The following is a 115,343-nucleotide window of genomic DNA, read 5'->3' as shown; positions in this document are numbered from 1 at the left end:
ACCTCGCTGTCGATCAACCAGATATCGTCCATTTGATGAATTATTGGGCATGGTGCCGGGAACTGAAGGCAGCCAGCTCATCTCATCGGCTCGTGCTTGAGATGCAGTGTGAGTGGCTGTCACAGCGTGACCGCGATCAGGTGGCCCGTCAGCTCAAGGTGGTGGATGCGGTGGTCGCCGTCAGCGACCACATCGCAAGGACCTTTCGTTCTGCATTCCCGGACTATCCTGGCGTCGTTGCCACTGTCGGTAATGGCGTGGACGTTTCTTACTTTCGGCCGAGCGAGCAGCGGGCTTCCGCATCCACCAGAACCCGACGTGTCATCCTGTTCGTTGGGCGGGTGTCGCCAGAGAAGGGGCTTCACACACTGATCGAGGCCTTCAGTGAGGTTGCGGCCAGGTTCGCGGACGTGGAACTTCGGATCGCAGGGCCGCATTCTCCGCTTCCGGTGGACTTCCTGACCAGCCTCTCGTCGGATCCGCGGGTAACCGCGTTGAGCCGTTTCTACGATCGCTGGGGCAATTGCAAATATCGGGAACATTTAGAGGAACTCATCGAGCGCCACGAGTTACGTGATCGAGTTCACTTCGTGGGCAACGTGCCCCACAAGGACCTCGTAGCGACGTACCATCAGGCCGACATTGTTGTGAATCCGTCCCTCAGCGAGAGCTTCGGAATATCGGTCGTGGAGGGCATGGCCTGCGGGATACCGGTGGTGGGAACGCGCGTGGGCGGGATGTGTGAATCCATTCTAGCTGGCAGCACCGGGATGCTGGTCGAAGTCGATGCTCCTGGCGATCTCGCCCAGGCATTGATCACGATGCTGGAGGATACGGTCCGGGCAAGCGAAATGGGAAGCGAAGGGCGCAAGCGTGCCGTCGAGCTGTATTCGTGGGAGGCGCGCGCAGAACGGCTCAAGTCCGTCTATCAGAAACTGCGCCCAGGCACGCGGGTCCATGTTTCCACAAAGATCGTGAGCCATTGAGCTTTAGCGGTGGGCGGCGATCGCCAAGTGCCTCGCAGCTTGTAGGCCGATGTGATGCGCATGCGGCGACCCTCAGTGTAGCGCTCAACCCGGTGAGCGTATCGGTCTACGGCCAACCCATGTCGGATTGGAATGGGCCCGTCAGGCCCGCCGTTCTCTTCCCGAACGGCCGTCAGGTGCACCCAGCCCAAAGGGCGGAGTGAAGGAGGCCGAGTGAACCTGGCTGTAACGCTCCGCAATCTGTTCTCCAAATCGCAACGCATTGCTGGTGGCGAGGCGGGTGGCCTCAGGATCGTAACGCGAGCGGCGACCCAGATTTTGCGCGGGGCGCCTACGAGCCGCCGGTCCAGCAGCCACTTGCATCGAACCTGAACGCAGGTGACGTATGTCTACGACATCGATTGCGCCGCGCCGCGTGGGGGCGGCAGGACGCGTCTACGCATTTGAACCGGTGCCGCAAAGCGCTGCCGCGATTGAGCAGAGCGCTCGGCCTAACAGTTCGACACCATCTGTGTGTTCGCCGAAGCGGTCGGTCCTAAGTGCGCACCGCCCACAGGTGATCTATGAACTCGACGACGCCAGGCGCGAGGGCTTCAGCGCAAGGCCCGGGCGATCGCGTCGTTTATGGCATCAATGGACTGTGGTAACCATTCTGCCCGCCTCCTACGCCAATGGGAACTGGCACGTCGAGCATGTGCTGGCGGTCCGGCGAGCGAAACCGCGTCTATCCGACGGGCGGAGCCGTCGGCTTCGACCGAGGTCGTCTTCAAACATGGGCACCGGCCGCCCAACGACAGCCGAACTATGCAGTGCGGAGGATCGCCAGCCGCATATGGATCGCGCGTTTCTCAACAAGATGCCAGCTGAGAAAGCCCGCGCAGACTGCTATAGGCAAGGTCAAGATCGTCAGCTGCGTAGGCGTGATTGCCGGAACATACATGATCAGTAGCTTCTGAATCGGCCATGCGTAGAGATACACGCCGTACGATATATCATTCCTTCGGTTAATCGAATTTAAGACGCTGTTCTCGTTTAGAAACGCCAAATACAGGACCAGATAACCTCCAAACACGCCCACTGCGAGGGGCGCTAGCCGTTCCGAGCACATCCCGCCTATGAGAAGGATACAGCACAAAAGCGCTACCCGATTGCTCCTCCTCACATTCTCCTTGAGCAGCTGAAACAACGCCCCAATGGAAAATATCATGGTAAAACGTACGGCATCGTCCACGTTACCGATGGGCTCAAAGTTTCCAAGGTCGTAGCGAAAGTAGACACCTTGCGAAATGGAACTAACGAGGATTATGGCCAGTGACACTGACATGATCGAAAAGACAAGCGTGGCGCGACCGAGACAGAATACCACAATTGCCACAAGCACATAACAGCGAAACTCGTATGCAATAGTCCATAGTGATCCATTAACATCTGGTGCATGGGACCCGGCAAACGCCGATCCTACCTGCGCCGGGTTCAGCAAGAGCGCCATTTTGGAAAGCTTAGCCGCCCACTGGCTCGGAGATAGTTCATCAAAGTCACCACCTCCCAGCCAAAATACCAGACTAATGCTGATAAAGTATGCCACAACAAAACCCGGAACTATACGAAGTACACGTCTGGACATAAAGGCGTAGATGCTGCTTCGCATCGCGCTGTCGAGCACGAGGAAGCCACTAATGAAGAAGAAGCCGTAAACAGCTACCTGGCCGGAGGTCAACGTACCGAAGATGTTCTTCAGCACCTCACGATTCGAGTTCCCATCTATAAGTTCCGGCGAGTGGGATATAATAACAAGCGACGCAAAGAATAGCCGGAAGAAGCTTAGAGCGTTGGGCCTTCGTAAGTCGAAATCACTCATTTGATAGCCTTCGAGAAGTGACCTCTTGCGTCGGGCATTGCGATCTCAGCAAGGAGACCCGTTAGGGCAGAGCGCGTCAAAGTGAGCTTAGAGGCCGCCGATGGGCATTGTAAGTTCGTCCTTTGAGAGCCGAATTCATCCTTTCGAAGGTACGTGCCTCACGACCGAGTGGATTGATTCCAACGTTTGGAACCCGCGGTTTCGGGCGGCGATGATGTCATCGGGATTGGCTTCCAGATGAATGGTCGCGGGTTCTCGGCATTGTATTCGCGGATGAAGCGGTTGATGGCGGCCTGAAGATCGACAACGGAATGGAAGACGCCGTGCTTGAGCCTGCGCCGGGTGAGTTTGGCGAAGAAGCCCTCGACGGCGTTGAGCCAGGAGCAGGATGTTGGGGTGAAATGGAAGGTCCAGCGTGGGTGGCGGTCGAGCCAGGCGCGGACCTTGTCTTTTTTGTGCGCGGCGTAATTGTCGAGGATCACATGGATTGCCTTGTCCGCCGGCACCTCGCGCTCGATGCGGTTGAGGAAGCGGATGAACTCCTGATGGCGGTGGCGCTGCATGTTCTGCGCGATGACCGTGCCGTCCAGCCCTGCGCTTGAGCGGAAAAGCGGGAATGTCACTTTGCAGGAAAACGGTTGAAGCTGATTAGAGCTTGACCAACTCCGAAATATCATACTGTTTGGATCCATGGATCCAAAATCGATTTTTAGCGAGCTGCAAGACGAGATTGAGTCAGGTGAATTGGCACCAGGTTCGGTTCTCAAGCAGGAATCGATCGCCGAGCGTTTCGGAGTGAGCCGCCAGCCAGTCAGACAGGCCCTGGACCGTTTGCTCGGAAGTGGCTTGGTCGTGCGGCGACCCGATCGAAGCCTGGCAGTCGCGATCCTCTCAGAACGGGAGGCGACCGAACTTTGCGAACTTCGGGCCATTTTGGAGGTCGCTGCCTTGGAGCAGTCGTTGCCGGAGCTTCAGCCTTCCGCCTTGCGTAAGGCTGAGAGGCTCAACGACGAGCTGTTCGCGGAGTACGATCCGTCGCGGATTCTGGAGCTCGACCAACAATTTCACCTCGCCCTGTACAGCGGTTGCACGAATACTCGATTACTTGAGACCGTCGGAGACCTTCGACGAGAATCCCGGCGGTCAACCCTTCACCAAGGGCGTGGCGCCCAGGAGCGAATTGATTTCTTCGAGGAACACGCGGCGATCGTTGCCGCTTGTGCGAGGCGCGATTTCGACGCTGCGGCGCAGCATCTTCGCTGCCATCTGACCCAGACGGCTGCAAGACTTCTTTCCGTTCCGACAAAGGATCAATCATGAAAATGACCGTCGAAGTGCACTGGGAGCGAGAAGGAGCGGTATTCACCGACAAGCGCTACAGCCGCGCGCACATCTGGCGCTTCGACGGAGGCCAAGTGGTGCCGGCATCCGCTTCGCCACATATCGTTCCGCTTCCTTATTCAGTGGAAGCCAACGTCGACCCGGAGGAGGCTTACATCGCGGCAATTTCCAGCTGCCACATGTTGACCTTTCTCTCGATCGCGGCGCCCCAGGGGATCGTCGTGGAGAGCTATACCGACAAGGCGGTCGGGATGATGGAGAAGGTGGACGGACGATTGGTAGTCAGCCGCGTTGACCTCAATCCGACCATTGTCTACGCCGGGGAAACGCCAACCGCCGCAACAGAAGCGGAACTTCACCTCTCGGCGCATGAACAGTGCTTCATTGCCAATTCCGTGAAGACGGAAATCCAGGTCGTCACTTGACAGGCATTCGGCGGCATGGCGACCTGCTCAAAAGCCACTAGTTGGGCGTTCGCTGCTTAAGCACATTTGCTATCCTTAGTTTCGCTTCCCCGGTGTCTGCGAGTTGTGTCCGCATTGGGTCAGCATTGCTGCCGTTCACAATGCGGACAATGAAGGTCACCGATGGGTCATGGGCGTGAGTTCGACTGAGCGGAAGCGAACTTCCGCTTTGGGTCGGCGGACTATCGTCGTGAGTTGACCCGAAGCGGCCCTTCCTGACCGAATTTCCTTCCCGGAAGCCGACGTTCACCAGAACCACCAGTCTTGACCCCAAACCGGCCCTTGCTGGGCCGATTTGGCGGCTCGTAAGCGGACGTTGCCCGGAACAGCGACTTTGCACCGTTCCTGCCGTTCCAATTGAAATCAGCTACGGCGCTAGGTGACCCGGCTCCAGTCATTCCCAAAGCCGTCGGCTTCTTCAAGCCGCCGATCAGCGGCATGGAAGTGGCATGTTACTCAGCCCGCTTGGGCGCGGTGAACGTCCATAGGGGGCGATGCTGACGTCGCGACTTTGCCAAGCTGGAAGACCTCCGTCGCCTCGCCGCGGCCGCGCAGCCGGTGCTTGCCCGCCGGGATCCTTTCGAACCTTTCGTCGAGCCGCGACGCGGTCTCGCCGGAAATGGCGATTGCGGCGGTGGCGCCCGGTTCGAGCTGCTTGCCGAGGTCCTGCAGCCGCTGGCTGACGTTCACGGTGTCGCCGACGATCGTATAGTTGACACGATCGGATGCGCCGATATTGCCGACGATGACGGAGCCCGTGTGGATGCCGATACGGACATGAAGCGGAGGCCGGCCTTCGCCAGCCGCTTCCAGATTGTCCTTGTCCAGCTCCTCGCGGATCGCCGCGGCTGCGCGGACGGCCGCGGCGGCATGGCCCTTCAGACGATCCGGCGCGCCGAAGAACGCCAGCATGCCGTCGCCCAGGAACTTGTCGACCGTGCCGCCATGTGCATCGACCGCGCCGCACAGGATCGCGAAGTGGTGGTTCAGCAGCCTGGCCGCGGCGGCGGCGTCCATCTGCTCCGACAGCGTGGTGAAGCCGGCGATGTCGGTGAACATGACGGTGACGACCGCTTCGCGCGGTTCGGCGATGCCGCTCTCTCCGGTGCGCACCAGCTTGGCCACCAGCGAGCGCGGAACATAGGTCGAGAATGCACGCAGACCGATCAGCATGGCATTGAACGCCGAAGCCTGGTTGTCCAACTCCAGCACACTGCTGCGCGGCAGGGGGGTCACGCCGTCGAGATCGAAATCGGCGACGCGCGTGGCCTGGCCGGCAATCGCCTGGATCGGGCGCGACAGGCGCTTGCCGAGAAGAATCGCGACAATGACCGCCACCGCCATCGCGCCAAGTCCAAGCATGGCCGATCCCATGACGCGCTCGATTTCGTCACCGATCTGACTGGTCTTGAAATACGCGCCGAGCGTCCAGGGCCGGTCGCCATAGCCGGTGATCTCACGGGTAATAGCGACGTAAGTGTTCTCTCCGTCCCATGACGTCGAACCGTCCTTGTCGTCAACCTGGATTTCGTCAACCTGGATTTCGTCAACCCGGATTTCGGCAACCTCGATATCGCGGGTACGCTGCGTGCTGAACTCCGGTTCCGGTTTGCGCGCCTCATATCCGGCGAGAACCGGATCGCCGAAATTGGCGAGCGGCGTCAGCGGCAGGATGCCGTCCTTCAGCGCATCCGGGGAAGCCAGCCGCTGGTCCGCCAGGATGGATCCGTCGCCATCCAGAATGAAGGCATGCGTGCCGAAGCGCGACGACAGTTCCTGCGTGATTTTGGACAAGTTCTGCAGTTCCACCGCGGCGATCACCCAGGCCTTCGTGGCGCCATCGCGTGACAGCGGCGCCGAGACGTTGGCGAACAAGCCATATTCGTTGGCCACGAAGGCGCCCCACCGGCGTCCGTCGACCTGCTGGCGCTCTTCAAGAACAGCGCGCACTTGCGGCGATTTCTCGGTCTCGGCGGGGAGTTTCCGGATCGTTCCGGCAGGATATTTGGCGTCGTTGTCCCCGGTCACCGCCGCCCCCCTGCAAATCAGGTCGGGTGTGCAGATCAACATTGCGTTCACCCCCGGCGCTGCCGCCAGCGCACTGGCAAGTGCCGCCGACATCGCCTCGTCGTCGATCTGGAACTCGCCCTGCTTGTAGAGCTGCGCGACGCCGTCCACGGCGCTCTCGGCGCGCCCCATCTCGGCGCGCAGCGAATCCTCCATCGCATCGATCAGGAGCGTCGACTGGGCGCCGAGCAGGTCGAAAGTGTTGCGAAGGTTGGCGCCGACCGACAATGCGAGCACGCCGCCGACCGACAGGAACACGAGGCTGCCGAAACTCATCGCCATGATGACTGCAATGGGGATGCGACGCCGCTTCTTTTCGGGGCGGACCAGACGCACTGGTTGTGCGGACGTGCTCATGCAGCCAATGTCATAATGCGCCACCGCATTGCAAGCCCGGTGACGGCTTTAAGGAGAGGACGCGCCGAAGCATTCGCACCAATGTGGTTCCAGCGCCGATGATTCCGATCCTCATAGGGGTGTTCCTTTCGTAAATATGGAAGAGCGCCCGCCTCAGTCGCGGACGCGGGCGCCTCGAAGATGCGCCCCTTTCTCGCGCAGTGTCGAGAGTGTCAACGCTTACGGATCGGTCGGCTGCAACCGCTTTGTACTCCACCCAGTGACCGTAGGCCTCGATGTCAGTCTTGAATTCCGGGGCATCAAACGCGTGATGAGCGCCCTTGTAGACCTGAAGCTGCACGGAGCTTCCCCTGCCGCTGCGCTGCTTCATCATCTCTCGGCATTTTTTGGCGGGGCTCCAATCGTCAAAGCTCGCCGATCAGGATCAAGGTCGGGACTGTCGCCACTCGCTACCGAACATATCGGATAGTAGGCAATCGCTGCCTTGAATTTGCGCCCCATAAGCCGCTCGACTGCACCAAGCCGCTCCACACCCAGCTAACCCCATCAAGTGCCCATGAGCACGTAGAGAACGCAGGCACCCGAAAGCGTCGATAACGCTCACAACCGAGCCGCCGCCCTTGACCCATTAGAGAACTCTATCGGTCGACAGCGGCCGAAGGGCAAAGGTCGGGTTTGGAGAAGACCCGGGAATGGCTACTTCTGGCGCATCCATGACCTCCAGCGTGGTCGCGGGCTATGTCTGCTTTCAGGAAGCGGCAAAGGTGATCTCTCCGGCAGAGATAGAGGCATTGCCGCCCGCCAGTCTTGGTTCACGAGTGCGGACCGTCCGCAATCAGCGCGGAACTGTCAGAAAGCGGAAGTAGCGACAGCAGCAGATCGCTCACCTGTCCCAACAAACGACGCGCGGTAAGACGGGCAGCACGCCAAACGTGCTGTCAGGGCTGGGCGGAACGCCGCAGAGCGGCGTCCCGTGGCTTCGTTCACAAGTCTAGTTCTTGACCACGTCTTCCAGAAAGAACCGGCCCAGCGGATTCTGGTAGAAGTTCTCGATGTTATTACGCGAGACGTTGATGAACGGGCTGTAGTACAGATCGATCCAGTTGACGTCCTCTTTGGCCATCTTCTGCAGATCGGTGTACATTTGCTCGCGCTTGGCTGGATCCATCTCGATGCGCGCCGCCGCGACCAGCTCCTTGACCTTCTCGTTGTTGTAGCGGGTCATGTAATTCATGTTCGCGTCGTGGCCGAGAACGAAGGTGGTCTTCTGGTCTGGGTCGAGGATGTCGTTGGTCCAGTAATTGACACAGATGTCATAGTCGCCGGCCACCAGCATGTCCCATTCCTGGCTCGGGTCGACCTTCTGGATGTTGACGGTGACTCCGGCTTTGGCGAGCTGCTGCTGCAGCAGCACAGCCGTCTGCTCGACGATCTCGTCGCCGGCCCGCACGACGTAGTTGAGCGTCAGGTCCGAGGCCCCGGCGTCGGCCAGCATCTGCTTGGCCTTTTCCGGATCGTAGGGCCGCTTCAGATTGTCGGCGTAGTAATAGAGTGCGCCCTTCGGGACGTAGGAGTTTGCGACCTCGCCGTAGCCGAACGTCACCGTGTCGACCACAGCCTGCTCGTCGATAGCCATGTCGAGGGCCTGCCGCACCTCCTTCTTCGCCAGCGCGCCATGCTCGTGGTTAATCAGCAGGTGATCCTCGCGGGTCGACGGGTCGAGATGGACGGTGAGGTTGGAATCCTTCTGCAGTTCGGCGACGCGTGAGAACGGCACAAAGATCGCGGTGTCGAGCTGACCGGCCTGCACGTTCAGCATGCGGGTGTTATCGTCCGGCACGGAGATCCACTCGACTCCGTCGAGGCTGATACGACCGGCCTCCCAGAAATGCGGGTTTTTCGCCAGGATGACACGGTCGCCGCGCCTCCATTCCGTGATGGTGAAGGCGCCAGAGCCGATGGGTGTTTCGGCATATTTCTCCGGACCGAGCGTCTCGAAGCCCTTCTTGGAAAGAACCGAGGCGATCGGGAAGGCCAGCGTCGCCAGGAACGGCGCGGTCGCCTGCTTGAGTTTGATCGTGACGGTCTTTGGATCGGTTGCCTCGACCGTATCCATCACCTTGAAAGGATCCGCCCACAGCGAGCCCTCGTCATCCCTGATGCGGGTGAGGCTGAACACCACGTCGTCGGCCGTCAGGTCGGAGCCGTCCGAGAACTTCGCGTCGCGCAGCTTGAGCGTATAGGTGAGGCCGTCCGGGCTGACCTCCCAACTCTCGGCGAGACCGGGCTCCAGCTTGGTGCCCGTCTTGTCGACGCGGATCAGCACGTCATAGACGTTGGCGAACACCCACAGGTCGATGTTCTGGGCGGTCTTGATCGGATCGAAGGTGGTCGAGTCTTCGCGCCGGCCAATCGTGAGTACGCCGGCGGCTTCTGCGAGCGTCGCCCCCAGGGACAGGCTGGTCATAACGGTGACCAAGCCGATGCGCATCCATTTGCTTCTTAACATCGGTATTCCCCTTTTGGTTTGCCTTTGGTTTCAGTTTGCGACCCCGTCGGCCTGCGGGGTCGCCGTCTTCGAGGGAGCAAGCAGCGGCTTGTCCGGATCGATATGCGGAACGGCGGCAATCAGCGCGGCGGTGTAGGCATGCTTCGGCCGGGAGAACACTTCCTCCGACCGACCTTCCTCGACGATCACGCCGCGGTGCATCACCACAACACGCTGGCAGAGATTGCGAACGATTGCGAGATCGTGAGCGATAAATATCAGCGTGAGCGACATACGTTCCACCAGTTCGCGGAACAACTCCACGATCTGCGCCTGGATGGTGACGTCGAGGGCGGCCACGCACTCGTCCGCAATGATAAGTTTCGGGTCGACGGCGAGCGCGCGAGCTATCCCGGCTCGCTGGCATTGGCCGCCGCTCATCGAGCGCGGCTTGCGGTCGAGGAACGCGCGCCCCAAGCCGACCAGGTCGAGCAGTTCGCCGCAGCGTGCCGGAATTTGCGCGGTCTCGATCTTGCCCTGTACCCGCAGGACCTCGGCCAGCATCTTGCCAACGGTAAGATGAGGATTGAGGGCGTTGTAAGGGTCCTGGAAAACCATGGCGGTTTGACGTCGCAGCATGCCGAGGACTGCGCGACCTGACGCGATGTCCGTACCATCGAACCGTATCGTGCCTGACGAGACCGGCGTAAGTCCAAGGACGGCGCGCGCCAGAGTGCTCTTGCCGCTTCCGGATTCGCCGACAATGCCGACCGTTTCGCCCGACATGACACGGAGTGTGACCCCATTGACGGCATCAACCGCGCCTCGCCGGAACAGGCCGCCCGTGGCGAAGCGCACGTGCAGCTTCTCGATGTCGACCACCGGCACCGCTCCGGGTGCCCGGAGCTTCTCAGCCTTTGCCGGCATGTCCTCCTCCGGCAGCGAGGGATGACTGGCGATCAGCGAACGGGTGTAGGCATGCGCCGGCGCCGCAAGCAGACCGCGCTTCTCTCCAATCTCCACCAGTCGACCTTGCCACATCACCGCGATGCGGTCGCAGACTTGGGCGACGATGCCGAGATCGTGGGTGACCAGGATCACCGAGAGTCCGCGCCTGGCGCGGATGTCCATCAGAAGCCGCAGGATCTGCGCCTGTATCGTCACGTCGAGTGCCGTCGTCGGCTCGTCGGCGATCAGGATCCTGGGATTGCTCGATAGCGCCGCGCCGATCATGGCGCGCTGGCGCATGCCGCCGGAGAATTCGTGCGGGTAGCTATCGTATTGCCGATCCGGATCCGGAAACCCGACCTGGGCGAGGATATCCACCGCCGCGGCGCGCGCCGCCTTGGCGTCCAGCCGCTGGTGAAAGCGGATGCCCTCGGTGATCTGGTCGCCGATCCTCATGACCGGGTCGAGATGGCTGCTCGGATTCTGAAAGATCATGCCGATTTCACCGCCGCGCACCGCGAGCATCTCGGCTTCCGGCGCGGTCGTCAGCTCACGCCCGGAAAGTGTGATCGAGCCACCGCTGATCCTGAGCCGGCTCGATGGCAGCAGCCTAACAAGTGAGCGGCAGAGCAGGCTCTTGCCCGACCCGCTCTCGCCGACCAGCCCGAGCACTTCTCCCGGGGCGAGATCGAGCGACACGGCATCAAGCAGGGTACGCTCCCCGCCGTCACCGTCATGGACGACCGTCAGGTCCGTGACCTTGAGCAGCGCCGCGATCACTCGTGAACCCCGAACAAATCGGCCAGCCCGTCGCCGATCATGCTGAAGGCGAAGGCGAGCGTCACGATCGCAAGCCCCGGGAACAGTGTAATCCACCAGGCGGTGGTGACGAAGGCTTGGCCTTCCGCCACCATCACGCCCCACTCAGCGACTGGCGGCTGCACGCCCAGCCCGAGATAGCTAATGGCCGCGCCACTCAGCAGGACGAGGACCGCGTCGGACATCGCGAAGACGACCGAGCCGGCAGCGGCATTGGGCAGGAGGTGACGGAACATGATGCGCATGCGGCTGAAGCCGAGGCTGACCGCCGCAACCGCGTAGTCGTGGTTCTTGAGCACGAGCATCTGGGCGCGGATGAGCCGCGCGTAGGAAACCCAGCCGACGAGGGCCATGGCGATGTAAAAACTGGCCAGGCCAGGCCCGAGGATCGCAATGATCGACAGCATCAATACCAGGAACGGGAAGGCCAAGATGACGTCGACCAGCCGCATGAAGATGGCGTCGACTATCCCGCCGAAGAACCCGGCTACCGTGCCCACCGTGGTGCCGATGAGAAAGGGGAAGATAACGCCGATGACGGCGATCTTGAGGTCGATGCGCGTGCCCCAAATGACGCGCGAGAGGATGTCGCGGCCGAAATTATCGGTCCCGAACGGGTGCGGCCAGGACGGCCCCTGGAGCCGTGCTGTCGCATCCTGGGCGATCGGATCGTAGGGCGCGATCAGCGGCGCGCCGAGCGCGAGGACGACGAACGCCCCAAGCAGGAAGACGCCGGCCGCCAGCGTACCGCGGCGGCGAAAGCGGCCCTGCCTGCCGAGCGCGGGCGCGGCCAAGGGGTCGCTCACAGCTTCACCCTCGGATCGAGAGCCACCGTGACGATGTCAGCCAGGAAGTTGATCAGCACGGTGGCGCAGGCGAAGACCATCGCCACGCCCTGCACGACCATGTAGTCGCGCGAGAAGATGGCGCGCACCAGCAGCTGGCCCATGCCGGGCAGCGCGAAGACGGTCTCCACCACGACGGTGCCGCCTAGCAGCCAACCTATGTTTACGGCGAGAAGGTTGACGGTCGGCACCAACGAATTTGGCAGCACGTGGCGCCAGAACACGATGCTCTCCGGCATGCCGCGCGCGCGCGCGGCAGTCGCCACGTCGGACTTCAAGCCTTCGACCATCGCCGCACGCAAGCTGCGCGCCAGAACGGTCGACAGCGACAGCGAGACAGTGAGGCTCGGCAGCACGAGATGTGCAAGCTTTTCAGAAAGCGTGTTGCCGTAACCGGACACCGGGAGAATGGCGAGTTCGACGCTGAACAGGATGATCAGCATCAGGCCGAGCCAGAAGGGCGGGAAGCCGATGCCGAAGGTGGAAACGATGCGGATAACTTGGTCGGCCAGCCTGCCCTGATTGCGCGCCGCGATCGCCGCCACCGGCACGGCGATCAATACCGACAGCACAACGCTGCAAAGCACCAGCGTCAGAGTGGGCTCGATGCGCGTGGCGATTAGCTTCAGCACATCGATCTTGTAGAGGATCGAGCGCCCCATCTCGCCGTCCGCGAGGTTGCGCAGGAAGTAGAAATACTGGACGAGCATGGGCTCATCGAGGCCGTACTGCGCGCGGATGCGGGCGATCGCTTCGGGGGTGGCGCGGGCGCCGAGCAGAACGCGAGCGGGGTCGCCGGGGATCAGCCGGACAAGGATGAACGTGATCACGCTGATGCCGAACAGCACCGGCAGGAACTGAAGCGGACGGTATAGAACGAACTTATAGCGGTGCATGGCCCTGAGGTGTTTCCCCGTCCGCTCCCTTTCCCCTGCATTCGGCCTGCATCAGCCTGCCTTGTTGCGCGAGAGGAACCCTAAAAGGATCGGATAGTATGCAGCTGGGTTCTCGTAGAAGGGCATGTGACTCGCATTCGGGATGATGTGCAACTCCGACTGCGGCAGGCCAAGCTTCATGCGCAGACCACAGGCTGGTGTCAGTTCGTCGTGCTCGCCATGCGTGATCAGCACCGGCACCTTGATCCTGGGCAGGTCGGGCACCCGGTTCCAGTCCTTGAGATTGCCGATGTAGAGAAACTCGTTCGGACCTTGCATGGTCGCGTAGGGTCCCATGTTCCAGTCGTCGAGCGAGCGGCGCACCGGCGCCGGCCATTCGGCCAGGCGGCAGACATGGCGGTAGTTGAGGATCGTCACCGCCGCCATGTATTCCGGATGATCGTAGGTTCCCTGCGCCTCGTGCTTCTGCATCATCGATACGGTCTCGGGTCCCAGCGAGGCGCGCAGGCGTTCCAGTTCCAGAACAAGATGCGGCATGTCGGCGACGGTATCCTCGAGGATCAACGTCTGCAGGTTCTCCTGGTAGGCAAGCGCATAGTCGATCGCCAGCCAGCCGCCCCAGGAATGACCCAGCATGTGTACATTGCCGAGTCCCAGCGTCTTGCGAACCGTCTCGGTCTCCTCGACGTAGCGCGCGATAGTCCACAACGAGGTGTCCGTCGGCCGGTCGGAGGCGCCGGTGCCAAGCTGGTCGAACGCCACCACCCTGTATCCCTGGTCTACCAGGCAGGAGTGCGATTCACGAAGGTAGTCGCAGGCCAGGCCAGGCCCGCCGTTGAGGCAGAACACCGTCTCGGTGCTGGAGCCGAAGCTGTAGGCGACGACCTTGAAGCCGTCGACATTTACCTCGATGCGATCGTCGGCCGCCATCTCACGCCACATGATACGCTCCGAATGCACAGCTTTTAGGCATGCTCATATTTTAAGCGAAACGTTGGGAGTGCGTCAGCTATAAGAAGTGATAGGGTGGGTCCGGGAGGATGTCGGCGGAAGAGCTCATGCTGGACGAAATCACAACGATCAGGCGGCGTTTCACTCGCCATGGCACCTTGGACGAATGCATCGACGAGGCGTTCGCCGCCCTGTCCGGCCTAGGCTACGACGCGCTGGTCTACGACTACACGCCCATCCCGTACGATCTCGACGGCGCTATCATGATCCCGTCGATGCTCAAGCTGCGTAACATCGATGACGACATGCGCGACTATTGGTGCGATCGAGGTTACTTCCGCATCGATCCGGTGCAGATCGTGGCGGCGCGCAGTTCCGCCCCCTTCGCCTGGAGCTACAACAAGGCGATCGACACCGAGATAGGCGCGCTCCTCGACGAGACTACGGAACCCGTTGCGCGCTATCTGCGCGAGCGCGACCTCACTAGCGGCGTCACGATCCCTATCCACATGCCGCGCGGCGGCTATGCCACGGTTACCGGCATCCGCCTCGGCGCGGACGAGATGGTAGATCGGGATGCGGAAACCATCGCGCGCTTTAGCTTGCTGGCGCATGTCTTCCACGACACGGCCTACGCCCTCTACGACCGATCGGCTCTCAGTCCGCTCCTGCCGTCCTTGACTGAGCGCGAGCGCGAGTGTCTCCGCCATTCGGCACATGGCCTCTCTGCCAAGGAGATCTCGCGCGTCATCGGGCGCTCGATTCCTACGGTCGTCATGCACCTCACCGCCGCCGCCAGGAAGCTGGGCGCCAGGAACCGCACGCAGGCCGTCGTTCGCGCCGCGCATTTCCGCCTGCTCGACAACTGACGAAAAGGCCCTATCACCCCAGCAGGCCCGGTGGTTATTCCTAATAATGCGGGTATCGCTTTCTGCGGACGGACCGCTCGGCAAGTTTGCAGCCGGTTCTTCCACCTATGAGGGAGAAGCCAACTAAAGCCCCGCAGATAGCCCAAAAGGTATCTTTGGAAGAAGTGCGGGAGTTTTGAGCGGCGAGGAAACCGCTTTGTTCTTGTTGAGAAGCGGCTGTATCGTGAAAGCAGCACCCATGACAATCCGCAACTGGTCAGCGGCGTGGGGAGGCTAAGACACGGAGCCGTGCCATGTCATCGGATAACCATCTCCGGCCGAGCCCGAAGCGGAGGCCTAAGGTGGCTTCCTCGGTTCCAGCTAAGCCGGCAGCGCCGGCCGCGCGGGAGCCCGGGCCGGACGCCCGCAAGACGGTCACCATCCTCTTCGCCGACATCGTCGATTCCTCGCGGCTTAGCCTTTCCCTCGATCCCGAAGCGCTCCGGAACCTGCTCTCCCGGTACTTCGGCGAGTTGAGCGCCGTCGTTCAACGGCACGGCGGAATCGTGAACAACTATATCGGGGACGCGATCATGGCTGTGTTCGGCATGCCGTTCGTCCACGAAGACGACGCGCTGCGCGCGGTGCGGGCAGCGGTGGAGATGCGCGAAACACTTGCCATCCTTAACCACGAGCTCGAAGCCGGTTGGGGCGTCCGCCTTATGAACCGAATCGGCATCAACACCGGCGAGGTGATCGCCGGCGACCAAACGCAGGGATACTTGTCAGTCGCCGGAGAGGCCGTCATTGTCGCGAAGCGCCTTGAGGAGGCAGCGACGGCGAATGAGATCCTGATAGGGGAGCCGACGCACAAGCTCGTGCGCGATGCGGTCGTCGTCGAGCCGAGCGGGCCGCGCGCACTCAAGCGCGGCGCGACCATCCGCGCCCTCGCCGTGTTAGAAGTCCTCGCCCACGCCCCCGGCGTTGCGCGCCGCTTCGACTCGCCTTTCGTCGGGCGCGAACGCCAACGAGCCTTGCTTGAGACCGTCTTCCGCAACGCGGTCGGCGATAGGACCTGCCACCTGGTCACCATTCTCGCCGACGCGGGTGTGGGAAAGTCGCGGCTCGTACGGGAGTTCACGAGCGGCCTTGCCGAGGATGTCACAGTCTTGCACGGCCGCTGTCTGCCCTATGGCGAGGGCATCACCTATTGGCCGCTGGCCGAGATCGTCCGGGAGCTTACCCGCGCGGAGGGACCGGACTCCGGCAAGCAACTCGCAGCGGTGGTCGAGGCGCGGCTCGCAGGCGACGAGAAGGCCCGGCTGATTGCCGAGCGTGTGACCGGGGCGCTCGGGCTTGGCGGCGCGGGACAAGGGACGACCGAGGAGACCGCCTGGGCCGTCCGGAGGCTGTTTGAGGCGCTCGCGCGAGCGGGGCCGCTCGTCGTTGTGGTGGACGACGTCCATTGGGCCGAGTCGACATTCCTCGACTTAGTCGAGCACGTCGCCGACTTCTCACGCGATTTCCCGATCCTGCTCATCTGCATCGCGCGGCCGGAGCTCTTCGACTCGCGTCCTGGCTGGGGGGCCGGCAAACGCAACGCGACGTCGATCGTCCTCGAGCGGCTCAGCGACGCGGAATGCCGCGAGCTGATCTCCAACCTGCTTGGCCCCGCGCCGCTGCCGCCCGCTGCCGAGTCGAGGATCGCGAGCGCGGCCGAGGGCAATGCGCTCTTCGCTGAGGAACTCGTGGCGATGCTCGTCGACGACGCGTTGCTCAGGCAGGCGCCCGACAGCTGGGTCGCCGCGTCGGACCTCGTTGAGCTGCCCGTCCCCTCGACTATCAACGCGCTTCTCGCTGCCCGTCTCGAGGGCCTCCCGTCCGTCGAGCGCGCCATCCTGACGGCCGCAGCGGTCGAGGGCTCAGTATTCCATCGGAGCGCCGTCAGCGAGCTCGCCTGCCCGGTGCTCGACACATTCGAGGACGGTTTGCTCGCGCTCGTCCGCCGGGACCTGATCCGCCCGGAGGCGCCGTTGTTCGCCGGCGAGAAGGCCTATCGCTTCCGTCACGTCCTGATCCGCGACGCCGCGTATCGCTCCCTGCCGAAGAATGCGCGCGCCGACCTGCACGAGCGCTTCGCCGCCTGGCTCGAGCTAGCGGCCGCGGACCGGCTACGCGAGTTTGAGGAGATTGTCGGCTATCACCTCGAACAGGCCTTTCAGTACCGTGTCGCGCTCGGTCCGCGCGACGTGCGCGCGGCCTCGCTTGCCGCCCGGGCATGCGAACGGCTCGAGGCAGCCGGGCGGCGGGCGCTTGTCCGCAGCGACCTGCCGGCGGCGATCAGCCTGCTTCAGAGGGTTTCCCGGCTGCTTCCCGCCGATGACACACGGCGGATCGTGCTGCTCGCCGACTTGAGCGGCGCGCTGATCGAAAGCGGCCGGCTGGACGACGCCGGGCGCGCGCTGGACGAGGCGGAGCGCTTGGCCGCTGCCGCTGACGACCAGCGCTTGGCAGCGCATGTGCTCGTTCAGCGGCAGTTCCTCCGGATCTTCCACGGCGAAGAGGGCGGGCTGGAGGAGTCGGCACGCGCGGTAGCTGCGGTGATCCCGGTCTTCGAGCGCCTCGGGGACGACCTCGGCCTCTGCCGCGCACGGCGGCTCGAGGCCTGGCTATCCTTCACCGCGGCTCGCGGCGAGGCCGCCATTGCAGCTTGGGAGCAAGCTGCTGCTCACGCGCGACGTGCGGGGGATTGGCATGAGTACTACGAAATCCTAACGTGGATCGCTTCCTCCTTGTGGTTCGGGCCCACCCCGGCAGCCGAGGGCATCCGCCGTTGCGAGGCGATGCGCGTGCAAGTGGGCGAAAGCCCCGAGTCCGAGGCAGCGATCCTCCGCCAGCTCGCGTGCCTCAACGCGATTGTCGGCCGCTTCGCGATTGCCCGCGAGTTGATCGCGACGAGCAACGCCACCTACGCCGACCTCGGCCTTACGCTCTACGTGGCGTCCTCAGAGCACGAGGCCGTCGTCGAGCTGCTCGCCGGGAACCCCGCTGCGGCCGAGACGAGCGCGCGCGCAGCGTATCGCGCGCTTGAGGAGATGGGCGAGCGCGCGTTCCGTTCGACGATGGCCGCGTCCCTCGCCGTGGTGATCCTCGAACAGGGACGCGACGAAGAGGCCGAGGACTTTGCTAAACTCAGCGCCCAGCTGGCTGCGAGCGGAGACCTGGTGACGCAGGTCCGTTGGCGCCGCGTGCGCGCACGCGTGCATGCGCGGCGGGCAGAGCTCCGGGCGGCGGAGGCGCTCGCGCGCGAAGCAGTGACGATCGCCGAAGCGACCGACTTCGTCAACGACCGGGCGGATGCACTGGTCGACCTGTCGCACGTGCTCGAGGCCGCCCGCCGAGGCGAGGAGGCGGTCGCCGCTGTGTCCGGAGCGCTGCATCTCTACGAGCTGAAGGGAAACGTGGTCGCCGCGGCCGCGACCCAGCTCCGCCTAGGCAAACTCGTCAAAATGTGACACCGTCGGGAGGCGGCAAGGGGCACCGCCCGCACCTCGTTGTGAACCGCTCTGGATCGGAGGTGCTGTGATGCCACCGAACTTCGATACGATCGACAGCATAAATTTGCCTCACCGCTGGCCCCCCTGGAGCCAGACCGGGCGAGACAGTGCTGAGGCTCGATATTTGGGTCTTCCAGCCGGGTGGCGCGCCTGCATGGGCCTTTCTGCTTAATCCCAACTTGTTGAAGGCCCCCTTTCCCATTGGGTGAGGGTGCTACTTCCTGAAATCATGTTCGAAGAGGTCAAGCATGGTCACTAAAAAGAAAGCCTCAGCGAAACAGACGGCGGCAGGATCGTGGCGGAGACGTTTGTCAGGATTTTGAAGCGAGATGCGTCATCCTATCTGAACGCCGGTGGGTCCACACCTATCCTTCCTTCGTCTACGCCTGGAAACTTCACGGTGGCCGATCTGGTGGCGTTCGCCGGGGTAACGCAACCATAGAAATCGCGTTGCGAACGCCGATGACGGACCTTCAGCTGCGCTGACTTCAACTTCGATTCGGTCCGGAACCAGTTCACCTGTCCCGTTGGCAAGCCGCTCATGCAAGTATCGTCGCAATTTCACGTTCCCACTTTCCGACAATGCCAACGGCGGAAACCGGAAACAATCGGTCCAGCAAACGAGACTGCCAACTTGTGAAGTCAAGCCCCGCTGCTGTCCAAAAAGGCGGTGCGCGATGTTCTACGCAACGTCCATGAAGACGCACGTGACCATGCGCGGAACACCCAACTGCGACGGCCCGACTGAGCTGAAAGGCTGCCTTTGGGTCGCTTCCATCGAGCGATTCTAGCCACCACCGCCCTGAGGCGCCGGTCTTATTGCTTTGGCGGGACACGACCAAAGACGACCTCCCTAGGCTCCCCATTTCGGATTCTCTCGAGCCGCTTCTCGGCTGTGTCGATCCCGTCGCTGGCCGCCTTCTGCAAGTCTTTAAGGAGTTTGATCTCCTTCTCGAAACGCTCAATAAAATCGTTGTCAACTGCCATTTCATCCTCCATCTAATCACCAAGCAAAGCAAAACGGCCACGTCACTTTTCTATACGAGTATGTCCGGCCCTTGCGAGACGCCACATTCTGACAGGCGTGCGGGGAGGGATCATTCGGCGTTATAGAACTGCTTTACAGCATAAGCCGTGCCGCGCTCGCCCAGTTACCCCGAGCTGCTAATACAGATCGACTATCTCAAGCCACCAGTAGAATTTATCAGTACCACTGGAGTCGTAAGCTAGGAGCGCTATCCCCAATGCCGGCCCGGCGTGGAACTGTCCGTATATCCACCCCGGCGGGATCCCGTCTGCAGTCCAGGTCGTGTTATTCGGCGCCCAACCTGTCCACTGGGCAGTCCTTTGACTGGCGCCCGTGCTGCTCTGCATAACCCACGCCTCCACCCATTTGGGTATCTCACCTGAATTGAGTCCCAACGGACCCGTCGGCCACTCGACCCGATGCGTGACGTGGTTAACATTCTGACTAGGATCCCAATTGGCTGCCATGACATATCTCCAATCGCTGGCGGGCGACTCGCCCGGATTCATGAACAAGAGATCATATGCTCCTCAACTATGTCCCATTTCTTCGAAATCGGCTAGGTTATACATTAGGTGTAGATAATGTGTCATAGGCACGCGCGCGGGCCGACTGCTACCGTTCATCGGGGATCCCTCGAACTACCGCAGATGGCGCAACCGCGGCCGCCAGAATGGTCGCCAACAATGTCTGCTTTCAGGCAGTGGCAACGGTCACCTCAATGGCCGATATCAGGCGCAAAGCGGTCATTCGCACGCGGAAATCGTATTAACATGTAGTTTGGAATCCATTGGCCGCCGCAGTGTCAGCGCCGAAGGTCGGCTTTGAGCTCATTCACTTTTTTGCAGCGGACAGGTCTGACGGACTTTTCTGAATGGCAAGCGGCCTTTCAGGCCGGACGCATTGTATGACCAACCGGATTATGTTGTCCTTGCGCCGCAGCTGACAAGTTGGAGAGGACCGTGGGTGCGTCCCTCTACGACCCCATCAACGTTTACAAATGTCAGGGACCTGATATTGGCGTCGTTGACGGCCCGTTTGAATATCTGACGATAGCCGGAGTAAAGCTTCCGCTGCCATTTACTACTCGGATGACGGTGGTGCGCCTGTCGAACGATGATCTGTTCGTTCATTCGCCTATCAAGTTCGCTGCGACGCTGGCCGAAGAGTTGCGGAACTTGGGCAGGATCCGCCACCTCGTTTCACCCAACCAGTTTCACTACGCTCATATCGGTGAGTGGTCGAAGGTCTTTCCAGAGGCAATCACCTGGGCATCACCCAGAGTTCGCCAAAGAGCGCTGGCACGGCACGCCGATGTGACGTTCACGCGAGATTTGGAGATCAAGCCGCCTGAGGCGTGGCGGCAGGACATTGACCAGATGCTGTTTCCCGGTGGCTACTTCAAAGAGTTCATATTTTTCCACTACGCTTCAAAGACGCTGATCCTCACAGACACGATCATCAATCTCGAACTGGACATGATCGATGAACCCTGGCGCACGGCGATCAAGCTGACTCGGATGGACCATCCCCACGGGCGGACCTTCTTCGGCATGCGGCTGCCAATTCTCCTGCAGCGGCGCAAGGCACAGGCAGTAATAGGCAAGCTCCGATCGTGGCAACCGCGGCGGGTCATTCTCAGCCACGGCCGCTGCTTTGATGCCAACGAGGACGAGATTGTCCGCAGGATATTCGCAAAGTCGGCTCGGTGAGGCAGTGATTAGAAGGCCAATGCCCGCAATGGGTCAAAGTCGACGTTCGCGAATGCCCGCTTCTGACCTTTTCAGACCTTCAAACGAGCACGGCCCAAGGGAAACGTTTGAGCCAAAGGGGTTCACAGTCCGGTTGCGCGGCAACTGCCGCGAACAAGCGGAGGGATAGGTGGGACTCGCGCGTCAGTGGCGCTGCTGCTGGAGAGCTGGGGCGTCGCGCGAGCCATAGTCTCAAGAGGCGTGATCTGTGGTATCATAGGCCGGTAAGGCCGGAGGCGCCGGTCCTGCCTGCCTCTGACCTGCGGCTTGCGAGTCGTGAATCTTTCTGAGGCTCAACATGGAGCGGAAGCTCGCTGCAATCCTTGCCATCGATGTTGTCGGGTACTCGGCGCTCATGGAGGCGGATGAAGCGGGCACCTTCGACCGGCTGAAACGTGGCCGCAAAGAGCTGTTCGAGCCGGAAATCGCGACGCGACACGGGCGAATCTTCAAGCTGATGGGAGACGGTCTGCTGGCGGAGTTCGGCAGCGTGGTGGATGCGGTCGAATGCGCGGTCACGCTTCAGCGCGGCATGGCGGAGCGTAACGCGAGCGTCGCCGAAGACCAGCGCTTCGAAGTCCGGATCGGAATCAACCTTGGAGAAGTGATCGTCGAAGGGGACGATCGCTATGGCGAGGGCGTGAACGTGGCGTCGCGTCTCCAACAACTCGCCGAGCCCGGTGGCATCTGCGTTTCGGAGAAGGTGTCCAAGGAGGTCAGGCAGAAGCTGGCGTTTGCGTTCGAGCCCATGGGCGAGCAGCGTGTGAAGAATATAGCCGAGCCGATATACTGCTATCGCGTGAACCTGCACGTTCCGAGAGCCGCTCCGGTCGGCCGACTGGCATCGCTCGAATTGCCCGACAAGCCCTCGATCGCGGTCTTGCCTTTCACCAACATGAGCAACGATCCGGAGCAGGAAACCTTTGTCGACGGCTTGACCGAAGACTTGATCACCGACCTGTCTCGCTCAGCCGGCCTCTTCGTCATCGCGCGCAACTCAACCTTTGCTTACAAGGGGCGGTCGGTCGATGTGCGTTTGACCGCGCGTGATCTTGGGGTGCGCTATGTGGTTGAAGGCAGCGCCCGGCGCGCCGCGGCGCGCGTGCGCATCAATGCGCAACTGATCGACGCGATCGGCGGCGATCATATCTGGGCCGAGCGCTACGACAGCAGCCTCGAGGACATCTTTGCAGTGCAGGACGAGGTCACGGCCAAGATCGTCGAAGCCCTTGTCGGCCGATTGGCCGGACAGCCGGCGCGCAAACGGCCGACGAGTCTCGAAGCCTATGACCTTTGCGTGCGAGCCCGCGGCGTCAGTTTTCAGACCGGGTTAGGCGCGCGGGAAGCGCGCATGCTCCTGGAAAAGGCGATCGGACTCGATCCCGACTATGCCGAGGCACATAGCTTGCTGGCCCTCAATCTTTGGCTCGGCTGGCTGTTCTGGAACGAGCCGAAGCAAACCAACCAGCCTCGCGCGCTGGCGGAAGCGCAGCGGGCTGTGGCGCTCGACCCTAACGATGCGGGGAACCGCTGGGGGCTGGGCATCATACTTGGTCACGAGCGGCGTTACGCGGAATCGGATGCCGAGTTCGAGGCAACCTTCAAGCTCGATCCTAATCATGCCGATGCCTGGGCGATACGCTCGGATCTCATCACCCTGAGGGGCGACGCGGTCAAGGGCGTCGAATTCGTGAAGCGGGCGTTGCGGCTCAATCCGCGCCCACCGGGATGGTACTATTGGATGGCAGGCCAAGCCTATTATGCGCTCGGCGACTATCAATCCGCGGTAGAGGCTTTGCGCAAGCCGGAAACCTACCGCACCACGTCGCGGCGCTTGCTTGCGGCAGCCCTCGCGCAGCTCGGGCGCCTGGATGAAGCCCGTCAGGAGGCGGAATTCTTCATGATGAACGATCCCCATTTCAGCATCCGGCACTGGGCAACATCGCAGCCATTCGACAACGAGGAAGTGCTCCAGCGCTTCGTCGAAGGCTACCGCAAGGCTGGCCTTCCCGACTAAAGAGCGCATCCGCACGGCAACGACCTCATCGATCCTGCTGCGGATCTTCCCGAGAAAGTCGAGGAGCGGGTCGAACTCTTGATGCCGTTCGTTCAGCCAGAGGCTCGCGGGTTGGTCCGATCGCAAATCCTTGGCCTCATTCACGAATACAGGAACGAGGATCCCGCGCCCTCGAGTTAGGCGAGGATCGCGTCCACTGCGAGAACTTGCAGGTCCTGCCCGGAATGGAGTTCAACTGCCGTCATCATCCATCCTGGTCTATTGCGCGGCGCAGGCTGAGTCCCGTCGCTCGTCTGGCCGGTCTGGTCGATCCAAAGCCAACCGATGAAGACCACCGACAATACAATCACGATCAAGGCGATCAGACGAGGCATGGCATTTTCCTTTCCGTGCCGAAGCCGCCGATCAAGACGTCGGCTGCCCGTTATCTCGATGGTTTGGTGCCGCCCGTATTGGGTTCGGAGCCCGCACCAACGGTCGGGTCAGGCATGACCGGGCCACGTTCTGCTTCGGAATCCTCTGCCTCGATCTCTTGCACGGCCTGATCCCAGTGCTCGCGCTCCCGCCCTTCCGGACGGCCTTCACGCTCCCAGATTTCATGGGCTCGCCGCCTGATACGCTCTTCCCTGTCCATGATAGACCTCCTGGTGCTTTCCTAATCCCGCGATCGATGGTTTGTTCCGCGCTGCCCGACGGTTCTCGCGCGAGCGGGCACGTCGAACATTCGCAAGTCAGAGCGTAGAATGAACAATATCCCTCCGGCACCGGAGATCTGGGTCCGATGAGAATTCTCGTTGCTGGCGCCACCGGCCTGATCGGCGCATCGGTCTGTTCCCGCCTCGTTTCCGAAGGACATGAGGTGGTCGGCATCGTCCGTAGCCCTCAGGCAAATGCAGCCCGCGACTACCACTTGCTGGTGCTGGACATGGCGACCGCGCTACGCCCTGAAGATTGGCTGCCGCATCTGGCCGGCATCGATGTCGTCGTGAACTGTGCCGGGGTTCTGCAGGACAGCCCTCGCGAAAAGACCGGACAAGTTCATCGCGATGCGGCGTCGGCTCTTTTTCGCGCCTGCGCCCGCGCCGGCGTTGCCAAGGTGATCCACTTCTCGGCAATGGGTGTCGATCGGGCACAGCCTTCGTCGTTCTCGGCGACGAAGTATGCTGGCGATCAGGCCCTGATGGCGCTTGATCTGGGCTGGATAATCCTTCGCCCTTCCGTAGTGCTCGGCCGGCCTGTGTTTGGGGCCAGTGCATTGTTTCGCGGTCTGGCCTCGCTGCCGGTCCTGCCGTCAATGCCAAATACCGGCCGGCTCCAGGTCGTGCAGCTCGAGGATGTGGTCTCGACGGTGCTCTTCTTTCTCAATCCCGGCAGTCCGTCTCGTCTGGCGCTGGAACTTGCAGGCCCCGAACAGCTGACCATGGACGAGATTGTCGGCACTTTCCGCCGCTGGCTCGGCTGGGCTCCAGTGCCCAGGCTTGCCTTGCCGGGATGGGTTGCCCGGCTTCTCTACCGCCTCGGCGATCTTGCCGCGATGCTCGGCTGGCGGCCTCCGATGCGCACCAACGCCGCCAGGGAGATCAAACGAGGGGCGCTCGGAGATCCATCGGACTGGATTTCCTTGACCGGCATACAGCCACAAAGCCTGGCGCAGTTCCTCGCGCTCAATCCGGCAACGGTGCAGGAAAAATGGTTCGCCGGGCTTTATTTCGCCAAGGCTGCAATCTTCGTCGTCCTGCCGTTGTTCTGGATCATGACGGGGATTGTTTCGCTGACCACTGGCTACGGTAACGGCATCGGCCTTATGCAAAGCACGGGGGCTGGCATGTTGTCGGCGACTGCCGTGGTCGCCGGCGCCCTTGCCGACGTCGTCGTCGGCGCTCTCATAGCCTGGCGGCCAACGGCGCGAAAAGGCCTCTACGCTGGCATCGCGCTCTCGCTGTTCTATCTGGTCGTGGGCACTTTCCTGCGCCCGGACCTGTGGCACGAACCGCTTGGGCCATTCCTGAAGGTCTTGCCGATCATCGTCCTTCACTTCGTCGCCTTGGCAATACTGGAGGAGCGCTGATGCTCTATTTCGTGCTGAAGTACCTGCATGTCATCGGTGCTAGCGTGCTGCTTGGCACCGGCGCCGGCATTGCCTTCTTCATGCTTCTCGCCCACAGGACCGGCGACACAGCAACAATCGCGGCAGTGGCGCGCATCGTGGTGATCGCCGATTTTCTCTTCACGGCAACTGCCGTCGTGGCGCAGCCTATCACCGGCGTCGCGCTCGCCTGGCAGGCGGGTTACGCGCTCTCCGAAGGCTGGATCGCGCTTTCCATCGCGCTTTACATCGTCACCGGCGCATTCTGGCTGCCGGTGGTATGGATGCAGATGGAGATGCGCAATCTGGCGTCCGAAGCCGCCAAAGCAGGGACCCCGCTGCCGGCCCGGTATGTCAGGCTTTTCTGGCTGTGGTTCGCCTTTGGCTTTCCCGCCTTTGCTGCCGTCCTCGGGATTTTCTGGCTGATGATCGCGCGACCGGCGATCGAGTGGTGACGGCTTGCCGCGACGGATGTCGCGGCTTTCGATTTCAGCGCGGGAACATCTTTCCCACGAGTGCGTTCGGCGCGGATGGATCAACCCGTGCGCAAACGCCGACATTCAGCCTCATCCGCGACTGAAGCGGATGTTCTCATTGTTGGCGGCGGACCTGCGGGGCTGGCGGCCGCTCTCTATCTCGGCAGGTTCCGTCATCGGGTCGTCGTGGTCGACGCGGGTGAATCGCGCGCGATGCTGATTGCGCAAAGCCGTAACTGCCCGGGATTTCCCGAAGGGATCAGCGGCCCCGATCTTCTGCAGCGCCTTCGTGCGCAGGCCGCCGAATACGGAGCGACACTGGTGCAGGATCAGGCGTCATCGATCGAGCCGACCGTAGGCGGGTTTGGCGCCGAGACCAACGCGGGGCGGATCGTCGCCCGCAAGGTATTCCTGGCAACAGGTATCGTCGACGTCGTGCCGGCAATCCCGCGTCTGCGCGAGGCCATCGCCAGAGGCAGCGTACGCCTTTGCCCGGTTTGTGACGGCTACGAGGTCATAGATCGTCAGGTCGCGGTCATCGGCCATGAGGCGAAGGCACTGCGAGAGGCCTTGTTCCTCAAGCAGTATACGCAGCACGTCACAATGCTCGCACGCTATCTGCCCGATTTTTCCACCAGCACCCGGCGCGTGGCCATGGAAGAGAACATTGCTATTTGCGACGCGTTCAAAAAGTTTGTTCCCACCGACAGCGGCTACCAGGCCGTCCTCAAGGACGGCGAGATGCGCCATTTCGACGTCATCTATCCGGCGATGGGATGCGGGGTGCGTTCCGAACTCGCGCTGGCAATGGGCATCGAATGCTGCGACGAGGACTATGTCGTCGTCGACAAGCATCAGCGGACTTCGGTCGATGGGGTGTATGCCATAGGCGACCTGGTCAGGACCCTGAACCAGATCGCAGTCGCTTTCGGCCAGGCTGCGATCGCCGCGACCGATGCGCACAATGATTTTGCCTTCGGGTACGAATAAGGCCCCTGAACAATAAAGGGGGCACAGATATACGGTAGGCGGATTATAGGGCGAACGGGATGGCGCCAGCTAGTGTCATGTTGCTGGGTTCCCCAGCCCTTCCACCAGCGTGCTCAAGGCCGCATCCAAGGGGGCCGATCCCACCTTCTCGGGCACCAAGAGCCCATCGATCGCAAGCATGGTCATGCCGTGGACGAGTCCCCAGGCGGCTGCCGCCTGACCTTCTATCGGCCGCTTGCGAATGCTCCCCGCGGCCTGGCCGCGCCGGAGGATTTCGAGGAGAACATCGAATACCGCCAGCGCCCGCTCATTGAGATGCATTCCCACCGCTTTTCCCTCCTCTGCGCTAAACATCAGGCGGTAGAGAGCCGGGTTGTCCGTTCCGAACGCGACGTAAGCACGAGCTATCGGAGTAATTTCGTCGCGCAGAGTTTTCGGCGCTTCAGACTTCGCTGCCGATAGGGACTCGCGCAGCCGGTCGAACCCAATCATAGCGATCTCCGCAAGCAGCGCGGCCTTATCGGGGAAGTGCTTGTAGGGTGCCGCGTGGCTTACGCCAGCCCGGCGGGCGACTTCCCGCAGCGTGAACTGCCAGCCCTTCTCCTCCCGAAGCATATCCAACGCCGTCTCGATAACCGCACGACGGAGATCACCGTGGTGATAGGGGCGGTTGGCTGCGTCCTGCATGGTACCTCAAAGTTTCTTGTGAATACATTGTTGACAGTGGCTACTTAAGGGCGTATGTCAAGGGCGTAAGTTTCTCCTGTCTACATCGGAGTGGACCATGAATGCAATCGCAAAAATCACCGACGCAGATCGGCTGGGCAGTCTCCTCGCGGGCCAGCGTGCTGCCTTCCTGCGTGACGGAGCGCCTTCGCTGGCGCAGCGACGCGCTGATCTGGCCAAGTTCAGGGCCACGATTATCGGGCACCGCAAAGCGATTGAAGATGCCATCAATGCCGATTTCGGGCATCGCTCGAGATATGAGACGGCGATCATGGAGGTCGGAGGGGTCGCCGAGGGCACGAAGTATCTGATCCGAAACCTTCGCAAATTCATGGCGCCGACCCGCCGCCACGTCGCCCTGCATATGCGAATGGGCAACGCTCGCATCGAATATCAGCCGCTTGGCGTCGTCGGCGTGATGTCGCCGTGGAACTATCCGGTGAACCTCGCGCTGATGCCGGTCGTCACGGCCATCGCCGCTGGAAACCGGGTGATGCTGAAACCCTCGGAGTTCACGCCCGTCACCAATGCGCTGCTTGCAAAAGTGTTCGGCGAGATTTTCGCCGAAGATCAGTTCGCGATCGTCACTGGCGATGCGGCCGTGGGGGCGGCCTTCACGGCCTTGCCGTTCGACCACTTGGTCTTCACCGGAAGCACCGCAGTAGGGCGATCGGTGATGAAGGCCGCAAGCGACAACCTCGTTCCGGTTACCCTCGAACTCGGGGGCAAGTCGCCCAGCATCGTCGCCAAGGGCAACGCCCTCGACCAGGCGGCCGCGTCAATTGCCTACGGAAAGCTGCTCAGCGCCGGACAAACCTGCATCGCCCCGGACTATGCACTCGTCCACGAAAGAGAGGTTGACGCATTCGTCAAGGCATATGACCGGAAGGTGACTTCCTTCTATCCTGACGGTCCGACGAGTGAGCATTACACCTCAATTATCAACGAGCGGCACTATGCCCGCCTCCAGAGCCTTATCGACGATGCTCGCTCCAAAGGAGCGCAGATCATCGAAGTCGGCAATCGGCCCGGTGAGGCGTCCCTGCGCTCCAACACGCTGGCGCCAACCGTCGTCCTCGGCGCCACCGACGACATGCGCATCGCTCATGAGGAAATATTCGGCCCGGTCCTACCGATTTTTCCCTACCGCGACATCGAAGAAGCGATCGCCTACGTGAACGCCCGGCCCCGGCCGCTCGCGCTCTACTACTTCGGCGCCGATGACGAAGACCGGCGCAAGGTGCTGAGCCGAACGACCTCCGGCAACGTCATCATCAACGGCACGATCATGCACATCGCCCAGGATGACTTGCCTTTCGGCGGTGTCGGTCCCAGTGGCATGGGGGCGTACCATGGCATCGAAGGCTTCCGTACCCTCAGCCATGCCAAGGGGATCTATGAGCAGGGCCGTTTGAACCTCTCCAACCTTCTGCGTGCCCCCTTCAGACAACCGATCGATACCATCCTCAACATGATGCTCCGGCGACCAGCATGCCGTCATCAAAACAAGCTCAGGAGCATCCGCAGATGACCACCGACACCTTGTCGCCGCTACGCGGCTCATGCGAATGCGGCGCCTGCTCGTTCGAGGTACAGACCTCCCCGAAAGCCAGGTTCCGGTGCCACTGCCTGATCTGCCAGGCGTTCAACGGCAAACCGTTCGCGGATGTGGTCGCCGTTCGCGCCAAGGATGTCGTGCTGAAAAACGCCGGCAACATCTCATTCAGGAAATACCGCCCGCCGCCGAACTTCAATCGCGGGGTCTGCAGGACCTGCGGCAAGCCGGTTGTGGAGGTTGCGGGCGTCGGGCCGTTCAAGGTGATGTTCATTCCGGCGGCCAACTTCGAGCCCGAGGCCCGGCTGCCGCCGGTTCGGATCGACATATTCTATCACCGTCGTGTGCTGGACATGCCCGATAGCGTGCCCAAATACAGCGGCTATTTGCCGAGCGAATTGGCGGTCGGGAAACTGATCATGAGTGGTTTGTGAAATGGCGAGTCGATTTATTTGGGTGCCATCCACGTGATGGTCTCGGCGCTGTTCGGCATCTACCCTGCGGCATCATCGGCTGGTTCTTCGGCAAGATCGGCCCGGTTCATCACGGCGCTCACCGAACTGAGCTATGCTTTCGGGCGTGACATGGCGGCCGGCGATCCGGCCAGATCCTTACGAAAGTTCACGGGGGATGGCTCACTAATATCTGTGCCGTTTCACGCTCAGGGGCCAATAAGCTCTGGAAACCTACTCGCTAGCCCAGCATGGCTGCTATCACGAAGACCGCGCCCGCTATGAGAACGACTGCGGCAATCACCAGCACCGGCCAGTTTTTGCCAGGCTGAAGACGAGGCTTGCTTTCCACCGGCCGCATCGCATTGCCGAAGCTTGCTTCATTCGTGAACTCTGGCTGTCGCCGTGGACGAGCCCCGGCGGCGGGATTTGGCACATCCGCCGCTTCGGCGTCGGTCTCTTCGGGTGCAGCGGCAGGGTCGAACCCCGGGGTCTTATCCTGCGTCGCCCCGGCCTGAATATCGCCTCTCGCTTTGGCAGGCGTCTGATCTCGTTGTCCGGCCATCATAGTCTCCCTGACAACCAAACTTCGATCTGCCTCAGCGGTTCCAGTCTGCGCCGCATTTGCTCAACACACCCCGTTTGCCGAACACACCCGATTTTCTGAACAGACTTGGCGGTGATCCGGGCTTCTCCGGAACAGAGGACGCCTTTTGCAGTTGTGTTGGATCATTGCCTGGTGAGTTGGCTATGCCGTCTGCACTCGAGCAACTGGCTCAATCCGTGAAAGAGCGACGAGCGATCCTGTTCGTCGGGGCGGGGGTGTCGATGAGCGTCGGCCTGCCATCCTGGGAGAAGCTCATCGAGCATATGGTGGATGAACTCGGCCTCGACCGCGACATGGTCGACATGCCTGAACCCAGCTACCAGGCTCTTGCCGAATATTACCGGCTGAAGCATGGCAGTCTCGGCCCCTTGCGCAGTTGGATGGATCGCGAATGGAGCATCTCGCGGGAAAAAGTGAAGGGATCGGCGATCCACAAACTGATCGTGTCACTCGATTTCCCGATCATCTACACCACCAACTATGATCGGAACCTTGAGGTTGCGTTCGAAGTCCACGACCGCGCGTTCGTGAAAGTCGCCAATGCCAAGGATATCGCCAAGGTGAACGGCGACGTTACCCAGATCATCAAATACCACGGCGACTTCGACGACGACGCATCTCTGGTGCTGGCGGAATCCGACTATTTCGAGCGGCTGTCATTCGAGTCGCCATTGGACGTGAAGTTTCGCGCCGACGCACTGGGGCGCACCGTCCTGTTCATCGGCTACAGCATGTCAGACATGAACATCCGTCTGTTGCTGTACCGGCTTTGGGAAACCTGGCGCCGGTCAGGTTATGAAAAGAATCGTCCGAAATCATTCGTCTTCATGCCGCAACCGAGCGTCGTCCAGGAAGCGGTTCTCGGACGCTGGGGCATCGACATGCTGACCGACGAGGCCGATCGGCCGGAGGATGCTCTGGTGGCATTCCTGGGCAAGCTCAGGGACGCGATAGACCCCGCCTAAATTAGCAGCATGCACTGCGCTGAAGCCGAATCGTTGGCGGCAAAGTTCGGAAAGCTCGCCTCCGTTTGACCAGGCGGGGAACATTGTTGACCGCTACGACGTTCATAGCCGCGAAGGGATGTTGTTTGCGGAGGCCTATGATGGGCCAGTTCCAAATGATCGATCTCGTTTCCGTCATCGACGCCTGCACCACCGACCGCGCCGCAGGGCGATTGGTGTCGATGGCCAAAGCCGTCGAAGAGTTGCGGGTGCTGACCGGGGATTTCATCTCGCCGGACGAAATCGTGGCCAACGCACTGTCGCCGGTAGCGTGGGAGCGCGGCTGCGCGGTTCTGTTCGACGAGCAGCCGGGCGCCGACATCCTGCACGCGCCATGGCAGGATGCCTGACCGGCGCAGGACGCCTAAGCGTCGCCGAACATCGGCAGCCGTGTGACCGCGGGGTGCTGCCGCTGCATATGGCGGCCCATCAGGAGTGCCGGCAGTCGGAACCCTGACGTCACAGGACCGTTTAACCGCCATGCAGGGAGTGAGGCAATCGGAGAAACGCCGTGACTGAAAACGAAACCCGTTACGAACATGGCGCGACCAAGTACCCTCCCAAGAAAGTTGCGGACGCGTCGGATCAATTTTCCCAGGAGGCGGCCGGTAACAAGAAGCCTGCTGGCGGCATGGGCCTGACCCGGTCAAGGGCCGAGGTGGAGGACAAAACCCGTCAATCCGAAGGGCAGGACCCGCCCAGGCAATCCAGCCCAGATTCCGCGAGCGAAAAGACATCCAGCGCCACCAAGCAGTGACCGGTCAGGAACACTGCAGGTCAACGGCGCTTGGTCGCCAAACAGGCAAGCGCCGTCAGCCCATCATCGTCTTCAGCGGCTCCCGAGCGAGGTTTGCTTCGAGCTCCTTGCGGCGTTTCCCGCAGCGCCGTGCGCATGTTCTTGCGATATTCGTTCGGCATGCGCGGCGGCAGCATAGGTTCATATGCGTCGACGACCGCCTCTATGATCACCGGGCCTTCCGCGGCAAACGCGGCATCAAGAACCCCATCGACGTCCTCAGGCCGGGTGACGCTGGTAGCCGATGCCCCCCATGACCTCCGCGGCCAGGGCGAAATCGATTGGCTGGAGTTCGCAGGCAAATTGCAGGTTGCCAAGGAACATCATTTGCTCCCAGGCGATCTGGTTGAGCATGTTGTTCTTGATCACCAGAAGCTTGAGCGGAATCCTGTAACGCACGGCCGTCGAAATGTGTCGACAAGGATTCGGCGGTGTTGGGCATGGTTGCCTCCAGTGTGTTGTCCCGGGCCAATGACCGCCCCAGGCCAAGGACAACCGGGAGAAGCAGGGCGAGGGCGCTTGTAAGAAGCGGCGCCGAGATTGACGCCTCCGGCGTGGACGAGGTGCGGGGCCGCTCCGCCTGTGGAAGAGCTGGGTGAGATAAAGCGTGCGTGCCCCGCGCAGGGGGCAAGCACCCACAGGTTGGTTAAGACGTTGTCGACGACACCCCAGCGCCGTAGAAACCGGTCTCCCGCATGATGCCGTAGTGCAGGGCCACGGCGTTGAAGTTTGCGCTGCCACGTGTGTAGGTTGCGGCAAACATCCCGGCCGCTGGCGCGGCGTATGGGCCGAGCAATTCGCCTTACCGGCAGAAGCAGAAAACGCTAGAATGAACTCCTGCGACGGTTCCAACTGCGCCAAAGACGAGCGCGATGAGCGCGGCGCTCTCCCGAGCGGATTCTGGTGCAACTCCTACCACGTTGCGCTCATGCACCCGGAGACTTGACTGCGAGGGAACGTGGGGATTCCGCTCACCCGTCTGCTGACATTTTGACTTCGCTTGGTGCGCGTCAGGCCTGACTTCCGGCTGATCTTCAGATAGCGGCGATGTCCAGCTTCGAGCCGTCGACCAGACGCGACAGGCGGAACGGTGTAGGATCGACGCAAGGCGTGTCGTTTACGACAAGCTCTGCGGCCAGATAGCCAAGCCCCGGGCCCAAACCGAAGCCGTGGCCCGAGCAGCCCGCCGCGAGGACGAGGCCTTTCACCCCGTCCACCTGCGACACCACAGGCACTGCGTCCGGCGTGCAATCGACGAAGCCGCCCCAGGCACTATCGATCTCTATATCGCCGAGTTGGGGGAAGGTCTTCCGGACACTCTCCACCACTTGGCTTACCAGCCATTTTAAGGGTGGAGGATCCAGCACCCGATTCTGTTCGAAGATCCGATCGTCGCTGGTCAGCAGCGCCGGCATTGAATCCGGCCCCGAAAGGAACGATTGGCCGATGCCGAGCCTGACGTTCTTCAGGCGACGCAAGAATTGCGGCATGAATTCCCGGCTATACCGGATAGCCTGGGGCGTGATTTCGAGGTTCGCCTTGCCGCTGATCGCAAGCGTATAGCTGCCGTCCAGTCGGCGCGTGATCGTGCAGTAGGGTGTGGAGACCGCCTCGCCTATGTTGATTGTCGGGGTGGAACGCAGCGCGGTCTGCCGGATGCTCGCTTGGGGGAAACTGATCCCGAGCGGCCTAAGGAAGCGCGAGGACCAGGCGCCAGCGGCGCACAGCACCGCGCTGGTTCTGATGTAGCCCTTCTCCGTGTGCACGCCCGCAATCTTGCCATTGGCCAAGTCGAGCGCCCGCGCGGCGCATTCCTGGTGGATGGTGGCGCCCAGAGCTCTGGCCCCATCGGCGATAGCCGGCGCGGCGAGCGCAGGTTCGGCCTTACCATCCCGGTCCGAATAGGTCCCGCCGACCCATTTGTCGCGCGCTTCGGGGACGCGCTCGGCCACCTCCGCCCGGCTCAGCATGCGGGTGTCGACCTCGTACTCCCTGGCGACCTCGCGCCACCTTTCCCAGCCGGCGAGCACAGCCTCGTCGTGAGTGGCATAGACGAGACCGCAGCGTCGAAATCCAAGGTCCCGATTGATATCGCGCGTCAGCTCGTCCCACAGTCGCATGGAGATCACCGAGAGCGGCAGTTCGCGCCGATCGCGGTTCTGCTGGCGGCACCAACCCCAGTTTCGGCTCGATTGTTCACAGGCGACGTGGCCCTTCTCGAGCAGAGCCACAGAGAGGCCACGCTTCGCCAGGAAATAGGCGGCCGTAGAGCCGAGGATGCCGCCGCCGACGATGACGACGTCGACCTCGGCCGGGAGACGCTCATCGCTGTGAATGCGTTCGACTCGGGGCGACATGTTCCAACCAACCTCGGCTGCCAAGAATGCGGAAGCAAAGTTCCGATCAGCCCTTCATCGCATCGTACGCTCGAAAGAATGTGCCGAAATCATCTAGGACTTCGCCAGATGTGCGGGTTTTTGATCCCTTGATCGATACGAGCTGCTCAAGCCCGACCGAGTTCCAGTTCGGCGCAGGGCGGCGTAACCTGCTCGCGAGTCCGTTGGATCGCGCTTGAGGGTCTTGAGCCTGCGAGCGAAGTTGTAGGCGGCAACGAAGTCGGCGAGGTCTTACCTGAGCTGATCGTGGCTCTCGTAGTAGAAGCGTTTGACCGTGGCGTCCTTGATCGTGCGGTCCATCCTCTTGCAGCTTTACGCGCTCGCTGCGGCGGGGCGTCAGACGTGGACATAGGCGATCAGTCGCCGAACGACGGAGATGCTCTGATGTTCCATCGGAACACCGCGAGGCGAAAGACTGACGGATCATGGCAGATGCGGATGAGCAGCCCGGAGCAGATGAGCGAATAGACGGTTTATTCGGCCGCCATCTCGGAACGATCCCGCCGCCCTGCCATTATCGCCATAAGGACAGGCTCAGATCGTGGTGGCGCACGATTGGTCCGCTTCGGCAAGGACCGTGGCCAACTGCAATCACCGGAAGTCGACGGTTCCGCCAGTGATCTGGGCCTCAAAAAATCGAACGCAAGACACTTTGGAGGAAACAATGACTGGACGCAGGACCCATGAGCAGCAAATGCGCATCATTGAAAAGCGGGAGAACACCAAGAACGCCGGCAAGGATTTCGACGCAGAGGCGGACCTGAAGAGATCGGCTGCGGAACGTGAAGCGCTGCGCAAAGGATCGGAAATCAGGTCCAAGACTCCCGACCTTGTCGACCCTGACGACCGCAACATCCTTCGCGGAGAAAATCAGGAGAGCGTTCATCACAAGAAACGTCCCGACGATTAAGAATTGGAGCAACCCTATGGCAAAAGGTAGCAAGAAGCACATCGGAGCGGGTTCACGGGGGAAGGGTTCCGGTACAGGCGCCATGAGCACGACCCCAAAGGACAAGCTCGAAGAAAACCAAGTCCTGTCCAACCGCGACAAGGCCCAGCATACGAAGGAACGCGGTCTGGATTCCAAGCAGGTCGCAACTGAGCAGCGCCAGGATCACGCTGCCAATCGTTTGCGGGACTGACGGCTCACCCGCCGCTGAGGGCGCGATCGTGCGGCCCTCTTTTCAGGTTGGCTGCAAGCTCAAGGGGAGGGCCGTACGGTTCAGGCCCATTCGCCACTGAAAAGCGGTTCTATCGGATGGCGCGACTTGGCCATTTTGAGTTCGCGCAGCATCTCTGAATGGCGCTCATCCTCCTTCTCGACATCGAGGTCGACATTATAGGCCTTTTCCGGATCGGTTCGCGCGCCGACAAGGACGAATTCAGCGCCCTGCACATCAAGCAGCTTTATGTCCTCGCGAGCGAATCTGCGGCCGCGGAATTCCTGCTGAAGCCTGTCTGGATAATCCGGCTCCTGGGCTTGTCCCAATCCAAGGCCGGGAGGGCTGGGCTTTTCGGGATTCTTCACCGAAAGCGCGAAGCTTGCCTGCGGTGCGATGTTGAAGGCGCGTTGTACCTCGGATGGCCGCTCTGGAAGCTCGAGCGCGTAGCTGAGATGCAATTGTCCATTGAGCAGCGCGACAAGATAACGGCCTTCGCCCGCCGGGCGTGCTGCAGGCAGACGCTGCCGGCCGCGCGTCTTGGTATCATAGATTTCTTCGCGAAGGTCCTTCTCCAGCGCGGCGGCAGAACTCGCGATCGCGCCGACGAAACCCCAGTGACGCTCGTGCTCATGCGCGTCGGGCAGCCGCTTGCGCCCGACGACGAGAAGCCGCACCTTCGTCGCGTGCTCCGGCCGCAGCACGACGAAGAAGCGCTGCACGTCGGAAAGACTTTCTGGATCGGTTTCGCCCACCCTGGGCCGGTAGAGAAAGAAAATATCGCCGCGCTCGACGATCTCAATCTGTTTTCGGTCCTTGCTAGCCATGGCGTGCTCCTTCGGCTGTCGGCGATGAGCTAACCGGCAGATCGCATCGATGATTTGCTCTCAAACTGCTCTGCCTGCTGCAGCAACTGGACCACCTCCGCGTCCGTGGTCTGCGCGAAATTCTTATAATACCGGCCCACCGCAACAAACGGCTCGGGCGTGGCGAGACAGACCACTTCGTCCACATCGGCTCTGATCAGGTCCAGCGTGTCCTGGGGGGCTACCGGAACGGCCAAGACAACATGCGCGGCCCGATCCTTTCTTAGCGCCTTGAGCGCCACTCTGACCGTGCCTCCGGTCGCTATGCCGTCATCGACAACGATGACGGTCCGGCCCAGGACCGAAGCCGCAGGCCTGCTGCCGAAATAGAGGTTTCTGCGGCGCTCGATTTCGAGCAGTTGCCGCCGTTTTTCTGCTTCGACGTACTCGTCTGACGGCTGGACCAAAGCCATCGCCTCCTCGTTGAGGACGAGCTGCGGATTTTCCCCGTCGACGACAGCGCCGATGCCATATTCGGAATGGCCCGGCGCGCCGATCTTGCGCACAAGCAGAACGTCGAGCCGGGCACGGAGTGCCTTTGCCACTTCGAAGCCAACCGGCACTCCGCCACGCGGCAACGCCAGCACCAGTGGATCGCTTGCCGCGAACCCGGTCAAAGCGGCGGCAAGCTGGCGCCCCGCATCCGTTCGATCCCTGAATCTCGGCGCGTCAAAAAACATTGTCTTCACCTTTGGAAGGGCGGGACCTGGCATCGGTGCGTAGCTCGTGCCTAGATGTTCGCGGTCTGCAGCGTCTTGTCGAAAACCTCCAGGCCGGCTGCACCCATCATCGCCTCCTCGCCAATTCGTCTTGCTGACGAAACGGCGATCGGAGGCAATTGTTTCATCTCACCCTGGTAAAAATTGCCGCGGCCCTCGTGAGGCCACAGCTATCCGACCCTTTGCATCTGCGGGATTTCCGCAACCTGTCGAAATCGGCCATTTTCCACCACATGGAGCGCCGTGACGGCGGCCAGATTGTCGCCTTTTTCGTCCCACTGCACGGGATCGCGATAGGCAATACCTTTGAAGCGGAGCTTCCGCATCGCAGTCAGAACCTCGCGCCGGCTCGGAATTCCTTTGGATTCAGTGATCGCGTTCTTGATTGCAGCGATCAGCACGCGAGCTGAATCGTAGGAATTCACGGCATAGTTGCCGATCGGCCCGAACAGCGCCGCATAGCGCGCGGCGAAATCGCTTGAACCAGCGACTTTACCCACTTCGGGCGTGGCGGACAGCACAAGAACGCCTTCGCCCAATGTTGCGGTTTCTCCTGCAGGCTCAAGGAAATTCACCGCGTCCCAACAGCCGTCGCCGCCGGCGAAAAGCTGATCGAGACCGGCACGGCGCATCGCTCGCAGGATGAAAGCACCCTCGAAGCTGCCGCCGTAGAACAACAGATCGAAATCGGCCCGCAGAGATGCGATCAGCGGGTCAAAATCGCGGCTCCCTTCGCGAACCGTCCGCCGCTCCGCGATACGTCCCCCAAGCGACAGAAATGCCCGCGAGAACGCGATGCCCATGCTGTGGCCGTACATGGTTTCAGTTTCGACCGGGACGGCGCGGCGCTTGCCCATGAAATCATAGAGATGACGGGCAATGGCTGCTCCGGTCTGGTCGTCGCGGTTGGTGAAGCGAAACACATTCGGCAGCGAGCGCTCGGTGAGCGCCGTGTCGGAAGCGATCGGCGTGATCATCGGGACGTCGTGGGCGGCATAGATCTCCGCCGCGGCGATGGTGACATTGCTGTTGTAGTGGCCAACGACGCCAAGCAGATCCGGCCGGCTGCAAAAATCGTCGGCGACCTGACGTCCCGTCTCGACCTTTCCCTGATCGTCCGCAGTCTCAACCATGACGGGAAAGCCTGCAATGCCACCGTCGGCGTTCTGCTCCTCGACCGCGAGCTCGATCGCCTGCTTCATCTCGGCGCCAAGCGCTGCCGCATTTCCCGACAATGGAGCGCCGACTGCGATCCGGATCGCTTCCAACATTGAAATGGTCCTTGCTGCCGCCGGGCTGTTTGTTTGTCCCGAACTGCGCTTGCGCCCATCGGTTCCGTCTCGAACCGGAAAAATGATGGATTCTTACTGGCGAGCCTTAGGCGCGCGAAAAAAATGCTGCTGGAACAATCGATCACCCTGGTGCGTTCGACTGTTTTACTCCTGTCGGGGGTCCTCGATGGCGCCACGTCCTTTCTGGAAAGGCTATCTGAAGCTTTCGCTGGTGACCTGTCCGGTCGCAATGACACCCGCTACCACCGAGAGCGAAAAGGTCCGGTTCCACACGCTCAATCGCAAGAGCGGGCATCGGGTCGTCAGCCAGTATGTCGATGCCGTCAGCGGCAAGCCCGTTGCTGAAGACGACGAGGTGAAGGGGTATCAGTGCGGCGAGGACGAATACGTCTTGCTCGAGGACGACGAGATCGACGCAGTCGCGCTGGAGAGCACGCGTACCATCGACATCGACATGTTTGTCGATGCCGACAGCATCGGCTGGATCTGGTACGACAAGCCCCATTACCTCACCCCTGACGATCCGGTCGGGGAGGAGGCATTCTCGGTCATTCGCGACGCCATGCAGTCGACGGGGACAGTCGGAATGTCGCGCCTGGTCATGTATCGCCGCGAGCGCGCCGTCATGCTTGAACCACGAGGCAAGGGCATCGTGCTGTGGACACTGCGCTATGGCGACGAGGTTCGCGATCCCGAGGATTATTTCGGCAAGATCGAAGACGCCAAACCCGACCCGAAACTGATGGACATGGTCTCGACCCTGATCGATGAGCGAACCAGGCAGTGGGATCCCGCCATGACCGGAGATCCCGTCCAGGCGCGGCTGCTGGAGATCATTGCCTCGAAGAAGAAGGGCAAGAAGGGTCCGGCCAAGGCAAAGGCCAAGGCCGAGCAACCGCCCAGCAATGTGATCAACATCATGGACGCGCTGCGCAAGAGCATCGGCTCGGAGGCCGGAAAGCGGAAATAGGTGGGGGACAAAGGCAGTACAATGAAGGTCATTCCCCGCGATCCTGCTTTCGACAGCACCCGCCGATGACCCGCGATTTCCCCCTGCCACTCGATACGCCGCCGATGGAAGCCAAGGCGGCTGATGCGATTCCCGAAGGAGATGGATGGCAATACGAGCGCAAATGGGATGGTTTTCGCTGCCTGGCATTCCGGCAGGATGACGCGGTGGAGTTGCGCGCAAAGTCAGGCAAGCCGCTCGGACGGTATTTTCCCGAACTCGTCGCGACATTGAAGGAACTGCCGTCGCGCCGTTTTGTCGTCGACGGTGAAATCGTCATCTCGGTCAATGGCAAGCCGTCGTTCGACGCGCTTCAGATGCGGCTTCATCCCGCCGAGAGCAGGATCCGCAAGCTGTCCGCGGAAACCCCGGCGCACATCGTCCTGTTCGACATGCTCTGCGACGAGCACGGAACCGTCCTGTTGGCCCGGACACTGGAAGAAAGGCGAGCGATCCTTGAGACTTTCGTTGCTTCGGCAGAGCGCAAGAACATTGTTCTCTCGCACTGCACGCGCGATGTGAAGGAAGCCCGCTCCTGGTTAGGGGATGCCGGACATGGCGAGACGGACGGCGTGGTCGCCAAGCGGCTGGACGATCCATACCAGCCGGGCGTGCGCGCGATGGTGAAGGTAAAGCGGCTGCGGTCGGCCGATTGCGTGGTCGGCGGCTTTCGCTATCTCAGCAACAGCAGGCAGGTCGGTTCATTGCTGCTGGGATTATACAATGAGGCCGGCAAGCTCGATCACGTCGGCTTCACCTCGACCATTGCCAAGGACGACAGGGCCGAACTTACCCGCAAACTCGAAGCCATGCGCGAACCGCCGGGCTTTACCGGAAAGGCGCCGGGCGGGCCGAGCCGCTGGAGCACCGAGCGCAGCGGCGAATGGGAGCCGGTTCGGCCCGAATTGGTGGTAGAAGTACGCTTCGATCACGTCACCGGCGACCGTTTCCGGCATGGCACCAAGTTCCTGCGCTGGCGGCCCGACAAGGCTCCGGAACAATGCACGTTTGAGCAGATCGCCTGATTATTCCGATGCATGCACTTCGTAATGCCGTCCTCAAGCCGCTTTCTCTCGCCGGTTTGCACGGTCCTCGATCGGCACTGCGGCGGCACGGAAATCCTGCCAGGGATCCGACGATAGCGAGGCAAGCCGGGTCGGCGTGTTCTCGACGGTAAAATAGGCCGGTCCGATGCCGGGGCCGAGCTCGTCCCAGGCAAGCGGCATCGACACCGCCGCACCGGGTCGTGCTCTCGTCGAATAGGGTGCGACTGCGGTCGCACCGCGCTGGTTGCGCAGATAGTCGACGAGGATTTTTCCGCGCCGTTTGGATTTGGTGATGGTCGAGACGTAGCGGCCGGGGCTGTCGGCGGCCATGGAGTCGGCTATCGCCTTGGTAAAGGCTTTCGCCGCCGGCCACTCGGCCTTCGGCTTCAATGGCGCCACGACGTGCAGACCCTTGCCCCCGGATGTCTTGATGAAGGGGACCAGTCCTGCATCCTTCAGCCGGTCGCGGGTCTCGACGGCGGCCGCGATCACCGCCTCCCAGCTCACGTCCTCGCCGGGATCGAGGTCCATGATGATCGTGTCCGGACGCTCCCAATCGCTCACCATCGAACCCCAGGGGTGGATCTCCAGCGCCGCCGACTGGACGAGACCGATCAACCCATCGAGATCATTGATGCTGATCAGCCGCTCGTCGGGCGGATCCTTGGGGTCGTGAACCAGGACGATGTTGGGGTTGAGACCCTTCCAGGCATGCTTCTGGAAGAACTGCTCGCCCGAAATACCGCTGGGGCATCGCAGCAACGCCAGCGCGCGGCCAACGAGATAGGGCGACGCATAGCGCCAGACCTCGGTATAATAGTCGGCGAGACCTTCCTTGGTCACGCCCTGGTCCGGCCAGTAGAGGCGATCGGGATGGGTGAGCTTGACGGTCCGGCGCTGAGGTTTCGCTGCTGCCTTGGTCTTCGGTGTTTCGCGCACGATCTCTTTCGCCGGCTTGTCTTCGCGCAACCCGCGAAATGAGGCGTGGCGCAGATTGCCGTCGGCGGTCCAGGCGCGGAACTCGATTTCAGCGACGAGTTCCGGCCTGACATAACGGACTTGCCGAGTCTCCTCTGCGCTCAGCCGCTCGTCGAACGGGCTCGATGGAATGCGTATCCGCTCGAGCTTCTTGAAGAGGCCCTCGGCGACCGCCGCCGTGTAGCCGGTGCCGACGCGCCCGACGTGATGAAGGTTGCCGTCGTCATAGACACCCAGGACAAGCGAACCGATCGCATTGCGCGAGGTTGTCGAGGGAACATAGCCGGCCACGACAAATTCCTGCCGCGCCGAGCATTTCGACTTCACCCAGTTCTTGCTGCGGCCGGCGCGGTAAGGCGCATCGCGAAGCTTGGAGACAACGCCTTCCAGGCTCAGCCGGCAGGCATGTCGCAGCACCAGGGGGCCATCCTCCTCAAAATGTCCGCTGTAGCTGATGATGCCACTGCCACTGCCGATGATCTTTTCCAGCAATTCCTTGCGCTGGATCGACGCAACGTCGCGCAGATCGTATCCATCGAGATGGAGCAGATCGAAAACGTACAGGCGAAAGCGGTCACTGCGGCCCTCGCTGAGATCGGCTTGCAGCTCGGAGAAATCCGACGCGCCGGCTGATGTCTCGACCACGAGTTCACCATCAATCAGCGCCGTCCCGACAGGGAGATCGGCCAGCGCCGAAACGATCGCCTTTCCGAATTTTTTCGTCCAGTCGAGACCGCTCCGCGTCAACAGCTTGACGCGGCCGGCCTCAACCCTGGCCTGCAGCCGGTACCCGTCGAATTTGATCTCGTGCAGCCAGCGTTGGCCGGACGGCGCTGACGAGACCAGGGTCGCCAGCGTCGGCTCGACGAAATCGGGGAGCGCTGCCTTCTCGGCGCCCTTGATCTTTGACGGTTCGGGAACGCTTACGGTGGCAGGCTGCTCTTCCGGTGGAGCGGCCCCCGTGCGGCCGCCGCGGCGCTTGCGAATGCGTCCCGTCTTGGACGACCAGCCGGGCTCTTCGCCGGCGACATCCTCGATCTTGCGGCCGGTCGCAATGGATTCCGGCCGCTCGTCCAGAATGTCGGGGTCGTCTTCCGTGCGCGCGGCGTCATCGTCACCCTTGATCAGCAGCCAGTTCTCGCGCTTCTCCCGCGGCTTTCCGGCCATCCTGACAAGGTGCCAGCGGCCACCCAGCTTCTCGCCGTGAAGTTCGAAGTCGAGATGGCCCTTCGCATAGCCGCGACGCGCGTCGCCGATCGGCGTCCAGGTGCCTTTGTCCCACAGGATGACGGTGCCGCCGCCATATTCGCCCTTCGGGATGGTGCCTTCAAAACCGCCATATTCCAAAGGATGGTCCTCGACATGGACGGCAAGGCGCTTCTCGCCGGGGATCAGGCTCGGCCCTTTTGTCACGGCCCAACTCTTCAGGACGCCGTCCATTTCCAAACGAAAATCATAATGAAGCCGCCTCGCATCATGCTTCTGTATGACGAAGCTGTTCCCCGCCTTGGGCGCCCTGCGGCCCTGCGGCTCCGGGGTGACGGAAAAATCGCGCTTCTTGCGGTAGGTCTCGAGCGCCATCGGTCAGCCGGCCTTCCGATGCGGCGCTTTCTCCTTCGGCTTCGCGTGGCGCGCCGGCTTTGATTTTGCGGCGGGCTTTCTTGTCGAGGGCTGCTTTCCGCCAACGCCGGCACTCTGGCGCAGCGCATCCATAAGATCGACGACCTTCTCCCGCTTGGCCGGTTTCGGAATTGCGATCTTCTTGCCTTCGAGCTTTGCCTTCACAAGCTCGGCCAGGGCCGCCTCATAACGGTCGTCGAATTTGTTCGGATCGAATTTGCCCTTCTTGGTCTTGATGATGTGTTCGGCCAGTTCGAGCATCTCGCCCTCGATCTTCACATCGGGGATGTTGTCGAAGGCCTCCTCCGCCGATCGCACCTCGTAATCGAAGTTCAGCGTCGTTGCGACCAGCCCTTCGTCATAAGCGCGGATGAGCAGGGTCCGGACGCGCCGGAACAGGACGGTCTGGGCGATCGCCGCGACTTTCTTCCTGCGCATGCCTTCGCGGATCAGCCCAAACGCTTCCTCCGCGTGTTTGTCCGGCGGGGCGAGGTAATATGGCTTGTCGAAATACACATCATCGACATTGGAACAGCCGATGAAGGCCGAAACCGACAGCGTCTTGTCGCTCTCGGGGACAGCGGCTGCGACCTCATCGGGTTCGAGCACGACGTATTCACCCGAGCTGATCTCATAGCCTTTGACCTGATCGTCCTTCTCGACCGGCTTGCCGCTATCGCTGTCGACGAAGGCGCGATGCACCCTATGACCCGTCGTGCGGTTAATCGTGTGGAAGGCGATCCGCTCTGAGGTTGAGGCAGCCGTATAGAGCGCTACCGGGCAGCTGAGTTCTCCAATTTTCAGAAAACCCTTCCAGTTTGCTCTCGGCGCCAAGACAATAGCCTCACTGTCACAAGCATTGCACTGGAAATGCAACGTGGCGGCGCGTGGATTTGTTCCTTTGGCGGACGACAGGAGTACCCCGGGTCTCACCCCGACCGGCTCTGGTCGACCAAATGGTACCTGTACCGATCTCGAATGAACGCGTTGAAGAACCGGCCTTTTGACGAGGCTTTGCCGAATGCAGCGTAGGTCTGCGGCGGCACGTCGTCGTAATCGTAGCGATTTCCGCTTGGGACAAACCATACGGAGAGGGTCCTCGTCGCCGGATCGTAATTCATGCTTTGAATCGCAGTTGAAGGCATTTCCCAGCACTCGACGCGTCTGGGCAATAACCCACCCCGGCAAGCCAGGTTCCGTCTCGCCCGAGATATGGAGGCGGTGATCCGGCCGGCTCGGCGCCTCCAAGACCTTGCCTCCGCCAGCCGGCTTCACCAATTAGGGTTGATGCCATCGCTCAAAACCAAGCAGCCGGAATTCGCTGGGCAAGGCGACCTGTTTCGTGCGCTCAACTATCTGCCGGAAGGATTTCACTACCAGCCGGAGCTGATCACGGCGGAGGAAGAGGCCGAACTGGTGCGGCAGCTCGAAAGTCTCGCCTTCCAGCCTTTCGACTTTCATGGCCATCTCGCAAACCGGCGCGTCGCCGGTTTTGGCCTGCGCTATGATTTTGACCAACGCAAAGTCGTCGAGGCGCCGGCGATCCCTGCTTTTCTGATGCCGCTCAGAGACAAGGTGGCGGCATTTGCGCGGCTGCCCGCCGATGCTTTCGTGCAGGTTTTGATCAACGAGTACCGACCCGGCGCGGGTATCGGCTGGCATCGCGACAAGCCGCATTTCGATGCCGTGGCCGGCGTTTCTCTTCTTGCGCCATGCAGCTTTCGGCTCCGCCGGAAGAACGGCGCTGGATGGGATCGCGAGACCATCATCCTCCAGCCAAGGTCGGCTTACCTGATGACGGGACCGGCGCGCACCGAATGGGAGCACAGCATCCCGCCAGTTGTCGAGCACCGCTATTCGATTACCCTGCGGACCCTGCGGCCGAAACGGCCGCTTCAGTCAGAAGTGGTGGTTCGATGACCAGGATCGAGACCGGCTCCTGTTTTTGCGGTTCGATAACGGCTAAGATGGATGGTGACCCGTTCTGGATTTGCTCCGACCATGATGACGATTGCCGCAAGGCCATAGGGAGCCCGCTGGCCGTCTGGGTCGGCTATCGACCGGCCCAATTCAGACTGCTGACCGGCTGGCCAAAGACGTTCTCAAGGACCCGAGGCGTGCTCCGCACCTTCTGCGCCGATTGCGGTACATCCATAGCCTATCTCGACCAAGGGCTTCTGGAAGAACTCTATGTGACGATCGGCTTCTTCGACCACCCCGAACGCTTTGCGCCGCAGGCCCATGCCTATTGGGATATGAAGCTGCCGTGGGTGGAATTTCGTGACGATCTGCCGCGTGTGGGAAGATATTCAAGACGGCGCGATCCGGCAGTCGGAAATCCAGCCGATCGGTAACCGGCAAAACGCCGCCGATGGAACCCGAGTGGCCCTAGCCGAATTGAATTGCGATCAGTTCGTAATCCAAACACCAGCGGCGATCAGGGTTTACCGATGTCTCTTATCCCGGCCTACGAAGACATCGCGGCACGCCTGCTTCTGACCGTGCTCGCCGGTTCATTGATTGGCCTCGACCGGGAGGCGCGCGGACAGGCGGCCGGCCTCAGGACAACCATCCTGGTCGGGCTGGCCGCCGCGATCGCAATGACACAGGCCACCATTCTGCTGGAGGTTGGCGGCAAAGCTCCGAATTCCTTCGTCCGTATGGACGTTCTTCGCTTTCCCCTGGGCGTGTTGACAGGCGTCGGCTTCATCGGTGGCGGCGCCATTCTTCGCCGGGGCAGTCTTGTCAGCGGTGTCACTACAGCAGCCACGTTGTGGATGATGACGATGATCGGATTGGCTTTCGGGGGTGGCCAATACGCCTTGGGCGCAGCCGGGACGGCGCTGACGCTAATCATTCTGCTCGTGTTGAAATGGGTCGATCTGGTGATACCGCGCGAACACCACGCCGTGTTGGCGCTCACCTGGAAGGCGGCGGATCATGACGACCTCGACGCGATCATCGGGCCCTCCGGTTATCGAGCGCGCCTGGTTGGAATGGAGCGGCGCCCAGATCGCGACAGCCCCGTGGTGTCGTTCGACATCAGCTGGAGGCGGTCTGACAAGGGACCGCCGCCGACGGATTTATTGACACTGGTAGGTGAGCATTGCGAAATCGAGAAGTTTAATCTCGTCAGCGAATCTGTGTGATAACCGCTACACTGACTGCCAAGCAGGCCGGGCACCAAGCCGGCAGCATCGGCAGCTCGAAACGGGCATCATCGCTTCTTCACGCTGCTTTTCGACCTATCTGTTGAGCGCAAGGCAAATCGGGAAAAGGCAGTTGGCACAACGTTCGGGAAGCGCAGACCTTCCACTTCATGGCGGACGCGTGCCGAAATGGCTCGGCGACCGCATGACGCGCCTTGGCGCGGTCATGTGCGAGGCGATCATTCACCATTACGGTCGTGAGGAGCTGCTGCGCCGGTTGGCGCATCCCTTCTGGTTCCAGTCGTTTGGCGCCGTCATGGGAATGGACTGGCATTCCTCCGGCATCACGACCAGTGTCATCGGCGCCTTGAAACGTGGTTTGGCTCCGCTCTCCGGCGAACTCGGCATTCACGTGTGCGGTGGCCGCGGCGCGCATTCGCGCAAGACCCCGCACGAGCTTGCCGCCATCGGCGAGCGCGTCGGCTTCGACGGAACAGGCCTGGCAACGGCCAGCCGGCTCGTCGCCAAGGTTGACAGCGCCGCCGTCCAGGACGGCTTCGATCTTTATCTGCATGGCTTCATCGTGACCGACGACGGCGACTGGGTCGTGGTGCAGCAGGGCATGAACGGCGACAGCAAGGTGGCGCGCCGCTATCACTGGCTGTCCGAAGGCTTGAAGAGCTTCGTCGATCAGCCGCATGCCGCCATCGAAGGCGCCAACCAGGGCGAGATCGTCAACCTGACCGACCGCCGCGCCGACGCTTCGCGCAAGGGACAGTTGGAGCTGCTGCAGGACCTCGGACCGGATCGCATTCTGAGGGAATTCGCCGCGCTCGTGCGTGACGTGGCTGCAGAACCGGAGACAGACCAGCCGATGCTGCCACACCTGGTCATGCCGGCGCACCACGACGTTCGCGAAAGCGATGTCGTCATGCGCCGTCTTCATGGCAACATGGCGGCGGCTGCCGAGCGTGGCCCCGCCGAGTTCTCCGAGCTTCTCCTGGTCCCCGGCGTCGGCGCGCGCACGGTGCGGGCGCTGGCGCTCGTGGCCGAGGTTCTGCATGGCGCGCCATGCCGTTTTTCCGATCCCGGCCGCTTCTCGCTGGCGCATGGCGGCAAGGACAGGCATCCATTCCCCGTGCCGCTGAAGGTCTATGACGAGACGATCGGTGTGCTGAAGTCCGCCGTCCACAAGGCCAGGCTCGGCCGCGACGAAGAAATCGGTGCCTTGAAGCGGCTCGACGACCAGTCGCGGCAGGTCGAACGCTATGTCACAGGCCCCAGCCTGAAGGAAATTGTTGCCGGAGAGTTCGATCAATCGCATCTGCTCGGCGGCCGCAGCGTGTTCGGCTGGGAGGCAGCACCCGAGGCGCCCGCGGACGTCGAACAAATCAAACACAAGGGATAATCGGCCCGGATCGCAATTCAGCGGACCTAGTGGTGAAAATCTGACCTTGATACCCAAAACGAAATACCGATTTCGACCCTTCTCTGCCCTTCCGTCGGAGAAATTGAAGGGGAAGCCTTGACCCTGATCGGACCTTTCGGGACCTATTTTCCCTCCAGAAACCCGACATTCGGTCCAGCCAGCGCTCATGACCGAAAGACGACTGACGTCTACCGCGAGGTGGACGGCAGCTCTGCGCCGATGTCGGCCGTAGAAGTCGATCTTGACGTTGCCCGGAAGCAGACATCTCCTTTGACCGCGCTGTACTTGGCGTCGCGACGAGCCTCCGAGCACATCTCAGCAACGCGGTCAAAGGTTGTGGGTTGTTAAATGTTTACAGCTTTGCGCATCACCTCGCTTTCGTGGCTCTAGATCTCGTGCAGGCAATCCTGAGTCAGCCGAGCGTTGGCTGCCACCGGCCCTGCCACCGAGACTATGTTGCCATCCGCCTCGTTTCGTGGCGGCCTTCTCGCAGCCGGATTCAGGCCGCGTGCTTGGAACTAATGACGGGCGAGACTGTTCAGCTGTGACTTTGGCATGACGCTGACGTGCCCTCCTGGCTGGGTAAGCCTCGATCTTGAGGAGACTCGCATCATGAAGATTTCGTTCAGATTTCGTTCAGTCGCGGCTGCGGTTGTCGCTGCAGCAGGAATCAGCTTTGCCGGCTCCGCGCATGCCGACAGCGGTACGATCCGCTTCTCAGTCTACAAGGCTGCCTTCTTTGTGGGTGGCTCTGGAGGCGAGGGCACGCTGACCTTCCATGGTCGCCGCTATCCCATCTCTGTCGGCGGCATCTCGGGCGGCCTCGCCTTCGGGGCTTCTAAGACCTATTTCCATGGTACCGTGCGCCACATTCGCCGCGTCCAAGATGTGACGGGGGTCTACGGTGCGGCGGGCGGTGGCGGCGCGTTCGGCAAAGGGGCCCAGGTGATCGTCATGACCAATGACAAGGGCGCCCAACTCGAACTCTCAGGCAAGCAGGTAGGCCTGCAAGTCAACGCCGATCTCAGCGGTATTGCTATCACGGTGAAGTAGGGGCCGTCGCTCCGTTCGTCGTCCCTGCAGTCGGCCCACTACGCTGAATACAAAGGTCGGCTTTCAGCGCTACCATCTAGGAAGCGGCCGTTCCACTGTCGGCCCAAAGGGTGGCGATCAGCAGCACGCCTCATGTCGGCCATAGAGCCGAACTTTGCCTCCACCAAGCAGACATCGCGGGTAACCGTGGTCGCGCCAAAACCGGAAGATGGAACTGCTCCACAACAAGGTCCGATTTGCTTGGTGAGCAGACCTCTGGTCCGCTAGAGTCCCAAGTCTCCACCGGGCTGCAGACCGAAACCCGGAAAACGCTGATCTCATAGTAAGCTGATGCATCTGGAGCGCCTATGATGAAGCCGACCGGATCCACCGAGGCAGTGAGGATCGAGGACCTTGACGACGCGGGGCTGGTTGAACACGCGCGACTGCGTGACCCCGCCGCATTCTGGTTAATCATCAAGCGTCACAATCAGCGGCTTCACCGGGTCGCCCGCGCCGTCCTGAATGACGACACCGAGGCCGAGGACGTACTTCAGGAGACCTATATCCACGCCTTCACCCATCTGGCCGAATTCCGCGCGGAGGCGCGGCTGTCGACCTGGCTCACCCGGATCGCGCTGAACGAGGCGCTGGGACGCCGCCGGAAAAGGCGGCCCACCGTCGACGTGAAAGCCATCGAAGGCATGGTCGCTCCGTTCAGCGCCCACAAGCCTGATCCCGAAGAGGCGGCCGCTCTCGCTGAAATCCGCAGCCTCCTGGAGCGAGCCGTCGGTGGCTTGCCAGAGCCCTTTCGCATCGTCTTTGTCATGCGAGACGTCGAGGAAATGAGCATTGAGGAAACGGCTTTTCTCTTGGCATTGCGACCTCAGACGGTGAGCACCCGTCTTTATCGCGCACGCCGGCTGCTCCGCGAGGCGCTGCGGGACAAGCTCGCCACCGTGTTCACGGATACGTTTCTCTTCGCTGGCGCCCGTTGTGACCGCCTCGCGCAATCAGTCCTCGATCGGCTCGCAATCCGCCTGGTTCGAAAGGATAATCATCCGTTGAACACGGCGACCGAGCGCACGTAGACGCCGTCCACGCCGAGATTACGCCGGCTCCTTTCGCGGGGCTGTTGTAGCGGGACGCGGGAATATTTTGGCGGCCCGGACCATCTAATCATCAGGCAAATGCACTCGGCGCCGCGGTGCTGACAGCGGCGTTGAATCAACAAACATAGGAGACCGCCATGCAGGGCGCACTTCACCTATCCCGGCGTCAGTCGCTTCAGGGACTTGTCGTACTCGGTGCCGGAGCGGCACTCGGCGGAATCGCGCGGCCTTCTCCGGTATTGGCACAGGACATATCGGACGAAGACATTTTCCGCTTTGCGCTCAACCTCGAATATATGGAGGCTGAATACTACCTCCGCGGCACCACCGGAAAAGGCATCGACGCTGCCGATGCCGGTTCGAAACCCGGCGACGTCGTTGGTGGAAAGCAAGTCTCGTTCGAGACGCCGGCCATCGGCGAATTCATGCAGGAAGTCGCCGAAAATGAACTCGCGCACGTACGCTTCTACCGCAAGACGCTTGGAACGGACGCTGTTGACCGGCCGGCCATCGATTTCGATGCGGGGTTCAAGGCGGTTGCGGAAGCAGCGGGCCTCGGGCCGGACTTCGACCCTTTCGGCAACGAAACGAACTTCGTTCTCGGCGGGATGTTGTTCGAGGATGTCGGCGTCACTGCCTATGCCGGTGCGGCGACGGTTCTCAAAAACAAAGACTTCCTCGCCGCCGCCGCAGGCATCCTGGCGGTCGAGGCCTACCACATGGGCATGGCGCGATCTACGCTATACCGGAAGGGAGAGGAAGCCTGGAAGGCCGCCAACGCCGTCTCCGATGCCCGAGACAAAATCGACGGATCTGACGATAAGGACCAGGGGATCCAGGTGGACGGAAAAGCCAACATCGTTCCTTCGACGCCCGATGCGATCGCCTTCACCAGAACGCCGCAGGAGGTGCTCCGGATCGTCTATCTCAGCGACAAGGACGGAGTGAGCAAGGGCGGCTTTTATCCGGAAGGGATGAACGGCACACTCAAGAGCACCTGAGCCAGTTGCGACGAGTGACGATGCGCCGCCGGAAACCGAGCGGCCTCGTAGTGGCTGCTCTTGGAGAAAGACCATGAGTAAAGATGATGATGTGAACCACGGATCGGCAGCTTCAAGCCGAGTGCTGTCTCGCCGCAATTTCCTGAAAGTCTCTGTGACCGGTGCGGCGATTGCCAGCGCCGGCGGTCTTTCAGCCTGTATGACTGGACCGGTGGCAGCCGGAAAGAAAACCAAGGCGCTGGCGCTGTACCAGGACACCCCAAATCGTGGCCGACGCTGCGGTGGGTGTACTCACTTCCGAGAGCCAAACGGGTGCGAGATCGTTGCCGGTGCAATCAGCCCAAATGGCTGGTGCCGTTTCCACGAGCCGCTGCCGGCTTGATGCACCAAGTTGCGGTGTCCCGCCTTATGTCTCGGGCGGGAGCAACGCGTCGTCAGCTTCAACGTCCACACAGGACATTGCCTGGCCCGCGGCAAGGCGTCTGCCTAGGTGAAGGTCACGACGATACCACACCAACCTGAATGTCCGCTCTTGAATATTCGCAGCCCGAAGCTGCCGGTCTTCTCTCGGCCCCAATCGAGACGCTCGGGCAATACGCGCCAGCGTCCGCTCGTGGCGCGACCGAGCCGGCCGGCGCATCGGCTCGGATTGTACCGCAACGGAGCGTTCTACGTCGCGATCGGGTGGAATGTCGACGTTCAGGTTGGATTACCCGCGGGCTCTACGCCGATAACATTCTGCTCCGCGTCCGTCGTGAACGTTCCCTTCGATTGATCCAATATTACAAGCACGTTGCCGAAAGGGTCACATACACGGGCGCATCGTCCGATCGCGATGTCGAACGGCGGTTCCACTGCCGTTCCGCCCGCTGCCAAAAATTCTCGAAATGCCGCGTCCACATCATCAACCAGAATATCAGTCTCTGGACCAATACGAAGATGAACTACTAGTTCTGCATCTGCTTCAGGCAACGCGAAGCCGGCAGCTTCCGCGTCCCGCCAGATGAGGGCATGGCCGAGCCGATCCCGATAAAAGGATATGGCTTCGTCAAGATCGCTCACATGCAGTAGATAGTTGTCGAGTTTTCGGAACAACGGTCTTTTGGCGGCCTCGTAAGCCATTGCGGGACCTCGCGCAGTTTCACGGGCTCACATCAGTGCCCAAGATTATGGTTCCGCGACGAGTTCCGCAACGGCTCGGCTCAGCATCGGCTCCAGCTGATGCCAGCTTGCAACAGCTCTTTGTATCGCGGGGACGGCAGCTATGGGGTCGATTCCGGGCCTAGCGCGAACGTCCGGTTCGGAGATTCGTCATGAACGACCGGAAGTGGCGCTCTCTGCTCGTTCAGGAGGCTAAACGAACTACGGCTTCCCACCCAAAACGGTTGTCTGACCTCGGGGACCAAGCGTCAGGTTTTCACCACTAGCCTGATCCGCATTTGGGCCTCAGGCATCCAGATCGATCAAGGCGATGCCAAGTTCCGGGCGCTTTCTGCGGCGCAGATGGCCAGGCGCTTCCACCAATGTGACTTCGAGTGTCGGCTGAACGATGCCTTCGAGCAGATGTCCTCCCTTCGTGCTGCCATCGCGCAAGCCGAGCACCGCGTGGACATGAAGGCTGGGTTTGCCGTCGTCGCCGATCGCAACATCGCCGATCGCGCTGAGCACCTCGCACTGTTCCTGGACGGGGATTTTCCGATAAGTTTTTTCGTTGAAGTCGAACCAGCCGACAGTCGCCCTTTCGAAGGCGCCGAGCGCGGTCAGCGAGGCGCCGCCAATGTCCTGCTCGACCGCGAAAGATGTAAGCGCCGCGAACGCTTCCTCGCCAGGATCAAGCACCACCACGAACGTCCTTTGTCCGGCGCTTTCGGCGACGAGTTGCGATTTCATGATTTCAATCCTGACACTTTTTCGGCCTTTGCCTTGTTGTCTTTCTGTCGATCGAGTTTGAACGAAAAGACGGCTGGAGAGTTCCGATTGCCAATTCGAAACTGGCGATCGGACTGTGCATTGCGCGGGATCACGGCAACCGATGTCGGCAAACCATTTCATTCATCGCCTTGTCTCTATTCCTCCGGGGCGGTGGCGGGAGCCGTATAACGGCGACGTACTGCATCCAGAACGTGCTTGCGGCTTTCCTGCGCCGAGAGCATTTCGTCCTTTTCTGCCTCGGCGGTTTCGCGCGCCAGCTCCTTGTCCCTGATCTGATGGCGAAACCATTCGGAATAGTCGCCGGCGCGCAGGTGATGCTCCCAAGTGCTGTCGTCGATACCTTCGGCAATCTGAACGAAGATCATCAGATTGTGGGCTCGCAGATTCATGGCGTTGTCGGGACCTCTGAAATAGAAGCTGCCGGCCTCGTCGAGCTGACCTTCTGCATATTTGCGACTATGACGCTTAAGAGACTGGCGCGGCTCCATCGCTTTGACCACGGCAATCTTCTTGCGAGTTTGCGGCTGCCAGAACAACACGCGCTCCTCTTTTGGCGACGGAATATCCTTTGGCGGCTTGGCACTCGTCTCATGACAGAAGGCCTTGATGACATTCTTGGCCTTGGGACCGAGCGCAATGACGGCAGTGACCAGACGCAGGGCGTCGGTCGAGATCGCTTCCGGGTGAACGGTGATCAGGACAGTTCCCGGCAATTCCAGCGACAGGACGGCGCGCGTGTCGTCGCGCCTCTTGGGCAGAAGATGATGCGCCTCGTCGATGACCAGCCAATGCGGCCTCGCCGTACGGTAGCGGAAACTGCCAAGACCGGGGAGCAGTTCGGCAAAGAAGTCAGGTCGCTCATTGACCCGCAATGCCAGCCCATTGACGACCACATTGGTGTCCGGCTTTTCGATCAGGTCGAGCACTTGAGCCTTTGTCGGTTCGCTTGAGCCATCGCCTATCCGGACGGCACCTTCGAGGCCATCATAGTCGCCTTCCGGGTCGAAAATGCAGAACTGAAAGCCGTTCTCGACGAAGCGTTCCGTCAGCGCGGTGGCCAAGGTGGATTTGCCGATGCCGGAGCTTCCGGCGATCAGCACCGTGTCGGTCGGCGTCAGATAGACTTCGTCGCCGCCGACCGTGCCGAGAAGGATGCCGTCGCGGCGTTTTCGGACAAATTCCCGATCGCGCTTTACCAGTTTTTCGATCAGTTCCTCGACGCCTTTTCCACGCGCGCCGCGCGTTACAAGGTCCGCGGTATCCTTGACCGCCGCAAGTGCATTGTCGACAGCGACGCTGCAGCCGCAGGCCTGCAGGAAGGCATGATCGTTTTCAGCATCGCCAATACCGACCACATTGTGGGGTGACAGCCGGAGGTCCTCAAGTGCAGCGGCCAGCCCGGTTGCCTTGTTGATGCCGCTCGGCAGGATCATCACCGCGCCCTTGTTGAAGATGATTTCCAGCTCAAGCCCGAGTTTCTTGATGACCTCAAGAACTGTTGCCTGGTGTGGTTCCCAAGTCGCAACGATCGACCGTCCGACTGAAAGCGGCTTGACGCCGTGTTTCTTCAGCTTGGCGACGAACTTGGGCGCCGGTGCAGGTGAGATCGCACGTTCTTCCTCGCTGGCAGGCGTGTAGATCAACGCCCCATTTTCGGCGACGACCTTGTCGAATAGGCCGAGCTCGGGAAAAACCCGCTTGAGGTCGGGCAGTTCTCGGCCCGTGACGAGAATGAGCTTGCGGCCACTTTTCTTGACCCGTTCGAGAGCAGCAAGGGTCTTTCCGGAGACGATCCCATCGTGCGCCAGCGTGCCGTCATAGTCTGTCGCCAAGGCAATGAAATACATCTGTCGACCATTTCATGTCTGAGATCGCCGCTACCGCCGTCGCACGCGAGAGGTCGCACGACGATCGAGCTGAGCGAGCGACGAGCACTCAGTAGCCGCCGATGATCGGCAATATCTCGCCGGTGATGTAGCTCGAGCAGTGCGGTGAGGCGAGGAACACATAGGCCGGCGCGATCTCCTCCGGTTGTGCGGGCCGTTTCATCGGCGTGTCTGCGCCAAATTTCGAAACGTCACCGGCTTGCTTGTCCGACGGATTGAGCGGCGTCCACACCGGGCCTGGCGCCACGCAGTTCACCCGGATTCCCTTTTCGATAAGGTTGCCGGAGAGTGCGCGCGTGAAGGCATGAATGCCGCCCTTGGTCATTGAATAGTCGACCAGTTGCTTCGAGCCCTCGATACCGGTTACGGAGCCACTGTTGATGATCGCCGAACCGGGCTTCATATGCGGCACGGCCTCCTGCGCCATGTGGAAGTAGCCGTAGAGGTTGGTCTTCAGCGTGGTGTCGAAATGCTCTTCGGTCAGCTCGCTGAAGTCGCTGGAATGGATCTGGAAAGCGGCGTTGTTGACCAGCACGTCGATCCGGCCAAATTCCTTCACCACCTCAGCCACAGCATTGCGGCAGTGGTCGCGCTCGCTGACGTCGGCCTTGACCAATATGCAGCGCCGGCCCTCGGCTTCGACGGCCTTCTTCGTCTCTTCGGCATCCTTATCCTCGGACAGATAGACGATCGCCACGTCGGCACCTTCGCGCGCATAGAGCACGGCCACCGCACGGCCTATGCCGGAATCGCCGCCGGTAATCAGCGCCACTTTGCCGTCGAGCTTTTTCGATCCGATATAGAACGGCGCATCGTAAAGCGGCGCTGGCTCAATCGCCCATTCGTGCCCCGGCTTCGGCTGGTGCTGTTCGGGAAAGGGCGGCTCGGGATATTTGCGTGCTCCGGCCTGCATGGCGCCTTGTTGCTTGCCATTGCCCCTCGATTTGTCCTTGGCATCGATGCCGCGCTGGATGTGGCGTTGCTTGGCGGCTTCGCTGGCGATTTCCGATTTCATCTGCATGGCTGTCTCCTCGGCTTGGAGAACGAACAACGCATGTCCGGCGAAAAAGTTTACGCGACGGCGTCATTCCTTCAGCAGCGAATCCAAATCGCCAGGAAATCGACGGTGCGTACTGCCCCAACTGGCAACGAATGACGCGGCCGGACGTTTGTCCGAGAAACTGACGGCGCGCCAGCCAGCACGCGGCGTTCCGAGGCTGGTGGACCGGAGATTTCCCGCGTCTCGTCCGTACAGGCGATTTTGACACTGGATCGCGCCAAGGGAGAGGAAAATGGCTGAAGGTCATAGCAAACCAAACGGGCCGGATCTGGTCGAGGGCATCGCGTTATCCGATCTTCCCGATGGCGCAAAGCTCCTCGGCCATTGCGGCGATGAGCAGGTGCTGCTGGTGCGCCGCGGGGCCGAGATCTTCGCCATCGGGGCGACATGCACACATTATGGCGGGCCGCTCGTCGACGGTCTTGTGGTGGGAGACACCGTCCGGTGTCCCTGGCATCACGCGTGCTTCGATTTGCGTACTGGCGAGGCCTTGCGCGCCCCGGCATTTAATCCACTCGCTTGCTGGTTGGTAGAACAACGCGATGATCGGATATTCGTGGGAGAAAAGCGCAAGCGGACGGCATCGAAGCAGCGCAATGGAAGCTCCGGCCAGGTTCCGGAGAAAATCGTCATTGTCGGTGGCGGCGCGGCCGGTTTCGCGACGGCAGAAACACTGCGGCGCGAACATTATCAAGGCAGCCTTGTCATGCTCAGCGACGACGAAGCGCCGCCCGTTGATCGGCCCAATCTTTCCAAGGACTACCTCGCCGGCAAAGCACCGGAGGATTGGATTCCGCTGCGCCGAGAAAGCTTCTACTCGAAGAACGATATCGATCTGCGCCTCAATGCGAACGTCGCCAGCATCGATGCACGTTCTGGCGAAGTTGTACTCGCGGACGGGGCCCGGACTGCTTACGACAGGCTGCTGCTTGCGACCGGAGCCGAACCGGTTCGCCTGACCATACCCGGCGCCGACCAACCACATGTTCACACGCTGCGCTCGTTCGCAGATTGCAAGGCGATCATCGAGCGAGCCACGACTGCGCGCTGCGCCGTCGTGCTTGGCGCCAGTTTCATTGGCCTGGAGGTTGCCGCGGCCCTGCGCTCGCGCGAGATCGAAGTTCATGTCGTGGCGCCGGAAAAACGGCCCATGGAACGGATCCTGGGTCCGCAAATGGGCGACTTCATCCGCGCCCTCCATGAGGAGAATGGTGTCGTATTCCATCTCGAGGACACCGCGAGCAGCATCGACGGCAGCAAGATGAAACTCAGCAGTGGCGATACGTTGGCGGCGGATTTCGTCGTCGTCGGCATCGGCGTGCGACCGCGGACAGGGCTTGCCGAAACGGCGGGGCTCATCCTTGACCGCGGTGTCGTAGTAAACGCCTTTTTGGAGACGAGCGTACCAGGCATCTTCGCGGCCGGCGACATTGCGCGGTGGCCAGATCCTCACAGTGGCGAGAACATTCGGGTCGAGCATTGGGTAGTTGCCGAGAGGCAGGGGCGAACCGCGGCCCTCAACATGCTCGGCCATCGCGAGAAATTCGTCGCCGTGCCGTTCTTCTGGAGCCAGCATTACGATGTTCCCATTAACTACGTCGGCCATGCCGTGCAATGGGACGAGATCGCGATCGATGGAGACATCGTTGCCAAGGATTGCCTGCTCCGCTTCAAACGCGAAGGGCGCACGCTGGCTGTCGCATCGATCTTCCGCGACATCGAAAGTCTAGGGGCCGAGGTGGAAATGGAGCGCCAAATCACCTAGCGAAGCGCCCGCTGTACGGCCGGTTCAGCCCGCGCGATCAGTCTCGGCGCGCAATGATCCAGTCGGTTGCCGCCGCGAGATCGGCGACGGTTGCGGTCGGGCGCGGATCAAACCGTTTCTCATCGCCCTGCCGGTATTTGCCTGTCCGCACCAGCAGCGCGCCCGAAAGTCCGGCGCGCAGGGCGCCAGCTATATCGGCCTCGGCGTCGTCGCCGACCATGATCGCCTGATCTGGCGGACAGTCCATGCTTGCCAGCGCCGACAGAAAGAATGCCGGCGAGGGCTTGCCGAGAACGGTTGCGCGTTTCAGGGAGGCAAATTCCAATGCCGCGACGAATGGCCCTGCATCGAGGCTGAGCTCGCCGTCAGCATCCCGAAACGTCCGGTTGGTGGCAAGGGCCAGCAATTCGGCCCCCGCGCTCAGTTCGCGGAACGCGTCATTCAACGCCGCATATGTGAAGGCCTCTCCGGCATCGCCGACGATGACGGCGCGCTTGTCGCGATCCGGCAGTTCGCAAAAATCCGGCGCAAGGCCGGGGTGAATCAACAAGTATGGCGCGCGGCCATTGCGAAGCAGCCATTCGCGTGCAGCGTGCGCCGGCGTGAAAACATCTGCATTGGTAACGGTGAGTCCCATCGCCTCCAGACGTTCGAGAATCCTCTGTTTCGACGAGCGCGTGGTATTGCTTATGAAGCGTATGGCCAAACCGGCCTGACGCAAACGCGCGACAGCGTCGATCCCGCCTGGTATGGCGATCTCGCTATCGTAGATGACGCCTGCGAGGTCCAGCAGTACACCCCTTGTCATTGGTCCAGCATGACCACGAGTCCGCCATGCGTCAAATCCGGGAACAAGGCCATTGTTGTTCCTTTTGGATCAGGGCGGGCAGGCGCACTCGATTAACCGACGGTCACTGCCACCATTCGGGGAAGGCCGTGCGGGCGGCTTCGGCCAGCGTCGCGATCTCCCGGTCGGGAACCGAGCTGTAGGGCCGGAGCAGTCGCGGGCCAAGCGGCTCCCAGCCGCCGGCTGCCACCATCGCTTTGTCGAGCGTGAATTGCACCGCCGCCGGGCGAAGTGCCAACACCCGCATCAGCCGCTCACGCGCGACGCGCGGATTGGACTGGCTGATGCCGATCTGGAAGGGCAGGCGCGCGCGGCCGGCCATCGCGGCCACCAGGTCGCTAAGCCGGTCGAACCCGGGTTCGGTCCGGCAGTGGAAATTCACAGGCCGTGCCGTTGGAATAATGCCATCGACTCCGCAAGCACAGGAGGCACCTCTTCGCGCCGCAAGGGCGTGTGGACCCGCAGACAACGAGGCCGGACGCGACCCGCAACCGACAACGATCCCTGCCGGGCGGCGGTAAACGGCGACGTTGGGCCCTGTCGGAAATCCGCCAGGAGCGATCTTTACAGTTGGCCGCCCAGCCATTCCCGCAAATCGCGGTCTTGCTGACTTTCGGCAATGGGCGGCGAGGGCCGCATCCGGACATACCAGATGGCGGCAAGCACTCCGGCAGCCCACGCGCCGGCGAACACATTCGCAATGAGGTCGATCGGAACCTCCCAAGCCGGCCAGAACATTAGCACGGCATCAATCAGGGGCGCGACACCAATTAGGAGTACAGCAGGTGGATTGCTGAAGAGGACGTTGCTTATGGCGGAGAATACGTCAGAATCCTATCCGCGAGGGCCGGTGCTGTCGCGCCGGGAAGCGCTTCAGGCGGGTGCCGGGACCTTGGGGATGACAGCGCTGCCGTCGCAATCGGGGCGGCGGCGACCTCTTCGGCTAAGGAGACAAGCACCATAACGCGCATAGCTTGCCAGGCATCCAATCGCTTTAATGAACAGCTCCACAAAAAAGAAACCAATTGAATAGCCCTAAAAACGTAACCGAAATCCGGCCGCTCTGAAACTCGACGCATACAGTCGTATGATAACAGCGTACTGGGATCGGGGGCCGCGCGGCTTGCCCGGCTAATGCTCTAAAATTACTTCCGCTTTCGAGGCAATGGGGACATGGCGGGACTTGGCTCTGGCTCGACTCTGTCGTGAATGACCCTGGCTGCGTGAAAACGCTGGAACCAGTCATCAGCGCGAAACAAAAGAATCGAAACTCCAGCCTTGGCGAATCTTTAATGCGCGAGCGGCGCCGCGGACGAATCAATCTTGCGCCAGATCAACCCGCAGATCGGTTTTCACGCAGCCAAGACCCGAAGCCGACCTGCCCAAACGTGCGATTCCCCGGTCCATGAACCAGACAGGTCTCAACCAAATGGCGCGATCACAATTGGGGCGGAGATTGATGGTGCAGCCTGGTCGTCAATGCGCCATCGAGTTTCCATAGGCGTGCGGTTCCATGATGTGATGCGGGTCATCTATTCATTGCTCTAATGGAATCACTTTTGGCCTCGACATTTCCATAGTCAAAGGCGAGCGCCGTCAATGGACCGACAATGATCCACTGAACGGCCGTGAAAGCCGTCTCGATCATGAGATAGTCAGGAACCGATGACATGAAGGTTTTGGCAGCAACGGCAAGCGTGGTGAAACTCCAGGACAGAATGCCACGATGCGGAGAGCGCACCCAGCAAGATCCGCGTGCACCAGCTTGTTGCTCTCATCTCGCTCCAAGTGTACCCTGACGATTGCGGACGGCCATCCTTCTATGAGACACGAAGGGGGTAAACGGGACGTAAGACCGCGCTTTTGGCTGTAGCGCTTTCCAGAGTGGCGACTGTCAGGACCAGATAGGCGGCCGTTACCGTCCATTGTGAACGGAGGTCCACTATGCCCAAGAAGAAGCAACTCGCTGCGGACACGGACAACGATACCTTTCTGTTCGTTAGCAGCACCAACACGAAGAGCGTCATGGCATACGACGGCGAGACTGGCGCCTTTCTGAAAAAGTTCGCCAACGGTGGCGGCCTCATCGAACCCGAAGGCATCGCCTTCGGTCCCGACGGCAACCTGTACGTCGCCAGCCGCAGCGATGAAGTGCTTCGTTACGACGGGGAGAAAGGCAACTTCCTTGATGTCTTCGCCAGCGGCCACGGCCTCGTCGACCCGGCCGGCATCGCATTTGGCGGACCAGACAACGACCTTTTCATCGCCGCGGGCCTCACCGACGACGGCCTCGGCAACCAGATCCTCCGCTTCGACGGAGACACCGGCGTCTTCGAGGCCGTCGTCGATCCTGCCAACGCGGCCGGGCTCGACGACCCGGAAGCGCTGGTCTTCGGACCGGATGGCCTGCTCTATGTTGCCAGCGCTCCGGAATCAGGACCCGGCGAGGTCCTTCGCTACGACCCAGCGACGAACTCGTTCGTCGACAAGTTCGTCCCCAGTTCGGAGAGCAACATCTTGGATCCGACCGGCATGGTCTTCGGCCCCGACGGCGACTTGTTTCTCAGCAGCGCCGCGACGAGCGAGGTCATGCGCTACGACGGCACGACCGGCGACTTCGAAGGTGTCTTCATCACCGCCGGCAGCGGCGGCCTCAATGAGGCCGAGGGCATGGCGTTCAACTCGAACGGCAACCTCTTGGTCGCAAGCGAGCTGGGCCACTCGGTGCTGGAGTATGACGGTACCACCGGCGCATTCGTCGGCGAGTTCGTCGTTGCGGGCAGCGGCCACCTTTCGGAGCCGACATTCATCACCTTCGGACCCCCTGAATCGGACTTTTTCATTTGAGGATTCCAGTGTCAAAAGATCGGCCGTCCTAGAGTCGTTTGCAGGAATCGGAACCAGGCGAGCCCGCGGGCTTTGGCGACACGCCGTTGCGCACGCCTGAGGCCCTCTACGACAAGGGCCTTGGGCAGTTCATCCTGCCTTGCGACGCGGTTCGTCGGTCGCCCAACCCGGACGAGTTCCTCCTGGCTTTTCTTCAGGAAACCTATGAAGCGGCCGCCAATCTCGGGAAGTGGGATCGGCAAACGCTTGAGCGGCATTAGGTGTAGCCGGACCGGGCAAGGCGCAGCCCCCTGCGCAACGCGAATGACGAGGTCGACGTCGCCGGTGTGAGCGTCGGCACCTGTGCGCAAGCTAATAGGTCCGCCGTGGTCAGGTCTTGAATCTGATTGGCCGACAGGGAAGGCGTCGATCACGCGCAACTTTTGCTGCAGTGCATGAGTCCGGAGCTGGCCCATCGCGTCGTCTTGCTGCGCCGCGGAATTTGGTCGGTATCGGGGCATAGCGGGCATCGATCAAGCACCATTTATGAGTACGCGTCCTAGGACAGCAAGGCCGCGAAAGCGAGACGTATTAAGCAATTCCATGGATGTTTTGCAGTTTTCATAACAGCAACCTGTTGATTCGGTTAGCTTTTCGATGACTCGGTCTGATTTTCACATTTTCTTACACATTCCTGGCATGTGTAAAAAATATCTAAACTAAATCAAGAACTTATAGATACACGCAGGGGACTTAAAAGGTTTTGCTGGTTAGCGGTTTCTCACTTGTGGCGGCAAGATTTTACGCTTCCGCGCCGAAGGCGACGCCCAGTTGCGCAGCGCCGCCCCGATGGGCGGTCATCATGTGCCAGCGCCCACAAGCACCCGGTCCGTTTTCTTGGAGCCGGATCGAGAGCACCGGAGCGCGGGTCTCGTCCATGAAGTGCTTGGTCGAGCACTTCGGCGAGGGCTGACCCGACAACCATCACCGCAAATTCAACCGCATTCTCAGGCGCAGGAATGACCACATTTCCGCAGCGTTCGGTAATCTTGTTCCACTGTCACGACCGGACTTTCCTGCACGATCCGTGCCTTGACCCAATTCGTCCATCGAGATGCCTCTCCCGTCTGCCCCTCCACGTTGTGAGAACCTCCGACGTAGCCTCCATGGACAAACTCCCTTCGATATTCCATGGAAGGTCGATCACAGATCACTGCAGACGGGACAACGTGGAGGCAGAACACCGGTTACGGTGGATTGTAGGAGTGGGAGCGTCACCGCCATGCGGTATGCTATGCAGTTCGACCAATGGCTGCGTGGCGCCGGTCAGACGAACATTCTAGCGTCTCAACCAGCCTTTCTTTGCAAGGATGCAGCCAGCCGAAATCCCGACGCTGCCGGCGCGTCCTCAACGGTAGAGTGCCAACTAGGGTGCTAGCATCTGCAATGGATGCTGACTCCAGCCACGATTACCAGGCTAAGCGCTAGCATCCAGTTGCGGTCGTAGGCGAGCCCAACAACAGACCAAAGGAACGCAGCGACTCGTCCTGGCTCTGGGCCAAAGCCTGAATGGGGGCGCATACCAATCGGCACAATCGTCGCGGCCAAGGTGGCGATGAGCAACAGACATGCGGTTACCTTGAAGACGGCGCGTAGCATTCTCCATCAATGGCAATGGTTGGAACGCAACGCTACTCCACGTATTAAGGCGCCGAGCAAAACCGCGTCTGCAGAAGGTCGGGCGTAGCAGATCGGTGGATCTGCCGCAGGAAACAGGTCATATCCGACGGTTAATCAATTCGGCTTATGTCCGAATGTAGTAGCAGGTGTACTGACCGTTTCACGATAGTATTCGACCTTGGCCTCTGGCAAGGTTCGGAAACATTATATGGAACGCAATGTCCACTACCACGTCATGGACTTCTTGCGCATTTTTGCAGCGCTTTTGGTGTTACTGAACCATTTCGCGACATTCGCCTGGAGCAGTGCGTCAGTCGCCGAGGGAAGCGATGTCGCCTTCGGTTTCCTGTCGGCGTTTGCCGGTTTGGGTGCTGTAGGGGTCGAAGTTTTTTTCGTAATTTCCGGGTTTGTCATTGCCATGAGCGCCTCAGGCGAAGGGGGCGCGTCGCACGCGCTGCGTTTCGCGCGCATGCGCGCTACGCGTATATTGCCCGCCTTGTGGCTGTCCGCGCTCGTCAGTCTGGCCGCACGAGCTCTTTATGGCGAGGATTTTTCACGTCTTCTGATGGATTTTTGCAGATCGGTAACGTTGTCTCCTAAGGGCCCTTATATCGACGGGGTCGTATGGTCTCTCGTTGTCGAGGCCGTATTTTACGTCTTGGTTGCCGCGTCAATTTTGTCGAGGTTTCGTTTATCACTCTACGATCTGGCCAAAATAATAGGGTTTTCCAGCTCGGCATACCTTCTTGTTCTCTCCGGCTTGCATTTGCTGCCGCCGTCCTCGTGGTCGGAGGAAGCGATTTTGGTGCTTTCGCGGTTCCCCTTCAAACTGCTTCTGCTGCAGCACGGCGTTTTCTTCGCTACAGGCATGATCTTCTTTCTTGTCAGGAACGGCGGTGATGACCGTAACAAAATGGGGCATGCGGCGAAGACAGTATTGATATTGTTTTTTGGCAGTATGAGCACGGTGGAGATCTTCATTTCGATTGAACGCGGTTATGAGTACAAGCTATCAGCAGTGATAATTTGGTTGATCTGCATGTATGCAATGGCAGCAGGAATAAAATATGGTGAGTTCGTTAAACATAAGCTTTATAGGTACAACGCAATTGTGAAGTATATTGGAGGAATAAGCTACCCTATATATCTGAATCACTATTCATTTGGCATGATTATGGTATGGTGGTTGTTTTCATTGAGTTTTCCGATGCCCATTGTTTTCGTTCTCTCCATCTTGCTCGTTTTAGGTTTGAGCATGGCCGTTATGTGGTTGGAAAAGAGGATTCAAAACGCCGTCAGGGGAGGGTTCCCTAAACCCGCCGCCAAACGAGATCAAAATGGCGGTTTAGCGTCCCCGATAGGGAATCAGGAAACCCCACGGCTATTGGGTGGTGAGCAGTGGGGACGTAACCGATGAGATGCGGGCCGACTGCATCAACAGCCAGGTCCCGCCCGAGTCAGGCGACATTTTCAGCGTGACCTCAGCTCAGTCCGCCAAGGGTGTACTAGTTTGGCGGTGGAGCGTTCACGCTATGGAGCGCAATTAAGGCGGTTGAAGTGCCGCTCGCCCTAAGCGCTGGTTTCCATGATGCGCAAAAGCCGATGCGCCCCCCGTTGCACGGGCTTCGATCGGTGGGGTTGGCACTCCAGACAAACCTTTTTCCGGGTACCTGGCAGGCGGTCTCTTCGCATTTGCGAGGTAATCGGGGAGTCATAGCTACCGCGAATGAGGTATCCCTTGCCCCTGTCGCGGCTGAAACCGGAGACAGTTTGGCTCGAAAGAGGGGCATCAATCGACCCATTCCGGGTCCTGGAACTGCAGCGAAGGTTACTCATCGAGCCGGAGTAGTTCTGAGCGTCTGAACTAACGCTCTTGCCCGTTGAAACGTCGTCACGGCAAAGAGAAAATCTCGTGCCGGCCCCAGTGGCGAGCTGCTGGTCCTGTGAGGCAGCTGACTACAGCGGCTTGCAGCGTTGCACTTGAGTGAATCGGGGCTGCCCGAGTTGGAGCATTCCGAGGTGTTACCTGCGAGTGAAATCAGAGGGTTGCATAAAGGAAGTGGTACGTTCCGCCCGATTGAACGACCGGGCGGTTCGCGCCGGACAACGTCAGCGCGACCTCAAGTCAGCAGCGATGCTTGGCTTGCAGTCGGTACGGCGGGCCAGTCACACCGAAGGTCGTAAGCGATCCGTAAGCGTGCGTGTTCGAAAGTTGCACGGTGAGTGGCTGGTGTCACCAAGCGCTTCCGACCGCCGGAGGCCTTGCCATTCGAATGGATGGTGCAGAGAGTCGATCAAACTTTATGATGAGTATTGGGTACCTACTGCGCTCGATCAGGCGTGATCCTTGCCTTTTTGTGAGAGTGCAGTGCAATATCACCCATTGGTTGTAGCCCGCGCAGGGTACTCAACATGTCAAAGCTGGAGTACGTTTTCGCGTAGGGAGGTTATCTAGGGCGGATTGGCGGGGTTCGAATGACGTATGCTACAAGCCTTTCATTGAGTGAGAATGAACACCGGCCGACGTCAGTCGCAGTCAAAAGCGACGATAAGGCGTATATCAAGGCGCTAGGCTTCGTGCCAAAGCGATATGCGGCGGAAACCGCTATCGTCAATCAGGGCGAGGACGGCGACCGCGTCTTCATAATCGAGTCTGGCTGGGGATGCATTTCTCATGATCTTGCCGGCGGACAGCGACAGATTTTGGACTTTGCCCTGAAGGGCGACATTGTCCGGCCACAGACGTACTCGGGCACTGCTCTTGAAACATTTGTGGCTCAAACCGACCTTGCGGTGTTAGAAGCCTCGACCAAGACACTTGCTCTTGGCGCAGCGAAGTCGCCCTACATAGCCTCCCTTTTTCTCGAAACTCTCGCGCGCCAGAGAGCGATTGTTACCCAACACCTAACCAATATAGGTCGACGCAGCGCCTTGGCGCGTACAGCGCACCTGCTGCTCGAACTGAGAGCGCGATTGGAGCGCGTCGGCGCTGTCAGCCGCGCTGGCTATGCATGCCCTCTCACCCAGTACGACCTCGCGGACGCGCTCGGGCTGACGCCCGTCCATGTCAATCGAATGCTGCGGGAATTGCGGGAACGCGGGTTTCTGGAGTTCCGCCAAGGTCATGTCCGCGTGCTGGATCGACTGGGCGTAACGAAATTTGCCGAGTTCGATGACAGGTATATCGATGGTTGACACTTACATTGGCGCACGACGCAAAGGCGGCGCGACACGCCTCAAAGTCGCACTGCCATCGGCGAGGCCGGCTGTCATTACGGACGGCGTCAACCCGCGCCTGACAAACAACGCGAGGTCCAGATTCCAGTCGGTGTGTTCTCAGGCTACCCTCCCTCCTAGACCAAATTACTAGGGCCAAAAGTGAAGGAGTAAAATTTTTTACGTTTTATTAACCTAAATTAGTGAAGGCGCATCTTTTCGGCGATAAACATTATTGACGGGATAGTGCTGTTCCATGGCGGGGCTTGGGAATCCCACAGTTATAGTGAAGGCGACGCGAACAGAACATCGCTCGTGGGAAATAGTATTTGCCTGAAGTCCATCTCGTACTGGTCACGAAACGTGGGTAAAAGTTTGGGGAGTAAGTTCATGGTTCCGACAATTCAACTGGATAGCAAATCACCCGGTGCACTGGAATTCGTATCGCGGACGACCGGGAATGGAATACATCTTCGTAGACACGGCTTAGCCGAATCCTGCCTGGCTCTGCTGGATGAGCGAGTGCTTGACCGACAATGTCTTGCGCAATGCCTGACCGCCTATGGCATCGGGAAGGAAATCCTGTCGTTCAGTTCGATCGAAGAGTGGCGGCATCAAGAGAATGCACTGACGACGTCGGCTATTCTGCTGAACGTGGGCAGCCGAAAGGTGACAGACGCAAGGACCGGCAGCGAAATCGCCGATCTCGTGAATGAGGCCCACCCGGTGCCAGTGCTGATTTTGGCCGATACCGACGATTTAGAGCAGATTCTGAAGGCGTTGAATTATGGCGCAAAAGCCTACATCCCGTCGTCGATCCGTTTCGAGATCTGTGTTGAAGCCGTAAATCTTGTCCTAGCCGGTGGCACGTTTGTCCCTGCAAGCAGCGTGCTTGCCCAGCACAAGGCAATCGACACAACCGTCGAAATGACAAGGCCCATGGCGAGTGTGTTCACGGAGCGGCAAGAAGAGGTCGTCCAGGCTCTCAGGCGTGGGAAGGCGAACAAGATAATCGCTCATGAGCTCAACCTCCGAGAGAGCACGGTCAAGGTTCACATCCGCAACATCATGAAGAAGCTGAAGGCGACGAACAGGACGGAGGTCGTCTACAAGCTCAACGAGATGTTTCCTGGCGTCCACGTGTTGAGCCGACCGAGCTAAACGGTTTTGTCGTCATGACAGTGGCACGGCTGCATGCTCGCAATGGGGCCCGTTGGTGGCGATCCTGCTCGACCGTTGCAGTTCGCCGCTCTTTTTGTTGCAGATATGGATTGAAGCCATGCTAGACCGGCCGATGGCGGCAATTGCTCACAAGTCATGGCTTGGGGCGGACGCCGCGCAGGACTTTATCAGCCTCGCTGACGTTGTTTCATTTGTTCGGCAGTACCTTTTCTCGATTCTGGCGTTCATCGTCGCCGGAATCGTTTGCGCCACGTTTTACTTTGCTACCTCGGATTCTATTTATGCCGCGCGAACCCAGATCCTGATCGAACCAAAGATACCCAGAGACCTTCAGCAGCAACCCGCCGAAGTGAATCTGTCGCTCGATACCGCTCAGGTCGAGAGCCAGCTCGCAGTTCTGCGCTCCCAGAAGATCGCGATGATGGTGATCGACGACCTTGGACTCATGGACAATCCAACGTTCAGGGATATGCACGGTCCGACCATCGGCGAGAGGTTTCACAGGGCTTGGATGAGTGTCGTTGAGGCCGGCGGGCTCGATACCAGCTATGCCGCGTTGACCAATTTCTTCCAACGAGTGCTGCCCGGGCCGGATCAAATCCAAACCAACAGTCCGCAGCTGGAATCCGAGCGTCGGCGTAGCGCGGTCGAGATTTTCAACGATGGCCTGGATGTCCAGCGTGTCGGTGTCTCGTATGCAATAGACATTTCGTTCCAGTCTCTGGACCCGGCATTGGCGGCACGCATCGCAAACGCCACAGCGGAGGCGTTCGTGCGTGAGCAAGTGCAAACGACAACAAAAGCGGCCGGCGAAGGCATCGCATGGTTGGAAAGGCGGATGCGGGAGGTCGGCGATCAGATGAACAGGGCGACTAGGGTCGTCCAGGAGTTTCGCGCAAAACACGACTACAGCATAGGTCAGGACGAGACGCCCATTGAGGGACAGGGTCTCGCGCCCAGCGAAGAACAACCAACACGCCAGACTACGCTAGAGCAGCTGGAAGTTACAGCCGACACCTATCGCAAGATGTATGAAAGCCTGCTCGGGGCGTATACGAACTCGGTCGACCAGCAGCTTTATCTGATCGCCAACGCTCGTGTCATTACATCCGCAACGAGCCCAAAGAAAGCAAGTCGGCCGCGCAAGACGCTGATCCTCGCCTTTGGCGCACTTGCCGGAATGGTGGCTGGCGTCGGGTTCGCCGTAGCGCGGCGCGGGCTCGATCGGAACGTGAGGACCCCGCATCAGATCCGCCGCGAACTGGGCCTGACCTGTATCGGAGAATTGCCGCCGGTCAGTTTCAGGCGCGGTGGTTTTGGCCGCCTTGACGAGGTGCTCAAGAATCCGGACTCTTCATTCAGCGGCAGCCTCAGGAGCGTCAAGGCGATCATGGGCTTGGCCGGGGCCACCCCTTCAAGACGTCGCATCGGAATCACATCTGTGTGCCCCGGTGATGGAAAGAGCACCGTTGTAAGCAATCTGGCGGCCCTGTGTGGAGTGTCGGGCACAACGACCCTCGTGATCAACGCCGACCATAGGTCGGCACTGGCCAACGAACGTCTCTTGTCCTCCGATCTCAACGTGATCGATGGAGATTCCGGCAGCCCCAAAGATATCGGCAAGCAAATCGAGTTTATTGAAAAGACATCGTTTTATTACTTGAAGAACGATGTGTCGAATTCGACGAATTTGCTTGTTCCCGATAATATGGAGAAATTACTGAGCGAAGTTGACGCTTACAGTGTCATCATTGTTGAGCTCCCATCGTTTAGTTCAGGCGCCGAAGGGCTTGCTGTCTGCCCGCTTCTTGATGGCGTGATTGTGGTGGCGCAGTGGGGCGTGACGCCGCTTGATCAACTGGAAGATCTGACGCAGACACTCAAAAACACCAATTCGTCCGTCCTTGGCGTGTTGATGACACGTGTTCGTTCTGTTTCGGCTCATCGTTACCGCCGGAAGCGCGCAGCTCAAGCACCGCGCTGACATCCTGTCTTCCTCGCGGCGGTGTCAGTCGAGCACGAGCCCAGCGGCAAGTCTCGACACCGCCCGTCAATTCGAACACCTGCCTGTCAAAGTGAATCTGCGCCCCTTGCAGGCGGCGCAGAGAACCGCGAGATGAACGATCAATTCCGATATTGTGCCAGTCATTGGACCGAGCAGCCATTCGTCCGTACCCAGCCTAGCATCATAGGGGGTAGCCCCCGCTGCCAATCATCCCCGATCTACCACCTTTTCCTTGCTTGCCGGAGATCATCCGTCGTCGACAAAATGCAAACGAAAAACAGCTGAAATCGGGCGCAAGCAGAGATGTCCAAGATGATCGAAAGCAATCTGCGACCGTGCGAAGACTTGGCCATTGACGACTGGACCATTCTGGTCGGAGCCAGGCCTGCGGCGACATTGCCTCTTCGGCGTGAAAGCGGCGCGGCCGCCACATCGAACACGCCAGACCTTTCGTCGCCTCAACTCAACGCAAGCCATGACAATGGCACCGTTTCGCTTGAGCCGGATATGCAAACGGCAAGCATTGAAGAAGATGCGCGGGGCGACCGGCGACAGCCTCTCGGCGGTTGGGCCAAGAGGTTGCTGGATCTGATGGTAGCCTCGACAGCGCTCATCCTGGCCAGTCCAATCCTGGTTCTGATCCCGCTACTGATCAAGGCCACCACAGGCGGTCCGGTGCTGTTCGTTCACCGCCGTATTGGATTCAACGGAAAGGCCTTCGACTGCTACAAGTTCCGCACCATGGTACCGAATGCCGAGGAGGTGCTCGAACGGCATCTGAGCTGCAATCCACAAGCCGCCCAGGAATGGGCAGCCAACCAGAAACTGAAGTGCGATCCGCGTATCCTGTTTCTCGGAAACATGCTTCGCAAATCGAGCCTGGATGAGTTGCCGCAGCTGTTCAACATCTTGCGTGGTGACATGAGTTGCGTCGGTCCGCGACCTGTCGTTGCCGACGAATTGCAACGCTATGGCGCCGCATCGCACGAATATTTGAAGACGCGGCCAGGTCTGACCGGCCTCTGGCAGATAAACGGGAGAAACATGACCGAGTATTCACATCGCGTTTTACTGGATATGCAGTACGTTCGGACATGGTCTCTGCGCCGCGATCTTTCGATCCTGATGCGGACAATACCGGCCATCATGAAGTTTGATCAGACCTCCTGAAATTGGCCATGTCAGGGGGAGGTGCAGCACAAATGGCCTCAACGGATTGTCGCCCACGCCGTTATCGCCCCGGGCGGTGCCGCAGCACGGCAATTGCAAGGCCGACCAAGTAGGCAATTTGGGTGACGACAACAAGGTAGAGTGTCGATCGGATGCTGGTTTGAACAGACAGGTGGAGAAAACTGCTCGTAACGATGCTGCCGACGATCACCACCAATGTCGCCACTATCAGCGCCGGCGCGCGCAGCGTAAGCCCTATTATCAGGGCAACACCTGCAAACGCGACAATGGCAAGCAGCACGGCGATCTCCTCCTCCCAGGGTCAATTTACGCTGCGCAAGGTCAACCCTGTCCCAAGGAAATCAGAGTCGCTCGTTTTTGTGAAGCCAACCATTTAGCTCAGCGGTTCCGGCGGCGCCGTCAGGGTCTGGATCATTGATGGTCGGAGTGTGAAATGCAGGTTTCGCTCGTTGGGGCACTGATTTGCACGGGACTCCTGGCCCTCGTCGTTTATATGCGCTGGTCGATGATCACTGCGCTGATTGCCTCTCTGGCTTTTGGAGCGACGGCAATCGGGACAATAACCTCGCTTGGCGGCTCATCGCCGCTCATCTTCACCGTCTTTAATATGCTGGTGATAGTGGCCGCGCTGGCTCGAAGGGGAATCTGGAGAGAAATAGGAGCGGTCTTCGTTCGTATAGGTGCAGCATGGATCGTCTGCGCGCTGATGATCTATGTCTGCATCGGAGCGCTGTTATTTCCGAGGCTCTTTGCAGGGCAGACAAGCGCCTTCGTCGCTTCCCGCACCGGCAAAGGCGTCTACGAAGCGGCCTTGGCGCCGGTATCGGCCAATATCTCTCAGGCGGGATACTTTATTCTGGGAGGGCTGACGTTCCTGGCGGCCTGTCTGCTGCTTCAGCGCAGCGGCACGTTAGCCGACATCAGGCGAGGCTTCTTCCTTTGGTTCAGCTTGCACGTGTTCATGGGCATTTTGGATTTGTTGGGCAAAGTGATCGGCGCCGGCGACATCCTCGCCCCGATTCGTACGGCCAACTACGCCATGCTGACGCAAGTTACGGAAGCTGGATTTTGGCGGATCGCGGGGGCGTTTTCAGAGGCATCGTCGTTCGGTGGGGCATCGCTGGCAGGGCTGGCGTTCACCTACACCTATTGGCGCAAGACCGGATCCAAATTTGCATTGGGGTTAGGAGCGGCCCTTTTTGTTCTCCTGCTGCTGTCGACATCGTCGACCGCCTATGTCGGTCTTGCAATCGTAAGCGTGCCCGTTGTCTTTTCCATCGTGAAGTCGCTCGCTTCAGGTCGGCTGAGGTGGGGGGAAGCACTGCTTATCGCGTTGCTACCGCCCTTGCTCCTCTCCGCGATGGCCGCCAGTCTGTTCTATCCGCATTTCTTAGATCCGGTCTTGCAGCTTGTCGACAACACGGTAATCAACAAAGTCACATCAGCCTCCGGCCAGGAGCGCAGCTACTGGAACTACAAAAGCCTGCAGTCTTTCTTCGATACAGGTGGACTGGGAGTCGGGTTGGGAAGCTCGCGGGCCTCGAGTTGGCCGATCGCGGTGCTTTCCCAGTTGGGGCTGTTCGGCACCGCGATGATGGCAGTTCTGTTGGCAATGCTGGTGCGGGGGATGCGGGGTAGCCGCGTCGGTCGCATCGATCCCGAGATCGACGCGATCGCGTCGAGTGTCCGCGCTTGCGCCTTATCGGCGCTCGTGGCCGGATCCCTGGCAAGTGGCGGCGCCGACCCGGGTATCGTGTTCTTGATTCCTCTCGCTGTCGTTCTTGTCAGCCGGCTCTTGCCAGTTGAAGACGACAGTGTTGCTGAGGCTCCCGTAAGGACGCTCCGGCATTCGCCCGATTCCAGCGAACACGTGATTCAATCGCAGGTCGGCACTGTTCCCGGCCGCGCCTAAAGCGATATAGGCTCAGAGCTTTCGGAAGTATCCATGAGCTCCGAAACCCATAGTGCTATCGAATCCACCATACAAAAGCGCAACCTTTTCGGGTTTATCGCTAAAGAACTCGTCGCAGGCCTTCTTTACCCCCGGATAGAGATCGACCGAGTCGAACAATCCAGGATCACTGTAGTCGTCTATCAGACATGCAGCACCCTTTGATAGGCGAGGATACACATGCTCCAAGCTGACCTTAACCGAGTCGTATAGGTCACCATCCAGATGCGCAAATGCAATTTTGTCCGGCAACTGTGTGGGAAGCGTATCTTCGAACCATCCCTGGTGAAGAATAGGCTGCCGAAGATTCAAACGCTTGAAGTTTGCCATGAGCGCATCCTTCGTAGTGGCCATGTCGCCCTTGTGAGCGTTGGCGTGGCCGTCTTCGGCACTGGCGTTCGGGAGACCTTCGAAGCTGTCATACAAGTGAAGGTTCCTGCTTGGATCGTAGTGCTGAAGTATGCGTTGGAATACCACGGCTGACTTGCCTTCGTGGCATCCCAATTCACAGAAGTCTCCCGGTACGTTGTAGAAAAGCGCTGCGCCTGCCAAGTGATACATGTCCATTCTCTGTTCAACACTGGTCATCCAGCCCGTGCGAACAGGTGGTGCGAGGACGAGATTTATTCCAAGTTTTCGGAGAACCTTGTTGGCAAAGCGAACCGTCTGAGACTTGGATGGCTTCTGTTGAATCCATTCATCGAACGTGTTGGTCAAGAAGACGTTCGGTAGTTCAGTTGCTTGCATAGCGAAGTCTCTTTTCCTATAAAAGAGCGCGATGGCGATAGAGCCATATAGTGCGTGTATTGGTCAAGGAAGTTGCCTGATCTACATCAAGCAGTCGCGCGCTTCTACCTAATCATTCTAGCAAAACCCGCCGCCGGGGGCTACGGAATGCCTACAGTATCGACGGCGGTTTCTGCCTTGAGTTCTATTCCCGGCGCCTCGTGCCGCTCGGTCGATGTCAGGTCCAGCGCGCCCGTTTCATCCGGAGCCAGTGGTATTTCAACCTTGATCGTGTCTCCGGGCTCTACGGCACTCGTTTCGTTAGCTTGGATTTGCACTGTCGCGCCATCCGCCGACGGTCGGAAAATCGTGTAGATCGGCGCAGCCAGATCCGCGTCGGCTCGGCGGGCAAGAAGGGTCGGGGCAGATACCGCCGACTCGTACAATAGCCGCCTTGCTGTTTCTGTCTTGCTTTCGAGAGCATCGAGCTCAGCTTGCGTTTGACGCAGGTCGATCGTTACCTCATTTTTCCGCCCGTCCTCGAGCTCGAGAATTGATATGTCTGTTTTACTGATTTCCTGACGCCCGCGCAGCAGACTGGTTTCCGCCGACAACCTCTCGCTCTGCGCCTGGGCAAGGGCCCGCTCTAGAGAAAATTCCCGCGGCGCCGCCGCAAGACCTTTGACCACCAACGCCGAAACCGCTGTCAACTCTTTCTGGATTGAGCCGATCTGCTTGTCGAGGAAAACGAGTTGCGCTTCCAGCGAGGCCAGTTCCTTCTGGAGGAACTCACGCAGACCATGGAGCGCCTTGATCTGAGTGTCCAATCCCTCGCTGCGCGCTTGGAAGATCAAGCGCTCCTGCTTCAAGAGCATAGCAAAGACGTCGTCCTGAATACGCGACGTCAACTGGGCCGGAAACTTAATGTCGCTGGCATGCGAGAGTTCCGCCTCGAGTCGTGCCTTGCGAGCGAGGAGACTGGCCTCGCTCAGTCTAAGCAGGCTCACATCCCCTTGGCCCTGGATCACTTCGCGCTCGAACCTGGCATCCCTGTCCTCTCGAGTCCGCAACCCGCCCGCGATGCTCAATGCCTGCAAGACGGTCAGTCCGGGCCGGTATGCGAATTCTCCCGACTGCGTCACCTTGCCGACAACATAGAACGGTCGGAACTGGACGATTTCCACCGCCGTATTCGGTTTTCGCGCAAGGCCGACACTTTTCATCAGCCTGTCGCCGATGGAGTTCGCAATCTCGCCGGTGGTGAGGCCGGCAGCCTTGATTTCACCGACCAGCGGCAGCGAAACGGAGCCGTTGGGACCGACCGTGTATTCGTCGTTGAGAGCATCCCAGCCAAATATCGTGTCGCGCGACGCACGCCACTCGTAGACCTTGACGCGCAGCTTGTCCTGCGGGCCGAGCACATAGTCTTTGGCGTTTGCAGCCGAAACACCCAACATGCAGGCCAAGGACATCCCCGCCGACACCACGACGTGGAGAAAGCGCCAAGCGCCACGATCGGACAGCTTGCCCAGGCACCGAACTCGGTGATTTGAACGAGCGCCGCTGTTGACGGAAAAGGGCAGTTCCTCGAACATCACTTACCTCTGCACTAGATCTTCAGAATATATTCGGGCTCCACCCGGCCCCTTGCGACATGTGAAAGGGCCAGGAGATTGCCGCGCAGTCGCCCTCGCCGGTCGACATAGGGTTCCGGCCAGAGGCTGCGCGCGAGATTGGCGAGCAGATTTTTGCCCATCAATCTAAGTGCGAACGTCGATGGAACGGTCCCTTTGCGGACGAGGTAGATCGGATTCGCCACCTGGGAATAGCCGAAGCGAATGCCGTTTACGCGACCGCTCTTGATGCCGAGATGAACCCCGCGGATCGACCGCAAACAGACAACCCGCCCTCTGGCTCTCAACTGACTGGTGAAATCAACGTCTTCCTGCCACCCATAGAGCACAAGCCGTTCGTCGAAGCGCAGGCCGCCGATGAATGCCGCCCTGATCGACATGTTGCATCCATAGGCGCTGAGTTGGTCCACCCCACGCGTTTCGGTCGCTGGGCCGGCTTCGCGAAGCGCCTGGATACCCTCGTCCCACGTGAGCCCTGCAGTGGTCGCACCGTCCTTCAGCACGTTTCCAGTCACCACTGCCCAGTCGGACTGCTGCTTGAACGCCTTCGATACGCCTTCGAGATAGTCGTCCGCAGGAATGAAATCGTCGTCGAAAAAGGTGATTATGTCGAAACGGTCGCCTGCGATATCGAGGGCGATGTTGCGTTGCGCCGGCAAGCCGGTTTTTCCGAATACGCGCGATACAGGAAACCGGCAAACTATGTTGTTGGGAGTATGATCGGCGTCAGGAGCCGAGACTATCACCGCGTCAGGGAGCAGGGTCTGTCGCTCAAGCTGTGCGAGAAGCCGAGCCACATGTTCCCTGCGACCAAACGTTGCGACGATAACAGCCACTTTCATCGACGATCAACTCTCCTCGCGGGCAATGGATGCAGATACGGCGCGCGACCACTGCTTGCGAAGTGAGCGCGCTATGATCCTAATCCGCCGGTCGCGCCGATGCAGCCTGCGCATAAGGTTAGCGTTGAGGCGTGCTTAGGCCCATCGAAGTAGGGGACGTACCTCGTTGGAGTACATCCGGCCTCGGGAGGGTGCGGCGCTTAACCCGATAGGCAACTTGTTTGGACGGGACGGACGACACACAGTCGCTAAGCATCCGGGCAACAAGAATTCCGGAAAAAGGTGCCAACATTCCGTGAGGGGCAAAGCATGCGCCATGTGCGACAGCCGAAAGCAACCACCATGGTGGGCCGTGATGCCAAACATTTGCGATCCATCAGCAAAACGCCATTTGCCGCGATAGACCGCAATGCCCGCATCGCCGTCGTGCATGATTGGTGCCCCAACTTTCGGGGAGGGGAGCAGGTCCTTGCTCGGATCTGCAAGACTTTTCCGAGAGCCGAGGTCTTTACCCTCTTTGATTTTCTCCCGAAGGAAATCAAGGAAGAGTATTTTCCAGGCGTAGTTTTCCACGTTTCCGGCATGAATCGACTTCCATTCGTGGAAAAGTACTACAGGTCACTTTTCTTTCTCTGTCCGTTTATGATCGAACAATTTGATGTCACAGGTTATGATGCGGTAATTTCCTCTTCGGCCGCATTCTCTCGAGGCGTTCTGACTCGCCCAGACCAACTACACCTGTGCTATGTGCACAGTCCGGTGCGGTATGCGTGGGACGAACAATTCTCCTATCTGCAGCAAGCCGGCTTGGGATTTGGACCGAAAGGTCTTGCGTTTCGTTACATGCTTCACAGGCTGCGGACCTGGGACACCCGAACGGCACATGGTCCTGACCTGATGCTGGCAAACTCGAATTATGTCCGCTCCCGAATCGAACGGATTTACGGCCGCGACGCGCGGGTAGTCCATCCGCCCGTCGCCATCGAGGATTTTAAACTCGTCGTCAACAAGGATGACTACTACGTCACCGCCGCGTTCCACGCCCCGTATAAGCGTACGGATCTGATAATCGAGGCGTTCAGCAAAACGCCGTCGCGTCGCCTGATTGTTGTAGGCGACGAAGTACAATCCAAGCATCTGCGATCGCTTGCCGGCTCCAACATAGTCTTCACCGGTTATCTGCCGCGGCATGAATACATCGAAAGAATCGCCAATGCTCGTGCGATGGTGTTCGCTGGATGCGAGGATTTCGGGATAGCGCTTGCCGAGGCCCAGGCGTGCGGCACGCCATTGATCGCCTTCGGCCGCGGAGGCGCGCGCGACATTGTCCGGCCGCTTGGCGAGAGCGCCCATCCGACAGGTGTGCTCTTCGACCGTCAGGCCATCGATTCCGTAGCTGAGGCCATTGATCTATTCGAGAAAAATGCGCTGTCCATTACGCCGCACGCCTGTCGCATGAACGCGACCCGGTTCTCCGAGGAAAGATTCGACCTGGCGATTCTCGACGCCCTCGGCCTGGCCCAGTCTGTCCAACTCGCTCGCGCAACCGAGTACAATGAACTCTTCGGAGCCGAGAGCTCGACGCGCGATATAACCGGTTCACTTATCGAGCCAATTCTACAATGAATTCATTTGACCTTCACATGGCAAGCAACAGCAAAGCGCTTCGACCGGCCGCGTGTCCGTGCTGCTCGGCCCCCGTCAGCCGGTCAATCTACCGGGTCGAATCCATCCCGGTGCATAGCTGCGTCCTGCTTAATTCGGCCCAAGCAGCCCACGCCTTTCCCCGCCGCGACCTTGACCTCGCATTCTGCGAAGCATGCGGGTTCATATTCAACAAGGCCTTTGACGAAACGGTCATGGGCTATTCGACCAATTTTGAGGAATCCCAGCATTTTTCCAGCACCTTCAACAATTTCGCGAAGGGACTTGCACGCGAGATTGCACAAAAATGTGCGATAGCCGGCAAGCACGTGTTGGAGATCGGCTGCGGCAAGGGTGAATTTCTCCGCGAACTTTGCATATCGGGTGGCGCCACCGGGCTCGGCATCGATCCAGCTTATCGAGCCGACAAAGGCCGTAATGACGAGTACGGCGACGTCAAGATCATCGTCGATTTTTTCGGACCAGACTACCAGCATCTCCAGGCGGATACGGTCCTCTGTCGCCACACGCTCGAGCACCTAAGCTCGGTGTCGAGTTTCGTGCGGCTGATCCGCAAGATGATCGGCAAAAGGACCCAGGATTGGGCCGTCTTCGAAACGCCCGATGCAAAACGTGTGCTCGTAGAGAGCGCGTTCTGGGACATTTACTACGAGCATTGCTCCTATTTCAGTCCTGGCGCGCACGCACGCCTGTTTCGCCAGGAAGGTTTCGACGTTACCGATCTGGAACTCGTCTATGACAACCAGTACATCGTTCAGTACGCCCGGCCGTCGGCAGGCCGGACGACACCGAGACTACCGCTCGAGCACGATCTGGAAGTGATGCACCGTTTGGCGGAAACCTTTCCCGCTCGCGTGCGAGCCGTTCAGAATTCCTGGCAGGAGCGCATTCGCGCCGCGCACGCCGCCGGCCGGCGGGTCGTCCTGTGGGGCGGCGGCTCCAAGGCAGTGTCGTTCCTGACGACCTTGCAGCTTGGAGACGAAGTCTGGGCAGCAGTCGACATCAACCCTTACAAGCAAGGCAAGTTTACGCCCGGAACCGGTCACCCGGTCATTGCGCCTAGCGACCTGTTGGACACTCCGCCTGACTTGGTCATCGTGATGAACCCGATATACCTGAATGAAGTGGCGCAATCCTTGAAAGCGCTGGACCTGCGACCCGAAATCGTCGCGGTCTGATCGCACTTTCGTTAAAGAAGAACCCGGAAAATGGAACATTCCAAGTCGCCGCAAGTGTCCCTTGGTATGCCGGTTTACAACGGCGAGAATTTCGTCGCCGAGGCGATCCAGTCGATCCTTGAGCAGGACTTCGATGATTTCGAGCTTGTCATCACCGACAATGCTTCGACAGATAGAACAGCCGATATATGTTTGGAATACGCGCGGCGGGACAAGCGCGTCCGCTATGTCCGAAACGCACGCAATTTAGGGGCCGCGGCCAATTTCAATCGAGCTTTCGAATTGAGCTCGGGCGAATATTTCAAATGGTGCGCGCACGATGACCTCTTGAGCAGTGGTTTCTTGACGGATTGCGTGCGTGCGCTTGACGCGAATGCCCGCCACGTCATTGCCTACCCGCGACTGCTGGGAATCGACGAGACCGGGCAGCTGACTTCCTATGTCGAAAGGGTGCTGCCGGACATGCAAGGATCGTCGCCCGCGTCCCGCTTCCGGTTGATGGTTGCTGCGCACGGATGGGATGCGGCGATGTTCGGCCTTTGGCGTCGGGATTCCTTAGTCAAAACGACATTGCACGAGCCCTACTACGGCTCCGACTGTGCGCTTCTGGCCGAGATGGCTCTTCTCGGGACGTTTGTTCACGCGCCCAACGCGATACTATACAGCCGCGACCATCCGACGCGCTCGGTGCGGTTGCCGAGCTCCGAACGATTGGCTTGGCAAAATCCTGGCGGCTCTAATGCGAATGCGTTTGAATTATCGAGGCGGCTAAAACACCTCGTCGCGATTGCCTATCGGCACAGGCGCACAGCACCGATGGGTATGACACTGTTTCATCTGGTTGCATGGATCTTGGATCCGCTGCTCATCGCGAGATTTTGCCTGGAACTTGTGGGCGTTGTTTCTCCGAAGCTTCGTACCAAGCTCCGCGGCGCTGGGCTGGGAGCGCTGAAACGCATTCACGCCGTCTCAAACCGATCTCCTGGCTAGAACGAGTGATCTGGTGCGGCGCCCGCCGGGAGGCTTTGCATGAACCTTCGCCAAGTCACGCCCGCGGCCGCAGCAGTGTCAGCCTTTCGAAAATTGCCGGAGGGCTCGGGCAAGAGAAATCTGGTGATCGTCCGGGCAGGGCGTAGCTCTTTGCATGCCGGCTGGACTGAGGGGACGGGCGAAGCCGACTTCGATCTTCTCGTGGCTGCCTACGAGCCTGGCGTCTCCCATGGACAGAACGATTTCAGTGTATTTCTGCCGGGGCGCAAGATCGCCGGGTATCATGCCTTGTTTCAATGCTACCCTGAAATTGTGACGCGGTATGATCTCATTGCATTGATCGACGATGACATCGAGGTGACGAAGCTGGACTTGAATCGCCTGTTCGCAATCGGCCGCCAATATAAACTTGATCTGTTTCAGCCAGCGCTGTCTTGGGATAGCTATTTCTCCTACGCAGCGACACTTGTCAGCGGCAAGCGATACTTGTTGCGATATACCAACACGGTCGAGATGATGTGTCCGGTGTTCAGCGCCAGGTGCCTGCAAACGGCGTTGAAATTATTCGGGCTTGGCTACGAGACGGGAATAGACCTTCTTTGGACCCGCCTGACTGACATGCCTTGGTTGCGTTACGCCATAGTTGACGATGTCGTTGTAAGACACACGCGGCCAGTCGGGACAACAAAGTCGCTTCAAGGTTTCGCCGCCAACGAGCGTTACGACGTACAGGTTGATGCCGTGCTGAAGAGGTTCGGCGCTGCGTTTCGCGGGTTCGTAACCTATGCAGCGGTTGACCGGCGCGGGCAGCTCATCCGGTCTCGCTTTCTGATCGGCCTTAACTCGCTGTCCCTTTGGCGGGCGCTGTCCAAGACGCCACTTAAATGGGCGCAGTTTATGCGCCGCTCAACCGACTATACGCGACACTGCTGGCTGAGGCCGGTCAACCTGCAACGGATCGACGTCGATGGAGTGGTAAAGTCAGGCCGTCAACCGCAAAAGGTGGGTCGCCGAATGCCACCGCCTGGATCTATCGAGCGTCCGTCCACCCGCTCATCCGGAAAATCGCAAGGTACTGGTTTCACGTCGTCTTAGATTGTGAGTCTGACTCTAAGGCATCTGGCCTTTGGACTTTCCGGGTAGTCCCCATCACAGCTTCCTCGGTAATGGCGCGCGGCTGCATGGGAGGCGGTGCCACAAACAGCCTGGCGAGGCGTTGGTAGATGCCGAGGTCACCAGCGAATGGACGCTCCAGCAGATGATAGGTTGCGAAACCCACGGCTACCGCCGCCGCCATGGTGGCGGGCGCGAGCAGGGCGCGAGCAGCGTCGTTCAACTCCAACCGATTGGCAACGGCGATGACCGCCGCGATAAAGAAATAGTGTGACAGATATATCGAATAACTTGCGTCACCCGCACGTTGCATCAGTGGAGAGTCGATCCTTGTCCCTGATTGCTCCAGCCCGACCACTCCCGCCACAATCAAGCCGGATGCGATGCCGAACCTCAGGAAGGTATCGGTCGGTGGCGAGACGGGGACGTCGCCGAAACCGATGACTTCCCCTCCAAAAGCGAGCCAAGAGACCCCGGCGGCGAGGCATAGCCACCACCTCATGGGATTTCTGGCGGTGCGCGCCGAATCGTGGAAGTAGCTCGCCGCCAGCACTCCCAATACGAAATCCATCAGGATTGGCCTCGTATAGAAAAAAGCCGCGACCCCATAATCGGAAAGACCTCCAATGCTGTTTCCGATACCGGCAAGAGAGACGATAACAGCGGTGATCGCCATGAGCCTGGCGCGTTTGGGCAACAACAACGCGACTGCAAAAATGCTGTAAAAAAACATTTCGTAGTTCAAAGTCCAACCAAGGTAGTAAATTGGGTAAAGGCTATCTGGCGTTTTCTCAAACGGAATAAAAACTAGAGATTTTGCGATTTGAGAAACTTCTATTTGAGTGCTGTTTAAAACATCAGGCATGGTCGCGCTCAAAATCACTATAAGAATTGTGAAAAACGCGTACAGAGGGGCCACCCTAAGGATACGCTTCCTGTAGAATTGAATGGGCCGTATGTTTTTATTTTGTGTCGTGCGGACCATGATGAATCCACTTATGACGAAAAATAGGTCCACACCTCCGTATCCAAAACTCCTCAGCCAATGCGGAAGGACGTCGGTCACTATCAGTTCCTGGGTATGAACCCAGACCACCAAAGTCGCGGCGATCGCCCGCATGACCTGAACATTGAAAACCATACCGGAAGGATTCCCGACTTCAACGTGGGCTTGGGCTCCGCATTTTCCTCTCGTCGCTGCCTACAAGGCGGGCGCTCCGGTCAACCTCGACCGGATCGACATCGGTGGGATCACAGACGCAAAGCGCAAGCCGCAGATCGCCGAATTATGCCACAATGATCTCCGCTGAGAGACCGAGCTTGCAGGCGGCCTGGGCAACTTCGTCTCGATAGAGCGGATTCATCACGACGATAGACTGCAGGGGCTTGCCGCGCAGGCTCTCGGGACCAACCACCGGTGTCCCGGTGCCAGGAGCAAAGCGCCCCTGCTTGTGCGGGTTGACGTCGACCAGCGCCCCAATCCGCGCCCCTTCAGGAACGATGTTGACGAATGTAATGCCCTTCGATCCCGCACCCCAGACAACGGTCCGCTCCGGATCCCTGTTTGACAAGTAATCGCGCCACCAGGCGACCTTGTCGCGATAGGTTCGGTCGAATCGGTTGACGAGCGCATCGATCTTTTCAGATTTTGAATACGGGGCCATCATCCGGGGCTCGCTAGGCTTTGCTTCGATGAAGAGGTACTGGTCACCGAACGACGCGCCCTGGTCAAGCACCTCGAATCCTGCTGTCTCCATCGCCACCCGCAGTGAGTGCGGCGTGAAGTAGGATACATGCTCGTAGATCAGATCCCAGATCCCCATGTCGCGCAATGTATAGAGGGCATTAGGCACCTCGATGTAAAATACGGTGCTCGGCTCAACGCCTGGATGGGAGCGAAGCCCCTGCAGGAAGGCGATCGGGCTGGCTATGTGCTCCAGGACGTGACGGCAGGAGACGAAGTCAGGCTTGACGTCCGGATAGGCATCGCTGAACCAGTCATTGATGAACTCGACGCCGGCGACGTCGTCGCCCCGATTGTCTTCGAAGCTCCTGTCGAAACCAATGCCTCTGGCGCCGCTGGTTGAGCAAAGTCGCTTGAGGAAATCACCCTTGCCGCAACCGATGTCCAAGGCCAGTTTTCCATCGAGTGCGTAAGCTGCGGATAGGCGATCAGCGAGATCCTCGACGAAGGCCACGAAGCGCGGCGAGAAATGCAGGGAGTTCTCGTAATTCTGCGTATAGCCGATCCGACCGTCTTCAAACGCCGCGTTGAAGAAATGTTCACAATTGCGGCAAAACGCGAGAACGAATTGGCCAGTCGGTGCAGCAACGGCCGAGTTTGCGTCAGGGTGCAGGGAATTGCACGAAAATGGAATGGCGTCGAATGATACCGAGTGCAGCAGATTCCTCTGCCGACAGACAGGACAATCGCCGCGAAGACGCATCGAATTCGTCGCCGGTTCATGCGCCTCGGCGCAGGCAGCGCTTTGGACTTGCACGGTCACACGATCCGCGGGTTCGGCACGGGAACGATGAATTTTCCGCCCCTGGCTCGATATTCAGCCTGTTGTTCCATGATCTCATCGAGGAAATTCCAGGCAAGCACGAGAACGTAGTCAGGTTGGGCCTCCAACAGAGCTTCCGTAGAGCGGATCGGAATTTTCTGACCGGGCATGTGCTTGCCCTGCTTGTGGGTGTTGCGGTCTACGACGAAGTCGACGAGATCGCGTCCGATGCCGACCGTATTGATCAAGGTAGCGCCTTTGGCCGCTGCTCCATAGGCAGCAATTGAGGCGCCGCTGGCTTTCAGCCGGTGTAGCAATGTGGAGAGCTCGACTTTCAATTTGTCGACCGTCGCGGAAAAATCGAGATAGTAATCGATGGCGTCAATCCCTCGTGCTCTTTCATGAGCGATCTGGTTGGTGACGCTCGCTCCGACATGTTCCCGCAATTCGACATACAGGCGAAGTGAACCGCCATGAATCGACAAGTGTTTTACCTCGTTGAGATAAAGGCCATGCCGTCGAAACAGCTTGTCCAATGCCGTCACTGAGAAATAGCAGAGGTGCTCGTGGTAGATCGTGTCGAATTCGCAATGGTCGATCATTGGTTCGACATATGGCGCCTCGATCACCGCAACGCCGTCGTCCTTGAGCAACCGCGCAATGCCTGCAACAAAACCATTGGTGTCGGCCACGTGGGCGAGAACGTTGTTTGCGTGAATGACGTCGGCCCGCATCTTCTGTTGGCGAAGCTTCTCCGCCAGTTCACGGGAAAAAAAGGCCAGGCGTGTCGGCACGCCTATTTTGTCCGCAGCGGCGGCAGGTCCTTCGGCGGGGTCGATGCCGAGTACTGGTATGCCCGCCTCGACATAGTTCTTCAGGAGATAGCCGTCGTTACTCGCCAGCTCGACCACAAAGCTGTTGGCATCCAAGTTACGACGCTCGATCAAGTCACGCGCATTGTCTCGGGAATGCCTCAGCAGCGCTTGCGAGAACGAGGAGTAGTACGGATAGGCATCGGCAAACAGAATCCTGGGGTTCACCGTTTCCGTGATCTGTACCAAACTGCAATCACAACAGAAGGCCACGTTGAGTGGGAAGGCCGGCTCTTCCTGGTCATCGTCGACGCTCACGGGAAGCCGATCGGCAAGTGGCGTCGTGCCGAGCTTCAGGAACGTGTCGATATGACTCCCGCCGCAGGAGCGGCAAACCTGCTCGGTTACAGAGGCTGCACCAGCAATCATCATGGCCATGGCTCCCGGCTGTGTTTGCTCAAACCGCTACCGCAAACTGCGGCATGCGGCGCAGATCGGTATCCAGTTCGCCATCTTGGATCAGCTTCTGCACATGGGCGATGCGCTTGAATCGCTCGCCCTCGAAATCCCCAAGTGCAAGGCCTGCTGCGCGAAATGTGTAATAGAGCTGTTCGATACCGCGCCGCGCCGTCCATTGCGGCTTAAAACCGTGCAGGCGGCGACCAATATAGGTGCAGTCGACGCGATAGCACCGCTTGTCTGGCCCGGCGTCGGGCGCGAACTTCACGCGGCTGTCGGGAACGATCGTTTGCACTAACTCCGCGATCTCCCGAATCTGATAGTTTTCCGTGGTCAAGCCGACATTGAATGCCTCGTTGTGGACCAGCTCTCGCTCGGCTTCGAGTACCGCAATATAGGCCAGCGAAATGTCCTCAACATGGACGATCGGACGCCATGGCGAGCCGTCGCTCTTGAGATAGACCAGGCCGGTCGTGTAGGCCCAGGCGGTCAGGTTGTTGACCACGAGATCGAAGCGGATGCGAGGCGACAGGCCGTAGGCAGTGGAAGCACGCAGGAATGTCGGGCTGAACGATTGATCCGCCATCGGCGCGACCGCTCGCTCCACATTGGCCTTTGAGGCGCCGTAAGGCGTCACCGGGTTGAAGGGAGCATCTTCAGTTAGAAAGCTGTCGCCTGCCGCGCCGTAATTGCTGCAAGAGGAGGCATATAGGAACCGCTGGACACCGGCGGCCTTGGCGAGCTGCGCAAGCCTTACCGAAGCGCCGCAGTTGATCTCTTCGGTAAGGAGGGGTCGGTAGTCCCCCAACGGATCGTTTGAAAGTCCTGCGAGATGGATGATCGCGTCGAAGCCGGCGACGTCGTCGATTTCGATGTCACGGATGTCTTTCTCGATCGTCGGCACTTCGGCCAACGTCCCTACGAAAGTGCATGACCGGAAGATGTCGCTGTCTAGTCCCGTGACGTGATGGCCGCGTTCAAGCAGCATCGGAGTCAGGACGGAACCGATGTAGCCGAGGTGGCCTGTAACCAGAACTTTCATCGATCAATTCCCATGTTTTCCAGGGCGCCTGCCCGCTGTCCCACAATTTCTGAAGGAGATGCTTTTCCCGGATTGTGTCCATGCATTGCCAGAAGGATTCGTGGCGATACGCCATCAGTTGGCCGTCGGTCGCGAGCCGTTGCATTGGCGCGTGTTCGAACATGACATCGTCGCCATCGATATAGTCCTTTACGCCCGGCTCGAGCACGAAGAAGGCGCCATTGATCCAACCCTCTGAGGCCTGCGGCTTTTCCGTGAAGTCGACAACGCGATGGCCGTCGAATTCGATGTGCCCGTAGCGTGCTGGCGGACGCACCGCTGTCATCGTTGCAAGCTTGCCATGCGACTTGTGAAAAGCGATCAGGTCATCAAGGTTGACGTCCGAAACGCCGTCGCCCCAGGTGAGCATAAACGTCTCGTCGCCCATCCAGTCGATCAGGCGTTTTATGCGGCCGCCCGTCAGGGTATTCAGCCCCGTCTCCACAAGATCGACGGACCAATCAGGCAGCGAGTTCGAGTGGCGCTTGACGCTTCCCGATGCGGCATTGACAGTCAAGCTGCCATCGAATGCGACATAGTCGCTGAACCAGCGTTTGATGTATTCGCCCTTGTATCCCAGCGCGACGGCGAATTCGCGGTGTCCATAGGCATAGTAATGCATCATAATATGCCAAAGGATCGGCTTTGCTCCGATTTCGACCATCGGTTTCGGCCGGATTTCGGTTTCTTCCGCCAGCCGCGTTCCCAGTCCGCCAGCAAGAATTCCTACCTTCATTGTTTTCTCACCCCAATCGCCTACAGTGTTTTGCTACCATGCGCAGGTCGGGTTGAACCACACCGAAGAAGGGATGATCGGAACCATCGATGCATGACGTCAGGCATACGATTGGCGCTATGCTCGATACAGCGATGCGTAAGCGGTCTCATCCATTCGACGTAGCAGACTGGCAGGCGTCGGCTGTCATCATTGCACCCCATCCCGATGATGAGACGTTGGGATGTGGAGGGGTCGCCAGCAAGAAGTTCAGCTCGGGCGCCGATATCCGGTTTATTTTCGTTACCGATGGTTCGGCATCCCATTCAAATCGGCTTGATATGGAGGCCCAGCGGATCACCGGTGAGGACGAAGCGATCGAGGCGGTTTGCCGGTTGGGCGGATCTGCCGATCGGAGTGGGGAAAAGGGGCAGGCCGACCACGCAAAGGCCTGTTGGTGCGCAATCCCGGCGACTTCAGGTCAAACTGGGAGCAGCAGGAAATCACCTCGCGTGGCTCCCTCAACAGTCTTTCGGTGGCCGATATGAATGACGATGGCCGGCCGGACCTCATCATGGCAATCTGGACGGGCGGTTCGTCGAGCAACTGGTCGGCGAAGGTTTGGAGAACCATCTCGGCGCCCGCGCGGTCGACGGCGACGGCGATCGCGAGTTCGTTTCAATTGGGTAGGATGCTCCCAAGGATATCCATGTCTGGCGCAACGATCCCACCGTTCCATTGGACCGAAAGGCCGGCAGATACCCAGAATGAGACAATCGGAGTAGCGATCAGCCGGAGGAAGTAGGAGGCGGCCAACCGTTGTCGGGCTCGATCCCGGGTGCACAATCTGTCACCTTCGCGGCGAGCGGCACGGCTGGCCCGCGTCCCGAGGCGTCGCAGATTGGGGAAGAGCGCGTGAGATTGACGGCAAAGTTCCTCGGCGTGTTCTGCGACGCGCGCGTCATAGCCAAGGGAGAGGCTGCCGGTCTCAAGCTCGTGGCGCAGAGCGCCGACCCGAACTTTGTTCGCGGCACGTACGAGCCGCCCATCCAACAGGCGATCGCGGCAAACCTGGCGCCCGGCGACGCCTTTTTCGACATCGGCGCGAATATCGGATTCTTCTGTCTCATCGCCGCGCGCCGCGTAGGGCCGCGTGGCCAAGTCTATGCGTTCGAACCTGTCCCCCGCAACGCCGCCGCTGTCGCAGAAAGTGCGCGGCTCAGTGGGTTCGACACGATACGGGTGTTCGCCGAAGCCGCGGGCGCGACAACCGGTCGTGGCCAGCTTCTGCTCGCCCATCACATCGGCGGCGCCACACTTGCCTCGGCGGGAGCACCGCCGGACATGAATGGCCGGCTGGAAGTCAGCATAGTCACTATTGACGATGCCATCGCCCACCGAGGCCTCAGGCCGCCCTCGCTGGTCAAGATCGACGTGGAAGGCGCCGAAATCGACGTCCTGGGCGGTATGACGGAAACGCTGCGGAGGCACCGTCCGAAGGTGATTTATGAGGTCGACGATGCAACACGCGAGGGGCTCGACCGCAAGGCCCGAAAGATCGCGGAACTCCTGACTGCTGCAGGCTACGCATTGAAACCGCTGCCAGCCTCCTATGGCAATGGAGGATGGCGGGTCGAACACGTCCTGGCGCAGCCGGTGGGCGCCTAAGAACTATATTTGCGGCGCTATGGAAGGGAATCTCATGCAAGGACAGCAAGCGTGATCAAGCGGGAAAGGCGAGGCGGTGCGCGACTTCTGCCCGGGGCTGCGACACGTCATCGATGCCTTGAAGAACCTCGTACGATTCTCGCGCAGTCCATGACGAGGTGAGGAGGGTCTTAGTTGTTGCACCGTCATGACTGGGCAGAAACTGCTGAAGAGGCTGGGTCCGGCGTTGCCCGGCCGGAGGTCCTTGTCGCAGACAATTTTCAAGATGAACGCGCCCGCGGTGCGGTAATTGGCACCTTGGCAGTTAAGGGAGGTGTCAGGCGAGGACGCGACATCGAACGTCAGATCGCGATCGATCACGGCGCACTTCGTTTCCAGCCGCTGGTCAGGCCAGGCTGGGGCCGGCAAGGGATCTCCTATGGTCCCTTTCAGCGAGAGGCTGGTCTGGTGCTATTGGTCTCGATCACCAACGGCCACAACACATCGCAGGGATCGCCATTGCCTGAAGACCTCGCCAGGCGAGTCTACCGTTGGCTGCGAGGACCCGGCATTGACCCATGGCCCGGCCGTCTGGTTTCCCTGATGCGTGCGCCACGAAAGAGGCTCACCCTTCGCCGTTTTTGGTGGTGGACGCTTAGCACCTCCAGGACCTACCGGGGATCGAACATCGACGAGAACCTGGCTGTCGGTTGGTTCCCCAGTGAGGCGCCGATTAATCCCGTGGAAGAGGGCTGCGGCTTTGTCGTGCATGCCGCCGAAGGCGAAAACGGCGAGTTGTGGGCTCGTGTAGGAAAGCAATGCCTGAGTGCGTTTCGGCGCCTGAAGAACGTTCATGTCTATTATGTCGTGGCGTTGCGAGAGCAGGGCGCTATCTATTATGCGGCCGCCGACCAAAAAGCTCACGGTCTTGCCGCTTTTCCGATGATGCGTCCGATCGCGATCGATGCTTTCAACAAGGACGAAAAGCTGTTTGCGGGTGTTCATCAGTCGGCACTTGGCCAGATCGGGTTTCGGGTCGACACACGGGTCCAAGCGGTTCAAGTCGGGCGGATACCTGAATTTTCGACACTGTTTGGAACCGCCCACGTTGCCGATGCACTCGTTGAAGGCTGGCCGGGGCAAATCGCTGCAATCGGGGGGCGGTGGCATTTTTCGCAGGACGCTGGCGGTAACCTATCCGTCGTCGATCCTGGTCGCCCTTCAGGATTGATCCACGGACTGCTGGAAATTGGCGCCGTCTCGGATGTGTGTGGTCTCGTCTTTCGGTTTCGGGACAAGGACAATTTCTGGGTGATGAAACTGTCGACGCTCGGATGGACCTTGGTGCGCAAGCAATCGGGCAAAGAGATTGCGATCGCGACCGGTACGGAACACGCTTTGCGCGAGTGTACTATCCATTCGGTCCAGATTCTTGACTGGAACGGTCAGGTGAGCTGCTTTCTAGACGGGATTCGCCTTTTCGAAGCGTCTGTCGAGGCCGATTCGGTCGAGAACGCTACCGGAGTAGGTATATGGAAAAGCTTCGACAGCGAGCCGCGCTGGCATAATTTCGAGGCTCATCCTTGCGAAGTTCCCATCCCATTAATGGCGCCTCTGGGGGCACCTTGGAACCAACTCGGAGCAAGCCTGTCCTACGCCGACGGCTTTACCGGTACTGCCGGCGAACTGGATCGCCGCATGTCGGAGCTGGGCGGCGGGCAATGGGCCAGAACACTGGGCACCGGGGTCATCGACGTCGACGGGCTGGGCAGCGCTCGTGTGCGCGCGAGCGTAGACAGACCGAACCCCGGTCGAACATTCTATTCGCTGCCATGGGACCTACCGGGATTCGCCGATCTCGAGGTCACAATCGAGCCTCCCGGGGAGCGCCGAGGACAAGATCAGCGCGGCCGGGCAGGACTGCTTTTCTGGCAAGACAGCGACAACTACGTTTGTGTCACGACTTGGCTCGACGACGTCTACCAGGGTGCCTCGATTTCGGTGTTCATCAAGCGGCTCGGCTTTGAGGAACTTTATGACGCGGTTTGGACCAATGTGGCGGACAAGGTCGTTTGGGGAAAACGTTTTCGCATGCGCGTTGCATTCGACGGAAATCGGTTTGCAATCTTGATCGACGACGAACTGGTGATGCAGCGAAGCCTCACCGACATCTATCCCGATGATGCCGCCTTTCAAATTTTGCGGGTCGGACTCGCCGTCAACTGGGAGTGGGGAGATGACACGGGCTCGGTGTTCACGTCGTTCAAGGCCCGGCGCTGAGCGAAAGGGCGGTTTCGCTTTCCAAGCCGTAAACGGTTGGATGACGATGGCCTTATCGTACAAGTCCCGGGTCGACCGGGCTATTTTTTCCCCCGAATAGAGATCGGCGACCCGCGCGGCTCCCTGGCGTCCCAGTTTCGCCGCCCGCCTGGATCTCCAAGATGGCCGATGATTTGGGCTGCAAGCGCTTTCGGGTCATTCTTCTCAACCACAATGGCGGTTTCGACTGCGGCCTTCGTGAGTTGCATCCACACGAGGCTCCACACGCAAGAACCTGCGATAGCCATGCCTACGCCCCACGCGCCGCCGACTTCCGAGCCTGTAAGCGTGCAACGGCAAACAGTCGAAAATTCAGTTGCCGCTTGAGGACTGCCGCCGGTACGACACCAAACGCCTAGATCACAACGATGGCGCTGGTCCATTTTACGAGCGCCTCCAAACACGGTTGGTCGAACGCGGCCGCGATGGCACCGGCGGATATCCAGATAAGTGCAGTGATCGCAACGCCTGTCGCCGCAAGGAGGCGGAAAGCCGAACCAAGGTGGATGGGATCGATTTCCTCCCGCTGGATATTGGCGTCAGGTAGACCCCTCGTTACCGGAGCAGCCAGAATCTTGCGCACCACCATGGCGAGCGCCGCAAGCCCGAACGCCTCGGGGCCAAGGTGCCGCGCCAGCACCACAAATACGCCGAACATAGCGATCTGTCGCTCCAGGTCTCGACAGCGGCCCAAACAGCGCCAGTGACGACCTGTCGGCCGAAAACGTTCATTGAACCCGCTGCTGAGGCTCGTTGGGAAACAGAACCGTGTGTCTCGAGCGAAACTCATACGAATGGATCAATTCCGCCACGATCTGTTCTCCACTTAACTCGCCGCTGTCCAGTTTCGATACGTAAGCAGAAAGCCCCTGGCCGTCAGGCTCCCGTCCCAGCAATGTCCGATAGAGAAGGGCTACAAATTGCGCATTTCCAAGCCCAACTGGCTGATTGTCAGTCCTGAATTCGACCGAAAGCAACATCTTCGTCAGTGTCGGAAAGATAGATGGATCCTTCTTCATCGCGACGACCTCGCGCCACTGCTCGGTCGGAGACGGCATGCGACGCAAGATTAGGCAGTAAGCATATGCAATCTGGTTGGCATGGTTGAAGGCAGACTTGTCGAACGCATCAAGCGAACAGGGGTGAAATGCACCGGCATCGGCAATGGGGGGTACCGACGTCTGGGCCGCAGGCGGCAAGCTCTTCGTCGAGACCGTCGGCGAACTCGAGCCGGCATCGCCGTCCGCAATGACTTTCTTTACGGCATCATATGCCAGCTTTTGCCCGCTCGGCGCCCATAGCCCGTTGTCACGCTTCTTCAGGCGGACGAGGCCCATAAAGGCCTCGTAGCTTGGCGCCCAGTACGTCTCGTCGAGCAGTTCGTAGATATGGGCAGCTTCCAATCCATATAGAGATTGATATCTGCGCAGGAGCGTCATGATCTGGACCAGACCTTCGGCCTGCTGCTTTTCCCCTCGTTGGCTGCCGCCACTGTAGTTGAACTCTGTCAGCCAGATGGGTTGGCCGAACGTCGCCAGGAATTTGAATGCTTCCTCCGGGTCACCCTCGTAAAGGTGCCAGACCGATATATCCCATTTGATACCGTCCTGCAGCATGCGGATGAACGCTGCGCGGTGACCCCAGCCGGCCGTTCCCATTGCTTTTCTTATGGTCGGATCCACTGCGACGGTTGCATCCGATAGACCGCGCAACACTGCGCTTACTTTCGCCCAGCGCGGACTGAAATAGTCGGACGTCTCGGTGCCCCCGGCAGGGCCCCAGGAGCAGTTGTATTGTATTCCGCTGTCCTGCATCTCGCAGGGCATCAAGATAGCGTAGTTCTCCATCTCGTTGCCAAGCTCCCAAACGCGGATGTCGTCCTTGAAGCGGGATACGAGTGTCGACGCGAGATCGTAGGCCTGCGCATAGAGGTCATCGACGGATTCATTGTCGAGGTCTAGTTCGGGCGTGATTACCGGTAGGATCTGGACTCCGCGCTCCTTGCCCGCTTTGACCAGTTCGGCAAGTTTGGTGGCGCTGTCGGCGCTGGAAATGTTGACGCGATACGACTTCATGCCGAGGTCGCGGATATAGTCGAGTTGCTGTTCGATCGATATCCCAGGATAGGCGTTGAAGGGATGGCCGTTCACCCCCCATAGCAGATCCGCTGCGCACGAAGCCGTCATGCCCAGCAGGCATGCCAGGGTTGTCCAAAGACGTCTGGTCGCGGCGACGGCCCGTCCAATGGAACCTGGTTGCGATGGATTGGTCGGCCGCTGCATCAGCGCGAACTTGCTTGTCTTGCGCCAGACATTTTCGGCATCACTCCATTCGCTGAACTCTGCCTGACATCCATCCGAGCACGACGATTGAGACCTGCCGCACTGCCCAACGCAGTCTACCACTGCCGCGCCACGCCGAACCTCAAACATTTGGCGTAAACGCCCATGATTTGCCACGCCATTCGGATGAGAGCTGCCGGGAAGCCTCTCGGGCAAACGACCGGTTACGTCCCAAAGGCCAAGATGACCCTGCCGTCTTGGTCGTCCAAAGTCGCGGAACTGAGACATGGCGCTGGTGACCAAAACCCTGTGATGACACGACATTGGACGATCAACGGCCGTTTTCTCGCGCAGCCGACCACCGGAGTTCAGCGGTACGCACGCGAGATCGTTTCGGCGCTGGATGCCTTGATCGTGGGCCAAGCTCCCTTGGCGCGGGATCTAACGGTCGAGTTGCTGGTCCCACCGGGGACGCTTGACACGTTGTCCTTAGCCGCGATCCGTGTCAGGACTGTCGGCAGCTTCGGGGGGCATGCATGGGAGCAAGCTGTGCTTCCGGCCTATCTTCGCGGCGGCCTGCTCAGCCTCTGCAATACGGGCCCTCTCGCCGTACGCCGGCAGGTGCTGTGCATTCACGACGTCAATACACGGGCATGCCCACAGAGTTATTCATTTCCATTTCGGCTTCTTTACCGCACCTTAATTCCTGCCTTGGGCAGGACCGCGCTTAAGGTCGCGACAGTATCGCAATACTCTGCAGGTGAATTGACGCGCTATGGCGTGTGCCCGGCGGCAAAGGCCGAGGTTGTGGGTAACGGGCATGAACATGCGCTGCGATGGGCTTCTTGTCACTCGGAACAAACCCTGGCAGTTGCCGGCCCTGGTACGATCATCGTACTCGGCAGTTCTATCCCGCACAAAAATGTCGGCTTGATCATTGGCATGCACGACCGCCTTGCCGCGGCGGGGCTACGGGTTGTTGTTGTGGGCGCGTCAACGCCCCGTGTTTTCGGCAGCATTGGCAACAAGACGTCGACGAACGTCATTTGGCTGGGAAGAAGGTCGGACGCGGAATTCGGCGCACTTCTGCGCGATTCCCTATGCCTCGCGTTCCCCTCCCTGGTTGAGGGTTTCGGACTGCCGCCCCTCGAAGCCATGACACTTGGATGTCCGGTGGTCATGTCGGACCGTGCCAGTCTGCCCGAAATCGGCGGGGATGCGGTTTTGTACGCATCACCTTGTGATGAGAATGCATGGTTCGATTGTTTCATGCGCCTGGTCCACGAAAAAGGCCTCAGAGCCAAATTAATCGCACGCGGTCGCGCAAGGACGGCCCGATTTCAGTGGGCCGCGTCGGCTCAACGGTATTTGGAACTGATGGCCAGCGTGGATGGATTTCCAGAAGTGCCACCACTTAGGGAAGTCGAATGCAGTCCGAATGAGCGACGTGCGGCCGCAGCGCCCTAAACCGACGGTCACTGCCACCATTCGGGGAAGGCCGTGCGGGCGGCTTCGGCCAGCGTCGCGATCTCCCCGTCGGGAACCGAGCTGTAGGGCCAGAGCAGTCGCGGGCCAAGCGGCGCCCAGCCGCCGGCCGCCGCCATCGCCTTGTCGAGCGCCGCATCGCTGACAGCGTAGCGAGCGCGAAAAGGCAGAACGTGCGTGGCGAGAAAAGCCTGGATGCGCGTCTCGACCTCGGCAGCGGCTGCGACGTCGGTGCGGATCATCTGCCACCACGTCACCGCGCCCTTCGGGTTGAGGCAGGCGACATTGGAATAGCTGCCATGGGCGCCCTGGGTAAATCCCGTCGCTAGCGTATGGCCGGGTACGAAGACCGAAAATCCCGGCAGTTCGCGGCGCATGTCGGCGTACCAGCTGGCGTCGCCGGCCGGCAGCTTGGCGCCGACGAGCGACGGCACGGCTGCACGCAGCCTGGCGATGCCTTGGAGCGTCAGGCGGCGCTTGGCGTGCGGTGGATTGTAGAGCACCAGCGGCATGTCAGGCGCAGTCTCGCAAAGACCGCCGACGAAGCGCATGACCTCGTTGTCGCTGGGCGGCCACCAGTCGGGCAAGGTGAATTGCACTGCCGCCGGGCGAAGCGCCGACACCCGCGTCAACCGCTCGCGCGCGACGCGCGGATTGGACTGGCTGATGCCGATCTGGAAGGGCAGGCGCGCGCGGCCGGCTATCGCGGCCACCAGGTCGCAAAGACGGTCGAACTCGGGTTCGGTCTGGCAGTGGAATTCGCAGGCCGTGCCGTTGGAATAGATGCCATCGACACCTGATGCACAGAGCCGCGCGACCGTCTCTTCCGTCGCCTCCCAGTCGACCGCACCGCGATCGCCGATGGCCAGCATCACCGCGCCCCAGACGCCGCGCGGCGCGTGTGCGGGCAAGTGGGTCAGGTGGTCGTCCGGTTCAGCGCGCACCGGCGATTTCGTGTTCGCGCCGGGTTTCGTTCGACGCAAAGGCGGCCTCGATGATGCCGATGATCTTGCGACCATAGGCGCCGTCGACCGGCACCGGCTTGTTGTCGGCAATGGCATCGCCCATCGCGCTCCACTCACGCACCAGCGCATTGTGCATCCAGTTCGGCTCGAACGAACCGGGCAGGTCGATCCAGGTGGTATCGCGGCCAAGCATCGTGCCGCGGTCCATGTCGATGCGCAGCGTCCCCTGCTCGCAGACCAGGTCCATGGCGTAGCCGGTCGCGCCATTGCGATAGCCAACGCTCTGCACCTGGCCGAGCCCGCCGCCGGCGAAGCGCAGTCCGAGCAGGGCGGTGTCGTCGGCTTCCTGGCCATGGAACTTGGCGCCGAGCATGGCGCTCACCGACACGACGTCGTCATCCATCAGCCAGACCAGGCGGTCGAGCGCATGAATGCCGGCGGTCAACAGCATGCCGCCGCCGGTCTCCTTGCGCAGATGCCAGTCGCGGCGATTGTGCTCCATCCAGAGTTTGATGATCCAGCTCGATCCGATGAGCGGCCGGCCGAGCGCTCCTTCCTCCAGCGCCTGCCTGGCGGCCATGCAGGGCAGGGCGAAATGCATGAGATGGGCCATCATCAGCTTGACGCGACCGGCGGCCACTGCGGCATTGATCGCATCGCATGCCGCCGCCGTCGGCGCCATCGGCTTTTCGAGCATGACGTGCTTGCCGGCCTTTGCCGCACCGATCGCCATTTCGGCATGGAGATGGTGAGGGCTGGCGATGAGGACTGCATCGACGTCCTTGTCGTCCAGCAGCTTGCGCCAGTCGGTGTAGCCGCGACCACCGTGTTCGCTGGTGAAGCCGGCCAGGGCATCGTTGTTCCCGCGGCACGATGCGACGAGATGCAGGCCGTGCACTTGCTTGATTGCCCTTGCATGGGCCGCGCCGAAATCGCCGGCTCCGATAATGCCTATTCCAATCATCGTCCTGCCTTTTCATACGCGGCGTCGATCAGCGACATCGCCGCAACATAGTCATCGATTGAAGTCGCCGGCGGCGCCGTTCGAGCCAGCCGGTCGAGCGTGTCGCTCATGCACAGCCGGTAGCGCGTCGCCGGCAATTCGATCGCCAGGTCGACGATAGCGCCATCGTCGAGCGTCGCACAGATGGCGCGGTCGCCATAGTCGATGAGGGTCGCATTCTCACTGACGATGCGCCATTCGAAGTCGCCGCCGGGGCGCATCGACGCGAAAGTGTATCCGGCCTCGACGATGAACAACGTTCCGGCAGCGTCCTCCAGCATAAGCAGCGCATGATCCTCGACCAGGGCGCGGTGAATGCGGTTCTCGATCGAAACGGCTTTCAGTCCAAGCCCGCCTGTTGCCAGACCGAGCGCCGCGTCGACGCCGTGTATGCCTAGGTTCCTCAGCGCGCCGCCGCCGCCGATCGCCGGATCCACGACCCAGGCGACGCCTTCGGCCGCGTAGCGCTGCGGTGGGCCGTTGACCAGCCGGAACTGGCAATGCGCAACCGCACCGGCGCGGCCTTGGCTGCGCAGCCGTTCAAAGGCAGTGACGGCCGGCCCAAAACGGTTGGGCAGGGGAACGCTGACAAACGCCCTGTGCTGCCTCGCCAAGTCGCGCAGTGCGGCCAACGCTGCGGTGCTGCTCGCCGCCGGCTTTTCCAGGATCAGCGGTATGCCGGCTTCGATGACGGCACTCGCCAGCGCCGGCACCGTCGAAGGATGTCCCATCAGCAGGATCACGTCCGGCGGGTTGGAGAGGATTTTCGCAAAATCGGTGATGAACGGCAAATGATGGCGCGCCGCGAAGGCGCGCGCATGCTCCGCGTCCTCATCCCAGATGCCGGCAATTTCGGCGCCACAAGACTTTGCGGCGTCGAGATGCATTTCGGCGTGCCAATGGCTTGAGCCGGCCAGAACTATCTTCATTCAGCGATGTAATCCTCTCGCTTGCAGGATATCCTACAAGTCGCTATGCTACAAGCATCGACCGCTTTTGCGACGCGCCATCGGGCGCATTTGCAGCGGCTCTGGAAGCAAAATGCCGGAACCCAAATCGATCTCGGAGACCAAGTTGATCTCGGAACAAAAATCGATCGAACCGCTGACCCGACCGCCGCTGCTTCACGTCAGCGTGCAGGAGAGCCTCAGGAAATATATCCAGAGCAACAAGCTCAAGGCGGGGGACCCCTTGCCTCCGGAGACCTTCCTGGCGCAGCGGCTCGGCGTCGGCCGCAACTCGGTGCGTGAAGCGATCAAGGCGCTGGAGTCTATCGGCATTCTGGAGACGCGTCGCGGCATCGGTGTGTTCGTCAAGGAATTCTCGTTCAAGCCCTTGCTGGATAATTTGGCATATGGCCTGCAGGACTCGTTGCGCGACGTGGAGGAGCTGCGCGAGATCCGCCGGGTCCTTGAAACCGGCCTCATCGCCAAGACCATCGAGATGATCAGCGCCGAAGACATCGCCGCGCTGCGCCAGCTGACCGAAAGCATGCGGCGGCGCGCCGAGCGCCAGGAGAGCTTTGCCGAAGAGGACCAGCAATTCCATCAGCTGCTGTTCCGCTGCCAGAACAATCACATGCTGAGCGCGCTGATCGACATCTTCTGGGTGGCGTTCAACAAGGCCTCGAACTTCACCAGTCTCGACAATCCAACACCGCTGGCGACGTGGCGCGACCATCACGAGATCGTCGAGGCCGTCGCCGCCAAGGACGTCGACCGGGCGCGTCAGCGCCTCGACGACCACTACAGGGGTATTCAGCAAGTCATCGCCAAAAACCGGATTACCTGACCCAACGCCGGACTTCCTGACAATGACAAGGGAGGAATACCATGCGCATCAAGACTATCGCTCGTCATCTGGCCGTTACCGGACTGCTGCTCGGCGGCATCGGCTTGGCCACTAGCGTCCAGGCACAGGACGCCAAGACCATCACCGGGGGCTTCGACGTCGGGCCCGGCGGCTTTCCCAAGAACTTCAATCCGCTGGCCGCGACCGGCGGCTTTACCTGGCTCAGCACCTATTTTGAACCGCTGGTCATCTACAACGCCAATCTGACCGAACTCGAAGGCGATCTGGCCAAGGGCTACAAGGTCAGCGACGACAAGCTGACCTATACGTTCAACCTTGCCCAGGAGAGCTGGCACGACGGCAAGCCGTTCACATCCAAGGACGTCAAGTTCACGCTTGAGCTCGCCAGGAACAAAGCCTCCGGCAGTTTGTTTGCCGCGCGCCTCGGCGACATCGCGTCGGTCGACGCGCCGGACGATCGCACCGTGGTCGTCAAATTGTCGAAGCCCAACAGCTCCTTCCTGTCGATTCTCTCGCAGGTGATGATCCTACCGGAGCATGCCCTGGCCGCGATGCCGCCGGAAACGCTGGCCACGAGCACCTGGTGGTCCACCACTCCGGTCGGCACCGGCCCCTTCAAGTTCAAGCGCTATGTCAGCGATCAATATGTCGAACTGGCCGCGGATGACGACTATCGCGGCGGAAAGCCGAAGGTCGACGTGCTCATCAACAGGTATTTCGAAAGCCCGGCGGCGGCCGTTGCCGCGCTGCGCGCCGGCGAAATCCAGTTCACCTATGTCGAGCCCGACGATGCGGTATCCTTCAAGAGCGACAGCAATTTCAAGGTGATCGAGGGCGCCTCCTATGTGGTCAACTACATCGGCCTCAACCAGAAGGTCGAGCTCTTTAGGGATGTTCGCGTGCGCCAGGCGATCATGTACGCGATCGATCGCAATGCCATCATCGAGAGCCTCTATGGCGGGGCGGCCAAACCCGCCAATTGCGGCTACGTCGCGCCGCACCTGCTTCCCGAAGGCCTCGAACCCTATGCCTATGATCCGGCAAAGGCCAAGGCTCTGCTTGCCGAGGCTGGCTGGGACAAGATCAACGGCGACAAGCCGATCACTTTGCTGACCTATTACGGCTCGCCGCAAGCGGCCAATGTGATGGCTGCCATCCAGTCGATGCTGGCCGAGGTCGGGATCAATGTGGTGCCGCGCGTCGTCGATACGCCGACTTATAACGGCATCGTCTACAAGGAAGGCACGCCGGACTGGAACGCGTTTGCGATGGTCTATGCCGGCCTGCAGAACGGTCCGAATCCGGCTGGCATCAGCCCGGGTCTCAACAAGTCCCAGATCCCGCCGGCAGGCTTCAACACCATGCGCATCGAGTTCGACGATCTCAGCGCTGCATTGGACGCCGCGCTCGGCCAGACCGATCCGGCCAAGATCGATCAATCCTGGCAGCAAGTCTGCAAGGTGATGAACAAGGATCTGCCCTGGGCGACATTATGGGTGGCCAACCGCTATGGCGTCGCCTTCAACAAGCTGCGTGACTTTGTCTGGACGCCGGCGCCGGCCGGCGGTCCTTATGCGGCTCACCCGGAACGCTGGGACATCCAGTAAAACGGCTGGCGGGCCACTCTGGCCCGCCAATGAAACGGGCCGGCACGATGCCGGCCCCGCTCACCATCACCACGGACCGCCAATGCTGAGTTTCATTGCCCGCCGCAGCGCTACCGGACTGTTGATGCTGGTCGCCCTGAGCGTCCTCATCTTCATCCTTCTGCGGCTGGCGCCCGGCGATCCGATCGACGCCTATATCAATCCGTCCAGGCCGATGTCTGCTTCCGACCTCGAAGTCCTGCGTGACCGGCTTGGGCTCGACCAGAGGCTTCCCGTGCAATATCTCGCCTGGCTTCGCGCTGCGCTCGGCGGCGACTTCGGCTATTCGATCCAGCGCGGCGGCGTTGCCGTGCTGCCGCTGGTCATGGAGCGCATCGGCCCAACCGCGCTGTTGATGAGCACCGGCTTGGCCATCGCCATCGTGCTCGGCATTTCCGCCGGCATCTTCAGCGCCGTCCGCCGTAACGCGCTGCCCGACATCGCTCTGTCGGTGGTTTCTTTCGTCGGCATCTCCAGCCCGGCTTTTCTGACGGCGCTTCTCGGATTGTACTTTTTCTCGGTGCTGCTGCGCTGGGCGCCATCAGGCGGCATGCAGACCGCCGGCGCACCCTTTTCCGTATCGGACGTGCTCGCGCACCTCGTCCTGCCCGCCTGCCTGCTGTCCATCGGACACGCCGCGCTGATCATGCGTTATATGCGCGCGTCGCTGCTGGAAGTGCTCAACCAAGACTATGTGCGGACCGCACGTGCCAAGGGAGTGCGCGAATTCTGGGTGATCATCAAGCACGCCACCCGCAATGCGCTTTTGCCTGTTATCACCCTGATCGGCTCAACGGTCGGCATCGCGATCGGCGGCGCCATCTTCCTCGAAAGCGTGTTCAACTGGCCGGGCATGGGCTTGCTGCTGGTCAACGCCGTAGGCACAAGGGATTACCCGGTGATCATGGGCGCCACCCTGGTAATCGGCATCTGCGTCATTCTGGTCAATCTCCTGACCGATATCGTCTATGCCGTCGTCGACCCGCGCATTCAGGTGTCGTGATGACGATCACCGCGCCAGATCCGGCAGTTGACCCGGCAGTCGACCCGACAGCCGTGCCGCAAACCAGAGGACCGCTCCGCCGCGCGCTCGACCGCTTCTTTGAAAATCGTGCGGCGCGCGCCGGTCTGCTTATCGTCATCCCCATCCTGCTGGCGGTTTCGACCTATCCTCTATGGTGGCCGTTCAGCCCCAACGCCATCGATCTCAGGGCGATCAACAAGGGACCGTCCGCCATTCATTGGCTAGGCAGCGACGGCGTCGGCCGCGACGTCATGGCCCGGCTGCTGCAAGGCGGGCGGATCTCGTTGCTGGTCGCCGTCTGCTCGGTCGCCATATCGATCGTCATCGGCTTCCTGGTCGGCGCCGTCGCCAGCTTCGGCGGGCGTCTTGTCGACGCCACGGTGATGCGCTTCGTCGATCTCGCAATGACGCTGCCGCCGGTGATCTTCCTGCTCGTGCTCGCTTCGATCGCCGGCACCGGCATTGCGCCGACCATCCTGGTGATCTCACTGCTCTCCTGGCCGGTGCTGTCGCGCATGGTGCGCGCGCGGCTGCTCGAGCTGCGCGAGCGTGACTTCGTCGTCGCCGCCCGTGGCATGGGGGCGGGGCTGCCGCATCTCCTGTTCCGTCACGGCCTGCCGAACTGCATCGACATTCTTGTCGTCTACGCCACGCTGCAGATCGCCAACGCCATTCTACTCGAAGCCGGTCTCTCCTTCCTCGGCCTCGGCATCGCACCGCCCGAAGCCAGCTGGGGCAACATGCTCAATCTCGCCCGCTCCACCGTGGTGCTCGAGCAATATCCTTGGCAATGGATGTTTCCCGGCGCCGTACTCGTGCTCACCGTGCTGGCTATCAACTTCATCGGCGATGGCCTGCGCGATGCATTCGACCCTCGTTCCGATCTCAACTGACCTGAAGGTTTTTTTCAAATGCCCCTGTTTTCCGGCGTCGTGCCACCTGTCGTCACCCCGCTCAATGCCGATTTCAATGTCGACTTGCCGTCGTTCACCCGGACGATCGAAAACCTGCTCGACGGCGGCGTCCACGGGCTCTTCGTGCTCGGCTCGACCAGCGAAGTAGTCTTCCATGACGAGGCCGGCCGCAGGGCGATCATCGAGCACGCGGTCAAGGTCAACAACGGCCGTGTTCCGATCTTCGCCGGGGTGATCGATCCGACAACCGATCGTGTCATCAACCACGCCAAGATAGCCAGATCGGCCGGTGCCGACGCCGTCGTCGTCACCGCGCCGTTTTATGCCCGCACCAGCCAACCCGAGATCGGCGATCACTTCCGCTATATCAGGGACGCCGTCGACATCCCCATCATCGCCTACGACATCCCGGTCTGCGTCCATGTCAAGCTGGAGCGCAGGACCACCGTCGGCCTTGCCAGCGAAGGCGTTATCGCCGGTATCAAGGATTCCAGCGGCGATGACGGCAATCTGCGTTATGTGCTCAAGGACATGGCCAACGATCCGAGTTTCTTCGGCATGACCGGGTCCGAGATCCTGGTCGACAGCGTGCTTGCCATGGGTGCGCATGGTGTCGTGCCGGGCCTCGCCAATGTCGACCCGCACGGCTACGTCAGGCTGTGGAACCTGATGCAGGCGGGTCAGCACGCCGAAGCTCGCCTGGAGCAGGAGCGGCTGTTGAAGCTGTTCGAGATCGTCTGGATCTCGCTCGGCAGAACAAGCGCCGGCTCGGCCGGCGTCGGCGCCTTCAAGACCGCGATGAAGAGCCTCGGCATCATCGCCTCCAACACCATGGCGCGGCCGCAACGCAGCTTGAACAACGAGGAAATCGCAAAGGTCGAAATCATCCTTCGCGACGTCGGATTGCTGCGCTGACCGTGGACGCTCCGATCCTCTCGATTTCCGGTCTGCGGGCGGTGTTCCGTATCGCCGGACGCGACATCGCCGCCGTGCAGGACGTCGATCTGGTGATCGGTTCGGGCGAGACGGTCGCGCTGGTCGGCGAGTCCGGATCGGGCAAATCCGTCACCAGCCTGTCGATCATCGGCCTGCTGCCGAAGAAGATCGGACGCATCGCCGAGGGATCGATCGCGCTGCGGCGCAGGGACGGCACTGTCACCGAGCTGACCGGCCTCGATCCTGAGTCGCTGCGCAAGGTGCGCGGCAACGACATCGGCATGGTGTTCCAGGAGCCGATGACCAGCCTCAATCCGGTCTACACCATCGGCGAACAGATCGCCGAGCCGATCCGCATCCATCTCGGCAAGTCGCATCGTGATGCGGCAACTGATGCCGTGCAGCTGCTGGCTCAGGTCGGCATTCCCGACCCCGATTGGCGGGCGCGGCAATACCCGCATGAGCTGTCGGGTGGGATGCGCCAGCGCGCCACCATCGCCATGGCATTGTCCTGCGATCCGACCTTGCTGATCGCCGACGAGCCGACCACTGCGCTCGACGTCACCATCCAGGCCCAGATTCTCGACCTGCTGGCCGAGCTGCAGGCGCAACGCGGCATGGGCATTCTGTTCGTCACGCACAATCTCGGCGTCGTTGCCGAGATCGCCGACCGGGTCGCGGTCATGTATGCCGGGCGCATCGTGGAATCGGGTCCGGTGAGCGAGGTGTTCACTCGTCCGCGTCATCCCTATACCGCCGGGCTGATGCGTTCGGTGCCGCGGCTCGGCCAGGCCACCATGCTAAAGGCAGCAGGAACGCCACTTCCGACCATCGCCGGCAATGTTCCGTCGCTGGCCTTGCTGCCCAATGGCTGCTCCTTCGCGCCGCGTTGCGCCCTGGCTGTCGATGCCTGCCGCACTGCTGTACCGCCATTGTTCGCGGCGACACCGACCCAGCAAAGCCGTTGTTTGCGTTGGGAGGATCTCTGACAGTGGACGCCCCCTTCCTTTCGGTCAGGAATCTGACCAAGCATTTTGCGCCGACGGCGTTCTCGCGCGGTCCCGTCGTCAGGGCGCTGGACGATATTTCCTTCGACATTGCGCGCGGCCAGGTGGTCGGCCTCGTCGGCGAATCCGGGTCGGGCAAGACCACGATCGGCCGCTCGGTGCTGCGTCTCATCGAGCCGACGTCCGGCGAAATCAGATTTGACGGCGTCGATATCACCAAGCTGGGCGCCGGGCCGCTGGCTCGCCAGCGCCGCAAGATGCAGTATATTTTCCAGGATCCGTTCGCCAGTCTGTCGCCGCGCATGACGATCGGGCAGATCCTGACCGAAGGCTTGGATATTCAGCGCATCGGCAACAGGCGCGAGCGGCGGGCGAGGGCGGAGAAGGCACTTGCCGCGGTCGAGTTGCCGGTCGACGCCTATGACCGCTACGCCCACGAATTTTCAGGCGGGCAGCGTCAGCGCATCGGCATCGCCCGGGCGCTTACGCTCGAACCCGAATTCATCGTCGCCGACGAACCGGTCTCTGCCCTCGATGTCTCGATCCAGGCGCAAATCATCAATCTTTTGCGCGACCTGCAGGTCCGGCTCGGTCTGACCATGCTGTTCATCTCGCATGACCTGGCCGTCGTCGAATATATCTGCGACACGGTGATCGTTCTCTACCTCGGCCGGATCATGGAAGTCGCACCTGCTGCCGCGCTCTATGCCCGGCCGCAGCATCCCTATACGCGCGCGCTGCTCTCGGCCATTCCGTCGCTCGACCCACTGGCCAAGCAAGGCCGGCAGGTGCTGAAGGGCGACATTCCAAGCCCGGCAAACCCGCCAACCGGGTGTGTTTTCCGAACCCGTTGCCCGGTTGCCCTGGATGCTTGCGCCGGAATCGTCCCGCCATTGCGGGCAACAACGTCCGATGGCCATCTGAAGGCCTGCATTCGCGACGACATCGCCTAGCACTCAGTCGTTTTCCGCGCGCGCCAATTGAGCTACTTGTCTTTCCAGAAATCGGCCTGGAGTTGCGCCGCTTCATCGGCAAGCAGTGGGCCGACGACTTCAGTCGGACGCTGCCCAGCTTCGAAAACGATCGTGCAGGGGAGGTCGAGTGTGGGATTCTCGACGTGTGCACCCGTCAACCCTTTGACGTCATGTTCGCTCTGCCCAAAGACGACCCGTCCGATGCCCGCCCAATAGATTGTTCCGGAGCACATCGCGCAAGGTTCGGCCGAAGTGTAGAGTGTGCAGGAGGCCAGCTTTTCGAGACTGAAATTCATCCCCGCCCACGAGGCCAGCAGCCTTTCGGCATGAGCGGTGCGGTCGCCCCCTCCGGATTTGTAACCGTTGAGTTGCTCGCGCAACACATTGCCGTCTTTGTCAGCGAGGAGCGAACCAAAGGGATGTTCGCCAGCATCGCGGGCCCTGCGCGCGACTTCGAACGCCTGACGGAGCAGGCGCTCATCATAGGGGCGTTGTGGCATCGGCAGATCCTCCGGCAGTGCGGTTTGATCATAGTGCCGAACAATCCGCCGACTCAAGTCGGCGGATTCGGCTCGGCAATGAGGGGCTGAACAGCGTCAGCGCTGCTCTGTTCTGTGTTCCGTCAGCCATTGTCCCGATCTCGGACGGGCCAGACGAGAATGTGCTCATCAATCCTTGTCATCCTGCCGCGGCCCGAATCAAAATCGTACGAGTCGATCCGTTCGAGCTTGACGTTCGGCTGTTCAAAGGCTGACTGCGGGAGGATGAAACCCGGGCCGGTGCAGAAGTCTCCGCGACGCGCGGTTGGCACTGCCAGGCGTCGCTCGCGCTAGGCTCGGACTATTGAGCTTGCGTAAGCCATTTGGGCCTGGGAACGGCCTGCAACAGGCTTTGCGTATATTCGTGGCGAGGCGCCCCGAACAGCGCCGAGGTTTGGCCTTCCTCGACAATCTTTCCATCTTTCATGACCATGATCCGGTCGGCGAAATGGCGCACGATCGGCAAGTCATGTGTGATGAAAATATATGAGAGGCTGAGCCTGGTCCTAAGGTCGGCCAGAAGGTCGATCACCTGCGCCTGGATGGAGACGTCGAGTGCCGAAACCGCCTCGTCGCAGACGATCAGTTCCGGCTCGCTCGCAAGCGCCCGTGCAATGGCGATGCGCTGTCGCTGGCCGCCGGAAAACTGGTGCGGGTAGCGGTCGGCATGTTCCGGCAACAGCCCCACCAATTCCAGGAGCTCTGCCACTCGAGCCTTCCACCGGTTCTTCGGCAGGATATCGCGGTGGATCACCCAGGGTTCGGAAATGATGGAGTAAACGCGCATGCGCGGATTCATCGATCCGTATGGATCCTGGAATACCATCTGGACCTTGCGCCGAAACGCCATAAGGCGCTTCTCGTTCATCTCGAAGATGTTCTCACCGGCGAACACGGCCTTGCCCGCGCTTGGCGCGTTCAGCCCCAGCAGCATGCGCGCGACGCTCGATTTGCCGGAGCCCGACTCGCCGACGATGCCGAGCGTTTCTCCTCTCCTGACCTCGAAGCTTATGTCATCCACCGCCTTGAACATCCGCTTGCTGCTGAAGGCTCCGGAAGCAAGCACATAGTGCTTGGTGAGATGTTCCACCTTGAGCAGGGTTTTGTCGGCGATCGTCGTCGAACGCTTATTCGGCGCTTCCGCTGCGTTGCCGTGGGGCAGGGCGGAGATGAGGCGGCGCGTGTAGGCGTGCTGCGGATTGCTGAAGACCTCCTTGGCGATGCCTGTCTCCACGACCTTGCCGCCGTTCATGACGATAATCCGGTCCGCCATGGACGAGGCGACTTCGAGGTCGTGGGTGATCATGATCAACGCCATGCCGGTCTCGCGCTGGAGATCGCGCAGCAGATCGAGGATCTGCGCTTGCACGCTGACGTCCAGAGCCGTCGTCGGCTCATCGGCGATCAGGATGTCCGGTTTCAACGCGATCGCCATGGCAATCATCACGCGCTGGCGTTGTCCGCCCGAGAACTGATGCGGATAGAAGTCGACCCGGTTTTCCGGCTCTGGAATGCCCACGCGCCGAAGCAGTTCTATCGTCTTGGCGCGTGCGCCCTTACCGTCTCCCGCACCGTGGCTCTCATAGACCTCCTCGATCTGGCGCCCCACCGTGTAGACGGGGTTCAGGTAGGCGAGCGGATCCTGAAAGATCATCGCAATCCTGCGGCCGTTGATGCTTCTGCGTGCCTCCGCGCCGAGGCCCGAGAGTTCGACACCATCGAAGAGGCAGGAGCCGGCCACGATATCGCCTGGCGGACAATCGATGAGATCCATCACCGTGCTGGTGCTGACGCTTTTTCCCGAACCGCTTTCGCCGAGGATCACGAGAGTCTCGCCACGGCTGACGTGGAAAGAGACGTCGTTGACGGCGCGTACCGGCTCATTGTCCGAAAGGAAATCAACGGTCAGGCCGTCGACCTTGAGAATGGGATTGGTTGCGTTGCTCATCGGACAGTTTTTCGCAAAGTCTGAAGACGCCAGCGCTGCTGCGGGTCGGCAACGGTGCGCGCCCAGTTCGAGAGGATGTTGAGCGACAGCGTCGTCAGCATGATTGCAAGACCTGGCCAGAATGCGATCCACCAGGCGGTGGCGAGATAGCCGCGGCCGTTTGCTACCATTGCACCCCAGGTAAAATCCGGTGGCTGAAGGCCAAGGCCAAGGAAACTCAGCGCCGATTCCGAGAGAATGACGGTCGCGAAATCAATGGCTGAAATCGTCACCAATGTCGGCAGAACGAGGGGTGCGATATGCCGGATGATGATCCGGGCCGGCTTCGCACCCATGGCTCGCGCCGCGCTCACAAACATGCGCTCGCGCAACTCCAGCACTTCGGCGCGCGCCGTTCTGAGGTAGATTGGCATGCGCGTGACGGCGAGAACGATCACCAGGTTGGTGATGCTCGGGCCGAGCGTGTAGAGCACGATGAGCGCCAGCAGCAGCGAGGGAAAGCTCATGACGACATCGGCCAGGCGCAGAATGAGATGGCTGTACCAGCGCTCCGAATAGCCCGCTATCAGGCCGAGTGTTCCACCAACCAGCATGGACGCGAATACCGCCGCCGCGGCAATGCCGAACGTATTCTGCGCGCCGACAATCAGCCTGGCCAGAATGGGCCGGCCAAGGGTATCGGCGCCAAGGACATAGATCCAGCCGCTGGCCAGCGCGAACGGAGCGAGATTGCGCTGACGCAGCCCCAGCCGCGAAGCGGCATCGCCCACCAGCCACGGGCCGAGGACCGCCGCGATCACGACGATCGCCAGGAAAATAGCGGCTGCGAGCGCAAGCTTGTCGCGCTTCAAATAGGCGAGAAGCACGCTGCCGCTGCCTGGAACGGCCGCCGGCTTGGTGTCGGGGGTGATGATCGTCATGGCTCAATATCGGATGCGCGGATCGAGAACCGCGTAGAGCAGATCGATCGCGATGTTGAGGATGAAGATGGCGGTGGCCGTCACCAGAATGGTCGACTGGACGACGGCAAAATCGCGCTGGATGATCGAGTCGATCATCAGCTTGCCGATGCCGGGCCAGCCGAATATCGACTCCACGACGACGGCGCCGTTGACAAGACCGGTCGCCAGGTCGCCGGCGACCGTGACGACGGGCAGCAGCGAGTTGCGAAGCGCATGCCCGAAGATGATCTTCTGTCGGGGCAGGCCCTTGGCCCTTGCGGTCTTGATGTATGGAGAGGCAAGCGCGGACAGCATCGTTCCACGCACGACCTGCACCAGGAGACCGAACGGGCGAAGCATCAGCACGAAGGTAGGCATGATCCAATGGGCCCAGGTTCCGGTGCCGGAAGTCGGCAAAAGCCCGAGCCCCACAGCAAAGACAAGGATGCCGACGATGGCGACCCAAAAATCCGGCGCGCTTGCGCCGGCCAGAGAGACGAGGCTGGCGATACGGTCGAACATGCTGCCCGGCCGCGCGGCCGCAAGAGAGCCGACAAGGATGGCCAAAGCGGTCGACAGCGTGATCGCGACGGCGGCAAGCTTCAGCGTTTCCGGGAACGCCTCAAGCGCAACCTGCATCGCCGAGCGGTTCTGGCGTAGCGATTCACCGAAATCCAGCTGCAGAAGATCGCGCAAATATTCCAGAAACTGCCTATAGATCGGCTGATCGAGGCCGTTCAACCGCGCGAACGCGGCCCGAGCTTCCGCAGTCGAATCCAGAGGCAGGTACAAGGCGGAAGGATCGCCGGTGAGCCGTGTCAGGAAAAAGACCAGCGTCAACAGACCTATGACCGACAGGATGCTGTGGAACGCCCGGCGTCCAAGATAGGTAATCATTTGGGATGCCCTTGGACGGATATCGACGGAGGCGGGTCAGGGGCGCAGGACCACGATCGGACCCGGCGCCCCGTATCACTCAGTCTTTTTTGATAGCGATATTGGCCAGCGGTATTTCGCTGTTGGTGGTGATATCGGGCTTCCATTCCAGCCTGGTGCCAACGCGGGTATAGCCGATCATGTGGAACATCGGGATGTCCGCCACCACTTGCCTGCGGGCCTTGCCGAAGATCGCCTTGAAGCTGTTCGAGCGGGCTTCGCCGGTCGCCGCCAGGGCCTCGTCTATCTCCTTGTCGAACGCCGGATCGGCCACGGTCGAGTAGCTGCCGCTCGATCGGTAGAAGATCGGAACAGTGAAGGCAGCATCGCCCTTGTTGTTGTCGTGCATCATCTGCAGGAGATTGGGGCCGCGCTCCGGCGGGAACGGTTTTTGCAGATAGCGCAGCCAGTCGGCGACATCGAGCATGGTAAGCTTGACGTTGAGGCCGGCGTCTTGCCACATCGTCATCATGGCCTCCATCGCTTCCGCGCCGTTCGGATAGATGCCGTTTCGCCCGATGAGCTTGATCTCGGTGTCGACCGCGACGCCCGCCGCGCGTGCCTCTTCGATGAGCTTCTTCGCCTCTTCCGGATCATATGGCCAAGGCTCGAGCGCATCGTCATGCCCGTTGATCCCGGAGACGACCATCTGCGACGCACGCTTGACGTCGTCGCCGAACAGCTGCGCAAGACCTTCCCAGTCGATCGCGAGGTTGAGCGCCTTGCGGACGCGCAGGTCATCGAGCGGCGGCTCGGCGGCATCGATACGGATCGCCGTGGTTTCGGAGTTCAGGTAGGCGAAATCCGTCTCCGGATTGCTGGCGTCCTGGATGGCAATCGACGGCGTCAGGTCGGCTTCCCCGGTCTCGACCATGGCCGCTCGAATCGAGGATTCGGGCCGCCAGACATAGGTTGCCTTCGTGATCTCCGGCTTCTTGCCCCAATAGCCGTCGAACGCGTCCAGCACTACGGTTTGCGGGGAAAAGGTCGACAGCTTGAACGGGCCGGTCCCGACCGGATCGTTCACCGCCTGGTCGACCGGTGTCTTCGGCGAGACGATCATGACCACGCTCAACAGCGTCGGCATGATGGGCTCGGGCCTGTCCGACTTTATTTCGACGGTCAGGTTGTCGACCGGCGTCAGCGTCAGTTTGGCATCGCCGAATTTCGCAATGTTGCTGCAGGTAAGCTTGCCGCTGATCATCCTGTTGATGGAGAAGACGACCGCATCCGCATTGAGTTCGGTTCCGTCCTGGAATTTGACGCCCTCGCGCAGCTTGATCCGCCAGGTGGTCGGGTCCACGCTGATCCACTCGGTCGCCAGTTTCGGCTGGGGTTGTCCGGTGTTCGGATCGATGACGGTCAACGATTCAACCACGTTTTGGCTGAGTATCTGGCCGACATTTGTGATGATGGTGCCGCAGGGCTCAAGATTGGCTGGTTGCTCCGGCAGGACGATACGGATCACCTGCGCCGCTTCTTGTGCGACAGCCGATGGCGCGGCAGCGGTCATCAATACGACAGCTGCCATCGTATGAACGCTTCTATTCATGTCTCTCCTCCCTTTGATCTTCCATTTTGGGATCTTCCGTTTTGGCTGTCGGGCGACGGACGAACCTCCTCGTCCCGTTGGTCCGACAATTTGCCGATCTCGCGGCGACTAGGCGGCGATTTTCGCGATCAGTCCGCGCAGCACGTCCTTCTCCTGCGGCTTCAGATCCGTCAGCGGCGGGCGAAGCGGGCCGGGCGTCCGTCCTATGAGTTCGACGCCTGCCTTGATGATCGACACCGGATAACCTTGTTCTCGATCGCGCAAAGCCGCGAAGGGGAAGAAGAAGCTGTGCAGGATTCCTTCCATTGCGGCGCGATCGCTTGTCCGCATCGCCCTGTAGAACCGCTGTGCCAATTCCGGCACGAAATTGAACACCGCAGAGGAATAAGTCGTCACGCCGGCGCCATTGAAGCCTTCGGCAAAGAGCTCATGCGTGGGCATGCCACCGATGTAGCAGAGCCGATCGCCAAGCTTTGCGGTGACGTGGCGGACAAGATCGACCTTGCCTGTGCCGTCCTTGAAGCCGATGAGGTTTGGGCACGCGTCAGCTAGGCGAGCAACCGTGTCGGCATTGGCGACCGAGTTCGCACGGTTGTAGATGATGACGCCGAGGCCGGTGGATTCGCACACGGCTTTGACATGCCGGAATATCCCCTCTTGCGAGGCTTCCATCAAATAATGCGGCAGAAGCAAAAGACCGTCGGCTCCCGCAGCCTCGGCGCGGCGGGCAATTTCCGTGGCGAGCGCCGTGCCGTAACCACAGCCGGCGATGATAGGCACGTCTCCGGAGGCTTCCTTGGCAGAACGTGTAACGTCGGCGACCTCTTCCGGCGACAGGGAGAAGAATTCACCCGTGCCGCCGGCCGCGAACAGGGCAGCGGCACCGAACCCCGATAGCCATTCCACATGCGCGCGATAGCTTTCGAGATTGAGGCTGAAATCCTCGTTGAAATGTGTGACCGGAAACGACAGCAGCCCTGAAGCGACACGCGACTTGATTTCATCTGGCGACAAAGGAACCCATCCCACAAATTAATATGATGTCATCCAGATTCATATGATGAGTATGCGAACGAGTCAACCGCTGGTGTTGTCCTGGTTCGTCGAGCGCCTGACGGTGAGGGCACGATAGCGCTTTATCCCCGTCACCAGATGGCGGCGCATCGCCTCACGCGCCTTTTCCGGGTCGCGCGCGAGAATCGCATCCGCGATTTCCCTGTGCTCCTCCAGAATTGGATGGTCGCGATTGGGCAAGGGATCGATGCCGCCCATCATCGTCTTGAACTTCACCCGCGGGATCATCCGCCGGCCGATATGTTCGAGGAATGCCTTGAACCGGGCGTTGTTCGTTGCGGTGGCAATCGCCAAGTGGAACTGGAAGTCCGCCTCGTCGGTGGGTTGCCCCTGCGCCATGAGATCGGCGAACCTTTCGACCTGGGCCTCGATTTCGGCCTCCTGCGCCGGCGAACTGCGGGCTGCAGCAAGGCCGGCTGCCTCGACTTCGATGCCGATGCGCAGCTCGAGCTCTTCGATGATGTCCGAGATCTTGTTCGTTTCGTCGGTGAAGAGCTTCAATCCCTCGTCGACGGGTTTCGGGCCGAGAACGAAGACGCCGGCGCCTTGCCGCGATTCCACCAGCCCGTCGGCGCGAAGCGCGGCAATGGCCTCCCGGACCACAGTGCGGCTGAACCCGAACCGGTCAATCAGCGCGGGTTCTGTCGGCAATTTGTCGCCAGGCGCATAAAAGCCGGCTTCGATCTGGCCGCGCAGCGCATCTGCGACCTGAGAAACGAACGACCTGCGGGACGTTCGATGTTCGGCCTGCTGCATGGGTCCTCCAAACTTTGCCGGGTCATGAGGTTCCATACTCCTAGCGCGGGTCAAAAGCGAGGTCATCATATGAAAATGATCATCCAAGGTGGAATGCATTTAGATCATCATATGTCTTCTGCGCTCCGCGTTTCGGCCGTCAGGCCCACCTAGCTCGCGCTCATTGACGTCTTTGCTACTCGGCCATGGCGATGGGCGAATCCAGGGCGCGGCGGCTTTCAGGCTGCGGCCGTCGGCAGGTGATCGCGGACCCACCTGACGATCTGCCCCGCCGTCATTGCGCCGGATGTGCGCGCAACCTCCTGTCCGCCACAGAAGAGGATCATGGTCGGGATGCCGCGGATGCCGAGCCTGGCTGCCACGGCCTGCTCATTGTCGGAATTGAGCTTGATCAGGCGAACATGCGGCTCCAGTTCGTTTGCTGCCGCTTCATAGGCCGGCGCCATCATCTTGCAGGGGCCGCACCATGGTGCCCAGATATCGACGACAACGGGGAGGCTGCTTCGCGTGACCTGGCGATCGAAGCTCTGTGCATCGACGTCTGCCGGGTGACCCGAGAACAGTTTAGAGCCGCACTTTCCGCATTTCGCGTCCCCGGCATCCCGTCCCGGCGGCAGGCGATTGACCCCGCCGCATTTGCCGCAAACCACCAGTTTTTCCTGCGTCATGCCCATTCACCCATCTTTATGCGCGTCGCCGTCACGATGCTGTCTTGAGTGGAGCACCCTGCGCAGCAGCGGCCGCGTCCGAAACCTTTGCCAACTCAGCGGCGATGTCGGCGAGCTTTCGATCGGCGTCGACCTTGCGCCAGGTGGACGGGGTGGCCTTTCGTTGCAATTGCCGCGAAAGGATATCGATGGTGGCATCGGAAGGACCACCCCGGCGCTCGCTTACCCGTCGCCAAAGAACAAGCGGATCCGCCTCCAGCCAGAATCCGGCGAAAGCAACGTCTCTGCCGTTTGCCGCCTTCTCGATGCGGTCGCGATCGGCCGGCCGGTCGAAGACGGCATCGGCGACCACCGAACCACCTTCGGCAAGGATCAAGTCGGCGCGCCATGCCATTTCGCGGTAGACGCGGTCCGACACATCAGGTCGATAAGCCCTGTCCGGCAGCTTCGTTTCGGCCGGCACCCCATGCATGGCTTTGCGGATGCGGTCGCTCTCGACAATGCGCGCGCCGGGCGGCACGCCGACATGTGCGGCGAGTGCCTCGGCAACGGCCGTCTTGCCGGAACCACTCAAGCCGCCGATGGCGATCAGCCGCGGCGGCCTTGCCTGGAGAAGTGTTCGGGCAAGCTCGAAATAGGATCTGGCCTCGGCAATCAGCCCGCCGGAATCGGCACTGCCTTCCTCGATCTGGGTTGCGGTGACATGCGCGCGCACTGCGGCCCGCACGGCCATGAAAAACGGCAGGAGAATGAAGCCGTCCTCGTCGTCTGCTTCGTCGAGGTAGCGGTTCATCACCAGGTTGGCGAGTTCCGGAAAACCGCGATGCCAAAGGTCCATCAGCAGGAAGGCCAGGTCGTAAAGCACATCGATGCTGGCGATCCGGTCATTGAATTCGATGCAATCGAAGAGGCGGGGCTCTCCGTCGAAGAGACAGATGTTGCGCAGATGCAGGTCGCCGTGGCATCGCCGGATCTTGCCTGCCGTCTCCCGCCGGTCGAGCAACTCGCAATGACGGGCGAGGGCGGTGCGAAAAATCCCAGTGAATGCCTTGATCTCGGCTTCGTCGAAAACATGGCTAGTGGCGAAGCCGGCTTCGTTTATGGCGAGCACGCCTGCCAGGTTCGAGGATCCGCTGCTCTTGTGGACCTCCGGCGCGCCGCGATGATAGCGCACGATCATGCGCGCGACCGCCGTCATCAACGCAGGCGTCAGTTCGCCGCCGACTGCCATTCGATCGAGCAGCTTCGACTGGTCGAAGCGGACCATCTCGATCGCCGCATCGACCAGTTTGCCGCTTCCGTCGAAGGCGAGCTTGCCGCCGGCCTCTCGCGTGATGCGCCGCACACCCAGATAGAGGCCAGGCGCGGTCTTGGAGTTGAGTTCCACCTCCTTTTCGCAAGCGGCGAGCCGCAGGACCGCGGTCGAGAAGTCGGCATAGGGCAGCTTGACTGCTCGTTTGATCTTGTAGGCGCGCTGGCCAACCAGGAAGACACGCGAGATATGGGTTTCGATCGCCTCGACCGGCCCGCTCTCGCCATATTCGGCAGGGTCCATCAACATCGCGGCCACGGATTCCTGATCTTCGACGATCATCGGGTGCCTCTTTATCGTATCCAACCTTTGGAATCCGACGAGCGTGGTCGCTGAAATTCCGCGCCATCGGGCCCTTACTGCTGCAGCGTCTGGATATAACCAGCCAGGTCACGGATGCGTTCCGTGGTGATGCTTTTCCGGTGTTCGGGGCGTATTTCTTAGCTCCGGCGGCCTGAAATCTATTGGCGTCGGCACGTGGGCACGTTGATACGGATCAAATGATGCGCGGCGACGTTCTTCACTCAGCGCCAGGAACGCGCCGAGCCGTCTCGCTGTTGTTGCAGCGACGATTGGGGTTTGACCTAAAATCGGGAGCAGCCACCATGGCTTTCAGGACGATACTTACCGTTACGGGACCGAACAAGGGTGACAACGATCTCAAGCTCGCCGCCGACCTGTGCAACGAAATCGGCGCCCATATTGCTGTTCTGGTGGTTGCCATTGCTGCGCCGCCGCCAGTCGGAGAGTACGCCGCGGTCGTTTCAGAAGCCTGGCTCGAACAGCGTCAGGCCGACGAGAATCTGTTGAAGAAGCGAACCGCTGCCGTGTCGGCATTTCTCGCCGGCAGGGCGCCTTCGGCCGATGTCTCCAGCGAATATCCGGAAGCCGGCTGGGTTGACGACACCATCGGCCGCCGTGCCCGCTACGCCGACATTACGGTTATTGGACCGGAGTTGCTTGCCGACCAAACGCTGAAAAGCAAAGCGATCGAAGGCGCGTTGTTTTCTTCGGGAAAGCCTTTGCTGCTCATCCCCGAGGGGTCACGGCCGACCCTGAAGCCGAAACGCGTGCTGGTTGCCTGGGATGCCCGTCTGGAGGCATCGCGTGCCGTCCGCGAATCCCTCGACATGCTGCCAGGCGCCGACGAGGTGCACCTTGTCATGGTTGACCCGGTGGAGGACGAATACCGCCACGGGGCCGAACCCGGAGCCGACGCCGCTGCCTATCTCGCGCGGCATGGCGTGAATGTCACGGTCGACCGGCTACCCAGCCTGGACCATTCAGTCGTCGACGTACTTCGCCGGCACGCACTCGACATCGCCGCCGACCTGTTGGTGATGGGCGCCTATGGTCATTCCCGGTTGCGCGAGCGCATCTTCGGCGGCGTCACCGTCTCGATGCTTGAAGACCCGTCGATGCCGATCCTTATGGCGCGGTAGCCGCCGGTGCCTGTCGCGGAACATCAGTCCGTCCGCCGGCCGGAGGCGGGCGGTTTCGGGAGACGCTTAAGTATTTGTTTTTTCTGGTCGGAGTGGCAGGATTTGAACCTGCGACCCCATCGTCCCGAACGATGTGCGCTACCAGGCTGCGCTACACTCCGTGACCAGACCGCGGGC

101 protein-coding genes, 1 tRNA gene and 2 pseudogenes (1 of these 104 only partly in view) are annotated in these 115,343 nt (G+C 60.4%); 52 read left to right on the top strand and 52 right to left on the bottom strand.

The features are described from left to right. On the top strand, positions 1–986 hold the 3' portion of the coding sequence (locus AC0L3N_RS05840) for a glycosyltransferase family 4 protein (protein ID WP_473546292.1). 304 nt of this gene lie to the left of the window's left edge; the window shows 986 of its 1,290 coding nt (coding positions 305–1,290); its start codon lies off the left edge, out of view; its stop codon occupies positions 984–986. Between the two features lie 802 nt (positions 987–1,788). Here AC0L3N_RS05840 and AC0L3N_RS05835 read toward each other — a convergent pair. Both AC0L3N_RS05835 and AC0L3N_RS05830 read right to left on the bottom strand, forming a co-directional pair. Next, positions 1,789–2,844, bottom strand: a complete 1,056-nt coding sequence (locus AC0L3N_RS05835) for an acyltransferase family protein (RefSeq protein WP_473546291.1) — start codon at positions 2,842–2,844, stop codon at positions 1,789–1,791. A 135-nt stretch (positions 2,845–2,979) separates the two neighbouring features. Next, positions 2,980–3,437: pseudogene (locus tag AC0L3N_RS05830) on the bottom strand (IS630 family transposase); the annotation flags it as partial. A 97-nt stretch (positions 3,438–3,534) separates the two neighbouring features. Between AC0L3N_RS05830 and AC0L3N_RS05825 the strand changes: the two are divergent. After that, positions 3,535–4,164, top strand: a complete 630-nt coding sequence (locus tag AC0L3N_RS05825) for a GntR family transcriptional regulator (RefSeq protein ID WP_473546289.1) — start codon at positions 3,535–3,537, stop codon at positions 4,162–4,164. Continuing rightward, on the top strand, positions 4,161–4,610 hold the full coding sequence (locus AC0L3N_RS05820) for an OsmC family protein (RefSeq protein WP_473546287.1): 450 nt from the start codon (positions 4,161–4,163) through the stop codon (positions 4,608–4,610). The genes AC0L3N_RS05825 and AC0L3N_RS05820 overlap by 4 nt, the downstream gene beginning before the upstream one ends. A gap of 495 nt (positions 4,611–5,105) precedes the next feature. Here the strand turns inward: AC0L3N_RS05820 and AC0L3N_RS05815 are convergent, their stop codons facing one another. From AC0L3N_RS05815 to AC0L3N_RS05790, 6 genes are all read right to left on the bottom strand, one after another. After that, positions 5,106–7,073: an adenylate/guanylate cyclase domain-containing protein gene (locus AC0L3N_RS05815; protein WP_473546285.1), complete on the bottom strand. Its 1,968-nt coding sequence runs from the start codon at positions 7,071–7,073 to the stop codon at positions 5,106–5,108. A 991-nt stretch (positions 7,074–8,064) separates the two neighbouring features. Beyond that, positions 8,065–9,564 (bottom strand): ABC transporter substrate-binding protein, encoded by a 1,500-nt coding sequence (locus tag AC0L3N_RS05810; protein WP_473546283.1) that lies wholly within the window; start codon positions 9,562–9,564, stop codon positions 8,065–8,067. Positions 9,565–9,612: 48 nt separating this feature from the next. Beyond that, positions 9,613–11,289 (bottom strand): dipeptide ABC transporter ATP-binding protein, encoded by a 1,677-nt coding sequence (locus AC0L3N_RS05805; protein WP_473546281.1) that lies wholly within the window; start codon positions 11,287–11,289, stop codon positions 9,613–9,615. Continuing rightward, on the bottom strand, positions 11,286–12,134 hold the full coding sequence (locus AC0L3N_RS05800) for an ABC transporter permease (RefSeq protein WP_473546279.1): 849 nt from the start codon (positions 12,132–12,134) through the stop codon (positions 11,286–11,288). The genes AC0L3N_RS05805 and AC0L3N_RS05800 overlap by 4 nt, the downstream gene beginning before the upstream one ends. Then, a complete protein-coding gene (locus AC0L3N_RS05795; RefSeq protein WP_473546277.1) occupies positions 12,131–13,069 on the bottom strand; it encodes an ABC transporter permease in 939 nt (312 codons plus the stop codon). The genes AC0L3N_RS05800 and AC0L3N_RS05795 overlap by 4 nt, the downstream gene beginning before the upstream one ends. Before the next feature lie 51 nt (positions 13,070–13,120). Continuing rightward, positions 13,121–14,011: a proline iminopeptidase-family hydrolase gene (locus AC0L3N_RS05790; RefSeq protein WP_473546276.1), complete on the bottom strand. Its 891-nt coding sequence runs from the start codon at positions 14,009–14,011 to the stop codon at positions 13,121–13,123. 116 nt (positions 14,012–14,127) lie between these two features. Here AC0L3N_RS05790 and AC0L3N_RS05785 point away from each other — a divergent pair, with 116 nt between their 5' ends. After that, a complete protein-coding gene (locus AC0L3N_RS05785) occupies positions 14,128–14,889 on the top strand; it encodes a LuxR family transcriptional regulator (protein WP_473546274.1) in 762 nt (253 codons plus the stop codon). A 341-nt stretch (positions 14,890–15,230) separates the two neighbouring features. After that, positions 15,231–18,383, top strand: a complete 3,153-nt coding sequence (locus tag AC0L3N_RS05780; protein ID WP_473546272.1) for an ATP-binding protein — start codon at positions 15,231–15,233, stop codon at positions 18,381–18,383. 858 nt (positions 18,384–19,241) lie between these two features. On the opposite strand, the gene AC0L3N_RS05775 is transcribed toward AC0L3N_RS05780, so the two are convergent. After that, the gene (locus AC0L3N_RS05775; RefSeq protein WP_473546271.1) at positions 19,242–19,412 is read right to left on the bottom strand and encodes a hypothetical protein; all 171 of its coding nucleotides are present in this window, start codon (positions 19,410–19,412) and stop codon (positions 19,242–19,244) included. 1,002 nt (positions 19,413–20,414) lie between these two features. Between AC0L3N_RS05775 and AC0L3N_RS05770 the strand changes: the two genes are divergently transcribed. Together AC0L3N_RS05770 and AC0L3N_RS05765 are read left to right on the top strand one after the other, a co-directional pair. After that, positions 20,415–21,164 (top strand): DUF4336 domain-containing protein, encoded by a 750-nt coding sequence (locus tag AC0L3N_RS05770; RefSeq protein WP_473546269.1) that lies wholly within the window; start codon positions 20,415–20,417, stop codon positions 21,162–21,164. A 337-nt stretch (positions 21,165–21,501) separates the two neighbouring features. Further along, on the top strand, positions 21,502–23,220 hold the full coding sequence (locus AC0L3N_RS05765; RefSeq protein ID WP_123149524.1) for an adenylate/guanylate cyclase domain-containing protein: 1,719 nt from the start codon (positions 21,502–21,504) through the stop codon (positions 23,218–23,220). Between the two features lie 176 nt (positions 23,221–23,396). Here the strand turns inward: AC0L3N_RS05765 and AC0L3N_RS05760 are convergent, their stop codons facing one another. Beyond that, on the bottom strand, positions 23,397–23,594 hold the full coding sequence (locus tag AC0L3N_RS05760; protein WP_123149525.1) for a hypothetical protein: 198 nt from the start codon (positions 23,592–23,594) through the stop codon (positions 23,397–23,399). Between the two features lie 50 nt (positions 23,595–23,644). Continuing rightward, entirely contained in the window at positions 23,645–23,854 is a 210-nt protein-coding gene (locus tag AC0L3N_RS05755; protein WP_123149526.1) for a DUF2934 domain-containing protein, read from the bottom strand. A 147-nt stretch (positions 23,855–24,001) separates the two neighbouring features. On the opposite strand from AC0L3N_RS05755, the gene AC0L3N_RS05750 reads away from it, so the two are divergent. The 3 genes from AC0L3N_RS05750 (at position 24,002) to AC0L3N_RS05740 (ending at position 26,772) form a co-directional block, all read left to right on the top strand. Beyond that, complete coding sequence (locus AC0L3N_RS05750) at positions 24,002–25,288, top strand: SDR family oxidoreductase (RefSeq protein ID WP_473546267.1); 1,287 nt, start codon at positions 24,002–24,004, stop codon at positions 25,286–25,288. Next, positions 25,288–25,761 (top strand): DUF2269 family protein, encoded by a 474-nt coding sequence (locus AC0L3N_RS05745; protein ID WP_123149528.1) that lies wholly within the window; start codon positions 25,288–25,290, stop codon positions 25,759–25,761. The genes AC0L3N_RS05750 and AC0L3N_RS05745 overlap by 1 nt, the downstream gene beginning before the upstream one ends. Positions 25,762–25,836: 75 nt before the next feature. After that, the gene (locus AC0L3N_RS05740) at positions 25,837–26,772 is read left to right on the top strand and encodes an NAD(P)/FAD-dependent oxidoreductase (protein ID WP_473546265.1); all 936 of its coding nucleotides are present in this window, start codon (positions 25,837–25,839) and stop codon (positions 26,770–26,772) included. Between the two features lie 75 nt (positions 26,773–26,847). Here AC0L3N_RS05740 and AC0L3N_RS05735 read toward each other — a convergent pair whose 3' ends face one another. Beyond that, a complete protein-coding gene (locus AC0L3N_RS05735; RefSeq protein ID WP_123149529.1) occupies positions 26,848–27,459 on the bottom strand; it encodes a TetR/AcrR family transcriptional regulator in 612 nt (203 codons plus the stop codon). Positions 27,460–27,556: 97 nt separating this feature from the next. Here AC0L3N_RS05735 and AC0L3N_RS05730 point away from each other — a divergent pair, with 97 nt between their 5' ends. Together AC0L3N_RS05730 and AC0L3N_RS05725 are read left to right on the top strand one after the other, a co-directional pair. Further along, a complete protein-coding gene (locus AC0L3N_RS05730; RefSeq protein ID WP_473546264.1) occupies positions 27,557–29,029 on the top strand; it encodes a coniferyl aldehyde dehydrogenase in 1,473 nt (490 codons plus the stop codon). Beyond that, the gene (locus AC0L3N_RS05725; RefSeq protein WP_123149531.1) at positions 29,026–29,487 is read left to right on the top strand and encodes a GFA family protein; all 462 of its coding nucleotides are present in this window, start codon (positions 29,026–29,028) and stop codon (positions 29,485–29,487) included. The genes AC0L3N_RS05730 and AC0L3N_RS05725 overlap by 4 nt, the downstream gene beginning before the upstream one ends. 259 nt (positions 29,488–29,746) lie before the next feature. Here AC0L3N_RS05725 and AC0L3N_RS05720 read toward each other — a convergent pair whose 3' ends face one another. After that, complete coding sequence (locus tag AC0L3N_RS05720) at positions 29,747–30,070, bottom strand: hypothetical protein (RefSeq protein ID WP_123149559.1); 324 nt, start codon at positions 30,068–30,070, stop codon at positions 29,747–29,749. 185 nt (positions 30,071–30,255) lie between these two features. On the opposite strand from AC0L3N_RS05720, the gene AC0L3N_RS05715 reads away from it, so the two are divergent. The 3 genes from AC0L3N_RS05715 (at position 30,256) to AC0L3N_RS05705 (ending at position 31,873) form a co-directional block, all read left to right on the top strand. Continuing rightward, positions 30,256–31,077: an SIR2 family NAD-dependent protein deacylase gene (locus AC0L3N_RS05715; RefSeq protein WP_473546261.1), complete on the top strand. Its 822-nt coding sequence runs from the start codon at positions 30,256–30,258 to the stop codon at positions 31,075–31,077. A gap of 140 nt (positions 31,078–31,217) precedes the next feature. Further along, on the top strand, positions 31,218–31,466 hold the full coding sequence (locus tag AC0L3N_RS05710) for a hypothetical protein (RefSeq protein ID WP_123149560.1): 249 nt from the start codon (positions 31,218–31,220) through the stop codon (positions 31,464–31,466). Positions 31,467–31,627: 161 nt separating this feature from the next. Then, positions 31,628–31,873, top strand: a complete 246-nt coding sequence (locus AC0L3N_RS05705) for a hypothetical protein (RefSeq protein ID WP_123149533.1) — start codon at positions 31,628–31,630, stop codon at positions 31,871–31,873. 55 nt (positions 31,874–31,928) lie between these two features. Here the strand turns inward: AC0L3N_RS05705 and AC0L3N_RS05700 are convergent. Both AC0L3N_RS05700 and AC0L3N_RS05695 read right to left on the bottom strand, forming a co-directional pair. After that, positions 31,929–32,320, bottom strand: a pseudogene (locus AC0L3N_RS05700) (thiamine pyrophosphate-dependent enzyme); the annotation flags it as partial. A gap of 626 nt (positions 32,321–32,946) precedes the next feature. Next, the gene (locus AC0L3N_RS05695; protein WP_077382116.1) at positions 32,947–34,269 is read right to left on the bottom strand and encodes an NAD(P)/FAD-dependent oxidoreductase; all 1,323 of its coding nucleotides are present in this window, start codon (positions 34,267–34,269) and stop codon (positions 32,947–32,949) included. A 703-nt stretch (positions 34,270–34,972) separates the two neighbouring features. Here AC0L3N_RS05695 and AC0L3N_RS05690 point away from each other — a divergent pair. Further along, positions 34,973–35,218, top strand: coding sequence for a hypothetical protein (locus tag AC0L3N_RS05690; RefSeq protein ID WP_123149534.1), 246 nt, complete (start codon positions 34,973–34,975; stop codon positions 35,216–35,218). 16 nt (positions 35,219–35,234) lie between these two features. Then, on the top strand, positions 35,235–35,450 hold the full coding sequence (locus tag AC0L3N_RS05685) for a hypothetical protein (protein ID WP_123149535.1): 216 nt from the start codon (positions 35,235–35,237) through the stop codon (positions 35,448–35,450). A gap of 80 nt (positions 35,451–35,530) precedes the next feature. On the opposite strand, the gene AC0L3N_RS05680 is transcribed toward AC0L3N_RS05685, so the two are convergent. The 3 genes from AC0L3N_RS05680 to AC0L3N_RS05670 all read right to left on the bottom strand — a co-directional run bounded on the left by AC0L3N_RS05680 (position 35,531) and on the right by AC0L3N_RS05670 (position 38,324). Further along, entirely contained in the window at positions 35,531–36,295 is a 765-nt protein-coding gene (locus AC0L3N_RS05680; RefSeq protein WP_473546259.1) for a hypothetical protein, read from the bottom strand. 29 nt (positions 36,296–36,324) lie between these two features. After that, positions 36,325–37,014, bottom strand: a complete 690-nt coding sequence (locus AC0L3N_RS05675) for a phosphoribosyltransferase (RefSeq protein ID WP_123149537.1) — start codon at positions 37,012–37,014, stop codon at positions 36,325–36,327. Positions 37,015–37,223: 209 nt separating this feature from the next. Continuing rightward, on the bottom strand, positions 37,224–38,324 hold the full coding sequence (locus AC0L3N_RS05670; RefSeq protein WP_473546257.1) for a branched-chain amino acid ABC transporter substrate-binding protein: 1,101 nt from the start codon (positions 38,322–38,324) through the stop codon (positions 37,224–37,226). Between the two features lie 187 nt (positions 38,325–38,511). Here AC0L3N_RS05670 and ku (AC0L3N_RS05665) point away from each other — a divergent pair, with 187 nt between their 5' ends. Further along, a complete protein-coding gene (gene ku / locus AC0L3N_RS05665) occupies positions 38,512–39,315 on the top strand; it encodes a non-homologous end joining protein Ku (protein WP_473546255.1) in 804 nt (267 codons plus the stop codon). Positions 39,316–39,380: 65 nt separating this feature from the next. Beyond that, positions 39,381–40,379: an ATP-dependent DNA ligase gene (locus AC0L3N_RS05660; RefSeq protein ID WP_473546253.1), complete on the top strand. Its 999-nt coding sequence runs from the start codon at positions 39,381–39,383 to the stop codon at positions 40,377–40,379. A gap of 33 nt (positions 40,380–40,412) precedes the next feature. Here AC0L3N_RS05660 and ligD read toward each other — a convergent pair whose 3' ends face one another. From ligD to AC0L3N_RS05645, 3 genes are all read right to left on the bottom strand, one after another. Further along, positions 40,413–42,959, bottom strand: coding sequence for a DNA ligase D (ligD, locus tag AC0L3N_RS05655; RefSeq protein ID WP_473546251.1), 2,547 nt, complete (start codon positions 42,957–42,959; stop codon positions 40,413–40,415). 3 nt (positions 42,960–42,962) lie between these two features. After that, the gene (gene ku, locus AC0L3N_RS05650) at positions 42,963–43,832 is read right to left on the bottom strand and encodes a non-homologous end joining protein Ku (RefSeq protein ID WP_123149541.1); all 870 of its coding nucleotides are present in this window, start codon (positions 43,830–43,832) and stop codon (positions 42,963–42,965) included. A 95-nt stretch (positions 43,833–43,927) separates the two neighbouring features. Further along, entirely contained in the window at positions 43,928–44,143 is a 216-nt protein-coding gene (locus AC0L3N_RS05645; protein ID WP_473546248.1) for a KTSC domain-containing protein, read from the bottom strand. A gap of 142 nt (positions 44,144–44,285) precedes the next feature. Here AC0L3N_RS05645 and AC0L3N_RS05640 point away from each other — a divergent pair, with 142 nt between their 5' ends. The 8 genes from AC0L3N_RS05640 to AC0L3N_RS05605 all read left to right on the top strand — a co-directional run bounded on the left by AC0L3N_RS05640 (position 44,286) and on the right by AC0L3N_RS05605 (position 51,103). Next, a complete protein-coding gene (locus AC0L3N_RS05640; RefSeq protein ID WP_473546246.1) occupies positions 44,286–44,918 on the top strand; it encodes an alpha-ketoglutarate-dependent dioxygenase AlkB in 633 nt (210 codons plus the stop codon). Then, the gene (locus tag AC0L3N_RS05635; RefSeq protein ID WP_473546244.1) at positions 44,915–45,352 is read left to right on the top strand and encodes a GFA family protein; all 438 of its coding nucleotides are present in this window, start codon (positions 44,915–44,917) and stop codon (positions 45,350–45,352) included. The genes AC0L3N_RS05640 and AC0L3N_RS05635 overlap by 4 nt, the downstream gene beginning before the upstream one ends. A 96-nt stretch (positions 45,353–45,448) precedes the next feature. Continuing rightward, positions 45,449–46,147, top strand: a complete 699-nt coding sequence (locus AC0L3N_RS05630) for an MgtC/SapB family protein (protein ID WP_473546242.1) — start codon at positions 45,449–45,451, stop codon at positions 46,145–46,147. A 133-nt stretch (positions 46,148–46,280) separates the two neighbouring features. Further along, positions 46,281–47,555: a DUF763 domain-containing protein gene (locus AC0L3N_RS05625; protein ID WP_473546240.1), complete on the top strand. Its 1,275-nt coding sequence runs from the start codon at positions 46,281–46,283 to the stop codon at positions 47,553–47,555. A 633-nt stretch (positions 47,556–48,188) separates the two neighbouring features. Further along, the gene (locus AC0L3N_RS05620; protein ID WP_473527837.1) at positions 48,189–48,629 is read left to right on the top strand and encodes a hypothetical protein; all 441 of its coding nucleotides are present in this window, start codon (positions 48,189–48,191) and stop codon (positions 48,627–48,629) included. A 347-nt stretch (positions 48,630–48,976) separates the two neighbouring features. Next, complete coding sequence (locus AC0L3N_RS05615; RefSeq protein ID WP_473546238.1) at positions 48,977–49,699, top strand: RNA polymerase sigma factor; 723 nt, start codon at positions 48,977–48,979, stop codon at positions 49,697–49,699. Between the two features lie 158 nt (positions 49,700–49,857). Then, positions 49,858–50,721 carry a ferritin-like domain-containing protein gene (locus AC0L3N_RS05610; RefSeq protein ID WP_473546236.1) on the top strand — a complete coding sequence of 288 codons (864 nt, stop codon included), beginning with the start codon at positions 49,858–49,860 and terminating at the stop codon, positions 50,719–50,721. Between the two features lie 73 nt (positions 50,722–50,794). Beyond that, positions 50,795–51,103: a twin-arginine translocation signal domain-containing protein gene (locus tag AC0L3N_RS05605; protein WP_473546234.1), complete on the top strand. Its 309-nt coding sequence runs from the start codon at positions 50,795–50,797 to the stop codon at positions 51,101–51,103. Between the two features lie 317 nt (positions 51,104–51,420). Here the strand turns inward: AC0L3N_RS05605 and AC0L3N_RS05600 are convergent, their stop codons facing one another. The 4 genes from AC0L3N_RS05600 to AC0L3N_RS05585 form a co-directional block, all read right to left on the bottom strand. Next, positions 51,421–51,843 (bottom strand): VOC family protein, encoded by a 423-nt coding sequence (locus AC0L3N_RS05600; protein WP_473486091.1) that lies wholly within the window; start codon positions 51,841–51,843, stop codon positions 51,421–51,423. Positions 51,844–52,167: 324 nt separating this feature from the next. Further along, the gene (locus AC0L3N_RS05595) at positions 52,168–52,611 is read right to left on the bottom strand and encodes a PPC domain-containing DNA-binding protein (protein ID WP_473546232.1); all 444 of its coding nucleotides are present in this window, start codon (positions 52,609–52,611) and stop codon (positions 52,168–52,170) included. 176 nt (positions 52,612–52,787) lie between these two features. Beyond that, positions 52,788–54,500 carry an HAD family hydrolase gene (locus AC0L3N_RS05590; RefSeq protein ID WP_473546230.1) on the bottom strand — a complete coding sequence of 571 codons (1,713 nt, stop codon included), beginning with the start codon at positions 54,498–54,500 and terminating at the stop codon, positions 52,788–52,790. Between the two features lie 88 nt (positions 54,501–54,588). Then, the gene (locus AC0L3N_RS05585) at positions 54,589–55,560 is read right to left on the bottom strand and encodes an SDR family oxidoreductase (protein WP_473546228.1); all 972 of its coding nucleotides are present in this window, start codon (positions 55,558–55,560) and stop codon (positions 54,589–54,591) included. Positions 55,561–55,831: 271 nt separating this feature from the next. Here AC0L3N_RS05585 and AC0L3N_RS05580 point away from each other — a divergent pair, with 271 nt between their 5' ends. Next, the gene (locus tag AC0L3N_RS05580; RefSeq protein WP_473546226.1) at positions 55,832–57,364 is read left to right on the top strand and encodes an FAD-dependent oxidoreductase; all 1,533 of its coding nucleotides are present in this window, start codon (positions 55,832–55,834) and stop codon (positions 57,362–57,364) included. A 37-nt stretch (positions 57,365–57,401) separates the two neighbouring features. On the opposite strand, the gene AC0L3N_RS05575 is transcribed toward AC0L3N_RS05580, so the two are convergent. Continuing rightward, complete coding sequence (locus tag AC0L3N_RS05575; RefSeq protein ID WP_473546224.1) at positions 57,402–58,172, bottom strand: TIGR01458 family HAD-type hydrolase; 771 nt, start codon at positions 58,170–58,172, stop codon at positions 57,402–57,404. 103 nt (positions 58,173–58,275) lie between these two features. Continuing rightward, positions 58,276–58,593 (bottom strand): hypothetical protein, encoded by a 318-nt coding sequence (locus tag AC0L3N_RS05570; RefSeq protein WP_473546222.1) that lies wholly within the window; start codon positions 58,591–58,593, stop codon positions 58,276–58,278. Positions 58,594–60,155: 1,562 nt separating this feature from the next. On the opposite strand from AC0L3N_RS05570, the gene AC0L3N_RS05565 reads away from it, so the two are divergent. The 7 genes from AC0L3N_RS05565 to AC0L3N_RS05535 all read left to right on the top strand — a co-directional run bounded on the left by AC0L3N_RS05565 (position 60,156) and on the right by AC0L3N_RS05535 (position 70,290). After that, positions 60,156–61,058: a Vgb family protein gene (locus AC0L3N_RS05565; RefSeq protein WP_473546221.1), complete on the top strand. Its 903-nt coding sequence runs from the start codon at positions 60,156–60,158 to the stop codon at positions 61,056–61,058. A 38-nt stretch (positions 61,059–61,096) separates the two neighbouring features. Continuing rightward, entirely contained in the window at positions 61,097–61,318 is a 222-nt protein-coding gene (locus tag AC0L3N_RS05560) for a DUF5996 family protein (protein WP_473546219.1), read from the top strand. Between the two features lie 1,607 nt (positions 61,319–62,925). Next, on the top strand, positions 62,926–64,134 hold the full coding sequence (locus AC0L3N_RS05555; RefSeq protein ID WP_473546217.1) for an acyltransferase family protein: 1,209 nt from the start codon (positions 62,926–62,928) through the stop codon (positions 64,132–64,134). A 1,058-nt stretch (positions 64,135–65,192) separates the two neighbouring features. Further along, a complete protein-coding gene (locus AC0L3N_RS05550; protein WP_123149271.1) occupies positions 65,193–65,912 on the top strand; it encodes a Crp/Fnr family transcriptional regulator in 720 nt (239 codons plus the stop codon). A 411-nt stretch (positions 65,913–66,323) separates the two neighbouring features. Further along, positions 66,324–67,094: a response regulator transcription factor gene (locus AC0L3N_RS05545; protein WP_123149270.1), complete on the top strand. Its 771-nt coding sequence runs from the start codon at positions 66,324–66,326 to the stop codon at positions 67,092–67,094. Positions 67,095–67,149: 55 nt separating this feature from the next. Further along, on the top strand, positions 67,150–69,099 hold the full coding sequence (locus tag AC0L3N_RS05540; protein WP_473546215.1) for a GNVR domain-containing protein: 1,950 nt from the start codon (positions 67,150–67,152) through the stop codon (positions 69,097–69,099). A 528-nt stretch (positions 69,100–69,627) separates the two neighbouring features. Then, on the top strand, positions 69,628–70,290 hold the full coding sequence (locus tag AC0L3N_RS05535; RefSeq protein WP_123149290.1) for a sugar transferase: 663 nt from the start codon (positions 69,628–69,630) through the stop codon (positions 70,288–70,290). Between the two features lie 61 nt (positions 70,291–70,351). Here the strand turns inward: AC0L3N_RS05535 and AC0L3N_RS05530 are convergent, their stop codons facing one another. Next, positions 70,352–70,591: a hypothetical protein gene (locus AC0L3N_RS05530; protein WP_473546213.1), complete on the bottom strand. Its 240-nt coding sequence runs from the start codon at positions 70,589–70,591 to the stop codon at positions 70,352–70,354. A 153-nt stretch (positions 70,592–70,744) separates the two neighbouring features. On the opposite strand from AC0L3N_RS05530, the gene AC0L3N_RS05525 reads away from it, so the two are divergent. Continuing rightward, positions 70,745–72,223: a hypothetical protein gene (locus AC0L3N_RS05525; protein ID WP_208867783.1), complete on the top strand. Its 1,479-nt coding sequence runs from the start codon at positions 70,745–70,747 to the stop codon at positions 72,221–72,223. 12 nt (positions 72,224–72,235) lie between these two features. Here AC0L3N_RS05525 and AC0L3N_RS05520 read toward each other — a convergent pair whose 3' ends face one another. The 3 genes from AC0L3N_RS05520 to AC0L3N_RS05510 all read right to left on the bottom strand — a co-directional run bounded on the left by AC0L3N_RS05520 (position 72,236) and on the right by AC0L3N_RS05510 (position 75,464). Beyond that, a complete protein-coding gene (locus AC0L3N_RS05520; protein WP_473546211.1) occupies positions 72,236–73,009 on the bottom strand; it encodes a TylF/MycF/NovP-related O-methyltransferase in 774 nt (257 codons plus the stop codon). A 140-nt stretch (positions 73,010–73,149) separates the two neighbouring features. Then, positions 73,150–74,583 carry a polysaccharide biosynthesis/export family protein gene (locus AC0L3N_RS05515; protein WP_123149267.1) on the bottom strand — a complete coding sequence of 478 codons (1,434 nt, stop codon included), beginning with the start codon at positions 74,581–74,583 and terminating at the stop codon, positions 73,150–73,152. A gap of 14 nt (positions 74,584–74,597) precedes the next feature. Further along, positions 74,598–75,464 (bottom strand): glycosyltransferase family 2 protein, encoded by an 867-nt coding sequence (locus AC0L3N_RS05510; RefSeq protein ID WP_123149266.1) that lies wholly within the window; start codon positions 75,462–75,464, stop codon positions 74,598–74,600. A gap of 342 nt (positions 75,465–75,806) precedes the next feature. Between AC0L3N_RS05510 and AC0L3N_RS05505 the strand changes: the two genes are divergently transcribed. From AC0L3N_RS05505 to AC0L3N_RS05490, 4 genes are all read left to right on the top strand, one after another. Continuing rightward, positions 75,807–77,090 carry a glycosyltransferase gene (locus tag AC0L3N_RS05505; RefSeq protein ID WP_425294118.1) on the top strand — a complete coding sequence of 428 codons (1,284 nt, stop codon included), beginning with the start codon at positions 75,807–75,809 and terminating at the stop codon, positions 77,088–77,090. Positions 77,091–77,323: 233 nt separating this feature from the next. Continuing rightward, positions 77,324–78,307, top strand: a complete 984-nt coding sequence (locus AC0L3N_RS05500) for a class I SAM-dependent methyltransferase (protein ID WP_473546355.1) — start codon at positions 77,324–77,326, stop codon at positions 78,305–78,307. Between the two features lie 30 nt (positions 78,308–78,337). Continuing rightward, positions 78,338–79,297 (top strand): glycosyltransferase family 2 protein, encoded by a 960-nt coding sequence (locus AC0L3N_RS05495; protein WP_473546209.1) that lies wholly within the window; start codon positions 78,338–78,340, stop codon positions 79,295–79,297. Positions 79,298–79,336: 39 nt separating this feature from the next. Continuing rightward, positions 79,337–80,392: a DUF707 domain-containing protein gene (locus AC0L3N_RS05490; protein WP_123149262.1), complete on the top strand. Its 1,056-nt coding sequence runs from the start codon at positions 79,337–79,339 to the stop codon at positions 80,390–80,392. On the opposite strand, the gene AC0L3N_RS05485 is transcribed toward AC0L3N_RS05490, so the two are convergent. The 5 genes from AC0L3N_RS05485 to rfbF all read right to left on the bottom strand — a co-directional run bounded on the left by AC0L3N_RS05485 (position 80,379) and on the right by rfbF (position 86,005). Next, positions 80,379–81,551, bottom strand: a complete 1,173-nt coding sequence (locus AC0L3N_RS05485; protein ID WP_473546207.1) for an acyltransferase family protein — start codon at positions 81,549–81,551, stop codon at positions 80,379–80,381. The two genes, AC0L3N_RS05490 and AC0L3N_RS05485, sit on opposite strands and share 14 nt — an antisense overlap. Before the next feature lie 145 nt (positions 81,552–81,696). Further along, a complete protein-coding gene (locus tag AC0L3N_RS05480) occupies positions 81,697–82,917 on the bottom strand; it encodes a class I SAM-dependent methyltransferase (protein ID WP_473546205.1) in 1,221 nt (406 codons plus the stop codon). Next, positions 82,914–84,167 (bottom strand): class I SAM-dependent methyltransferase, encoded by a 1,254-nt coding sequence (locus tag AC0L3N_RS05475; RefSeq protein WP_473546203.1) that lies wholly within the window; start codon positions 84,165–84,167, stop codon positions 82,914–82,916. Before AC0L3N_RS05475 ends, AC0L3N_RS05480 begins: the two co-directional genes overlap by 4 nt. A gap of 19 nt (positions 84,168–84,186) precedes the next feature. Further along, a complete protein-coding gene (locus AC0L3N_RS05470; protein ID WP_123149260.1) occupies positions 84,187–85,230 on the bottom strand; it encodes an NAD-dependent epimerase/dehydratase family protein in 1,044 nt (347 codons plus the stop codon). Beyond that, positions 85,166–86,005, bottom strand: coding sequence for a glucose-1-phosphate cytidylyltransferase (gene rfbF / locus AC0L3N_RS05465; protein WP_473546201.1), 840 nt, complete (start codon positions 86,003–86,005; stop codon positions 85,166–85,168). Before rfbF ends, AC0L3N_RS05470 begins: the two co-directional genes overlap by 65 nt. A gap of 89 nt (positions 86,006–86,094) precedes the next feature. On the opposite strand from rfbF, the gene AC0L3N_RS05460 reads away from it, so the two are divergent. The 3 genes from AC0L3N_RS05460 to AC0L3N_RS05450 all read left to right on the top strand — a co-directional run bounded on the left by AC0L3N_RS05460 (position 86,095) and on the right by AC0L3N_RS05450 (position 89,911). Beyond that, on the top strand, positions 86,095–86,532 hold the full coding sequence (locus AC0L3N_RS05460; RefSeq protein ID WP_473489088.1) for a PIG-L family deacetylase: 438 nt from the start codon (positions 86,095–86,097) through the stop codon (positions 86,530–86,532). Between the two features lie 367 nt (positions 86,533–86,899). After that, a complete protein-coding gene (locus tag AC0L3N_RS05455) occupies positions 86,900–87,652 on the top strand; it encodes an FkbM family methyltransferase (RefSeq protein ID WP_473546199.1) in 753 nt (250 codons plus the stop codon). A gap of 174 nt (positions 87,653–87,826) precedes the next feature. Further along, positions 87,827–89,911 carry an oxidoreductase gene (locus AC0L3N_RS05450; RefSeq protein WP_473546197.1) on the top strand — a complete coding sequence of 695 codons (2,085 nt, stop codon included), beginning with the start codon at positions 87,827–87,829 and terminating at the stop codon, positions 89,909–89,911. A gap of 80 nt (positions 89,912–89,991) precedes the next feature. Here AC0L3N_RS05450 and AC0L3N_RS05445 read toward each other — a convergent pair whose 3' ends face one another. The 3 genes from AC0L3N_RS05445 to AC0L3N_RS05435 form a co-directional block, all read right to left on the bottom strand. Continuing rightward, positions 89,992–90,333 carry an oligosaccharide flippase family protein gene (locus AC0L3N_RS05445; RefSeq protein WP_473546195.1) on the bottom strand — a complete coding sequence of 114 codons (342 nt, stop codon included), beginning with the start codon at positions 90,331–90,333 and terminating at the stop codon, positions 89,992–89,994. Beyond that, positions 90,306–90,608, bottom strand: coding sequence for an oligosaccharide flippase family protein (locus AC0L3N_RS05440; RefSeq protein ID WP_473546193.1), 303 nt, complete (start codon positions 90,606–90,608; stop codon positions 90,306–90,308). The genes AC0L3N_RS05445 and AC0L3N_RS05440 overlap by 28 nt, the downstream gene beginning before the upstream one ends. Before the next feature lie 70 nt (positions 90,609–90,678). Beyond that, positions 90,679–92,136 carry a DUF4214 domain-containing protein gene (locus AC0L3N_RS05435; RefSeq protein ID WP_123149258.1) on the bottom strand — a complete coding sequence of 486 codons (1,458 nt, stop codon included), beginning with the start codon at positions 92,134–92,136 and terminating at the stop codon, positions 90,679–90,681. A 408-nt stretch (positions 92,137–92,544) separates the two neighbouring features. On the opposite strand from AC0L3N_RS05435, the gene AC0L3N_RS05430 reads away from it, so the two are divergent. Next, a complete protein-coding gene (locus AC0L3N_RS05430) occupies positions 92,545–93,699 on the top strand; it encodes a glycosyltransferase family 4 protein (protein WP_473546353.1) in 1,155 nt (384 codons plus the stop codon). Positions 93,700–93,707: 8 nt separating this feature from the next. Here the strand turns inward: AC0L3N_RS05430 and AC0L3N_RS05425 are convergent, their stop codons facing one another. From AC0L3N_RS05425 to AC0L3N_RS05415, 3 genes are read right to left on the bottom strand one after another with little or no spacing between them, the layout of a single operon-like run. Then, complete coding sequence (locus tag AC0L3N_RS05425; RefSeq protein ID WP_473546191.1) at positions 93,708–94,661, bottom strand: dihydrodipicolinate synthase family protein; 954 nt, start codon at positions 94,659–94,661, stop codon at positions 93,708–93,710. Next, positions 94,651–95,646, bottom strand: a complete 996-nt coding sequence (locus tag AC0L3N_RS05420; RefSeq protein ID WP_473546189.1) for a Gfo/Idh/MocA family protein — start codon at positions 95,644–95,646, stop codon at positions 94,651–94,653. Before AC0L3N_RS05420 ends, AC0L3N_RS05425 begins: the two co-directional genes overlap by 11 nt. After that, entirely contained in the window at positions 95,643–96,614 is a 972-nt protein-coding gene (locus AC0L3N_RS05415) for a Gfo/Idh/MocA family protein (protein ID WP_123149255.1), read from the bottom strand. The genes AC0L3N_RS05420 and AC0L3N_RS05415 overlap by 4 nt, the downstream gene beginning before the upstream one ends. A gap of 112 nt (positions 96,615–96,726) precedes the next feature. On the opposite strand from AC0L3N_RS05415, the gene AC0L3N_RS05410 reads away from it, so the two are divergent. The 7 genes from AC0L3N_RS05410 to AC0L3N_RS05380 all read left to right on the top strand — a co-directional run bounded on the left by AC0L3N_RS05410 (position 96,727) and on the right by AC0L3N_RS05380 (position 103,977). After that, a complete protein-coding gene (locus AC0L3N_RS05410) occupies positions 96,727–97,476 on the top strand; it encodes a FadR/GntR family transcriptional regulator (protein ID WP_473546187.1) in 750 nt (249 codons plus the stop codon). Positions 97,477–97,517: 41 nt separating this feature from the next. Further along, on the top strand, positions 97,518–99,104 hold the full coding sequence (locus AC0L3N_RS05405) for an ABC transporter substrate-binding protein (protein ID WP_473546186.1): 1,587 nt from the start codon (positions 97,518–97,520) through the stop codon (positions 99,102–99,104). 82 nt (positions 99,105–99,186) lie between these two features. Next, positions 99,187–100,146 (top strand): ABC transporter permease, encoded by a 960-nt coding sequence (locus tag AC0L3N_RS05400; protein WP_473546184.1) that lies wholly within the window; start codon positions 99,187–99,189, stop codon positions 100,144–100,146. Next, positions 100,146–101,060: an ABC transporter permease gene (locus AC0L3N_RS05395; RefSeq protein WP_473546182.1), complete on the top strand. Its 915-nt coding sequence runs from the start codon at positions 100,146–100,148 to the stop codon at positions 101,058–101,060. Before AC0L3N_RS05400 ends, AC0L3N_RS05395 begins: the two co-directional genes overlap by 1 nt. A gap of 18 nt (positions 101,061–101,078) precedes the next feature. Further along, positions 101,079–101,996 (top strand): dihydrodipicolinate synthase family protein, encoded by a 918-nt coding sequence (locus tag AC0L3N_RS05390; RefSeq protein ID WP_473546180.1) that lies wholly within the window; start codon positions 101,079–101,081, stop codon positions 101,994–101,996. A 2-nt stretch (positions 101,997–101,998) separates the two neighbouring features. Further along, positions 101,999–103,006, top strand: coding sequence for an ABC transporter ATP-binding protein (locus AC0L3N_RS05385; protein ID WP_473546178.1), 1,008 nt, complete (start codon positions 101,999–102,001; stop codon positions 103,004–103,006). A gap of 2 nt (positions 103,007–103,008) precedes the next feature. Next, positions 103,009–103,977 (top strand): ABC transporter ATP-binding protein, encoded by a 969-nt coding sequence (locus tag AC0L3N_RS05380; protein ID WP_473546176.1) that lies wholly within the window; start codon positions 103,009–103,011, stop codon positions 103,975–103,977. A 32-nt stretch (positions 103,978–104,009) separates the two neighbouring features. Here the strand turns inward: AC0L3N_RS05380 and AC0L3N_RS05375 are convergent, their stop codons facing one another. From AC0L3N_RS05375 to AC0L3N_RS05335, 9 genes are all read right to left on the bottom strand, one after another. Beyond that, positions 104,010–104,498 carry a nucleoside deaminase gene (locus tag AC0L3N_RS05375; protein ID WP_123149285.1) on the bottom strand — a complete coding sequence of 163 codons (489 nt, stop codon included), beginning with the start codon at positions 104,496–104,498 and terminating at the stop codon, positions 104,010–104,012. A 340-nt stretch (positions 104,499–104,838) separates the two neighbouring features. Next, positions 104,839–106,485 (bottom strand): ABC transporter ATP-binding protein, encoded by a 1,647-nt coding sequence (locus AC0L3N_RS05370; RefSeq protein WP_473546174.1) that lies wholly within the window; start codon positions 106,483–106,485, stop codon positions 104,839–104,841. Beyond that, on the bottom strand, positions 106,482–107,405 hold the full coding sequence (locus AC0L3N_RS05365) for an ABC transporter permease (RefSeq protein WP_473546172.1): 924 nt from the start codon (positions 107,403–107,405) through the stop codon (positions 106,482–106,484). Before AC0L3N_RS05365 ends, AC0L3N_RS05370 begins: the two co-directional genes overlap by 4 nt. 3 nt (positions 107,406–107,408) lie before the next feature. Then, a complete protein-coding gene (locus AC0L3N_RS05360) occupies positions 107,409–108,323 on the bottom strand; it encodes an ABC transporter permease (protein ID WP_473546170.1) in 915 nt (304 codons plus the stop codon). A gap of 79 nt (positions 108,324–108,402) precedes the next feature. Next, the gene (locus AC0L3N_RS05355; RefSeq protein WP_473546168.1) at positions 108,403–109,914 is read right to left on the bottom strand and encodes an ABC transporter substrate-binding protein; all 1,512 of its coding nucleotides are present in this window, start codon (positions 109,912–109,914) and stop codon (positions 108,403–108,405) included. A gap of 108 nt (positions 109,915–110,022) precedes the next feature. Further along, positions 110,023–110,928: a 5-dehydro-4-deoxyglucarate dehydratase gene (gene kdgD / locus AC0L3N_RS05350; RefSeq protein WP_473546166.1), complete on the bottom strand. Its 906-nt coding sequence runs from the start codon at positions 110,926–110,928 to the stop codon at positions 110,023–110,025. A 63-nt stretch (positions 110,929–110,991) separates the two neighbouring features. Further along, positions 110,992–111,744 (bottom strand): FadR/GntR family transcriptional regulator, encoded by a 753-nt coding sequence (locus tag AC0L3N_RS05345; RefSeq protein WP_473546164.1) that lies wholly within the window; start codon positions 111,742–111,744, stop codon positions 110,992–110,994. 218 nt (positions 111,745–111,962) lie between these two features. After that, positions 111,963–112,412, bottom strand: a complete 450-nt coding sequence (gene trxC / locus AC0L3N_RS05340) for a thioredoxin TrxC (protein ID WP_473546162.1) — start codon at positions 112,410–112,412, stop codon at positions 111,963–111,965. A 31-nt stretch (positions 112,413–112,443) separates the two neighbouring features. Then, the gene (locus tag AC0L3N_RS05335) at positions 112,444–114,006 is read right to left on the bottom strand and encodes a bifunctional aminoglycoside phosphotransferase/ATP-binding protein (RefSeq protein ID WP_473546160.1); all 1,563 of its coding nucleotides are present in this window, start codon (positions 114,004–114,006) and stop codon (positions 112,444–112,446) included. Between the two features lie 323 nt (positions 114,007–114,329). Between AC0L3N_RS05335 and AC0L3N_RS05330 the strand changes: the two genes are divergently transcribed. Further along, on the top strand, positions 114,330–115,166 hold the full coding sequence (locus tag AC0L3N_RS05330) for a universal stress protein (protein ID WP_473546158.1): 837 nt from the start codon (positions 114,330–114,332) through the stop codon (positions 115,164–115,166). Between the two features lie 84 nt (positions 115,167–115,250). Here AC0L3N_RS05330 and AC0L3N_RS05325 read toward each other — a convergent pair. Further along, positions 115,251–115,327: transfer RNA gene (locus AC0L3N_RS05325), tRNA-Pro, on the bottom strand. Positions 115,328–115,343 lie beyond the last annotated feature (16 nt).

It is taken from the genome of Mesorhizobium sp. WSM4807 (assembly GCF_055811615.1).
Note: the sequence above shows the minus strand (reverse complement) of the source record. Positions and strands in the feature narration are given on the sequence as shown.

Bases quoted from the DNA above. Each gene is read 5' to 3' on its own strand.
- AC0L3N_RS05835 (WP_473546291.1), bottom strand. From the start codon at position 2,844: ATGAGTGATTTCGACTTACGAAGGCCCAACGCTCTAAGCTTCTTCCGG.
- AC0L3N_RS05825 (WP_473546289.1), top strand. From the start codon at position 3,535: ATGGATCCAAAATCGATTTTTAGCGAGCTGCAAGACGAGATTGAGTCA.
- AC0L3N_RS05820 (WP_473546287.1), top strand. From the start codon at position 4,161: ATGAAAATGACCGTCGAAGTGCACTGGGAGCGAGAAGGAGCGGTATTC.
- AC0L3N_RS05815 (WP_473546285.1), bottom strand. From the start codon at position 7,073: ATGAGCACGTCCGCACAACCAGTGCGTCTGGTCCGCCCCGAAAAGAAG.
- AC0L3N_RS05810 (WP_473546283.1), bottom strand. From the start codon at position 9,564: ATGCGCATCGGCTTGGTCACCGTTATGACCAGCCTGTCCCTGGGGGCG.
- AC0L3N_RS05795 (WP_473546277.1), bottom strand. From the start codon at position 13,069: ATGCACCGCTATAAGTTCGTTCTATACCGTCCGCTTCAGTTCCTGCCG.
- AC0L3N_RS05790 (WP_473546276.1), bottom strand. From the start codon at position 14,011: ATGTGGCGTGAGATGGCGGCCGACGATCGCATCGAGGTAAATGTCGAC.
- AC0L3N_RS05785 (WP_473546274.1), top strand. From the start codon at position 14,128: ATGCTGGACGAAATCACAACGATCAGGCGGCGTTTCACTCGCCATGGC.
- AC0L3N_RS05775 (WP_473546271.1), bottom strand. From the start codon at position 19,412: ATGGCAGTTGACAACGATTTTATTGAGCGTTTCGAGAAGGAGATCAAA.
- AC0L3N_RS05765 (WP_123149524.1), top strand. From the start codon at position 21,502: ATGGAGCGGAAGCTCGCTGCAATCCTTGCCATCGATGTTGTCGGGTAC.
- AC0L3N_RS05760 (WP_123149525.1), bottom strand. From the start codon at position 23,594: ATGCCTCGTCTGATCGCCTTGATCGTGATTGTATTGTCGGTGGTCTTC.
- AC0L3N_RS05755 (WP_123149526.1), bottom strand. From the start codon at position 23,854: ATGGACAGGGAAGAGCGTATCAGGCGGCGAGCCCATGAAATCTGGGAG.
- AC0L3N_RS05750 (WP_473546267.1), top strand. From the start codon at position 24,002: ATGAGAATTCTCGTTGCTGGCGCCACCGGCCTGATCGGCGCATCGGTC.
- AC0L3N_RS05745 (WP_123149528.1), top strand. From the start codon at position 25,288: ATGCTCTATTTCGTGCTGAAGTACCTGCATGTCATCGGTGCTAGCGTG.
- AC0L3N_RS05740 (WP_473546265.1), top strand. From the start codon at position 25,837: ATGGATCAACCCGTGCGCAAACGCCGACATTCAGCCTCATCCGCGACT.
- AC0L3N_RS05735 (WP_123149529.1), bottom strand. From the start codon at position 27,459: ATGCAGGACGCAGCCAACCGCCCCTATCACCACGGTGATCTCCGTCGT.
- AC0L3N_RS05730 (WP_473546264.1), top strand. From the start codon at position 27,557: ATGAATGCAATCGCAAAAATCACCGACGCAGATCGGCTGGGCAGTCTC.
- AC0L3N_RS05725 (WP_123149531.1), top strand. From the start codon at position 29,026: ATGACCACCGACACCTTGTCGCCGCTACGCGGCTCATGCGAATGCGGC.
- AC0L3N_RS05720 (WP_123149559.1), bottom strand. From the start codon at position 30,070: ATGGCCGGACAACGAGATCAGACGCCTGCCAAAGCGAGAGGCGATATT.
- AC0L3N_RS05715 (WP_473546261.1), top strand. From the start codon at position 30,256: ATGCCGTCTGCACTCGAGCAACTGGCTCAATCCGTGAAAGAGCGACGA.
- AC0L3N_RS05710 (WP_123149560.1), top strand. From the start codon at position 31,218: ATGGGCCAGTTCCAAATGATCGATCTCGTTTCCGTCATCGACGCCTGC.
- AC0L3N_RS05695 (WP_077382116.1), bottom strand. From the start codon at position 34,269: ATGTCGCCCCGAGTCGAACGCATTCACAGCGATGAGCGTCTCCCGGCC.
- AC0L3N_RS05690 (WP_123149534.1), top strand. From the start codon at position 34,973: ATGACTGGACGCAGGACCCATGAGCAGCAAATGCGCATCATTGAAAAG.
- AC0L3N_RS05685 (WP_123149535.1), top strand. From the start codon at position 35,235: ATGGCAAAAGGTAGCAAGAAGCACATCGGAGCGGGTTCACGGGGGAAG.
- AC0L3N_RS05680 (WP_473546259.1), bottom strand. From the start codon at position 36,295: ATGGCTAGCAAGGACCGAAAACAGATTGAGATCGTCGAGCGCGGCGAT.
- AC0L3N_RS05675 (WP_123149537.1), bottom strand. From the start codon at position 37,014: ATGTTTTTTGACGCGCCGAGATTCAGGGATCGAACGGATGCGGGGCGC.
- AC0L3N_RS05670 (WP_473546257.1), bottom strand. From the start codon at position 38,324: ATGTTGGAAGCGATCCGGATCGCAGTCGGCGCTCCATTGTCGGGAAAT.
- ku (WP_473546255.1), top strand. From the start codon at position 38,512: ATGGCGCCACGTCCTTTCTGGAAAGGCTATCTGAAGCTTTCGCTGGTG.
- AC0L3N_RS05660 (WP_473546253.1), top strand. From the start codon at position 39,381: ATGACCCGCGATTTCCCCCTGCCACTCGATACGCCGCCGATGGAAGCC.
- ligD (WP_473546251.1), bottom strand. From the start codon at position 42,959: ATGGCGCTCGAGACCTACCGCAAGAAGCGCGATTTTTCCGTCACCCCG.
- AC0L3N_RS05645 (WP_473546248.1), bottom strand. From the start codon at position 44,143: ATGCCTTCAACTGCGATTCAAAGCATGAATTACGATCCGGCGACGAGG.
- AC0L3N_RS05640 (WP_473546246.1), top strand. From the start codon at position 44,286: ATGCCATCGCTCAAAACCAAGCAGCCGGAATTCGCTGGGCAAGGCGAC.
- AC0L3N_RS05635 (WP_473546244.1), top strand. From the start codon at position 44,915: ATGACCAGGATCGAGACCGGCTCCTGTTTTTGCGGTTCGATAACGGCT.
- AC0L3N_RS05630 (WP_473546242.1), top strand. From the start codon at position 45,449: ATGTCTCTTATCCCGGCCTACGAAGACATCGCGGCACGCCTGCTTCTG.
- AC0L3N_RS05620 (WP_473527837.1), top strand. From the start codon at position 48,189: ATGAAGATTTCGTTCAGATTTCGTTCAGTCGCGGCTGCGGTTGTCGCT.
- AC0L3N_RS05615 (WP_473546238.1), top strand. From the start codon at position 48,977: ATGATGAAGCCGACCGGATCCACCGAGGCAGTGAGGATCGAGGACCTT.
- AC0L3N_RS05610 (WP_473546236.1), top strand. From the start codon at position 49,858: ATGCAGGGCGCACTTCACCTATCCCGGCGTCAGTCGCTTCAGGGACTT.
- AC0L3N_RS05605 (WP_473546234.1), top strand. From the start codon at position 50,795: ATGAGTAAAGATGATGATGTGAACCACGGATCGGCAGCTTCAAGCCGA.
- AC0L3N_RS05600 (WP_473486091.1), bottom strand. From the start codon at position 51,843: ATGGCTTACGAGGCCGCCAAAAGACCGTTGTTCCGAAAACTCGACAAC.
- AC0L3N_RS05595 (WP_473546232.1), bottom strand. From the start codon at position 52,611: ATGAAATCGCAACTCGTCGCCGAAAGCGCCGGACAAAGGACGTTCGTG.
- AC0L3N_RS05590 (WP_473546230.1), bottom strand. From the start codon at position 54,500: ATGTATTTCATTGCCTTGGCGACAGACTATGACGGCACGCTGGCGCAC.
- AC0L3N_RS05585 (WP_473546228.1), bottom strand. From the start codon at position 55,560: ATGCAGATGAAATCGGAAATCGCCAGCGAAGCCGCCAAGCAACGCCAC.
- AC0L3N_RS05580 (WP_473546226.1), top strand. From the start codon at position 55,832: ATGGCTGAAGGTCATAGCAAACCAAACGGGCCGGATCTGGTCGAGGGC.
- AC0L3N_RS05575 (WP_473546224.1), bottom strand. From the start codon at position 58,172: ATGACAAGGGGTGTACTGCTGGACCTCGCAGGCGTCATCTACGATAGC.
- AC0L3N_RS05565 (WP_473546221.1), top strand. From the start codon at position 60,156: ATGCCCAAGAAGAAGCAACTCGCTGCGGACACGGACAACGATACCTTT.
- AC0L3N_RS05555 (WP_473546217.1), top strand. From the start codon at position 62,926: ATGGAACGCAATGTCCACTACCACGTCATGGACTTCTTGCGCATTTTT.
- AC0L3N_RS05550 (WP_123149271.1), top strand. From the start codon at position 65,193: ATGACGTATGCTACAAGCCTTTCATTGAGTGAGAATGAACACCGGCCG.
- AC0L3N_RS05545 (WP_123149270.1), top strand. From the start codon at position 66,324: ATGGTTCCGACAATTCAACTGGATAGCAAATCACCCGGTGCACTGGAA.
- AC0L3N_RS05535 (WP_123149290.1), top strand. From the start codon at position 69,628: ATGCAAACGGCAAGCATTGAAGAAGATGCGCGGGGCGACCGGCGACAG.
- AC0L3N_RS05525 (WP_208867783.1), top strand. From the start codon at position 70,745: ATGCAGGTTTCGCTCGTTGGGGCACTGATTTGCACGGGACTCCTGGCC.
- AC0L3N_RS05520 (WP_473546211.1), bottom strand. From the start codon at position 73,009: ATGCAAGCAACTGAACTACCGAACGTCTTCTTGACCAACACGTTCGAT.
- AC0L3N_RS05515 (WP_123149267.1), bottom strand. From the start codon at position 74,583: ATGTTCGAGGAACTGCCCTTTTCCGTCAACAGCGGCGCTCGTTCAAAT.
- AC0L3N_RS05510 (WP_123149266.1), bottom strand. From the start codon at position 75,464: ATGAAAGTGGCTGTTATCGTCGCAACGTTTGGTCGCAGGGAACATGTG.
- AC0L3N_RS05505 (WP_425294118.1), top strand. From the start codon at position 75,807: ATGGTGGGCCGTGATGCCAAACATTTGCGATCCATCAGCAAAACGCCA.
- AC0L3N_RS05500 (WP_473546355.1), top strand. From the start codon at position 77,324: ATGGGCTATTCGACCAATTTTGAGGAATCCCAGCATTTTTCCAGCACC.
- AC0L3N_RS05495 (WP_473546209.1), top strand. From the start codon at position 78,338: ATGGAACATTCCAAGTCGCCGCAAGTGTCCCTTGGTATGCCGGTTTAC.
- AC0L3N_RS05490 (WP_123149262.1), top strand. From the start codon at position 79,337: ATGAACCTTCGCCAAGTCACGCCCGCGGCCGCAGCAGTGTCAGCCTTT.
- AC0L3N_RS05485 (WP_473546207.1), bottom strand. From the start codon at position 81,551: ATGGTTTTCAATGTTCAGGTCATGCGGGCGATCGCCGCGACTTTGGTG.
- AC0L3N_RS05475 (WP_473546203.1), bottom strand. From the start codon at position 84,167: ATGGCCATGATGATTGCTGGTGCAGCCTCTGTAACCGAGCAGGTTTGC.
- AC0L3N_RS05470 (WP_123149260.1), bottom strand. From the start codon at position 85,230: ATGAAAGTTCTGGTTACAGGCCACCTCGGCTACATCGGTTCCGTCCTG.
- rfbF (WP_473546201.1), bottom strand. From the start codon at position 86,005: ATGAAGGTAGGAATTCTTGCTGGCGGACTGGGAACGCGGCTGGCGGAA.
- AC0L3N_RS05460 (WP_473489088.1), top strand. From the start codon at position 86,095: ATGCATGACGTCAGGCATACGATTGGCGCTATGCTCGATACAGCGATG.
- AC0L3N_RS05445 (WP_473546195.1), bottom strand. From the start codon at position 90,333: ATGGACCAGCGCCATCGTTGTGATCTAGGCGTTTGGTGTCGTACCGGC.
- AC0L3N_RS05440 (WP_473546193.1), bottom strand. From the start codon at position 90,608: ATGTTCGGCGTATTTGTGGTGCTGGCGCGGCACCTTGGCCCCGAGGCG.
- AC0L3N_RS05435 (WP_123149258.1), bottom strand. From the start codon at position 92,136: ATGACGGCTTCGTGCGCAGCGGATCTGCTATGGGGGGTGAACGGCCAT.
- AC0L3N_RS05430 (WP_473546353.1), top strand. From the start codon at position 92,545: ATGACACGACATTGGACGATCAACGGCCGTTTTCTCGCGCAGCCGACC.
- AC0L3N_RS05420 (WP_473546189.1), bottom strand. From the start codon at position 95,646: ATGATTGGAATAGGCATTATCGGAGCCGGCGATTTCGGCGCGGCCCAT.
- AC0L3N_RS05415 (WP_123149255.1), bottom strand. From the start codon at position 96,614: ATGAAGATAGTTCTGGCCGGCTCAAGCCATTGGCACGCCGAAATGCAT.
- AC0L3N_RS05410 (WP_473546187.1), top strand. From the start codon at position 96,727: ATGCCGGAACCCAAATCGATCTCGGAGACCAAGTTGATCTCGGAACAA.
- AC0L3N_RS05405 (WP_473546186.1), top strand. From the start codon at position 97,518: ATGCGCATCAAGACTATCGCTCGTCATCTGGCCGTTACCGGACTGCTG.
- AC0L3N_RS05400 (WP_473546184.1), top strand. From the start codon at position 99,187: ATGCTGAGTTTCATTGCCCGCCGCAGCGCTACCGGACTGTTGATGCTG.
- AC0L3N_RS05395 (WP_473546182.1), top strand. From the start codon at position 100,146: ATGACGATCACCGCGCCAGATCCGGCAGTTGACCCGGCAGTCGACCCG.
- AC0L3N_RS05390 (WP_473546180.1), top strand. From the start codon at position 101,079: ATGCCCCTGTTTTCCGGCGTCGTGCCACCTGTCGTCACCCCGCTCAAT.
- AC0L3N_RS05375 (WP_123149285.1), bottom strand. From the start codon at position 104,498: ATGCCACAACGCCCCTATGATGAGCGCCTGCTCCGTCAGGCGTTCGAA.
- AC0L3N_RS05370 (WP_473546174.1), bottom strand. From the start codon at position 106,485: ATGAGCAACGCAACCAATCCCATTCTCAAGGTCGACGGCCTGACCGTT.
- AC0L3N_RS05365 (WP_473546172.1), bottom strand. From the start codon at position 107,405: ATGACGATCATCACCCCCGACACCAAGCCGGCGGCCGTTCCAGGCAGC.
- AC0L3N_RS05360 (WP_473546170.1), bottom strand. From the start codon at position 108,323: ATGATTACCTATCTTGGACGCCGGGCGTTCCACAGCATCCTGTCGGTC.
- AC0L3N_RS05355 (WP_473546168.1), bottom strand. From the start codon at position 109,914: ATGAATAGAAGCGTTCATACGATGGCAGCTGTCGTATTGATGACCGCT.
- AC0L3N_RS05345 (WP_473546164.1), bottom strand. From the start codon at position 111,744: ATGCAGCAGGCCGAACATCGAACGTCCCGCAGGTCGTTCGTTTCTCAG.
- trxC (WP_473546162.1), bottom strand. From the start codon at position 112,412: ATGACGCAGGAAAAACTGGTGGTTTGCGGCAAATGCGGCGGGGTCAAT.
- AC0L3N_RS05335 (WP_473546160.1), bottom strand. From the start codon at position 114,006: ATGATCGTCGAAGATCAGGAATCCGTGGCCGCGATGTTGATGGACCCT.
- AC0L3N_RS05330 (WP_473546158.1), top strand. From the start codon at position 114,330: ATGGCTTTCAGGACGATACTTACCGTTACGGGACCGAACAAGGGTGAC.